The 115,343-nt window shown below is 58.2% G+C and carries 100 protein-coding genes and 4 tRNA genes (2 of these 104 running past the window's edge); 51 read left to right on the top strand and 53 right to left on the bottom strand.

Translation table 11 applies throughout. The features are described from left to right. The 3 genes from ACA052_RS07865 to ACA052_RS07855 form a co-directional block, all read right to left on the bottom strand. A protein-coding gene (locus ACA052_RS07865; RefSeq protein ID WP_497649143.1) for a pseudouridine synthase crosses the window boundary here: on the bottom strand, window positions 1-206 show its 5' portion. It extends 685 nt beyond the left edge of the window; 206 of the gene's 891 nt are visible here — the first part of the coding sequence; the start codon lies at window positions 204-206; its stop codon lies beyond the left edge, outside the window. Between the two features lie 71 nt (window positions 207-277). After that, on the bottom strand, window positions 278-598 hold the full coding sequence (locus ACA052_RS07860; RefSeq protein ID WP_178129283.1) for a transcriptional regulator: 321 nt from the start codon (window positions 596-598) through the stop codon (window positions 278-280). Between the two features lie 164 nt (window positions 599-762). Beyond that, window positions 763-999: a glutaredoxin family protein gene (locus tag ACA052_RS07855; protein WP_497649142.1), complete on the bottom strand. Its 237-nt coding sequence runs from the start codon at window positions 997-999 to the stop codon at window positions 763-765. A gap of 209 nt (window positions 1,000-1,208) precedes the next feature. On the opposite strand from ACA052_RS07855, the gene ACA052_RS07850 reads away from it, so the two are divergent. Further along, window positions 1,209-2,921 carry a cation:proton antiporter gene (locus ACA052_RS07850; protein WP_497649141.1) on the top strand — a complete coding sequence of 571 codons (1,713 nt, stop codon included), beginning with the start codon at window positions 1,209-1,211 and terminating at the stop codon, window positions 2,919-2,921. Here the strand turns inward: ACA052_RS07850 and ACA052_RS07845 are convergent. Continuing rightward, window positions 2,918-4,126: an ammonium transporter gene (locus ACA052_RS07845; RefSeq protein ID WP_497649140.1), complete on the bottom strand. Its 1,209-nt coding sequence runs from the start codon at window positions 4,124-4,126 to the stop codon at window positions 2,918-2,920. The two genes, ACA052_RS07850 and ACA052_RS07845, sit on opposite strands and share 4 nt — an antisense overlap. Window positions 4,127-4,432: 306 nt before the next feature. Here ACA052_RS07845 and ACA052_RS07840 point away from each other — a divergent pair, with 306 nt between their 5' ends. The 9 genes from ACA052_RS07840 (at window position 4,433) to ACA052_RS07800 (ending at window position 16,264) form a co-directional block, all read left to right on the top strand. Then, window positions 4,433-4,747: an ElaB/YgaM/YqjD family protein gene (locus tag ACA052_RS07840; protein ID WP_497649139.1), complete on the top strand. Its 315-nt coding sequence runs from the start codon at window positions 4,433-4,435 to the stop codon at window positions 4,745-4,747. A gap of 2 nt (window positions 4,748-4,749) precedes the next feature. After that, window positions 4,750-5,139, top strand: coding sequence for a phage holin family protein (locus ACA052_RS07835; RefSeq protein ID WP_497649138.1), 390 nt, complete (start codon window positions 4,750-4,752; stop codon window positions 5,137-5,139). Continuing rightward, the gene (locus ACA052_RS07830; RefSeq protein ID WP_497649137.1) at window positions 5,136-5,477 is read left to right on the top strand and encodes a hypothetical protein; all 342 of its coding nucleotides are present in this window, start codon (window positions 5,136-5,138) and stop codon (window positions 5,475-5,477) included. The genes ACA052_RS07835 and ACA052_RS07830 overlap by 4 nt, the downstream gene beginning before the upstream one ends. A gap of 123 nt (window positions 5,478-5,600) precedes the next feature. Continuing rightward, complete coding sequence (locus ACA052_RS07825) at window positions 5,601-6,764, top strand: EAL domain-containing protein (RefSeq protein WP_497649136.1); 1,164 nt, start codon at window positions 5,601-5,603, stop codon at window positions 6,762-6,764. A 69-nt stretch (window positions 6,765-6,833) separates the two neighbouring features. Then, on the top strand, window positions 6,834-8,162 hold the full coding sequence (locus ACA052_RS07820; RefSeq protein ID WP_497649135.1) for a deoxyguanosinetriphosphate triphosphohydrolase: 1,329 nt from the start codon (window positions 6,834-6,836) through the stop codon (window positions 8,160-8,162). A gap of 183 nt (window positions 8,163-8,345) precedes the next feature. Beyond that, window positions 8,346-8,738 carry a response regulator gene (locus ACA052_RS07815; RefSeq protein ID WP_497649134.1) on the top strand — a complete coding sequence of 131 codons (393 nt, stop codon included), beginning with the start codon at window positions 8,346-8,348 and terminating at the stop codon, window positions 8,736-8,738. Between the two features lie 252 nt (window positions 8,739-8,990). Continuing rightward, a complete protein-coding gene (locus ACA052_RS07810; protein ID WP_497649133.1) occupies window positions 8,991-9,617 on the top strand; it encodes a response regulator in 627 nt (208 codons plus the stop codon). 8 nt (window positions 9,618-9,625) lie between these two features. Then, window positions 9,626-13,270, top strand: a complete 3,645-nt coding sequence (locus tag ACA052_RS07805; protein WP_497649132.1) for a transporter substrate-binding domain-containing protein — start codon at window positions 9,626-9,628, stop codon at window positions 13,268-13,270. Window positions 13,271-13,318: 48 nt separating this feature from the next. Next, window positions 13,319-16,264, top strand: coding sequence for an HD domain-containing phosphohydrolase (locus tag ACA052_RS07800; RefSeq protein WP_497649131.1), 2,946 nt, complete (start codon window positions 13,319-13,321; stop codon window positions 16,262-16,264). Here ACA052_RS07800 and ACA052_RS07795 read toward each other — a convergent pair whose 3' ends face one another. Further along, window positions 16,265-16,747, bottom strand: a complete 483-nt coding sequence (locus ACA052_RS07795; RefSeq protein WP_497649130.1) for a GAF domain-containing protein — start codon at window positions 16,745-16,747, stop codon at window positions 16,265-16,267. Next, complete coding sequence (locus tag ACA052_RS07790) at window positions 16,744-17,634, bottom strand: ATP-binding protein (protein WP_497649129.1); 891 nt, start codon at window positions 17,632-17,634, stop codon at window positions 16,744-16,746. The genes ACA052_RS07795 and ACA052_RS07790 overlap by 4 nt, the downstream gene beginning before the upstream one ends. A gap of 168 nt (window positions 17,635-17,802) precedes the next feature. Between ACA052_RS07790 and ACA052_RS07785 the strand changes: the two genes are divergently transcribed. Beyond that, window positions 17,803-20,124, top strand: coding sequence for a hybrid sensor histidine kinase/response regulator (locus ACA052_RS07785; protein WP_497649128.1), 2,322 nt, complete (start codon window positions 17,803-17,805; stop codon window positions 20,122-20,124). On the opposite strand, the gene ACA052_RS07780 is transcribed toward ACA052_RS07785, so the two are convergent. From ACA052_RS07780 to msrB, 3 genes are all read right to left on the bottom strand, one after another. Beyond that, entirely contained in the window at window positions 20,108-20,569 is a 462-nt protein-coding gene (locus ACA052_RS07780) for a MarR family winged helix-turn-helix transcriptional regulator (RefSeq protein ID WP_497649127.1), read from the bottom strand. The genes ACA052_RS07785 and ACA052_RS07780 overlap by 17 nt on opposite strands. Beyond that, a complete protein-coding gene (locus ACA052_RS07775) occupies window positions 20,566-21,051 on the bottom strand; it encodes a glutathione peroxidase (RefSeq protein ID WP_497649126.1) in 486 nt (161 codons plus the stop codon). Before ACA052_RS07775 ends, ACA052_RS07780 begins: the two co-directional genes overlap by 4 nt. A gap of 204 nt (window positions 21,052-21,255) precedes the next feature. Continuing rightward, on the bottom strand, window positions 21,256-21,651 hold the full coding sequence (gene msrB / locus ACA052_RS07770) for a peptide-methionine (R)-S-oxide reductase MsrB (RefSeq protein WP_497649125.1): 396 nt from the start codon (window positions 21,649-21,651) through the stop codon (window positions 21,256-21,258). A gap of 223 nt (window positions 21,652-21,874) precedes the next feature. Here msrB and ACA052_RS07765 point away from each other — a divergent pair, with 223 nt between their 5' ends. Both ACA052_RS07765 and htpX read left to right on the top strand, forming a co-directional pair. Then, window positions 21,875-23,086: a pyridoxal phosphate-dependent aminotransferase gene (locus ACA052_RS07765; RefSeq protein WP_008030363.1), complete on the top strand. Its 1,212-nt coding sequence runs from the start codon at window positions 21,875-21,877 to the stop codon at window positions 23,084-23,086. A gap of 317 nt (window positions 23,087-23,403) precedes the next feature. After that, a complete protein-coding gene (gene htpX / locus ACA052_RS07760) occupies window positions 23,404-24,291 on the top strand; it encodes a protease HtpX (protein WP_157711433.1) in 888 nt (295 codons plus the stop codon). A gap of 139 nt (window positions 24,292-24,430) precedes the next feature. On the opposite strand, the gene ACA052_RS07755 is transcribed toward htpX, so the two are convergent. Further along, on the bottom strand, window positions 24,431-25,087 hold the full coding sequence (locus ACA052_RS07755) for a thiopurine S-methyltransferase (RefSeq protein ID WP_497649124.1): 657 nt from the start codon (window positions 25,085-25,087) through the stop codon (window positions 24,431-24,433). Between the two features lie 102 nt (window positions 25,088-25,189). Between ACA052_RS07755 and ACA052_RS07750 the strand changes: the two genes are divergently transcribed. After that, complete coding sequence (locus tag ACA052_RS07750) at window positions 25,190-25,957, top strand: DODA-type extradiol aromatic ring-opening family dioxygenase (protein WP_497649123.1); 768 nt, start codon at window positions 25,190-25,192, stop codon at window positions 25,955-25,957. Window positions 25,958-25,987: 30 nt separating this feature from the next. Here ACA052_RS07750 and ACA052_RS07745 read toward each other — a convergent pair whose 3' ends face one another. Then, entirely contained in the window at window positions 25,988-26,701 is a 714-nt protein-coding gene (locus tag ACA052_RS07745) for a UTRA domain-containing protein (protein ID WP_008030372.1), read from the bottom strand. A 350-nt stretch (window positions 26,702-27,051) separates the two neighbouring features. Between ACA052_RS07745 and ACA052_RS07740 the strand changes: the two genes are divergently transcribed. From ACA052_RS07740 to ACA052_RS07715, 6 genes are all read left to right on the top strand, one after another. Then, window positions 27,052-28,116, top strand: a complete 1,065-nt coding sequence (locus ACA052_RS07740) for an ABC transporter substrate-binding protein (RefSeq protein WP_497649122.1) — start codon at window positions 27,052-27,054, stop codon at window positions 28,114-28,116. A 127-nt stretch (window positions 28,117-28,243) separates the two neighbouring features. Then, on the top strand, window positions 28,244-29,050 hold the full coding sequence (locus tag ACA052_RS07735) for an alkaline phosphatase family protein (protein WP_497649121.1): 807 nt from the start codon (window positions 28,244-28,246) through the stop codon (window positions 29,048-29,050). Window positions 29,051-29,055: 5 nt separating this feature from the next. Then, entirely contained in the window at window positions 29,056-29,892 is an 837-nt protein-coding gene (locus ACA052_RS07730; protein WP_497650281.1) for an ABC transporter permease, read from the top strand. Continuing rightward, a complete protein-coding gene (locus tag ACA052_RS07725) occupies window positions 29,879-30,679 on the top strand; it encodes an ABC transporter permease (RefSeq protein WP_497649120.1) in 801 nt (266 codons plus the stop codon). Before ACA052_RS07730 ends, ACA052_RS07725 begins: the two co-directional genes overlap by 14 nt. Then, window positions 30,676-31,665, top strand: a complete 990-nt coding sequence (locus ACA052_RS07720; protein ID WP_497649119.1) for an ABC transporter ATP-binding protein — start codon at window positions 30,676-30,678, stop codon at window positions 31,663-31,665. Before ACA052_RS07725 ends, ACA052_RS07720 begins: the two co-directional genes overlap by 4 nt. Window positions 31,666-31,699: 34 nt before the next feature. Further along, window positions 31,700-32,353 carry an HAD family hydrolase gene (locus ACA052_RS07715; protein ID WP_497649118.1) on the top strand — a complete coding sequence of 218 codons (654 nt, stop codon included), beginning with the start codon at window positions 31,700-31,702 and terminating at the stop codon, window positions 32,351-32,353. A gap of 114 nt (window positions 32,354-32,467) precedes the next feature. Here the strand turns inward: ACA052_RS07715 and ACA052_RS07710 are convergent, their stop codons facing one another. Further along, entirely contained in the window at window positions 32,468-33,430 is a 963-nt protein-coding gene (locus ACA052_RS07710) for a zinc-binding dehydrogenase (RefSeq protein ID WP_497649117.1), read from the bottom strand. A gap of 140 nt (window positions 33,431-33,570) precedes the next feature. Between ACA052_RS07710 and ACA052_RS07705 the strand changes: the two genes are divergently transcribed. After that, entirely contained in the window at window positions 33,571-35,652 is a 2,082-nt protein-coding gene (locus tag ACA052_RS07705; protein WP_497650280.1) for a carboxy terminal-processing peptidase, read from the top strand. A 134-nt stretch (window positions 35,653-35,786) separates the two neighbouring features. Continuing rightward, window positions 35,787-37,577, top strand: coding sequence for a bifunctional diguanylate cyclase/phosphodiesterase (locus ACA052_RS07700; RefSeq protein ID WP_497649116.1), 1,791 nt, complete (start codon window positions 35,787-35,789; stop codon window positions 37,575-37,577). Between the two features lie 221 nt (window positions 37,578-37,798). Here the strand turns inward: ACA052_RS07700 and ACA052_RS07695 are convergent, their stop codons facing one another. From ACA052_RS07695 to bamJ, 9 genes are all read right to left on the bottom strand, one after another. Beyond that, complete coding sequence (locus tag ACA052_RS07695) at window positions 37,799-38,122, bottom strand: hypothetical protein (protein WP_497649115.1); 324 nt, start codon at window positions 38,120-38,122, stop codon at window positions 37,799-37,801. Between the two features lie 341 nt (window positions 38,123-38,463). After that, window positions 38,464-39,441 (bottom strand): tetratricopeptide repeat protein, encoded by a 978-nt coding sequence (locus tag ACA052_RS07690; protein ID WP_497649114.1) that lies wholly within the window; start codon window positions 39,439-39,441, stop codon window positions 38,464-38,466. Between the two features lie 123 nt (window positions 39,442-39,564). After that, the gene (locus tag ACA052_RS07685) at window positions 39,565-39,918 is read right to left on the bottom strand and encodes a hypothetical protein (RefSeq protein ID WP_497649113.1); all 354 of its coding nucleotides are present in this window, start codon (window positions 39,916-39,918) and stop codon (window positions 39,565-39,567) included. Window positions 39,919-39,920: 2 nt separating this feature from the next. Further along, window positions 39,921-44,699, bottom strand: coding sequence for an RHS repeat-associated core domain-containing protein (locus ACA052_RS07680; RefSeq protein WP_497649112.1), 4,779 nt, complete (start codon window positions 44,697-44,699; stop codon window positions 39,921-39,923). A gap of 241 nt (window positions 44,700-44,940) precedes the next feature. After that, entirely contained in the window at window positions 44,941-45,345 is a 405-nt protein-coding gene (locus ACA052_RS07675; protein WP_497649111.1) for an SEL1-like repeat protein, read from the bottom strand. Next, window positions 45,346-45,717 (bottom strand): hypothetical protein, encoded by a 372-nt coding sequence (locus ACA052_RS07670; protein ID WP_003223109.1) that lies wholly within the window; start codon window positions 45,715-45,717, stop codon window positions 45,346-45,348. Continuing rightward, the gene (locus tag ACA052_RS07665) at window positions 45,714-46,055 is read right to left on the bottom strand and encodes a helix-turn-helix domain-containing protein (protein ID WP_497649110.1); all 342 of its coding nucleotides are present in this window, start codon (window positions 46,053-46,055) and stop codon (window positions 45,714-45,716) included. Before ACA052_RS07665 ends, ACA052_RS07670 begins: the two co-directional genes overlap by 4 nt. Before the next feature lie 330 nt (window positions 46,056-46,385). Next, complete coding sequence (locus tag ACA052_RS07660) at window positions 46,386-46,841, bottom strand: YkvA family protein (protein ID WP_497649109.1); 456 nt, start codon at window positions 46,839-46,841, stop codon at window positions 46,386-46,388. A 294-nt stretch (window positions 46,842-47,135) separates the two neighbouring features. Beyond that, a complete protein-coding gene (gene bamJ, locus ACA052_RS07655) occupies window positions 47,136-47,852 on the bottom strand; it encodes a BamJ family beta-barrel-assembly machinery protein (protein WP_157710663.1) in 717 nt (238 codons plus the stop codon). 269 nt (window positions 47,853-48,121) lie between these two features. Here bamJ and ACA052_RS07650 point away from each other — a divergent pair, with 269 nt between their 5' ends. Next, window positions 48,122-49,930, top strand: coding sequence for a di-heme-cytochrome C peroxidase (locus ACA052_RS07650; protein WP_497649108.1), 1,809 nt, complete (start codon window positions 48,122-48,124; stop codon window positions 49,928-49,930). Further along, window positions 49,927-51,060: a catalase family protein gene (locus tag ACA052_RS07645; RefSeq protein WP_497649107.1), complete on the top strand. Its 1,134-nt coding sequence runs from the start codon at window positions 49,927-49,929 to the stop codon at window positions 51,058-51,060. The genes ACA052_RS07650 and ACA052_RS07645 overlap by 4 nt, the downstream gene beginning before the upstream one ends. A gap of 207 nt (window positions 51,061-51,267) precedes the next feature. Here ACA052_RS07645 and ACA052_RS07640 read toward each other — a convergent pair. The 4 genes from ACA052_RS07640 to ACA052_RS07625 form a co-directional block, all read right to left on the bottom strand. Next, window positions 51,268-51,344: transfer RNA gene (locus ACA052_RS07640), tRNA-Asp, on the bottom strand. A gap of 18 nt (window positions 51,345-51,362) precedes the next feature. Further along, window positions 51,363-51,438, bottom strand: a tRNA-Val gene (locus tag ACA052_RS07635). Between the two features lie 198 nt (window positions 51,439-51,636). After that, a tRNA-Asp gene (locus ACA052_RS07630) sits at window positions 51,637-51,713 on the bottom strand. Between the two features lie 18 nt (window positions 51,714-51,731). Next, a tRNA-Val gene (locus ACA052_RS07625) sits at window positions 51,732-51,807 on the bottom strand. A 160-nt stretch (window positions 51,808-51,967) separates the two neighbouring features. Here ACA052_RS07625 and rdgC point away from each other — a divergent pair. From rdgC to sugE, 3 genes are all read left to right on the top strand, one after another. Beyond that, window positions 51,968-52,888, top strand: a complete 921-nt coding sequence (gene rdgC / locus ACA052_RS07620; protein ID WP_497649106.1) for a recombination-associated protein RdgC — start codon at window positions 51,968-51,970, stop codon at window positions 52,886-52,888. Window positions 52,889-53,064: 176 nt separating this feature from the next. Beyond that, window positions 53,065-54,030, top strand: coding sequence for a bile acid:sodium symporter family protein (locus ACA052_RS07615; protein WP_497649105.1), 966 nt, complete (start codon window positions 53,065-53,067; stop codon window positions 54,028-54,030). Between the two features lie 119 nt (window positions 54,031-54,149). After that, window positions 54,150-54,464, top strand: a complete 315-nt coding sequence (gene sugE / locus ACA052_RS07610; RefSeq protein ID WP_027922462.1) for a quaternary ammonium compound efflux SMR transporter SugE — start codon at window positions 54,150-54,152, stop codon at window positions 54,462-54,464. An 86-nt stretch (window positions 54,465-54,550) separates the two neighbouring features. On the opposite strand, the gene ACA052_RS07605 is transcribed toward sugE, so the two are convergent. Beyond that, entirely contained in the window at window positions 54,551-55,312 is a 762-nt protein-coding gene (locus ACA052_RS07605) for an iron-containing redox enzyme family protein (protein WP_497649104.1), read from the bottom strand. Window positions 55,313-55,390: 78 nt separating this feature from the next. Continuing rightward, window positions 55,391-57,850, bottom strand: a complete 2,460-nt coding sequence (locus tag ACA052_RS07600; RefSeq protein WP_497649103.1) for an EAL domain-containing protein — start codon at window positions 57,848-57,850, stop codon at window positions 55,391-55,393. Between the two features lie 289 nt (window positions 57,851-58,139). Here ACA052_RS07600 and ACA052_RS07595 point away from each other — a divergent pair, with 289 nt between their 5' ends. After that, the gene (locus ACA052_RS07595) at window positions 58,140-62,870 is read left to right on the top strand and encodes a hypothetical protein (RefSeq protein ID WP_497649102.1); all 4,731 of its coding nucleotides are present in this window, start codon (window positions 58,140-58,142) and stop codon (window positions 62,868-62,870) included. A 1-nt stretch (window position 62,871) separates the two neighbouring features. Here the strand turns inward: ACA052_RS07595 and ACA052_RS07590 are convergent, their stop codons facing one another. The 5 genes from ACA052_RS07590 to ACA052_RS07570 form a co-directional block, all read right to left on the bottom strand. Next, complete coding sequence (locus ACA052_RS07590; protein ID WP_497649101.1) at window positions 62,872-64,689, bottom strand: ABC transporter ATP-binding protein; 1,818 nt, start codon at window positions 64,687-64,689, stop codon at window positions 62,872-62,874. Beyond that, complete coding sequence (locus ACA052_RS07585; protein ID WP_497650279.1) at window positions 64,682-65,284, bottom strand: DsbA family protein; 603 nt, start codon at window positions 65,282-65,284, stop codon at window positions 64,682-64,684. The genes ACA052_RS07590 and ACA052_RS07585 overlap by 8 nt, the downstream gene beginning before the upstream one ends. 39 nt (window positions 65,285-65,323) lie before the next feature. Then, window positions 65,324-66,265, bottom strand: a complete 942-nt coding sequence (gene trhO, locus ACA052_RS07580) for an oxygen-dependent tRNA uridine(34) hydroxylase TrhO (protein ID WP_497649100.1) — start codon at window positions 66,263-66,265, stop codon at window positions 65,324-65,326. A gap of 163 nt (window positions 66,266-66,428) precedes the next feature. Further along, window positions 66,429-66,728: a BolA family protein gene (locus tag ACA052_RS07575; protein WP_497649099.1), complete on the bottom strand. Its 300-nt coding sequence runs from the start codon at window positions 66,726-66,728 to the stop codon at window positions 66,429-66,431. A 12-nt stretch (window positions 66,729-66,740) separates the two neighbouring features. Then, the gene (locus ACA052_RS07570) at window positions 66,741-67,265 is read right to left on the bottom strand and encodes a DUF2059 domain-containing protein (RefSeq protein ID WP_497649098.1); all 525 of its coding nucleotides are present in this window, start codon (window positions 67,263-67,265) and stop codon (window positions 66,741-66,743) included. A 192-nt stretch (window positions 67,266-67,457) separates the two neighbouring features. On the opposite strand from ACA052_RS07570, the gene ACA052_RS07565 reads away from it, so the two are divergent. Beyond that, window positions 67,458-68,852 carry a class II fumarate hydratase gene (locus ACA052_RS07565; protein ID WP_497649097.1) on the top strand — a complete coding sequence of 465 codons (1,395 nt, stop codon included), beginning with the start codon at window positions 67,458-67,460 and terminating at the stop codon, window positions 68,850-68,852. Window positions 68,853-68,973: 121 nt separating this feature from the next. Here ACA052_RS07565 and ACA052_RS07560 read toward each other — a convergent pair whose 3' ends face one another. Then, complete coding sequence (locus ACA052_RS07560; RefSeq protein WP_497649096.1) at window positions 68,974-69,927, bottom strand: DMT family transporter; 954 nt, start codon at window positions 69,925-69,927, stop codon at window positions 68,974-68,976. Between the two features lie 201 nt (window positions 69,928-70,128). Here ACA052_RS07560 and ACA052_RS07555 point away from each other — a divergent pair, with 201 nt between their 5' ends. Beyond that, a complete protein-coding gene (locus ACA052_RS07555; protein ID WP_497649095.1) occupies window positions 70,129-70,323 on the top strand; it encodes a DUF6316 family protein in 195 nt (64 codons plus the stop codon). A 121-nt stretch (window positions 70,324-70,444) separates the two neighbouring features. On the opposite strand, the gene ACA052_RS07550 is transcribed toward ACA052_RS07555, so the two are convergent. Both ACA052_RS07550 and pap read right to left on the bottom strand, forming a co-directional pair. Then, window positions 70,445-71,629: a thiolase family protein gene (locus tag ACA052_RS07550; protein WP_497649094.1), complete on the bottom strand. Its 1,185-nt coding sequence runs from the start codon at window positions 71,627-71,629 to the stop codon at window positions 70,445-70,447. A gap of 101 nt (window positions 71,630-71,730) precedes the next feature. Next, window positions 71,731-73,245 carry a polyphosphate:AMP phosphotransferase gene (pap, locus tag ACA052_RS07545; RefSeq protein WP_497649093.1) on the bottom strand — a complete coding sequence of 505 codons (1,515 nt, stop codon included), beginning with the start codon at window positions 73,243-73,245 and terminating at the stop codon, window positions 71,731-71,733. Between the two features lie 289 nt (window positions 73,246-73,534). Here pap and mnmC point away from each other — a divergent pair, with 289 nt between their 5' ends. Continuing rightward, the gene (mnmC, locus tag ACA052_RS07540) at window positions 73,535-75,514 is read left to right on the top strand and encodes a bifunctional tRNA (5-methylaminomethyl-2-thiouridine)(34)-methyltransferase MnmC2/FAD-dependent 5-carboxymethylaminomethyl-2-thiouridine(34) oxidoreductase MnmC1 (RefSeq protein WP_497649092.1); all 1,980 of its coding nucleotides are present in this window, start codon (window positions 73,535-73,537) and stop codon (window positions 75,512-75,514) included. A gap of 6 nt (window positions 75,515-75,520) precedes the next feature. On the opposite strand, the gene ACA052_RS07535 is transcribed toward mnmC, so the two are convergent. Then, window positions 75,521-80,314 carry an NEL-type E3 ubiquitin ligase domain-containing protein gene (locus ACA052_RS07535; RefSeq protein WP_497649091.1) on the bottom strand — a complete coding sequence of 1,598 codons (4,794 nt, stop codon included), beginning with the start codon at window positions 80,312-80,314 and terminating at the stop codon, window positions 75,521-75,523. A gap of 296 nt (window positions 80,315-80,610) precedes the next feature. On the opposite strand from ACA052_RS07535, the gene ACA052_RS07530 reads away from it, so the two are divergent. The 4 genes from ACA052_RS07530 to ACA052_RS07515 all read left to right on the top strand — a co-directional run bounded on the left by ACA052_RS07530 (window position 80,611) and on the right by ACA052_RS07515 (window position 85,944). Next, window positions 80,611-82,383 carry an N-acetylglutaminylglutamine amidotransferase gene (locus ACA052_RS07530; protein WP_497649090.1) on the top strand — a complete coding sequence of 591 codons (1,773 nt, stop codon included), beginning with the start codon at window positions 80,611-80,613 and terminating at the stop codon, window positions 82,381-82,383. A 3-nt stretch (window positions 82,384-82,386) separates the two neighbouring features. Then, window positions 82,387-84,135: an N-acetylglutaminylglutamine synthetase gene (gene ngg / locus ACA052_RS07525; protein ID WP_497649089.1), complete on the top strand. Its 1,749-nt coding sequence runs from the start codon at window positions 82,387-82,389 to the stop codon at window positions 84,133-84,135. A gap of 161 nt (window positions 84,136-84,296) precedes the next feature. Then, complete coding sequence (locus ACA052_RS07520) at window positions 84,297-85,487, top strand: osmoprotectant NAGGN system M42 family peptidase (protein WP_497649088.1); 1,191 nt, start codon at window positions 84,297-84,299, stop codon at window positions 85,485-85,487. A gap of 229 nt (window positions 85,488-85,716) precedes the next feature. Beyond that, window positions 85,717-85,944, top strand: a complete 228-nt coding sequence (locus ACA052_RS07515) for a YheU family protein (RefSeq protein WP_007945785.1) — start codon at window positions 85,717-85,719, stop codon at window positions 85,942-85,944. Between the two features lie 5 nt (window positions 85,945-85,949). Here ACA052_RS07515 and csrA read toward each other — a convergent pair whose 3' ends face one another. The 3 genes from csrA to ACA052_RS07500 form a co-directional block, all read right to left on the bottom strand. Then, window positions 85,950-86,135, bottom strand: a complete 186-nt coding sequence (gene csrA / locus ACA052_RS07510; protein ID WP_497649087.1) for a carbon storage regulator CsrA — start codon at window positions 86,133-86,135, stop codon at window positions 85,950-85,952. A gap of 153 nt (window positions 86,136-86,288) precedes the next feature. Further along, the gene (locus tag ACA052_RS07505) at window positions 86,289-86,621 is read right to left on the bottom strand and encodes a YnfA family protein (protein WP_059406827.1); all 333 of its coding nucleotides are present in this window, start codon (window positions 86,619-86,621) and stop codon (window positions 86,289-86,291) included. Between the two features lie 64 nt (window positions 86,622-86,685). Further along, window positions 86,686-87,501: an SDR family oxidoreductase gene (locus ACA052_RS07500; protein ID WP_497649086.1), complete on the bottom strand. Its 816-nt coding sequence runs from the start codon at window positions 87,499-87,501 to the stop codon at window positions 86,686-86,688. Between the two features lie 329 nt (window positions 87,502-87,830). Between ACA052_RS07500 and ACA052_RS07495 the strand changes: the two genes are divergently transcribed. Continuing rightward, window positions 87,831-87,989 (top strand): DUF3309 family protein, encoded by a 159-nt coding sequence (locus ACA052_RS07495; RefSeq protein ID WP_169858239.1) that lies wholly within the window; start codon window positions 87,831-87,833, stop codon window positions 87,987-87,989. Window positions 87,990-88,049: 60 nt separating this feature from the next. Here ACA052_RS07495 and ACA052_RS07490 read toward each other — a convergent pair whose 3' ends face one another. Continuing rightward, window positions 88,050-90,143: an LTA synthase family protein gene (locus ACA052_RS07490; protein ID WP_497649085.1), complete on the bottom strand. Its 2,094-nt coding sequence runs from the start codon at window positions 90,141-90,143 to the stop codon at window positions 88,050-88,052. 1,006 nt (window positions 90,144-91,149) lie between these two features. Further along, on the bottom strand, window positions 91,150-92,709 hold the full coding sequence (locus ACA052_RS07485; protein WP_497649084.1) for a sigma-54-dependent transcriptional regulator: 1,560 nt from the start codon (window positions 92,707-92,709) through the stop codon (window positions 91,150-91,152). A 383-nt stretch (window positions 92,710-93,092) separates the two neighbouring features. Here ACA052_RS07485 and phhA point away from each other — a divergent pair, with 383 nt between their 5' ends. From phhA to ACA052_RS07455, 6 genes are all read left to right on the top strand, one after another. Continuing rightward, window positions 93,093-93,881 (top strand): phenylalanine 4-monooxygenase, encoded by a 789-nt coding sequence (gene phhA, locus ACA052_RS07480; RefSeq protein WP_497649083.1) that lies wholly within the window; start codon window positions 93,093-93,095, stop codon window positions 93,879-93,881. Between the two features lie 104 nt (window positions 93,882-93,985). After that, window positions 93,986-94,342 (top strand): 4a-hydroxytetrahydrobiopterin dehydratase, encoded by a 357-nt coding sequence (locus ACA052_RS07475; protein ID WP_008030478.1) that lies wholly within the window; start codon window positions 93,986-93,988, stop codon window positions 94,340-94,342. Further along, window positions 94,342-95,538: an amino acid aminotransferase gene (locus tag ACA052_RS07470; protein ID WP_497649082.1), complete on the top strand. Its 1,197-nt coding sequence runs from the start codon at window positions 94,342-94,344 to the stop codon at window positions 95,536-95,538. The genes ACA052_RS07475 and ACA052_RS07470 overlap by 1 nt, the downstream gene beginning before the upstream one ends. A gap of 238 nt (window positions 95,539-95,776) precedes the next feature. After that, entirely contained in the window at window positions 95,777-95,908 is a 132-nt protein-coding gene (locus ACA052_RS07465) for a hypothetical protein (RefSeq protein WP_497649081.1), read from the top strand. A 74-nt stretch (window positions 95,909-95,982) separates the two neighbouring features. Beyond that, window positions 95,983-96,165 (top strand): hypothetical protein, encoded by a 183-nt coding sequence (locus ACA052_RS07460; protein WP_497649080.1) that lies wholly within the window; start codon window positions 95,983-95,985, stop codon window positions 96,163-96,165. Window positions 96,166-96,270: 105 nt separating this feature from the next. Further along, entirely contained in the window at window positions 96,271-97,470 is a 1,200-nt protein-coding gene (locus tag ACA052_RS07455; protein WP_497649079.1) for an MFS transporter, read from the top strand. On the opposite strand, the gene arfB is transcribed toward ACA052_RS07455, so the two are convergent. From arfB to ACA052_RS07405, 10 genes are all read right to left on the bottom strand, one after another. After that, complete coding sequence (gene arfB, locus ACA052_RS07450) at window positions 97,467-97,880, bottom strand: alternative ribosome rescue aminoacyl-tRNA hydrolase ArfB (protein WP_157714241.1); 414 nt, start codon at window positions 97,878-97,880, stop codon at window positions 97,467-97,469. The genes ACA052_RS07455 and arfB overlap by 4 nt on opposite strands. A gap of 444 nt (window positions 97,881-98,324) precedes the next feature. Then, entirely contained in the window at window positions 98,325-98,846 is a 522-nt protein-coding gene (locus ACA052_RS07445; protein WP_497649078.1) for a DUF4225 domain-containing protein, read from the bottom strand. A gap of 86 nt (window positions 98,847-98,932) precedes the next feature. Further along, window positions 98,933-99,433, bottom strand: coding sequence for an Hcp family type VI secretion system effector (locus tag ACA052_RS07440; protein WP_497649077.1), 501 nt, complete (start codon window positions 99,431-99,433; stop codon window positions 98,933-98,935). A gap of 217 nt (window positions 99,434-99,650) precedes the next feature. Further along, a complete protein-coding gene (locus ACA052_RS07435; RefSeq protein WP_497649076.1) occupies window positions 99,651-101,072 on the bottom strand; it encodes an amino acid permease in 1,422 nt (473 codons plus the stop codon). Between the two features lie 681 nt (window positions 101,073-101,753). Next, window positions 101,754-103,037, bottom strand: coding sequence for a 23S rRNA pseudouridine(2605) synthase RluB (gene rluB, locus ACA052_RS07430; protein ID WP_497649075.1), 1,284 nt, complete (start codon window positions 103,035-103,037; stop codon window positions 101,754-101,756). Window positions 103,038-103,179: 142 nt separating this feature from the next. Beyond that, window positions 103,180-103,371: a DUF1289 domain-containing protein gene (locus ACA052_RS07425; RefSeq protein WP_497649074.1), complete on the bottom strand. Its 192-nt coding sequence runs from the start codon at window positions 103,369-103,371 to the stop codon at window positions 103,180-103,182. A 102-nt stretch (window positions 103,372-103,473) separates the two neighbouring features. Beyond that, complete coding sequence (gene scpB, locus ACA052_RS07420; protein ID WP_497649073.1) at window positions 103,474-104,472, bottom strand: SMC-Scp complex subunit ScpB; 999 nt, start codon at window positions 104,470-104,472, stop codon at window positions 103,474-103,476. An 11-nt stretch (window positions 104,473-104,483) separates the two neighbouring features. Further along, a complete protein-coding gene (locus tag ACA052_RS07415; protein WP_497649072.1) occupies window positions 104,484-105,302 on the bottom strand; it encodes a segregation and condensation protein A in 819 nt (272 codons plus the stop codon). Next, on the bottom strand, window positions 105,303-105,932 hold the full coding sequence (locus tag ACA052_RS07410; protein ID WP_497649071.1) for an L-threonylcarbamoyladenylate synthase: 630 nt from the start codon (window positions 105,930-105,932) through the stop codon (window positions 105,303-105,305). 13 nt (window positions 105,933-105,945) lie between these two features. Then, the gene (locus tag ACA052_RS07405; RefSeq protein WP_497649070.1) at window positions 105,946-106,809 is read right to left on the bottom strand and encodes a PHP domain-containing protein; all 864 of its coding nucleotides are present in this window, start codon (window positions 106,807-106,809) and stop codon (window positions 105,946-105,948) included. Between the two features lie 87 nt (window positions 106,810-106,896). Between ACA052_RS07405 and ACA052_RS07400 the strand changes: the two genes are divergently transcribed. The 6 genes from ACA052_RS07400 to ACA052_RS07375 all read left to right on the top strand — a co-directional run bounded on the left by ACA052_RS07400 (window position 106,897) and on the right by ACA052_RS07375 (window position 111,272). Further along, window positions 106,897-107,493, top strand: coding sequence for a septation protein A (locus ACA052_RS07400; RefSeq protein WP_497649069.1), 597 nt, complete (start codon window positions 106,897-106,899; stop codon window positions 107,491-107,493). A 1-nt stretch (window position 107,494) separates the two neighbouring features. Next, a complete protein-coding gene (locus tag ACA052_RS07395) occupies window positions 107,495-107,794 on the top strand; it encodes a YciI family protein (protein WP_111451836.1) in 300 nt (99 codons plus the stop codon). A gap of 110 nt (window positions 107,795-107,904) precedes the next feature. Next, on the top strand, window positions 107,905-108,318 hold the full coding sequence (locus ACA052_RS07390; RefSeq protein WP_497649068.1) for an SH3 domain-containing protein: 414 nt from the start codon (window positions 107,905-107,907) through the stop codon (window positions 108,316-108,318). Between the two features lie 7 nt (window positions 108,319-108,325). Then, window positions 108,326-109,003 carry a response regulator transcription factor gene (locus ACA052_RS07385; RefSeq protein ID WP_497649067.1) on the top strand — a complete coding sequence of 226 codons (678 nt, stop codon included), beginning with the start codon at window positions 108,326-108,328 and terminating at the stop codon, window positions 109,001-109,003. A 300-nt stretch (window positions 109,004-109,303) separates the two neighbouring features. Beyond that, entirely contained in the window at window positions 109,304-109,753 is a 450-nt protein-coding gene (locus tag ACA052_RS07380) for a Spy/CpxP family protein refolding chaperone (RefSeq protein WP_497649066.1), read from the top strand. Window positions 109,754-109,931: 178 nt separating this feature from the next. Further along, window positions 109,932-111,272 carry a sensor histidine kinase gene (locus ACA052_RS07375; RefSeq protein ID WP_497649065.1) on the top strand — a complete coding sequence of 447 codons (1,341 nt, stop codon included), beginning with the start codon at window positions 109,932-109,934 and terminating at the stop codon, window positions 111,270-111,272. 109 nt (window positions 111,273-111,381) lie between these two features. Here ACA052_RS07375 and ACA052_RS07370 read toward each other — a convergent pair whose 3' ends face one another. Beyond that, window positions 111,382-111,948 carry an NAD(P)H nitroreductase gene (locus ACA052_RS07370; protein ID WP_497649064.1) on the bottom strand — a complete coding sequence of 189 codons (567 nt, stop codon included), beginning with the start codon at window positions 111,946-111,948 and terminating at the stop codon, window positions 111,382-111,384. 122 nt (window positions 111,949-112,070) lie between these two features. Here ACA052_RS07370 and ACA052_RS07365 point away from each other — a divergent pair, with 122 nt between their 5' ends. Further along, window positions 112,071-113,525: a TrkH family potassium uptake protein gene (locus ACA052_RS07365; RefSeq protein ID WP_497649063.1), complete on the top strand. Its 1,455-nt coding sequence runs from the start codon at window positions 112,071-112,073 to the stop codon at window positions 113,523-113,525. Here the strand turns inward: ACA052_RS07365 and ACA052_RS07360 are convergent. Beyond that, window positions 113,482-114,543: an AraC family transcriptional regulator gene (locus tag ACA052_RS07360; protein ID WP_497649062.1), complete on the bottom strand. Its 1,062-nt coding sequence runs from the start codon at window positions 114,541-114,543 to the stop codon at window positions 113,482-113,484. The two genes, ACA052_RS07365 and ACA052_RS07360, sit on opposite strands and share 44 nt — an antisense overlap. Before the next feature lie 162 nt (window positions 114,544-114,705). Between ACA052_RS07360 and ACA052_RS07355 the strand changes: the two genes are divergently transcribed. After that, window positions 114,706-115,017, top strand: a complete 312-nt coding sequence (locus ACA052_RS07355; protein ID WP_497649061.1) for an Mpo1-like protein — start codon at window positions 114,706-114,708, stop codon at window positions 115,015-115,017. A 27-nt stretch (window positions 115,018-115,044) separates the two neighbouring features. Then, window positions 115,045-115,343, top strand: the 5' portion of a protein-coding gene (locus ACA052_RS07350) for an HD domain-containing protein (protein ID WP_497649060.1). Its footprint extends 292 nt past the window's final position; only the first 299 of its 591 coding nucleotides appear in the window; the start codon lies at window positions 115,045-115,047; its stop codon lies beyond the right edge, outside the window.

Genomic DNA, 115,343 nt, shown 5'->3' with positions numbered 1-115,343 from the left:
AGGCCTTCCTTGTAAGGCAGGTCAAGGGCAATTGGAACACCGTGAGCGTCGAGAACGCGACCGCGTGCAATCCTGTCCAGCCATTGTTCACGACCGATGGCGCTGAAGTGCTCGCACAGGCAATCGAGTACGGTCTGCCACTGACCAGGCGGCAGGTACAGCGTACTGGCCTGGTTGTGTGCAGCAGAAAAAGATGAAATGGACATACGAAAGCTCTGACCCTCAATACAGAGCGGCATTATCCAACAGCGGCCGGAACGAACCTAGAAGAGAATCTTCAAGCCCTTATCGACTGCGTTCGCGCGGCCGCTTCGGTGAATTCCTTCAGCCAGCGCAGCACGTCGACCGCTTCCCAGCGCCCCGGGTCATACAGTGCATACAACAACCCTTGATAGCCCACGACATCCAGTTGCCGGTGATAGCCTGCGCGTTGAAACAAGGCTTCGATTTCAGCAAAACAGGTATTGAAATGCAGTTTGTTGAACGGAGTCTTTCCTTCCGTCACCAAGCCATCCAGACGCAATTCGAGTACAGCCTCGCGCACCACGTCCGCCGACATACGGTTCACGCTGTTCTTTAATTGTTCGACATTGACCAAGGTTCATCCCTCTGACTTCTGGGATCACCTGCCCAAACCTGAAAGCAGGACGTATGGCAGGCAATCGGAATAGCTGTATGCACATACAGTAACCGAATAACCTGTTTTTCGCCAATGCATGAATCACGGACGCGACAGGCGCAAGCGTCGCCAACTGCTCAGGGTCAGCGCAAGAAGGCCACGACCTGTTCCGCATCGAACGGCCAGTCGAGCTCGGCGCCGGTATCAAGACGCCGCAGCACGGGAATACGCAAACCGTAGTCTTCGACCCAGTCTTCGTTTTCGGCGATGTCGACCAACTCGACCATTAAACCGTGCTCCACCAGGGGCATCAGTTCTTCTTCGGCGAGTTCACAGAGATGGCAACCAAGGGTGCCGAACAGCTGACATTCAGGAGGCATGACCACCAGACCAGGCAAAGTAAGCGTTTATTCTAGGCCCACGATCAAAGGGCGTCGAGCCAGCGGCTGGGTGCCTGCACGCCGCTGATTTCAAGAAGTTTCGGCAATCCCCTGACGCAAATCATTCGCGCCAAACGCCAGTTACGTAATGCTCGCGGCTTTTTAGCCTCTACGCTTGAGTAGCCAACGCCCGACACCGGAGATTTTTTGTGTTCGCCAATCTGTTGATTATCCTCGCCTCCTCCCTGGTGGTCATTGCACTGTTTCAGCGCCTGCGATTGCCGCCGGTACTGGGCTATTTGTGCGTGGGGCTGATGATCGGGCCGACAGCATTCAACTGGATAAATGAAAGCGACGAGTTGCCCGATCTTGCCGAATTGGGCGTGGTGTTCCTGCTGTTCTCCCTGGGCCTGGAGTTTTCCCTGACGAAAATCCTCGCCCTGCGCCAGGCTGTGTTTGGCCTTGGCAGCCTGCAAGTGCTGGGCTGCGCAATACTCTTGGGCAGTTTACTGATGCTGCTGGGCATGCCGACCCTGCCTGCTTTATTACTGGGTGCTGGCCTGTCGCTGTCTTCCACCGCCATTGTCAGCAAAGAGTTGAGTAGCCTCGGCGAGATTTTCAGCAGTCACGGCCAAAATGCTATCGCCGTGTTGCTGTTTCAGGACGTGGTGGCGGTTTTACTGTTGACCCTGGTGCCAGTGTTTGCCGGCAGCAGCGATCAGGCCTGGTACTGGGCACTGCCGTTGACGCTGGGCAAAACCGTGGTGCTGTTCATCGGCCTGCTGCTGGCCAGTCGGTGGTTGTTGCCACGACTGTTCCATGAAGTGGCAGCGGCCCGTTCCGCAGAACTGTTTGTGCTGCTCGCACTGGTCATCGTGTTGCTGACGGCCTGGCTGACTCACCTGCTCGGCCTCTCGCCGGCACTGGGTGCATTTCTCGCCGGCATGCTGCTGGGGGAAAGCCATTATCGACATCAAATCGAGGCCGATATCCGCCCGTTCCGCGATATCCTGCTGGGGGTGTTCTTCGTCAGCATCGGCATGCTGATAGACCTGCAGTTGTTTGCCAGCCACGGCCTGCTGATTCTCGGCCTGACTTTGGGGCTACTGCTGATCAAGGGCAGCGTGGTCGCGTTACTGGTCAAATGGCGCGGCAGCGACAGTGAAACGGCCTGGCGCAGTGGCCTGGCATTGGCCCAGGGCGGCGAATTCTGCTTTGCGTTAATGGCACAGATGCAACTCCACACATTGATGCCTGCCGACCTTGGCGGACTGCTCCTGGCGGCGACCTTTTGCTCGATGCTCGTCACGCCATTGCTGCTGCGCGCCGCCCCCCGCATTGCAACTTACCTGCACCGCAAGCCCAACGAAGAAGCGAAGCTAGAGGAAATCAGCGCGCTTAACGCCGGGTTAGAGGGTCATATTGTCATTTGTGGCTATGGTCGCGTAGGCCAGTCCATCGGTCGCTTTCTACGCCAGGAACATCAGCCTTACATTGCGCTGGACAACGATCCAGTACGCATCCAGGAAGCAGCCCTCGGTGAGAGCTGCGTGCATTATGGTGATTCCCGTCGTGGCGAACTGCTCGTCGCCATAGGGCTGGCGCGCGCAAAATTGCTGGTGATCGCCGTGGACAACAGCGACATCGCGCTGCTCATACTCAAAGAGGCACGCCGGTTTAATGCGACCGTACCGATCCTGGTACGCACCCGCGACGACAGCCAATTGGGCGAGTTGAAAGCTGCCGGTGCCAGCGAAGTCGTGCCCGAATTGCTGGAATCCAGCCTGATGCTCGCCTCCCATGCACTGATCATGCTCGGCTTGCCTGAACAGCACGTGCAAGAACGGGTTGACCAGGTACGGCATGACCGCTATCGCCTTCTGCACGGTTTTTACCCCGGTGCTGAAGATGAAGAAAACTAATCCTGGCTCACCGCCCCGATCTTGTGCAGCGACAAGTCCGCACCGTAATACTCTTCTTCCTGGCTAAGCCGCAGACCATGAAACGCCTTGATCACGCCGTACACCGCAAATCCCCCGGTCAACGCCACAACCACGCCGAGCGCGGTACCAATCAACTGGCTGATCAGGCTCACCCCGCCAAGGCCACCCAAAGCGCTCTGGCCAAAGATGCCGCAGGCGATTCCGCCCCAAACGCCGCACAGGCCATGCAACGGCCAGACACCCAGTACGTCGTCGATGTGCCATTTGCCTTGGGCGGCAGTAAAGCACCAGACAAACAGTGCACCGGCGAACGCACCGGTTATCAGCGCGCCCACCGGATGCATCAAATCGGAACCGGCACAGATCGCTACCAGCCCGGCCAGCGGGCCGTTATGCAAAAAGCCCGGGTCATTGCGACCAACGATCAACGCCGACACGGTGCCACCGACCATGGCCATCAGCGAGTTCACTGCCACCAGGCCGCTGATCCCCTGCAATGTCTGCGCGCTCATCACGTTGAAGCCAAACCAGCCAACGATCAGGATCCACGAACCCAACGCCAGGAATGGAATGCTAGACGGCGCAAACGCCACCAGCCTTCCCTCTCTATAGCGACCTTGCCGGGGCCCGAGCAACAACACCGCTGCCAGCGCCAGCCAGCCGCCCATGGCGTGGACCACTACCGACCCTGCAAAATCATGAAAGCTGGCGCCAACATGCTCCAGCAACCACGCCTGCAGCCCAAAGTTGCCGTTCCAGATCATGCCTTCGAAGAAGGGATAGATGAACGCCACGATCAATGCGGTCGCGCACAACTGAGGAACGAACCGGGCACGCTCGGCGATGCCTCCGGAAATGATCGCCGGGATCGCCGCCGCGAAGGTCAGCAGGAAGAAAAACTTCACCAGCCCGTAGCCATGATCGGCATTGATCACGGCCGCCGGGTGCATGAAGGTCACCCCATAGGAAATCCAATAGCCTATAAAGAAGTAGGCCAGGGTCGAAATGGCGAAGTCGCTGAGGATCTTCGACAAGGCGTTGACCTGATTTTTTTGTCGAACCGTACCAACTTCGAGAAAGGCAAAACCCGCGTGCATGGCCAGCACCATGACCGCGCCGATCAGAATGAACAACGTATTGGAGCTGTGGACCAGGCTGTCCACAGCGCTTTGCAGATTTTCCATGGGGTTGGCAGACCTGAAGGCTAAAAAAAGCACCAAAGCAGTTCGCACAGACAATTCATGCACCAAGTTGCATCCGCTCTGGATCAGCACTTTGATCCCGATGGGCCGCTTTGGCGCACAAGGTTGGAACCTTTGCGCGAGTTTTCATTATTTGAGATAAGGTTTTGCCCGAATCACGCCCAGCAACAGCGCAACGGCGTGAGCTGACGCACCACGACGTAGCAAAAGTTGTACCAGTGATTTGTACTGAACCTTCGCGCAAGGCTCATACTCGAACGCAACAGAAGCCACTTACGGAGATCACCAATGGCCAGCATCAAGGCAAAGACTGCTCAAGAAATCCTGATGACCGATTTTCAGACACTGGTCAGCGACACCGAACGGTTGCTGGAACACACCGCAACGTTGGCGGGTGATCAGGCTGATGAGTTGCGCGAGCAAATTCACGACAGCCTGCTGCGGGCCCGCGAAACCTTGAAACTGACCGAAGATTCCCTGCGCCTGCGCGGCCAGGCGGCCGTTACCGCCACCGAAGATTACGTCCAGGCAAATCCTTGGCAATCAGTCGGGATCGCCGCTGGCGTGGGTTTCCTGATTGGCCTGCTGGCCACTCGGCGCTGATTATGGCGATCGGCGAATCCGGCTCGTCCGCGACGGGCCCAAGCTCCTCTCCGCGGCGCCTTGGTGCCGCATTTCTCGGACTGCTACACAGTCATGTCGAACTGTTTGGCATCGAATTGCAGGAACAAAAGGCCCGCACCGTGAGCCTGTTGCTGTTTGCAGGCCTGGCGCTGGTGTTTGCCTTGCTGTTGCTGGTGGGGTTGTCGACGCTGGTGTTGATCCTGTTTTGGGACACCTATCGCCTTCCCGCCATCATCGGGCTCTGCGTGTTCTATACGCTGGCATGCATCTTCTGCGCGATGCGCTTGCGTGCGGCGATATTCGATGAGTCCTCGCCCTTCCACGGCACCTTGGAAGAGCTGGCCAATGACAGGGAGCGCCTGCTGCCATGAGCCTGCCTGAATTGCCTCACAACAGCTCGCGCACAGAAATGCGCAAGGCGCTGATCCGCCTGCGCATGGAAATGCATCGCCAGGAAATCCGCCATGAATCCGCGCAACTGCTGCAACCCTTGCAGCGCGTTCGCGGGATGACGCAAAACCTGCAAGACGGTTTTGGCATCAAGCACGCTCCACTCTGGGGCATGGCGGCCGTCACCTTGCTGGGCTTCCTGACCGGCAAGGGCGCGAAGAATGGTGGCGTCAGCAGCCTGACTCGACTGGTCCGTCTGGGGACCACGCTGGGGCCGCTGATCAAACTGGTCATGCAAGGTTCTTCGCGCAACCCCTAACGCATTATCTGGCTGCATTCTTGCAACATCACCGGGATGAACCTCTTTTATCGAGAGGTTCAATCCTGCGTGCCCACCCGGCGAACAGGCTCATCCAAAAACAAGACCGACTAAGGAGGCCTCGTGATCGACGGGCAACCGCTCGCCTGCTTTCAACCGTTCATTGATACCGCCACCGGCCATATTGCCGGCGTCGAGGCGCTGGGGCGACTGCGTCAGGTCGACGGTCAATTGACCTCGGTGGGCCCCCTGTTTGCCGACCCGCGAACACCCGCCATTGCGCTGCGTCGCCTGGATCGCCAGATCCGCGAGAACGCCCTGAGCCGTTTGCATGAAGCACCCTCGGACTGGTTCCTGAGCCTGAACATGTCCCCACGCTGGATCAGCCGCCTGCGACCGGACCAAGCGTTACCTAGCCTCAAACAACTGGCCATGCATGGGGTCGACCCGCAACGTATCGTCTTCGAGATCACCGAACTGGGTGGCGATATTCAACGTCTGGCACAAGTGGTGGCGCGCTACAGGCAAGCCGGCGCGCGGATTGCCATTGATGATTTCGGCGCGGGTTATTCACAGCTCGACCGGGTACTGGCACTGCAACCGGACATTCTCAAGCTCGACATGCGACTTTTTCAAGCCGCCGCGCTCGGTGGACCGAGCAGCGATGTGGTCAAGGCCCTGGCACAAATGGCGGAGAAAACCGGGTGCTGGATCATCGCTGAAGGAGTGGAAACAGACGCTCAACTGAATTTTGCCCTGGAGTGTGGTTCGCGTTACGTGCAGGGCTTTCTGTTTGCCCGGGCGCAAGCGGATTTTTTTGCCACCGAGGCCTTTGTCGAGCGCTTCGCGCAACTGCGTCAGCGCTATGTCCAACAGAAACTCGCGGAGCGCGGTCGCCTGATGATCATGCGCCAGCAGCTCAGCGAGCTGATGTCGATCCTGCAAGCCTGGGCGCAGGCCCGCGCTCCCCTCAGCACCTTGCCGCAGCTGGATGCATTTCCCTGGCTGCTGCGTTTCTATCAGTGCGACCGCCATGGCACGCAGTTGACGCCAAATCTTGAATGGCGCAACAACGGCTGGGAAGCCGATAACCGCTACCTGGGCCACAACTGGTCATGGCGCCCGTATTTCTATCATTTGTTGGCCGAGGGATGGGACGAGCGCCGACTGACACTCTCCAACACTTACCGCGATGCCACCAGCAACCAGTATTGCCTGACCGCCGGGCAATTTTTCGACAATGGCGAGCGCCTGCTGCTCATCGATATTGACGCTGCCGGCCTGTAGTTCCACTTGCAGGTCAGGGCGCGAACCCGGAGAGTAAGGAATTAGTCCACCTGACGGAGAGAATCAGCCTTGGATTGGCAAACCCTGCTTACCCGCGAACGCCTCGGAAAGCCTCTGCACAGCCCGGAAGAACTCGGCCGCAGTCCTTTCCACAAAGACCACGACCGCATTATTTTCTCGGGAGCGTTCCGTCGACTCGGACGCAAGACCCAGGTCCATCCGGTTACCAGCAACGATCATATCCACACGCGCCTGACCCACTCGCTGGAAGTCAGCTGCGTTGGCCGCTCGCTGGGCATGCGTGTCGGCGAAACCATCCGCAGCGCACTGCCCGACTGGTGCGAACCCAGCGATTTGGGCATGGTCGTGCAATCGGCTTGCCTGGCGCATGACATCGGAAACCCACCCTTCGGTCACTCCGGTGAAGACGCGATTCGTCACTGGTTCCAGCAAGCCGCAGGTCGTGGATGGCTGGATGCAATGAGCGAAGCCGAACGTAATGACTTCCTCAACTTTGAAGGCAATGCCCAAGGCTTCCGCGTGCTCACCCAACTGGAATACCACCAGTTCGACGGCGGCACCCGGCTGACCTACGCCACCCTGGGTACTTATCTGAAGTATCCGTGGACAGCAAAACACGCCGACTCGCTGGGCTATAAAAAACACAAGTTCGGCTGCTACCAGAGTGAGTTGCCGCTGCTGGAGCAGATCGCCCTGAAACTCGGATTGCCGCAACTTGAGGAACAGCGGTGGGCACGCCACCCGCTGGTGTACCTGATGGAGGCCGCCGATGACATCTGCTACGCACTCATCGATCTGGAAGACGGCCTGGAAATGGAGTTGCTGGAGTACGCCGAAGTCGAGTCGCTGTTGCTGGACCTGGTAGGCGACGATCTTCCGGAAACTTATCGTCTGCTCGGCCCTGATGATTCACGCCGGCGCAAACTGGCGATTTTGCGAGGCAAAGCCATCGAACACCTGACCAATGCTGCGGCCCGCGCTTTTGTCGAGCAACAGGACGCGCTGCTGGCCGGTACGCTGCCCGGCGATCTGGTGGAGCACATGCACGGCCCTGCCAAGCGTTGCGTATTGAATGCGAAGGACATGGCACGCAAAAAAATCTTCCAGGACAAGCGTAAGACCCTGCACGAAATCGGCGCCTATACCACGCTGGAAATTTTGCTGAACGCTTTCTGCGGGGCGGCACTGGAACAGCACAACGGTCGAACACCTTCCTTCAAGAGCCGCCGCATCCTCGACCTTTTGGGGAACAACGCGCCCGATCCTCACGGCCCGTTACACACTTCATTTCTACGAATGATCGACTTCATTGCCGGCATGACCGACAGCTATGCCAGCCAGATGGCGCTGGAAATGACCGGCCGTTCAAGCCACTAATAAAAATGGGTTGATCGGCCATTATGCTGTGCGAAATGGCTGATTACCCACTAAATAGTAAATTACACTCGACCTTCGCTGAATCCCCCTACACCTCGCGCTGAGTAAACTGACCGATTGCCCGGCGTCCACACGAAATAATGTCATCTCCCTCTGATCGACAGATGAAGTGTGACTAATCCAATGTTCAACGACGATCTACGCATCTTGCTGGTGGAAGATCATCCTTTTCAGCTCAGGGCGACTCAATACCTGCTTGAAAGTTACGGCTTTACTCAACTCACCACTACTGACAGTGCCGAAGGCGCCTTGAAACAAATGATCAAGGCAGTAAAACCGTTCGATATTCTTTTGTGCGATCAATGCCTGCCTGACCTCTGCGGACTTGATTTAGTCGAACTCGCCAGCCACCGTGGAATGATTAGGCAAGCTATTCTACTGAGCAGCCTGACATCCGCCGAACTGGACGGATTGAAGAAAGTGGCGAACGAACACGGACTGCCACTATTGGGGTATTTGATCAAACCATTGAAACAATCTGAATTTAGAAACTTATTGACCTTAAGCACACTATAAATAGCTTATACACATCACACCAAAGACCTCGAAACAACATAATTCGAAACTTGAAAAAGCCCATATTAAACAACCAACAAAAAACCGATAACTTTCACTCACTCTCAAAAAAACCTAGTTGATACGTAGTCCTATTCTTCTTCGCATGTAGGAATTTTCCTATATTGCAGCTACTAGACCGTCACTTCATGCGTCTCCTTAACTATCTGAGCTAAGGTGCGCGCTTTATTTGAGCTCGTATGGGATTTGATTATGAACTCCGTTTTTATTGTCGACGATCACCCCGTCATCCGTCTTGCCGTGCGAATGTTGTTGGAACACGAGGGCTACAAAGTTGTAGGCGAGACTGATAATGGGGTCGACGCCATGCAGATGGTGCGCGAATGCATGCCCGATCTGGTCATACTCGACATCAGCATTCCCAAACTGGATGGACTAGAAGTTCTTGCCCGTTTCAACGCAATGAGTACGCCCCTGAAAACTTTGGTATTAACCGCGCAATGCCCAACGCTTTTTGGCGTTCGCTGCATGCAATCCGGCGCATCGGGATATGTATGCAAACAAGAAGACCTTAGCGAACTGGTCAGTGCAATTAAAGCGGTATTGTCAGGTTACAACTATTTCCCAAGCCAGGCATTAAATCCGGTTCGTAGCGATGACGCGCGCTTCGCCGACCTGGAATTATTCAAGTCGGTGAACGATCGAGAACTCATGGTATTGCAATTATTTGCCCAGGGTCGCACCAACAAGGAAATTGCCAAAGGCATGTTTCTCAGCAACAAAACTGTCAGCACTTACAAAAAACGACTCATGCAGAAACTAAAAGCCCAATCCCTTGTAGAACTCATCGAGATGGCAAAACGTAACGCGTTAGTGTGAGAGACAGGATGCCCAGTCAAATAAAGGATTATCTGATATTGATGGCCGCAGGTTTTTGCCTGAGCACCTCAGTGCCGGCGGCACAGATCACCAGTGAGAACTACACCCTGCTCAGCCGATCCGCGACCGGACACCTGGAAGTCCAACTGGATAGCGCACAACGGCAATGGATCGAGAATAAGCGTGAACTGGTCCTTGGTACGTCGGCACCCGATTACCCCCCCTTCGATATGACCCTCAGCGGCCATGATTACGAGGGTTTCACCGCCGATTACGCAGGCATCCTCGGCAAGACCACCGGTCTGCCCATCAGGGTGCAGCGCTTCGCATCCCGCGGGGCCGCGATTGAGGCGCTCGAAATTGGCGAGGTCGACTTCCTTGGCACCGCCAATGGATTTGAAGCGCACAACGCCGACATCGTACTTTCAACCCCCTACGCTGTAGACCAACCAGTACTGGTGACACGCGAAGGAGAAACCCGGTCACTCACCGATGGCCTTGCCGGCCTGCGGTTAAGCATGGTGTATCACTACTTGCCGCTGGACGAGGTCAGGGCGCTGTATCCGAAGGCGATCATCACCTCCTACCCGTCCTACCAGAATGCGATCAACGCGGTGGCCTTCGACCAGGCCGATGTATTTCTCGGCGACACCATTTCAACGCACTACATGATCAACAAGGGATACCTGAACAACATCCGCATGGCTAACTTCGGTAAACACGAAGCCCATGGTTTCAGCTTCGCCGTGCACAAGAACAGGCCTGAATTGCTCGGAATCATTAATGCGATGCTCATGGTCGTCCCTACCAGCGAGCGAGAAAACATCGCCAAACGCTGGAGTGCCGGCAGCGACATACTGCTTACCGATCAAAAACTGGAGCTCAGCTACAGCGAGGAACGCTGGCTGGCGCAACATCCCGTGGTCCGGGTGGTGGTCAATGAAGCCTACGCACCGCTGACGTTTTTCGACAGCGATGGCAACTTTCGTGGCGTGACCGCCGACTTGCTCGAACTGATCAGATTGCGCACGGGTTTGCGCTTCGACATCCGTCGCAGCCGCAGCGACGGCGAAATGATCGAGCAAGTCATGGACAATCAGGCAGACCTGATCGGTGCCCTGCTGCCCAGCGCCCAGCGTGAACTGTCATTGGACTTCACTCGCCCCTACTTGCAAAACTCCTTTGTCCTGCTGACTCGAAAGGCCGCCGACAGCCCGACAAACCTTGACCAGCTGCAGGACAAACGCCTGACCATCGCGCAAGGCAATCCGTTGGTGGATTACCTGCGTCGTGAGTACCCGCGGATCAAGCTGATCGAAACCCCGGACACCTTCAGCGCCGTCGAGTTGCTCGCCGAAGGCAAGGCAGAAGGTTCAGTCAACTCCTTGGTGATTGCCAACTACTTCATCTCATCGCGGCTCTTCGAACACACCCTTCAAATCAGCACCACCATTGGCACCCGACAGGCCGCGTTCTCCCTGGCGACCGGTCAAAACGCCAAAGAGCTGCACTCCATTCTCGAAAAGGCATTGTTGAGCATCGCGCCAGAGGAACTGGGCATCATCAACAGCCGCTGGCGTGGTTATTCGGCGTCCTCGCAAAGCACTTGGCGCAATTACAATCGACTGTTCTACCAAATCGTTATCGGTGCTGGCGTGCTGTTGCTGATTTCCATGGCCTGGAACGCTTACATGCGGCGCCAGATCAAGCAGCGTCAGGCGGCCGAGCGCGCGTTGAACGATCAGTTCGAATTCATGCGATCGCTGGTCAACGGGACACCTCATCCGATCTACGTTCGCGATCGTCAGGGCTTGTTGCAAAGCTGCAATGACAGCTACCTCGAGGTTTTCTGTGCGAAGCGTGAAGACGTCATTGGCAAAAGTGTCATGCAGGGCAACATGAGCAACGCGTTCGAAGCTCGGGAATACCAGGCCGACTACCAGCGAGTCGTGGCCGAAGGCATACCACTGATTCTCGATCGTCCACTGCATGTCGGCGGTCGAAGGCTGACGATTTATCACTGGATTTTGCCCTACCGGGATTCGAGCGGAACCGTTCAAGGCATCATCGGCGGCTGGATCGACATCAGCGAGCGCCGGCAGCTGTTCGATGATCTGCGTGCCGCGAAAGAGCGCGCCGATGAAGCCAATCGTGCCAAAAGCACTTTTCTGGCCACCATGAGCCATGAGATTCGCACCCCGATGAATGCGGTCATCGGCATGCTCGAACTGACGCTGAAGCGCATCGATCATGACCACCCGGATCGCCCGGCCATCGATGTGGCCTACAACTCGGCGAAAGACCTGCTGGAGCTGATCGGCGACATCCTCGACATCGCGCGAATTGAATCAGGGCGCTTGAGCCTGAGCCCGGAACGCGTCAATCCGGCCGAGATCGTCGCATCGGTGGTACGGATCTTCGATGGCCTGGCGCACCAGAAAAGTCTCTCGCTGCTGGTGGAATTCCATCCTGCCCACCCTTTGTTCGATGTCCTGCTGGACCCGATGCGCTTCAAGCAGGTGCTGTCGAACCTGGTCAGCAATGCCATCAAGTTTACAGAGCGGGGTCAGGTCAGGATTGTCGTCAACCTGCACCCGACCGACGACCCCGGCCAAGTGCAAATGTTGTTGCAGGTTCAGGACAGCGGCATCGGCATCAGCGAGCAGGATCGGCAGCGATTGTTCGAACCTTTCGCGCAGGCCGAAAGCTCCGGGCAGCCGGACAGAGGGGGCGCAGGGCTTGGTCTGGTGATCAGCCGCAGTCTGTGCGAGATGATGGGCGGCAGCCTCCAATTGAGCAGCCAGCCGGGCATTGGTACCCAAGTCCAGGTTTCGCTGCATCTGGCGACACTGCCACGGGAACAGGTGCCGCAGCTTTCTGAAGCACACATACACACCACCACGGCACCGTTGAACATTCTGGTGGTCGACGATCATCCGGCCAATCGCCTGCTCATGTGCCAGCAGCTGGAGTTCCTGGGCCACCGGTTCAGCGGTGCACCGGACGGAGCGGCAGGGTTCGCAGCCTGGAAAGTCGAACCGTTCGACCTGGTGATTGCCGACTGCAACATGCCGATCATGAATGGCTACGAACTGGCCAGCGCCATTCGCCAACATGAACAACTATCAAACCGGCCGCGCTGCACCGTCCTGGGTTTTACCGCCAACGCTCAGCCGGAAGAAATACAACGTTGCAAACTCGCCGGAATGGACGACTGCCTGTTCAAGCCACTGACCCTGACAGCCTTGAGTCAGTGGGTCGAAGGCCTCCAGCCGCCCCTGCGCGATCCGGCGTTCAGCCTGGCAGGGCTACACCTTTTGACGGGGGGAAACCCGGTATTGGACCAACGCTTGCTGACCGAACTGCTGAACAGCAACCGCGCAGACCGAGAGGAGTTGCTGGCGTTGTCCCCGTCAGGCGACCGGCAACCCTTCCTCGACGTCGCCCACAAAATCAAGGGTGCCGCCCGAATCGTCCAGGCTTCCCGGTTGATCGACAGCTGCGAAGCATTGGAAAAGGCATGCCATGGAGTGGTCCATCACAATGAAGTGGCCGAATGCAGCAAAGCCATGGAGTGCGTCATGCTGGAACTGGAACAGGCACTGCAGCAACAGATTGGACAAAACGACAAAAGCAGAATGACCGAGCCTTAACTATGCTGGTCGCTGAGCAGTGTGTTAACCATCATGGAGAGACTCGCAATGCCCAGCCCACTGCGCCCGGATCAACGGCGATTGCCCCTGCACGTTCATATCAGTGTGATGTTTACCTGCTTGCTGTTGCTGACCGGGGTCGTACTGGGCATTTTCAACTATCGGCAAACCACGCAGATCATTCTTTCCAGCAGCGAAAAACTCTTCGAGCGCATCGAACAGGATGTCCGCCAGGACCTGCACGCCACCTATGAGCCTATCCGTCATCTGTTGAGCTTGCTGGTGGACTACCCGGCGACCCAGGCAACCGACCTGACACAACGCCTTGCGCTGCTCAAACCCTTCAGCCAGTCGCTCAAGGACAATCCCGATCTGGCATCGCTGTATCTGGGCTATGGCAACGGTGACTTTTTCATGGTTCGTCCTTTGCGGACGGCGGGCCTGAAAACCCTGCTAAAAGCCCCGAAAACCGCGGCTTATCAGGTCTGGAGCATTGAGCGAAACAGTAGCGATCAAGTCCATTCACAAATGTTGTTTTTCGATCAGGACCTGGCCCTCATCAGCCGTCAGGACAACGCCGAAGAATCCTTCGATCCACGCACCCGCGCCTGGTACTCCAGCGCCAGCAGCGACCTGGACCAGATCACCACGGAACCCTACCTCTTTTTTTCCACTCAGCAAATCGGCACCACATTGGCCCGACGCAGCGGAGTACACGCGGTCATGGGGGCAGACCTGACCCTGGCTGAACTCTCTGCGACGCTGGCCAAGCATGTCGTCACGCCCAGCACCGAAATCGTGCTGTTTGACGCCAAGGGCGATGCCATCGCTTATCCCGACAGCCGCAAGTTGATCACAGACGACCAGACCGCCGGCCTCGTCAAAGCAGCGGATCTGAGCCCAAACCTTGGCGCGCTGCTCAACAATCCTCCTGAAGGCAATCGGCTGGACGTCGCCGGGCGTCAATGGATCGTTGCCCGCAGTCATATGCAGGAAGGCGGCCCCCAAGGACTGCAATTGGCGCTGCTGGTGCCGGAAGATGAACTGCTCGTCGATGCCTACCGCATGCGCTGGCAAGGCGCGTTGATTACCCTGGCGACGCTCTTGTTGTGCCTGCCGCTTGGCTGGCTTACCTCAAGAATCCTGGTTAAACCCCTGCGTGCACTGGTGCAGGAAGCCGATGCGGTTCGCAGTTTCAATTTCAATTTTCCGGCCGCTCGCCGCTCCCCGGTGTTGGAAGTGGACCAACTGAGTGTGTCGATGGTGCGCATGAAAGAAACCCTGGCGAGTTTTTTCCAGATCACCGACAGCCTGAGTGCCGAGACTCGATTCAATCCATTACTGGATCGAGTGTTATTTGAAACCGTGAAGATTGGCCAGGCCCAGGCCGGGCTGATCTATCTGCGCGAAAGTGATGGTGATCGCATGGAGCCGCACGGCCTGGTCATCAATGGCGCGTCCCAGGCATTGCCGTCATTCGACATTCAAGGGCACGAGCTTACAAGTTCACAAAGCCCGGCATGGCTGCAACGGCTGTCGACTGCCGACAATGTGGTCACCCCTCTGGGTTTCGATGAAGCGGGCGATCTGCGCAAGGTGCTGCTCGCGCTGGAGCGCCCCCGGGTTCACCTGATCGGTATTCGGCTGCACAACCGACATAACGAAACCGTGGGCCTTTTGGTGTTGTTACTGGCCGACAGTGGCAGCCAAAGCGATCTGGAAAAACTTCGCCCGGACCGAATCGCGTTTCTCCAGGCTGTCTCCGGCGCGGCCGCAGTGAGTATCGAAAGCCAGCGTCTGCAAGCCAGGCAAAAACAACTGCTGGATGCCTTCATCCAACTGCTGGCCGGCGCGATTGACGCCAAAAGCCCTTACACCGGCGGCCACTGCCAACGGGTACCGGAACTGACCCTGATGCTTGCCCAGGCCGCCGCCGCCAGCCAGGCGCCGGCCTTCAGCGGTTATCAACCCACCGAAGACGAGTGGGAGGCGCTGCATATCGCGGCATGGCTGCACGACTGCGGCAAGGTCACGACCCCGGAATATGTGGTCGATAAAGCCACGAAGCTGGAAACGTTGAACGACCGCATTCACGAAATACGCACCCGTTTCGAAGTGCTCAAACGCGATGCCTGGGTCAACTATTGGCAAGCCATTGCCTTGGGCGGTGACGAGCCGCAATTGGCTGGGCTGCGCGATGCAAACCTGGCGACGCTGGACGATGATTTTGCGTTCATTGCCCGCTGCAATCTGGGTGGTGAAGCCATGGCCGAGGCCGATCTGCAACGCCTGCGCAGCCTGGCCCAACGCACCTGGACCCGAACCCTGGATGATCGACTGGGCGTTTCCTGGGAAGAAAACCGGCGCCAGGCCGGAACACCCGCGCCGACACTACCGGTCAGCGAACCGCTGCTGGCCGACAAACCCGAGCATCTGTTCGAGCGCGCCGAAAGCGAACTGATTTCGGAGGACAATCCCTGGGGTTTCAAACTCGATGTGCCGCGGTACAAGTACAACCGGGGTGAACTCTACAACCTGGGCATTGCCCGGGGCACCCTGACCCGCGAAGAGCGTTACATCATCAATCATCACATGGTGCAGACGATCCTGATGCTCAGCCACCTGCCCTTCCCCGGCCACCTCAACAACGTCGCGGAAATCGCCGGCGGCCACCACGAAAAAATGGACGGCACCGGGTATCCGAAACAGTTGAAGCGCGAAGAAATGAGCCTGCCTGCACGGATGATGGCGATCGCCGATATCTTCGAGGCCCTGACCGCTGCCGATCGCCCCTACAAGAAAGCCAAGTCCTTGAGCGAAGCGCTGGGCATCATGGCCACGATGTGCCGCGACGCCCACATCGACCCGGAATTGTTCGGGCTGTTCATCAACGCCGACATTTACCGGCAGTACGCCGATCGATTCCTCGATCCACAACAGATCGACGCGGTGGATCCGACAAGCCTGCTGGTCAAGGCAGGCTTGAGGGCATGATCAGCAATCGGTCAAACGCAGGAAAATCGCCGCCAGCTGTTCGATCCCGACCTGATCTTGCGCAGTGAAACGTGCCAGTTTCGGGCTGTCGAGGTCCAGCACCCCGATCAGGCGGTCGTTTTTGACCAGCGGCACGACCAGTTCGCTGTTCGATGCGCTGTCGCAAGCGATGTGCCCTGGGAACGCGTGGACGTCTTCGACAAGTTGGGTCTGCAAGGTAGTCGCCGCCGTCCCGCACACGCCGCGACCGAATGGAATCCGCACACAGGCGATCTGCCCCTGAAACGGACCCAACACCAGTTCTTCGTTGCGATTGAGGTAGAAGCCGGCCCAGTTCAGGTCATCCAGCTGGTTGAACAGGAACGCCGAAAACTGCGCGGCGTTGGCGATAAAATCCCGCTCGTCCGCCAGCAACGACTCCAGCTGTGCCTCCAACATGCCGTAGCCTTCAAGGCCCTGGCCGCTTTTTTGTAAATCGATCATGCCTTGTGCTCCAACAGCTTGAGCCCGACCCAATAGCGGGCAAATTGATAGGCGCAGCGTCCGTTGCGATTGCCGCGACCCGTGGCCCAGCGCACCGCGAGGATGTCCAGTTCTTCGTCACGCTGCCATGGCAGGCCGGCCTTGTCGGCCAGTTGACCGATCCAGTGCTCGACCACGTTCAGGAAATGCTCCTGGGTAAACGGGTAGAACGACAGCCAAAGGCCGAAACGGTCCGAGAGCGCAATCTTGTCCTCGACGGCCTCGCTCGGATGCAGTTCGCCGTCGACGCGCTTCCAGTTTTCGTTATCGCTTTCCTTTTCCGGCACCAGATGGCGACGGTTGGAGGTGGCGTATAACAAGACGTTATCCGGAGCCTGTTCGAGGGAGCCGTCGAGTACGCTCTTGAGCACGCGATAATCGCCTTCGCCCGACTCGAACGACAGGTCATCGCAGAAGAGGACGAAGCGTTGTGGCAATTTGGCGATCTGCTCGACCACCCGTGGCAAGTCCGCCAGGTGATCGCGTTCGATCTCGATCAGGCGCAAACCGGCCTTGGCGTGTTCGGCCAGCAACGCGCGGACCAGCGACGATTTGCCGGTCCCGCGCGAGCCCCAGAGCAGCGCATGGTTGGCCGGCATGCCGTCGATGAACTGCTGGGTATTGCGCCCCAACTGTTCCAGTTGCCGGTCAACGCCAATCAGGTCGGACAGGCGCATGTCGAGACTGACGTGCAGCGGTAACAGAAAACCGCTGCGTCCCTCGCGTTGCCAGCGGGCAGCCAGGCATTGCGTCCAGTCGATGGCTTGCCGAGGTGCGGGCAGCAGCGGCTCGATACGGGCCAGGACAGCATCGGCGCGTTCAAGAAAAGCATTTAATCGGGAATCCACGTCTTCTCCTCGGGCACGTTCACAGTAATGATGGCAATACAGCAACGACACACAGCATTCGGTGCCCGGCCATCCCTTGTTGCACAAGGGCTCGCGGGGAACATCGGCATCCATGCATGATCGACTATGCTTGAGCAGCGAAGGGAAACGGAAGTGGTTCAACACCCCATGGATATCAAGTTCACTAACCGGCTGTCCTACAAGCAAGCCCGGCTTACCGTGTTGGTCGGTTTTATTCTGGGAACGCTGCTCAGTCTGCTGCAAATAGGCATCGATTATGCCAGTGAAGACGCCTCCATCAACCGTGAAATACGGTCTTTACTGGAAATCAGCCATAACCCCGCGTCTCGAATCGCCTACAACATCGACGCCGAACTCGCCCAGGAACTGACATTGGGCCTGTTGCGCTCCCCGGCGATCGTTGCCGCGCAACTGACCGATAACAACGGTAACGTGCTGGCCAATGTAAAACGCCAGGGCTTGCAAAGCGGCTATCGGGTCATCAGCGATTTCCTGTTCGGCGCCAACCGCCAGTTTGAAGACCGTCTGTACCTCGACCACTTGCCGGCCGAATCCCTCGGAACCCTGCGCCTGGACGTCGATACCTACTCATTCGGCAGCCGGTTCCTGCGACGGGCCGAGGTGACGTTGCTCAACGGCTTCGCCCGCAGCCTGATACTGACCGGCATTTTGCTCACCTTGTTCTATTTCATGCTGACCAAGCCGTTGGTGCGGGTCATCCGCGAACTCAGCCGCCGCGATTCGCGTAGCGCAGAACCGCCGTCGCTGGAGTGTCCGAAAGGCCATGAAAACGATGAAATCGGTGTTCTGGTCAAGGTTGCCAACCAGCAATTCGAAAACATCGCCACCGAAATCCAGCAGCGACGCAACGCTGAAAACCGTCTGACCGACTATTTAGGGCAACTGGAAAACATCGTCTCGGCACGCACCACGGAACTCAAGGCCAGCAATTCCAGGCTCAGTCTATCCAATCAGGAGCTGCAAACCGCCCGCAGCACCGCCCTGGACATGGCCGAAGCGCGCTCGACGTTCCTGGCCAACATGAGCCACGAAATACGCACGCCGCTCAATGGTCTGCTGGGGATGATCGCGCTCTCCCTCGACGGTCCGCTCAATGCCGAGCAACAGCAGCAACTGTCCATCGCCCATGACTCGGGCAAAGTCCTGGTGGAACTGCTCAACGATATTCTCGACCTGTCGAAGTTCGATGCCGGCCAGCTCGAACTCGAACACATACCGTTCGACCTCGGGTCGCTGATCGAGGACACCGCCAACCTGCTGTCGCAAAATGCCGCGCCAAGCGTCGAACTGACCTGCCTGATCGATCCGTACTTTCCGGCATTGGTACTCGGGGATCCGACCCGGGTCCGACAAATCGTCAGCAACCTGCTGTCCAACGCCCTCAAATTTACCCGTTTCGGCCGGGTCGACGTGCGTCTCTCAACGTTCGGCGGCGGCGTCAGAATCGAAGTCTGCGACACCGGAATAGGGATCGCCCAGGACGCGCAGGTGAAAATCTTTCAGCCATTCACCCAGGCCGGTGCCGGCATTACCCGGCAGTTTGGCGGCACCGGGTTGGGCCTGGCGCTGACTTACAACCTGTGCGAAGCCATGCAAGGTCGATTGACCATCAGTTCGGAAGCGGGTTTCGGCAGCCAGTTCTGTGCTGATCTGCCGTTGCCTTGCCACACCCGGGCGCTTGCTCCTGGATCGTTGCGGGGCAACGTCATCGCGATCACCGCTGCCAACAGTGGTCTGGCGGAACTGTTGCACAGTCTGTTGCCCGGCTGGGGCATCGACTACCAGCAGCGCTCGATCGATGACTCGATGATCGGTTTGAACCCCGATGTCGTGATCACTGATTGCCCCGAATGCCTGTTTAGCCTGCGTCCTGTCTGTACTTCGCCCATTTTGCTGGTGACCGCCTATGGCAGCTTTATGCCCAGCGAGGAAGCCAGCGCTCTCGCCCCCTTACAGCAACAAGCCCGACCGCTGGCGCGCAACGCGTTGTACCAGACACTGCGGCGAATCCTCCAGCCGGAACTGAACAGCCTCAACGATACCCGGCTCGAAACGCTCTCACCGCAACGGCGCGCACGCGTGTTGCTGGTTGAGGACAACCCGGTCAATCAATTGGTGGCCAAAGGGATGCTCGGCAAGCTCGGTTGCGAGGTGAGCGTTGCCGGCCACGGTGGTGAGGCCCTGGATCAACTTGAGCAACACGAATTCGATCTGGTACTGATGGACTGCAACATGCCGGTAATGGACGGCTACGAAGCCAGTCGGCAAATTCGCCGCAGCGGGCGCTGGCCACAACTGCCCATCGTGGCCCTGACTGCCAACGCCATGTCCGAGGAACGCGAACGCTGTCGCGCGGCGGGCATGAGCGATTACCTGGCCAAACCCTTCCGCCGGGAAGAACTCGCCGCGCTGCTCGACCTGTGGATCCCCATCACGACAGTGACTTGATTTGGCCCAGCAGGTGATCGAGGCCATCGCGCAGGTCATTCAGGCGATCCAGATCGACCCCGCTGTCACACAGCAGGCGTGCCTTGAGTGGCCCGACCTGATCGCGTAACGCCTTGCCGGCTGGCGACAGGCTCAGATGCACCTCACGCTCGTCCCGCGCCGAACGCTGACGCTGGACCAATTGCAATTGCTCCAGACGCTTGAGCAGCGGCGTCAGTGTGCCGGAATCCAGCGCCAGGCGTTCGCCCAACGCCTTGACAGTCGGCTGTTCCGGGGCGGCCTCCTGCCATTCCCACAACACCAGCATCGCCAGGTATTGCGGGTAGGTCAGGCCGAGCTGATCAAGCATCGGCTTATAAGCGCGGATCACCGCTCGGGAGGCAGCGTACAGCTTGAAGCAGAGCTGGCTGTCGAGTTTCAGGGAATCGACTGACAATGCGTTCATTTGAGCAGGGCTTCGATCTCACGGCTCAGGTCCTGCGGCTTGGTCGCCGGGGCGAAGCGCTTGACCAACTGCCCGTCCTTGCCGATCAGGAACTTGGTGAAGTTCCACTTGATGCCCTGGGAGCCGAGCACACCCGGTGCGCGTTTTTTCAACTGCACGAATAGCGGGTGAGCGCTGGTGCCATTGACGTCGATTTTTTTGAACAGCGGGAAACTGACACCGAAGTTGAGTTCACAGAATTCGGAAATGGCCCCTTCATCGCCCGGCTCCTGTTTGCCGAATTGATTGCAGGGAAAGCCGAGTACCACCAGACCTTGATCCTTGTAGGTCTGCCACAGCTCTTCGAGGCCCTTGTACTGTGGAGTGAAGCCACATTTACTCGCGGTGTTGACCACCAGTACGGCTTTGCCGGCGTAATCGGCCAGGGTTTTTTGCTCGCCGTTGATGGTGGTGCAAGGGATGCTCAACAGGTTTTCGCTCATGGTTTTGACTCTGAATAGAGGAAGATGAAGCAAACATAGCGAGCAATTGAATTGTGTGCAATTTAAATAATAAAACGCAGCTCATCTGTAGGAGCTGCCGAAGGCTGCGATCTTTTGATCTTGATCTTGATCTTGATCTTGATCGATCGCGAAAAAATCAAAATCAAAAGATCGCAGCCTTCGGCAGCGCCTACAGGGCTCGGCTTATTCGCGCGATACCAGGTCCAGGCACACCGAGTTGATGCAGTAACGCAGCCCGGTCGGCGGCGGACCGTCCGGGAACACGTGCCCCAGGTGCGCATCGCATTTGCCGCAGACCACTTCGGTACGGATCATGCCGTGGCTGACGTCACGGATCTCGACCATGGCGCTGTCGCCGATCGGCGCATAGAAGCTCGGCCAGCCGCAGCCGGAGTCGAATTTGGTCTTGGAATCGAACAGTGGCTCGTTGCAGCAGATGCAGTGATAAACACCGTCGGTTTTAGTGTCGTTGTATTTTCCGGAGAACGGCCGTTCGGTGCCCTTTAGCCGGCAGACGTTGTACTGCTCCGGATCAAGCATCGCCCGCCATTCTTCCAGGGTTTTTTCCAACTTTTCCATCATCACACCTCAGCAGCTGAAAAAGCCCGATCTGTACCTTTTCCACGGATCGGGCGGCACGTATGATTGCGCCTCGTCAAACGCCAGTCTGGCAGCCAGAACACACGCATTCAAACGGATTTATGGGTGCAGCCTCTCACGGCGCCAGGCCTGTGTTACGCAGGATTCCCAGTACGGTAGTTCATACGCCGCCTGGATCGTTCATTTTCGGGAACACATCGCCATGCAGGTCAGCAAATCGAACAAGCTCGCCAACGTCTGCTATGACATTCGCGGCCCAGTGCTCAAGCACGCCAAACGCCTGGAAGAGGAAGGCCATCGCATCCTCAAGCTGAATATCGGCAACCCGGCGCCTTTTGGTTTCGAAGCGCCGGATGAAATCCTCCAGGACGTGATCCGCAACCTGCCGACCGCTCAAGGCTACAGCGACTCCAAGGGCCTGTTCAGTGCGCGTAAAGCCGTCATGCAGTACTACCAGCAAAAGCAGGTGGAAGGCGTCGGCATTGAAGACATCTACCTGGGCAACGGCGTTTCCGAGCTGATCGTGATGTCGATGCAGGCCCTGCTCAACAACGGCGACGAGGTGCTGGTACCGGCTCCGGACTATCCGCTGTGGACCGCGGCGGTGAGCCTCTCGGGCGGTAACCCGGTGCATTACCTGTGCGACGAGCAGGCCAACTGGTGGCCGGACCTGGCCGACATCAAGGCCAAGATCACCCCAAACACCAAGGCACTGGTGATCATCAACCCGAACAACCCGACGGGCGCCGTCTATTCGAAAGAAGTCCTGCTGGGCATGCTGGAACTGGCTCGCCAGCACAATCTGGTGGTCTTTTCCGACGAGATCTACGACAAGATCCTGTATGACGATGCCGTGCACATCTGCACCGCTTCGCTCGCGCCAGACCTGCTGTGCCTGACCTTCAACGGTCTGTCCAAGTCTTATCGCGTGGCCGGTTTCCGTTCCGGCTGGATCGCCATTTCCGGTCCGAAACACCACGCCCAAAGCTACATCGAAGGCATCGACATGCTGGCGAACATGCGCCTGTGTGCCAACGTGCCGAGCCAGCACGCGATCCAGACCGCGCTCGGTGGCTATCAGAGCATCAATGATCTGGTGCTGCCGCAAGGTCGTCTGCTCGAACAGCGCAATCGCACCTGGGAACTGCTCAACGACATTCCCGGGGTGAGCTGCGTCAAGCCGATGGGTGCTCTATATGCATTCCCGCGTATCGACCCGAAAGTCTGCCCGATCCATAACGACGAGAAATTTGTACTCGATCTCTTGCTGTCGGAGAAGCTGCTGGTGGTCCAGGGTACGGCCTTCAACTGGCCATGGCCGGACCACTTCAGGGTCGTGACCCTGCCCCGTGTGGATGACCTGGACATGGCCATCGGCCGCATCGGCAACTTCCTCAAGTCCTATCGCCAATAAACGTCCTGTCACCGTGCGACGCTTGCGTGAGTCGCACGGTGATTGATTCAGCAACATATCTTTGCGCCCGGGCGCACATTGCCGCTTCAATTACCGACTGATTACTCGATACGGGCTCGCGTCCAACAACGACGGGGCCCGGCGAGGGTATTTGGCTGACACACGCTTCCTGCGTCGGCGTCGGAAATGCCCTTCAAGCAGCTAGACTGTTGCCGTAGGACACAGTTTGAAATAGTCACCCGGTTGAATAGCCCGGTGCAGCACCTTATATACCCCGCAGTACGCTACATCTTTAGCACAAGGAGATTTCTACAACCATGATGCGCATCCTGCTGTTTTTGGCCACTAACCTGGCGGTCGTGCTGATTGCCAGCATCACCCTGAGCCTTTTTGGCTTCAACGGGTTCATGGCGGCCAACGGGGTTGATCTCAACCTCAATCAGCTGCTGATTTTCTGTGCGGTCTTTGGTTTTGCCGGTTCGCTGTTCTCGCTGTTCATCTCCAAATGGATGGCGAAGATGAGCACCAGCACCCAAATCATCAGCCAGCCGCGCACACGTCACGAGCAATGGCTGCTGCAAACCGTCGAGCAACTGTCCCGCGAAGCCGGGATCAAGATGCCCGAAGTCGGGATTTTCCCGGCCTACGAGGCGAACGCCTTCGCCACGGGCTGGAACAAGAACGACGCACTGGTCGCGGTCAGCCAGGGTTTGCTCGAGCGTTTTTCGCCCGATGAAGTGAAAGCCGTTCTGGCCCACGAAATCGGCCACGTGGCCAATGGCGACATGGTGACCCTGGCCCTGATCCAGGGCGTGGTGAACACCTTTGTGATGTTCTTTGCACGGATCATCGGCAACTTCGTCGACAAGGTGATCTTCAAGAACGAAGAAGGCCAGGGCATTGCCTACTACGTGGCGACCATCTTCGCTGAACTGGTCCTGGGTATCCTGGCCAGCGCCATCGTCATGTGGTTCTCGCGCAAGCGCGAATTCCGTGCCGACGAAGCCGGCGCACGCCTGGCCGGTACCAGTGCGATGATTGGTGCGCTGCAGCGCCTGCGAGCGGAACAGGGATTGCCGGTACACATGCCGGACACCCTGAATGCCTTCGGCATCAACGGCGGCATCAAACAAGGGTTTGCTCGCATGTTCATGAGCCACCCGCCGCTGGAAGAGCGCATCGACGCACTGCGTCGTCGGGGCTGACAGTGTTGAACTGAAAAAAAACGGGGCGATCTGATCGCCCCGTTTTTTGTCCTGAAGATCAGAAGATCGCAGCCTGCGGCAGCTCCTACACGGGACACAAATCCTGTAGGAGCTGCCGCAGGCTGCGATCTTTTGCTGTTTAGCGCGGCGTCAATCTATACACCCGCTCTTCAAGCCGCGTAACGCCATTTTCGACGAACTTCCAGCTCTCACCCAGCACGTCCTGATCTTCCAGAATTTTTAATGCCCACGAAGCCCCGAACAACCGCTGCACTTCGTCGTCCAGCACAGCAAACGGCGGCCCGTCCATTTGCGCCTGGTCGTAATCCAGAGTGATCAGCAACCCCTGCGACTCCTTCGGCAGGATCCGGTTCAGGTGCGCGGCATATTGCTCACGCATTGGCGGCGGCAATGCAATAAGGGCGGCGCGATCGTACAAGGCTGAGCAATCGGCAACATCGCCGGCAGTCAATTCGAAGAAATCACCGCACCACAACTCGATCGAACCTGCGCGATAGACCTTGAAGGGGCCTTGCTCGCTGACGTCAGGATCAAACTGATGCTCGCTGAAAAAATCCTCGACGGCTTTTTCCGACAGTTCAATGCCCAAGACTTCATGGCCTTCGCGTGCCAGCCACAGCAAGTCCAGGCTCTTCCCACACAACGGCACCAGTACGCGCGCGCCCTCTTCCAGGGCCAATTGCGGCCAGAAACGTTGCAGATATGGATTCACTTCCGGCAGGTGGAAGCCGATCTGATTCGACTGCCACCGCTTGTGCCAAAACTCCGGCTGCATAATTAATCCCAAAAATTCGATCAATAGACGCTAAAACTTATATTAGATTTAGATCAATGATCTGACTGAAGATGGTGCCATCTTACTCTCAGGAGCTCATTCATGTTCCCCAGCCTGTATATATCCCATGGCTCCCCCATGTTGGCCCTGGAACCGGGCGCCAGCGGGCCGGCCCTCGCGCGCTTGGCCGCCGAATTGCCGAAACCCAAGGCCATCGTGATCGTATCTGCACACTGGGAAAGCAACGAGTTGCTGGTCAGCGCCAATCCCCAGCCAGACACCTGGCATGACTTCGGCGGCTTTCCAAAGGCGTTGTTCGAGGTTCAATACCCGGCACCCGGCAATCCACAACTGGCGGCAGAGGTCGTGGAACTGTTGAAAATCGACGGCCTGCCGGCACGCGTCGATGCCGAACGGCCGTTCGACCATGGCGTCTGGGTGCCGCTGTCGTTGATGTATCCGCAGGCTGATATCCCGGTGGTGCAAGTCTCGCTGCCTACGCGTGGCGGCCCGGCCCTGCAAACCCGCGTAGGCCATGCACTGGCCAGCCTGCGCGAACAGGGCGTGCTGTTGATCGGCTCCGGAAGCATCACCCACAATTTGCGTGAACTGGATTGGCATGCTGGCCCGGAAAGCGTCGAACCCTGGGCCAAGGCCTTTCGTGACTGGGTGATCGAAAAACTGGCCGCGAACGACGAAGCCGCGTTGCACGACTATCGACAGCAAGCACCGAACGCGGTGCGCAATCATCCGAGCGATGAACATTTGTTACCGTTGTATTTTGCCCGCGGAGCCGGAGGACACTTCAACGTCATCCACCAGGGGTTCACCATGGGCGCCTTGGGCATGGACATTTATCGCTTCGGATAAGCCCGGGCCCGGAGCCTGCGGCGGCCAGACTCAGACCACGTCGACCCCGACATGAATCGCGTCATGCCGCCAAAACTCCAGGTCACAATCGATCAGCCGCTCATGCTGATCATAATTGACCCGGGCGATGCGCAGCCCGGGACTTCCCACCGACACCCGCAAAGCGGCTGCCGCATCCACCGACAACGCCGTCGGCACGATCTCGAAGCGCACCCGTCCGTAGTGCAAGTCGTAGTGGCGCGCGTATAACTCGGTGATCGACTGATTCAAGTCGAACTCCAGAATCCCCGGAAAGTACTGCGGATTCAGGTAGTGCTCCACGTACAACACCAACCGTTCATCAATCCGCCGTGCCCGGCAAATCTGGATCACGCTCGACAACGCCGGCAACTGCAACCAGGCGCAGACTGCCGCCGATGCAGGTTGCAAGCGCGCCGAAATCACTTCGGTAGACGGCACCCTCCCCTGAGCACTGACCATCGCGTGAAAGTGACTGCGCTGCATCAAGTTGTAAGCCAGCCGCGGTGGCGACACGAACCAGCCACGCCGCTCCTCCCGATAAATCTGCCCTTGCGCTTCCAACTGCAACAACGCCTCACGCACCGTGATCCGGGTGGTACCAAACAACTCACTGAGCTTGCGCTCGGCCGGCAGCTTGCTGCCGGGCGCCAACAGCCCGTGATCGAGCTGTTCCTGCAGAACCTGCCCGATGGCTGTCACCGCTTTGGTTGTCTCGATGCGCATCAACGTTACCTATCTGGACTAGACCAGCACTGTTTCGGGGCGGAACCACGGCTCAATCGGGTTCCATCAACTGCCTGCAAGACTAGGCATTGCACATGACTGGCAGATGACAAAGTCGCCGAACGGTTGATCCAGACACCTGCAATATTACGGCCAAGTCCTTTTATATCAGCCTTTTAGCCATGGTCTACGCTTATCCAGAAGCCTGAGCATTGCCGTGCAAAGAATAGAGGCAGACCGGTCGTCGACATCAAAATGTCATCCAACCGGCCTAGATTGGCTCAGGTATTGCTGACCTAGACCAACACAACCGCAATCGCAGCGTTGAAAACGCCCATAGGAGCTTCGGAATGAAACAGCTTTTCCTGGCATCACTGTTAGGCTCGACCATTGCCATGTGCACCGCCGCCATGGCGGCTGATGATTTGAAAACCCTGGAAGCCGCTGCGAAAGCGGAAGGCGCGGTCAATAGCGTCGGCATGCCCGACAACTGGGCCAACTGGAAAGGCACCTGGGAAGACCTGGCGAAGAACTACGGCCTGCAACACATCGACACCGACATGAGCTCGGCACAGGAAATCGCCAAGTTTGCTGCTGAAAAAGATAACGCCAGCGCTGACATCGGTGACGTCGGCGCGGCTTTCGGCCCGATCTCGGTCAAGCAAGGCGTGGTGCAACCTTACAAACCGTCGACGTGGGATCAGATTCCGGCTTGGGCCAAGGACAAGGACGGCAACTGGGCGCTGGCCTACACCGGCACCATTGCGTTCATCATTAACAACAAGCTGTTGCACGGTTCCGAGGCACCGACCAAATGGGCGGACCTCAAGGACGGCAAGTACAAAGTGTCCATTGGTGACGTGAGCACCTCGGCCCAAGCGGCAAACGGCGTTCTTTCCGCCGCGCTGGCCAGCGGTGGCAACGAGAAAAACATTCAGCCTGCGCTGCTGATGTTTGCCGAAATCGCCAAGCAAGGTCGCCTGTCGATGACCGACCCGGTGATTGCCACCATGGAAAAAGGTGAGATCGAAGTCGGCGTGGTCTGGGATTTCAATGGCTTGAGCTACAAGGCCAAGATGGTTAATCCGGACGACTACACTGTGCTGATTCCGTCCGATGGCGCGGTCATTTCCGGCTACACCACCATCATCAACAAATACGCGAAGAACCCGAACGCCGCCAAGCTGACCCGCGAGTACATATTCAGTGACGCCGGCCAAATCAATCTGGCGCGCGGTAACGCTCGTCCGATTCGTGCCGAGCACCTGACCCTGCCAGACGAGGTCAAGACCAAGCTGCTGCCTAACGAACAGTATAAAAACGTAACCCCGATCAAGGACGCGGATGCGTGGGAGAAGACGTCCAAGGCCCTGCCGCAGAAGTGGAACGAAGAAGTCATCGTCGAGATGAAATAACGCTGCATTTGTAGGAGCTGCCGCAGGCTGCGATCTTTTGACTTGGCTTTTTAAAATCAAGATCAAAAGATCGCAGCCTGCGGCAGCTCCTACACCGTTCGGTTTTTAATGCGGAGTCATCGCCCCTATGAAGCACAACGTCATCCTTGTCGTGCTCGACGGCCTCAATTACGAGGTTGCGCGCCACGCCATGGGGCACCTGCAGGCCTACGTCGGCGCAGGACGCGCAGCGCTCTACAAACTGGAGTGCGAACTGCCGGCCCTGTCCCGACCGCTTTACGAATGCATCCTGACCGGCGTTACGCCAATCGACAGCGGCATCGTGCACAACAACGTTTCGCGCCTGTCCAGTCAACGCAGCATTTATCACTACGCGACCGATGCCGGCCTGAAAACTGCCGCCGCGGCCTATCACTGGGTCAGCGAGCTGTATAACCGCTCGCCGTTCGTGGCCGCCCGGGACCGTCACACCGATGCCCCCGACCTGCCGATCCAGCACGGTCATTTCTACTGGAACGATCACTATCCGGATTCGCACCTGTTCGCCGACGCCGAAAGCCTGCGCCTGCGGCATGCGCCGAACTTCCTGTTGGTGCATCCGATGAACATCGACGACGCCGGGCACAAGCACGGCCTCGACACCCCGCAATACCGTAACAGTGCCCGCTCGGCCGACATTGTCCTCGCCGATTACCTGCAGGGTTGGCTTGACGCCGGCTACCAGGTGCTGGTGACCGCCGACCATGGCATGAACAACGACCGTTCCCACAATGGCCTGCTGCCAGAGGAACGCGAAGTGCCGCTGTTCGTTTTCGGTGATGCCTTCAGCTTCAACGCCAGCGCCGCACCGAAACAGACTGAAATATGCGGCACCGTCTGCGAATTGCTCGGCGTGGCCCACGACAAACCTGTTTGCCGGGAGCTGCTCAAGTGAATTCCATGACACGCGGCAAATGGCTGGCAGCACTCTGCCTGGTGCCCTTCGCACTGTTCTTTATCGTATTCGAGATCGCCCCGCTGATCTGGGTGATGATCAACAGCCTGGAATCGGAGGAGTTCGGCTGGGGCATCGCCAACTTCACCAAGATCTTTAGCTCGAAGTTTTACTTGCAGGCGATCCAATACAGTCTCGAGATCAGTTTCTGGTCCAGCGTATTTGGCATCATCATCGCCTTGCTTGGCGCCTACTCGCTGCGTCGGGTCGACTCGAAACTGCGCAACTTCGTGAACGCTTTCGCCAACATGACCAGCAACTTTGCCGGTGTACCGTTGGCCTTCGCATTCATCATCCTGCTGGGCTTCAACGGCAGTTTCACCATCATGCTCAAACAGGCCGGGATCATTCAGGATTTCAACCTGTACTCGAAAACCGGGCTGATCCTTCTCTACACCTATTTCCAGATTCCGCTGGGCGTGTTGCTGCTCTACCCGGCCTTTGACGCCCTGCGTGAAGACTGGCGAGAATCCGCAGCGCTGCTGGGCGCCAATGGCTGGCAGTTCTGGCGGCACATCGGTTTGCCGGTGTTGACCCCGGCGCTGCTCGGCACCTTCGTGATCCTGCTGGCCAACGCCCTCGGTGCCTACGCCACGGTGTATGCCCTGACCACCGGTAACTTCAACGTGCTGCCGATCCGCATCGCGGCGATGGTCTCCGGCGACATCTCCCTGGATCCGAACCTGGCCAGTGCCCTGGCCGTGGTGCTGGTGGCGTTGATGACCCTGGTGACCATCGTGCATCAGCTGCTGTTGAAGAGGAGTTACCATGTCTCGCGCTGATCTGGGCCCCGTCGGTGTCTACCACCGCGTCGTGGTGTATTTGCTGTTTGCCATTCTGTTGTTGCCGCTGGCCGGCACGCTGATTTACTCGATTGCCACTAGTTGGTCGGCAACCATTCTGCCCAGCGGCTTTACGTTGAAGTGGTACATCCAACTGTGGAGCGATCCCCGTTTCCTGCATGCGTTCGGGCAGTCGCTGCTGGTCTGCGTCGGCGCACTGATTCTCTCGGTGGTGTTGATCCTGCCGCTGCTGTTCGTGGTGCATTACCACTTCCCGAAACTCGATGCGCTAATGAACATCCTGATCCTGCTGCCCTTCGCGGTACCGCCGGTGGTGTCGTCGGTGGGACTGTTGCAGCTTTACGGCTCGGGGCCGTTCGCGATGGTCGGGACGCCATGGATTTTGATCGGCTGCTATTTCACCGTGGCGCTGCCGTTCATGTACCGGGCGATCACCAACAACCTGCAAGCGATTAACCTGCACGACCTGATGGACGCCGCCCAACTGCTCGGTGCCAGCACCTTTCAAGCGGCATTCCTGGTAGTACTGCCGAACCTGCGCAAGGGATTGATGGTGGCGCTGCTGTTGTCGTTCTCGTTCCTGTTCGGTGAGTTTGTGTTTGCCAACATTCTCGTCGGCACCCGCTACGAAACCCTGCAGGTCTACCTCAACAACATGCGAAACAGCAGCGGCCATTTCACCAGTGCGCTGGTGATTTCCTACTTCTTCTTTGTGCTGGTTCTGACCTGGGCGGCCAATATCTTGAACAAGGACAAAAGCGAATGAGCTATGTCAGCGTCCAACACTTGCAGAAAAACTACGCCGGCACCACGGTGTTCAGCGACATCAACTGCGAAATCCAGAAAGGCGAATTCGTCACCCTGCTCGGCCCGTCCGGTTGCGGTAAATCCACGCTGCTGCGTTGCATCGCCGGCCTGACGTCGGTGGATGGCGGCAAGATTCTGCTCGATGGCGTCGACATCGTGCCGTTGAGCCCGCAGAAACGCGGGATCGGCATGGTTTTCCAGAGCTACGCCCTGTTCCCCAACATGACCGTGGAGCAGAACGTCGCCTTCGGCTTGCGCATGCAAAAGGTCAATGCCGACGACAGCCAAAAGCGTGTCGCCGAAGTGCTGAAACTGGTGGAACTGAACGACTTCGCCTCACGCTATCCGCATCAACTGTCGGGCGGCCAATGCCAGCGCGTTGCGCTGGCGCGCTCTTTGGTGACGCGACCACGGCTGTTGCTGCTGGACGAACCGCTGTCGGCCCTCGATGCGCGGATCCGCAAGCACTTGCGCGAGCAAATCCGTCAGATTCAGCGTGAACTCGGCTTGACCACGATCTTCGTCACACACGATCAGGAAGAAGCGCTGACCATGTCCGACCGGATTTTCCTGATGAATCAGGGAAAGATCGTACAGAGCGGCGACGCCGAAACCCTGTACACCGCGCCGATCGACGTTTTTGCCGCAGGCTTCATTGGCAACTACAACCTGCTGGACGCCGACAGCGCCACCAAACTACTGCAACGGCCGATCACCCATCGCATCGCGATTCGTCCGGAAGCCATCGCACTGAGCCTGAACGGCGAGCTTGACGCGCAGGTCCGCAGCCACAGCCTGTTGGGCAACGTGATCCGCTACCGGGTCGAAGCCCGGGGCGTGGAACTGGTGGTGGATGTGCTCAACCGCTCGGCGGCCGATCTGCATCCCGATGGTCAGCGCCTGGCGCTTTCCATCGATCCGACGGCCCTGTGTGAGGTAGCCTGATGCCTTTGCTGATGTTGAAGAGAGAACCGCACTGATGGCCCTGGCAATTTTTGATCTGGACGAAACCCTGATCCACGGCGACTGCGCCACCCTCTGGAGCGAACAGATGGGCCGGCTCGGCTGGGTCGATCCCGAGTCGTTCATGCGACAGAACAACGATCTGATGGACGCTTACAGCCACGGCAAGTTGCGCATGGAGGACTACATGACCTTCAGCCTCGAGCCGATGATCGGGCGCACACCGGCAGAGGTCGACCATTTGGTCGGGCCGTGGGTGGAAGACTTCATCGAGCCGATCATCTTCAGCGACGCCACCAAAACCATCGCCGCCCATCGCAAGGCTGGCGATCGGATCCTGGTGATCTCGGCGTCAGGCACGCACCTGGTCAGGCCGATTGCCGACCGATTGGGCATCGACGAGATTCTCGGCATCGAGCTGGAAGTGGCGCATGGGGTTTATAGCGGCCACACGGTCGGCACGCTGACCTACCGCGAAGGCAAGATCACCCGCTTGCTGGAATGGCTGGACGCCGAAGAGGAAAACCTGGAAGGCGCGAGTTTCTACTCGGATTCGCGCAACGATTTGCCGCTGCTGCTGAAGGTAGATTTCCCACACGTTGTGAACCCGGATCCGGCTCTGCTTGAGCACGCCGAAAAGGCCGGCTGGCCGATCCATCTCTGGAAGTAACCAAGATCCCTGTAGGAGCGAGCTTGCTCGCGATGGACGTGAACGATAACGCGTGCTGCCTGGTAAAATGCGCCGCCTTCAAATTCATCGCGAGCAAGCTCGCTCCTACAATTGTCAGCTCAGGCTTTCGTCGATCACCAACACCAACTTCCCCGCCACCTTGTTCGTCGCTAACTCGGCAAACGCCGCTTCGGCGTCCTCAATGGGGAAGGCCTTGGCCAATTGCGGGCTCAAACGCCCCTCGGCAAACAGCGGCCAGACGTGCTGGCCGAGATCGCTGAGCAAATCCGCCTTGAACTGCTCGTCGCGGCTGCGCAGAGTCGAACCCAGCAATTGCACGCGCTTGGCCAGTACCTGCGCCAGATCCAGCTTCGCCTCACGGCCACCCATCAAGCCGATCAGCACCCAACGACCATCCAAGGCCAGCATTTTGAGATTCAGCGCGGCGTAGTTGCCGCCGACAGGGTCGAGAATGACATCGAACGGCCCCAGGTCCCTCAGGCTTTCCAGATCCCCGGTGCGCACCACGCCGCCCTGCGCACCCAAGGCTTCACAGTACGCCAGGCGCTCGGAGGAGCCGACGCTGACCCAGCACGGGTTACCAAACGCCTTGCACAGCTGAATGGCAGCTGAACCAATTCCACTTGCTCCGGCGTGCAGGAGAACTTTCTCACCCGGCTTGAGCGCCGCCAGTTGAAATAAATTCAGCCAAACGGTCGCGTACACTTCCGGCAATGCGGCGGCTTCGGCCAACGACATTCCGTCGGGTACCGGTAACACGTGCCGTCCGTCGACAACCACCTCCTCGGCCATCCCGCCCCCGGCCAGCAAGGCGCAGACCCGATCTCCGACCTGCCAGGATGAGCCCGGACCGACCTCGCTGATCACCCCCGAACACTCTAGACCCAGCACCTGACTGGCCCCCGGCGGTGGCGGATACAGGCCCGCCTTCTGTAATAAATCCGCTCGATTGAGGCCCGCTGCCGCTACTCGAATCCGAACTTGTCCTACATCGCAGGTCGGACTCGGCGCCTCAACCCACTCCACTTGACCGTCAACGCCTTGCAATGCTTTCACAGTGCCTCCATAGTGAGTCTGGACTGAGCCCGAAGCGGTAGCGCCGGGCTTTCTTGCATTATGTGACCGGCCCTTTGTGGAACCGGCGACTTCAAAGACGGCCTAATATGCGTGATCAATTGTCCCCGCGTCGAATCAGCATGAAGCATCTGTTCCCCAGCACCGCCCTAGCCCTATTCATTGGTATCGGCCTGATGCCGATGTCGAGCAATACGTTCGCAGCCAATAGCTGGGACAAGCTTCAGCCTGATCGTGATGAAGTGATCGCCAGCCTGAACGTCGTGGAGCTGTTAAAGCGCCATCACTACAGCAAACCGCCGCTCGATGACGCACGCTCGGTGATCATCTATGACAGCTACCTCAAGCTGCTGGATCCGTCGCGTAGCTACTTCATGGCCAGCGACATTGCCGAATTCGACAAGTGGAAAACCCAGTTCGACGACTTCCTCAAAAGCGGCGACCTGAACGCCGGGTTCACCATCTACAAGCGCTACCTGGACCGCGTCAAAGCGCGTCTGGACTTCGCCCTTGCAGAGCTGAACAAGGGCGTCGACAAAATCGACTTCACCACCAAGGAAACCTTGCTGATCGATCGCAAGGACGCCCCTTGGCTCAAATCCACCGCAGAGCTCAACGACCTGTGGCGCAAACGCGTCAAGGACGAAGTGCTGCGCATGAAGATTGCCGGCAAAGACTCCAAGCAGATTCAGGAAACCCTGACCAAGCGTTACAAAAATCAGCTGACGCGTCTGGACCAGACCCGTCCGGAAGACATCTTCCAGGCGTACATCAACACCTTCGCCATGTCCTACGACCCACACACCAATTATCTGTCGCCAGATAACGCGGAAAACTTCGACATCAATATGAGCCTGTCCCTCGAGGGCATCGGTGCCGTGTTGCAGAGCGACAACGACCAGGTGAAAGTCGTGCGCCTGGTGCCGGCAGGCCCTGCCGACAAGACCAAGCAGGTCGCCCCGGCCGACAAGATCATTGGCGTTGCCCAAGGCAACAAAGAGATCGTCGACGTGGTCGGCTGGCGCCTGGACGAAGTGGTCAAGCTGATCCGGGGGCCGAAAGGCACCGTGGTGCGCCTGGAAGTGATTCCGGCCAGCAACGCGCCGAACGACCAGACCACCAAGATCGTGCCGATCACCCGAGAAGCCGTGAAGCTTGAAGACCAGGCCGTGAAAAAATCGGTCCTCAACCTGAAGCAGGACGGCAAGGACTACAAGCTCGGCATCATCGAGATCCCGGCCTTCTATCTGGACTTCAAGGCATTCCGTGCTGGCGATCCTGATTACAAGAGCACCACCCGTGACGTCAAGAAGCTGCTGACCGAGTTGCAGAAAGACAAGGTCGACGGCGTGGTCATCGACCTGCGCAACAATGGCGGCGGTTCCTTGCAGGAAGCCACCGAGCTGACCAGCCTGTTCATCGACAAAGGGCCGACCGTTCTCGTGCGTAACGCCGATGGCCGCGTCGATGTTCTGGAAGATGAAAACCCTGGCGCCTTCTACAAAGGCCCGATGGCGTTGCTGGTCAACCGCTTGTCCGCGTCGGCTTCGGAGATTTTCGCCGGCGCCATGCAGGACTACCACCGCGCGTTGATCATCGGCGGCCAGACCTTCGGTAAAGGCACCGTGCAGACCATCCAGCCGCTGAACCATGGCGAACTGAAACTGACCCTGGCCAAGTTCTACCGGGTTTCCGGCCAGAGCACCCAGCACCAGGGCGTATTGCCGGACATCGATTACCCGTCGATCATCGACACCAAGGAAATCGGCGAAAGCGCCCTGCCGGAAGCCATGCCGTGGGACACCATCAAGGCGGCCATCAAGCCAGCGGTTGATCCGTTCAAGCCGTACATCGCGCAACTCAAGTCCGAGCACGATGTGCGCTCGGCCAAGGACGCCGAGTTCGTGTTCATCCGCGACAAGCTGGCCCTGGCCCAGAAACTGATGGAAGAAAAAACCGTCAGCCTCAACGAAGCCGAACGTCGTGCGCAGCATGCCGACATCGAAGCCAAGCAGCTGGTGATGGAAAACATCCGCCGCAAGGCCAAGGGCGAAGAACCGCTGAAGGAACTGAAGAAAGAAGACGAAGACGCCATCGCGGCCGAGCCAGACAAGACCAAACCGGAAGACGACGCCTACCTCAGCGAAACAGGCCGGATTCTGTTGGACTACCTGAAACTCAACACTGCGGTCGCCAAGCACTAAGTTGTTACAAGCAAGATGATGGCAATTTAATGCTGACGCTCTCCGGAGCGTCATCAAATAGTCATCATTCTGTCGTGAAATAAGGGACTGGGAGCTTCTTGCTCCCAGTCCTTTTTTTATCGCCAGAGAACGCCATGACCACGACAGAACAGCTGAGTGCCTTGAGTTCCATTTTGGCTCAAAGCGGTTTGCACAGCCTGTTCCAGCCGATCATTTCCCTCTCTGAACGACGCATTGTCGGCTACGAAGCCCTCAGCCGCGGCCCCTCCAACAGTCCGCTGCACTCCCCTATCGCGTTGTTCGCCGTTGCCCGCCAGGCCGGTCGCCTGAGCGAGCTGGAAATTGCTTGCCGCGAAAGTGCCTGTCGACGTTTCAACGAACAACAGTTGCCCGGCAAATTGTTCCTCAACGTTTCCCCAGAGTCCCTGCTTGAAGCTGCACATCAACCGGGACGCACACTGCAATTACTGCAGGATTTCGGTATTCCACCCAGTCAGGTGGTGATCGAACTCACCGAGCAGACGCCGACCGACGATTTCCAGCTATTGCAAACCGCCCTGCATCACTATCGGGCAATGGGCTTTTCCATTGCGCTGGATGATTTGGGGGCGGGCTACTCGAGCCTGCGACTCTGGTCCGAATTGCGCCCGGATTACGTGAAGATCGATCGGCATTTCATCGACGGCATCCATCAGGACGCCCTCAAGCGAGAGTTCGTCGGCTCGATACTGCAAATCGCCAAGGCTTCACGGGCTCAAGTGATCGCCGAGGGTATTGAACTGCCGGAAGAACTCGCGGTGCTGACCGACATGGGTGTCGATCTGGTCCAGGGCTATCTGTTATGCCGGCCGCAAGAACATCCGCCAAGGGATGCTCGAAACCTGATGCCCAAACACGACAGCACCGCCATCGCGCTGAACGAGGAAGGCAGCGACCTCAGTGCTTTGCTCAACGAGCAACCGGCGGTGTCTCGCGATACACCGACCGCCACAGTGCTGGAAGCCTTCCGCCGCCAGGCCAACCTGAACTCGCTGGCGGTGCTTGACGAGCAAGGACATCCTTGCGGCATCGTCCATCGGCATTCGCTCTCGGATGCGCTGCTCAAGCCCTTTGCCACCGACCTGTTCGCCCGTAAACCCATCAGCCGATTGATGAACGACGACTTCCTCGCCGTTGAAATGAGCCAGTCACTGCAACAGGTCAGCCGGCTGATCACCAGCCGCGCCAGACAACGCATCGAGGAGGATTTCATCATCACCCTCAATGGCGGTTATCTGGGATTGGGGCGGGTGATCGACGTGCTCAAGCTGATTACCGAACTGAAAATCCAACAAGCCCGCTACGCCAACCCGCTGACCCTGCTGCCCGGCAATGTGCCGATCCAGCAATGCCTGACACGGCTGCTGCAACAGGAAAGGGAATCGGTGATCTGCTACGTCGACATCGACAGCTTCAAACCCTTCAACGACATCTACGGCTACGGCCGTGGGGATGAAGTCCTACTCTGCCTGGCGCAATGCCTGAACGATCGCGTCGACCCGTCCCGCGACTTCGTCGGCCATATCGGCGGTGATGACTTCCTGCTGGTGCTCGGCCCCGAAGAATGGCGCAAACGTTTGAACCAGTTGCTGGACGACTTCCAGAGCCAATGCCGGCGCTTCTACCGCAGCGAACACCTGGAAGCCGGCTGTTTTATCGCACCGAACCGCCAGGGTGTGCGCCAGGAGTTTCCGTTGCTGTCACTGTCCATCGGTGTGGTGCATCTTCATCCACAGGCCTGTGGACAACTCGATGCAAGCCAGTTGGCGGAGATGGCCTCACAGGCCAAGCACCACGCGAAGAATGTGCCGGGGTATAGCGTGCATGTGATTGATAGCCTGGCGGTGCCGGTTGCCGAAGAGGCGTTGATCGCCGGGCATCGGTGATCAAAAGATCGCAGCCTACAAAATCCCCCTGTAGGAGCTGCCGAAGGCTGCGATCCTTTGATCTTGCCCTTGCGCAGCAGTCGTAAACCCTGCCTGCACGCTGCACCTGAAACACCGCGCTTTCTGATTTTACGTCTGCTGCGCAGCCGAACGCAGGCTTCGCCAGCTGCTACAAGACTTGCGCATCAGCCAAATTTGCTAACAAGAGAAAGCCGCCGGCGTCACGCCGAAGGTCGCGCCCTCAACCGCCGCCCCAACACATCCAGCACATCACACCCATCCCGCAACGGAATGGCGCAGAGCAACGCAAAGTCACTGAGAATGAAAGACTGACACTCGATCGACCCACGCATGGACAGGTTCTCCATCACTTGGGTGACGGCGCGAATTCGGTAGCTGGCGGCGTCATACAAAACATCGAGCGGTGCGCGGGTATCGACGAACAGGGTGGGCATGTCATCGCAGTTGCTGGTGAGCGCCATGAAGCGGTTTTCGGGGTGGGGGGTTGGTTTTTCGTAGAGTGGATCGGGTTTAAGTGTTGTCATTAGAACTCCCAAAGAACAATAGGAGCTGCCATCAGCCTTCCTACAGGCTAGGGTGGCAGCTATGCGCGAGGTAGGAATATCGAGACCTTTGGGAAAACTCGACCACGCAGAAGCGTGCCCGCACATAGCCGCCGCAAATGATTCTACGGACGCATGTGAACGGCCGCAAACCAAGCATTGACGCTAAGAGCATCCCATCGGTCTTGAAGGGTTCCTACACCCCGCCACTGAATTTTCAGTGACCACCAAAGACTATCGATGGAATACATTTCACACCAGTTCATGGAAACCGCTACAACTTGAAGGAAATTTCCGACGACCTTGTCCCAAAAAAATCGCCCCTAGCGCTGTCTTTCAAGCTCCTTAATCGCCAATGGATTCCAAGAGTTCGCAGACTTTTTAAGCCAGTACATTGACTTCTCTTCATTACGGGCCATCCCAATTAAGCCTTTTGCATATATCATTCCTAGCTCAAACTGAGCATTAGATTCGCCGGCCTCAGCCGCTTTATGAAACAGCTGAAGCGCCCGTTTTTCATCCCGTGGACCGCCTCTACCACTCCGATACATTTTAGCCAAGCTAGTCTGTGAATACATATCATCTTGAGCGGCAGCCTTTTTATACCAACTCCTAGCCCCCTCATAATCTTTATCGACACCACGACCCTGCTCATACATACGCGCTAATCGCCTTTGCGCGGAAGAGTTCCCTTTTTCAGCAGCTTTTCGATTCCAATATGCTGCGACCACTTCATTTTTTTCTTCACCATTGCTACCAGTCTCATAAATATGAGACAGGACAAACCAAGACATTTCATGGCCTGCCGCAGCGGCTTCCTTATACAATTTAAGAGCCAACTCATCATCTTTTCGCAGGTTATCCGATTTGGTCTTTCCACGCCCATACATTTGGGCCAGACCAAATTTTGCGTCCGCATTCCCCTGATCGGCCGCACGCTGATACCAGACTAAAGCCTCTGTTTCGTTCTCGCGATTCCAATGGGTTGCAAGATACTTTGCAAGTGCTGCTTGCGCAGCAGCGTTTCCCTGCTCGGCAGACTTTCGATACCAATCAAATGAATACTCCCACCACATTTCTACTACACCACATAAATTTTTATCAGCTGCGTTAGCAAAAGCCAGTTGGCTTACAGCGTCACCCGTCAAGGCCATATCATGTAGCATTACGGCCTCGGGATTACATTTCCCCGACTCCATCGCGGCAAGCAAATCCTCCGACTGATTGGCCCAAGCGTTACCAGCCAACATTAAAGCCACGGCTGGCAAACTAAATCTAATTTTTTTCAACGAGCAAATCACAAAACACCTTCCATAGCGCCAACACTCATATACGTCATTCAGACTGACGTCAAATCAAACGCCAATCAGACACAAAGAAGACAAGCTAGTTTAATCACCATTACACAAAAACTGACGGCAACTTTATTTTACTAACTCAGCCTGATACCTCAACAAACACTCCAATAAAACCCGCATAAACCTCCGCCGATCTGCCACATCTTCATCAAAATAGGTTGTTAATTTATCAAAAACAGAGTCAAAGCGTTCACCGGCGCCCAAATAATAAACCAATGTATCGATATACCACTCGCGATCGCTTTCGCTATAGGAAGTAAATTCTGGATACATAAGCATATCGAACAGCTCAGTGAGTTCAGCTTCATCATTGACATTCTTAGAAACTATGATCTTCTCTCTTTCTTCGCTATCAACATTGTCAATATCGAACAAAAAAAGCAGACCGCGCAAAATAGAAAGTTTAGGAATACGTTTCATACTCAAAAGTCCGCATATGTTGTAATCGGAGCGCCAGCCGTATCTAGTATAACGACTGCATCTGTTTGCTTTCCATATACTAAGCCGTCACGCTTATATCCTTCACCAATTTGTTTTCCCATGTTCATTGGTTCTTTAGATGCTGCATGACCGCTTTGTCTAAATATTAGCTGAGCGCGGTTAATGGCATTCAGTTGATCCCTATAGCTTATATAACGTGTCGCTGCGCTAGGTATTTTCGGCTGACCAGTTTTACTTCCAGTTGTGTACCTTTCAATTATTCCGGTTGTTGGGTTCCTTCCTGTCGTTACCCGCTCTCGCTGGGACTCCAAACTAGTCTGCTTGCCGTGCTTTTCGAGAAAGTGAGCACCATTTGTGGACTTCTCCATCTCATCTAAACGTCTGTAAGCATTTGCTTCCGCTAGCTCATCAATCCGAGCCCGCCGCTGCTCTGCTGCCAATCTCGGCAGAGCAGGCTCACCCTCATCTACTTTAGCGCCAGCAACATCATCCGGCGCCGAACAGCCAGGCTTATTCGGCGGCGGACAATTCCCGCTCAACCCCAACGGATCAACCCACCCCGTCGGATTCGGCGTGTACTGATATTGGTTCAGCCCACCCGCCAACTTAACCGGATCCGGCGTCAGGTATCGCCCGACATCCGGATCATAGTACCGATGCCGGTTGTAGTGCAGGCCGCTCTCCGTATCAAAGTACTGCCCCTGAAACCGCAGTGGTTGTTCGAGCTGCTCGCCTCCGCCGAACGCCAACCGCGTGACTTTGCCGTAGGCGTTGTACTTCGCCGACCACACGATTTCACCACCGTAATCGGTGAGTTCCTGCGGTGTCCCCAGGTGATCGAGTTGGTAGTAAAACGGGCAGGCCTTACGCGGCCCCTTGCCGTCGAGCATCGCCAGCGGGCGGAAGCTGTCGGGCTCGTAGACGTAGCTGCGGTAGTGTTCGCGGCTGCTTTCGGCGACTAGGTGGTCGCCTTGCCAGAAGAATTCGGTGGTTTTGCCGTCGACGGTTTTGGCGATGCGGCGGCCAAAGGCGTCGTAGCGATAACTTGCGCAACTTCCATCCGGCAACGTGACGCCGACCAAGCGGTGCTGGCTGTCGTAGGCATATTCGGTGACCAGTTGTTGCCCAGTGCCACGCCGTTCGCGGATCAGGTTGCCGAAGGCGTCGTAGTCGTAATGACGGTCGCCCTGCATCAGCAGACGATTACCCACCACCTTCGCCGCGCCGGGGCGGTCCTGCATCAGCAGGTTGCCGGCGGGGTCGTGGGCGAAGCTTTCCGGTGGGTCGTCGCGGGTATGGCGAACGCGGTTCAGGCGGTTGAGTGGGTCGTACTGGTAGCTGCGCTGGCCGTGGCGAGTGTCGGCGATGCTGTCGAGGTTGCCGTTGAGGCTGTAGGCATAGTCGCGGCGGTAAAGCGGTTGCTGGTGTTGACTGACGGCATGAGCCTTCAAACGTCCTTGGTCGTCGTAGGCGAAATCGCTGAGCAACAGGCCTTGTTGGCGTTGCTGCTCGCGACCGAAGGTGAATTGGTGAGTGGTGAGTCGCGCCCCGTTGAGGTCGATGGCCGTCAGGGCGCCGCCCTTGGCGTGGTGGTAGTCGAGTTTGCTGCCGTCCGGCAGGCGCAGGCGGTTGAGCCGGCCGCAGGCGTCATAGCCATAACGCAACGTGCCCCAGCCCTGGTGTTCGGTGATCAGCCGGTCCTGTGGGTCGTACTCGAACTCCAGCGGGTGATCGTGGCCGTCATCGACGCTGACCAGTCGGCCGAGGCTGTCGTAGCGGTACTCAACCTTGACGCCATCGGCCAGCGTCTTGACCAGCAAACGCCCGGCCGAGTCTCGTTCATATGCCGTAATCAGCTGCGAAACGTCATCGCCGAACTCGGTTTTTTCCAGCAGATGGCCATTGAGGTCGTAGGCATACGCCGTGCGCTGCCCGTCGAAGCCGCTTTCCTGTCGGATCAATCCGCCCGGCGTGTAGTCCAGCTGATATTTTTCGCCGGATTCGTTTTCGATCTCGGTCAGCAACAACTGCGCGTTGTCGTAGCGATACTTCAGCTGGGTGCCGTCGGCGTTGATCCGGCGACTGACCAGGTGCAACTCGTCGAGGTATTCGTAACGCGTGACGCGACCCAGTTCGTCGCGTTCAGCGGTGATCTTGCCGTAGGCGTTGTAGCTGAAAGCGCGCGTGGCCCCATTGGGCAGCGTGGTCTGGATCAGTCGGCCAACGGCGTCCCACTCGTACCGGGTAACGGCGCCGTATTCGTCCTGAGCGGTAATCCTCCGCCCCAACGCGTCGTAGGAAAACCGCCGCTGTCCACCGTCCGGCACGGTCTCTTCGACCAGTTGCCCCAACGCATTCCAGACGAAGACATGCCGGCTGAGATCCGGGTAACGGATCGACAGCAGCCGCCCTTTTTCGTCGTAGTCATAGTGGGTGACTTGCCCGTCAGGATCGGTCGCTTCGGTGACGTCGCCCTGAGCATTGCGTTGGTACTTCCAGACGGCTTTGCCGCGAAACCGCGCGTGCAGGAAACCGTCGCGATACTCGTAGGCCGTTGGCTCGTCTTCCGGCGGAATCAGCGCGACCAGCCGTCCGACTTCGTCGTAGTGATATTCCGTAACCGCACCCAGCGGATCCTGCTCGGCAATCAGCCGGCCTTTATCGTCATAGGCATTGAGCTGTTCACCGCCATCCAATTCGACCTTGCGCACAAGCCGCGCCCGGTCGTCGTGCTGGTAAACCTCTTCGCTGCCATCGCTGTTCTGGACGGTGACGCTACCCTGGTCACCCCAGACATACCGCGCGTCCATCTGCGCGAACGACGCCCAGTGATGGATGCATCTGGCAGCCTTGCCAGACCTTTCCCACGCCCAAAAGAAACTCGCCCCACCGGCCAGTTGCCGTTGCAGGATGACGTGCTGGTCGTCGTAGTCGTAGCGTTCACTTTCGCCAATGGCGTTGCTGGCTTCGATCAGTCGACTGCGTTCGTCGTAGCGATAGCTGACCAGCGTCTGTTCGGTGACCCAAGCCTCGGCCAGCGTGTCGGCCGGGACAAAACGCTGGTAGTCGATGGCGACCAAATGCGCTCGGTCATAACGCAACAACAAAGCGCGGCCGGCGCCGTTGTCGAGGCGATGGATACGGTCGCGGCGGTCGTGAGTGACGCGCAGGCGGTTGTCATAACCGTCGCTGATCGCGCTCAGTCGACCATTGATGAAGTGATAAAACCGCGTGTCGTCACCGGCCTGGGCGAGGATCAGTTCTTCGGGTTGATCACCGAGAAAAATCGCCGCCCGCGACAGGCTGTTGTGGATCGCCGGGCGTCCCACACTCGGCAGAGGGAACGTGGTGCGCCGGTTTTCGTGGTCGATCCAGATGACCGTGTCGCCGTCGATGTCCAGTCGATGGGATAACGAATGGCTCCAGCCGAAACCCAGGCCGCTATCGATCTCGGCAGCACTGGTGCGATAAAGTCGGGTGAAGTCGAACGGCAAAATCCCGTCCAGCGCAGCGTCGGTGAGGGTCAGCAGCTCTTCGCCGGTGACCATCGACACCGGGCATTTGTTGGTGGCGGTTTTATCGGCGGCCTCGGCGCTGTCGCCGTTGGGGTTCTTCGCCTGAACCGGGACGTTATCGTGGTGTTCGTTTTGTTTGAGTGTGGTGTTGCGCTTGGCGTCCCAACGCAAGTGCACCCCGCCTTTTTTCACACCCGCTGCCACGCCGCGCGCGGCGACCTTTTTATAGCGGTCGACGTAGGTCATGAAATTGTTGATGAGGGTGAAGATCGCTTTTACGAAACCCGATACCGCGCTGACGATCGGGGCGCCGTAATTCGCAAGACGCATACCCAGATAGGCAATGCCCGCCCCCGCGCCCGCGAAGGTCAAGACCACCCCGATCAGAATGTCGATGAGCAGCTGAACCACCACGGTTGATACAGCTTCGGCGGTTTTACCGGCAATCTCGCTGGGTGGCAGCATTTCCAGCCAGAGGCTGGTGGTGCGCAGCAGTAAACACAGTGCCGCTTCATCACTGACCAGCAGTTGGAGTTTTGCCATCGCTTGCGGCGCAGTTTTCGCCAGTTCGACCAGTTCATCAGCGCTGCTACCCAAGCGTTCAACAAACTTGCGTGGATTCTGCAGAATGTCCGAAAGCAGGCTGAGGCTGTCCCACACACCAATGACAGCCGCCCAACTCCCCGCGAGCATCCCGTTACCCGCCGCGACAAAAGCAGACTGCGACCACTGCGGTTTGAACCCTTGCCACTCACTGCGCAACCAGGCTTCGAGCTGTTCGCTCAGCCCGTCGTAAGAGGAGAAAAGCTCATCAATTTGCTTCGGGGTGACTTCACTTTGGACATGAACCCAATAGAACTTGCCCGGAATGCCTTTAAACCAACCCTTGCCATGTTTATCGAGCGTGATTGATTTGCGCTCGCCCCCGTCCTGCGCGATCACATCGACCTGAATATTCCCCAGCGGAATGTCGTAAACCGACTCGAACTTGCTCTCGATCTCGAGAATCCCGCTCTGCGGACACTGCGCAACACTGGAGAAAAAATCGTCATCGCCACTACTCACCGACGCGGTGGTGTCACCCAGTTTGATCTGCCGATCCATGCCCACCAGCGAGGGCGTGTCCGTGGCGCGACTCACCGTGTCCGCCGCCCGGTTGAACCAACCCTTCAGCTGTTCGCGGTAAAGCGACAAGGTGTCCGGAAAACTGTCGAGTTCCTGCTCGATACGGTCGATGTGCTCCATCAACCCACCGCACGGCATGAAGTGAAGCGAAAAACCAGGTCGATCATGAGCAATCCCTCGCGCAGAAAATGGGCGCGCGAGACTTTGCGGGGGATCAGTCCAGAAAGAAGTCAGGAAAGTAGGACGTAGCTGTAGGGCAAATCTCTAAATAACGATCACCGAAAAACATGCAGGCAAAAACGCAAACGTGGCGAGAGGTTTCCCTCACGCCACGTTCGTTTTTCGGACAACTATGGGGTTTTTACTCAGACCCGCGAGACGCCAACTCTTTAAGTTTGATCTCAGCCAACGGATGCCCGGCCTTGGCAGCAATGGTCCAGAACCGAGCTGCTTCAGCCGGGTCGGGCGCCTTGCTCGGCGTGCCCGCCAGGCTGATCACGCCTACCTGATACGCCGCTTTGCCATCACCCGCCAACGCCGCCAGGCGCAGCAAGCGCACACCTTCCTCACGCGCCCCAAGGCCAACGCCGCGAAAGGTCAGGATGTGGCCATAGAAGCTCTGGGCGCCGACATCACCCAGGTTCGCCATGCGGGCGAACTGGCCTTCGAGCCAGCTCCAGCCACGCGGCTGGCGCACAAACCACGACCAATGAAACAAACGGCGGGCCAGCCAGTAGCTTGCCCGCGCCTTGAGTTTTAAAAACACTCAGGCCTCCGCCGATTCCGGGTACTCGTATTCGAACACTCGCACCACTTCCGAGGCATGCCAGGATGCGGCTGCGACGCCATCGGACGGGCCGGAGAAACGCCCCAGGCGCTCGACACACTCGAAGAAACCAGTGCGTGGCAGACGGCTGGCACCCTGGCTGATCACCAGTGAGCTGCGCAGGGGCTGCTCGGCTTTGGCGTCCAGGGCGGCCAGATGCTCAAGGGCCGCGGTCAGGGTTTGCATGGCCGGCGTGGGCAACTGCAAACGCTCCAGCAATGCGCGGTAAGTCAGTAGATGGCGCTGGCGGCGGGCCTGGTCCAGTTCGCCCAGCAACCCGTCCCAATGTTGACGACTGATGCGTACGCTCACGATTCATCCCTCCACCCTGGCACCGTCAATTCCCAGGCCAGGCTGCGGCGAATCGCAGCGTCGGGTTGACGCTCGCCACTTTCGATCAAGGCCAGATAAGACGGGCTGATGCCTACCGTGCGGGCCAGTGCCTCGATGGCGATGCCCTTCCCTTCGCGCAAACTGCGTAGTTGATCCAGGCCTGGAAGAATCTGGTCTGGTGTTGCGGCGTGACGCACCGGTGCGTCGGGCGCCGGCTGCTCATTGATACCTGCTGCTTTCAGTAGAGCCTGATACTGAGCCCACGGCAGTACCGCATATTCGGGCTCGCCTTCGCGTGTGATTATCTGAATATCCATGACTTCCCCGTAGGACAACGACACTTAGCGAGTCGGCGCTTTTCCTTAGAAGTGTAATCCTAACAGCGGCCAAGGTCGCGGGGGTATGAATATAGGAAGGGTACTCAATCGGCTTAATGCCGATCAGTTAAGCCGTATTGCGATTTGTAGCAGCTGGCGAAGCCTGCGTTCGGCGGCGAAGCCGTCGAGGAGTCAGTCGACGCGGTGCATCAGAAACACCATGTGCACAGGTTTTACGACGGCTTCGCCGCCGAACGCAGGCTTCGCCAGCTGCTACAGGTAGCGTGTCTCACTTGGAATTTCTTAACTGACAGGCATTACTCAATCAGCTCAGCTTTTTTTCGGCCCCTGCAGCTGAAGTTGTTCAGGGGTATCGGGCAAGCGCTCGACTACTGCAAGCTTCTCAGGCTGCTGACGATTCCGCCAGGCACGGAAGGCATTGAGTTCGTCGTCGAGGACTTTCATCAGCCACGCCAATACGGCAATGTCGTCGAGCATGCCGAAAACCGGAATGAAATCCGGAATCGCATCAACCGGACTGAGGAAATACATCAGGCCTGCGACCACCGAGATCAGCGCCTTCGGGCTAATGGCGCGGTATTCACCACGCCAATAGGCAAGGCACAGTGCCTGCAGCAAACGCAGGTCGTCCTTGAGTTTGCCCAGGCGGGCGCCCTGGCTGGCACCTTTGCTGGCGACTGCGAACAACAAGGTCGGCAAACGTCCACGGGCGAGCAGGCGTCCGGCCAGAGGCAAGAAACGAGCGAAATTCCAGGGTGCTTTCATCATTCCTCCCGCTGAAATGTTATCCACACAAATTGTGGATAACCTTGTGAACAGAGCTGCATTTCACGGCTGAAAGCCCCGTTGCGTATGGGCCTGACTCAGATCGGGCGTTTTTTACTCACATAAAAAAACCCAAGATTTCATTGACTTGGCGCTCTGGCGCGGCTAGTACGAGCGTCCTCAATGGCTATGACTCCAGCCTACAGCATCCGTTCGCTTTGTTTACCTCTCACCAAACCCTGGATGCAACAACGCCCCGCATAAGCGAGGCGTTGTTGTCAGAGCAGACGCAAATTACTTGGCAGCGTCTTCTTGTTTTGCCGGATCTTTGATCGCCAGCAGTTCCAGGTCGAATACCAGCACCGAGTTGGCTGGAATCGCCGGGCTCGGGCTTTGCGCGCCGTAAGCCAGTTCGCTAGGAATGTACAGTTTGTACTTCTCGCCAACGTGCATCAGCTGCAGGCCTTCGACCCAACCCGGAATCACGCCGCTGACCGGCAGATCGATCGGGCTGCCGCGCTCGACGGAGCTGTCGAAAACGGTGCCGTTGGTCAGCTTGCCGGTGTAGTGAACAGTCACGACGTCAGTCGGCTTAGGCTGTGCACCATCGGCCTTCTTGACCACTTCGTACTGCAGACCGGAAGCGGTGGTGGTTACACCGGCTTTCTTGGCGTTGTCTTCGAGGAATTTCTTGCCGGCGGCTGCCGACTCTTCACTCATCTTCGCCATGCGCTCTTCAGCACGCTTTTGCAGTGCTGCGAAGGCTTCGACCAGTTCGTCGTCCTTCAATTTCTGTTCTTTCTTGCCGACGGCATCTTCGATGCCTTGGGCTACGGCTTTGGAATCCAGGTCATCCATGCCTTCCTGAGCCAGGCTTTTGCCCATGTTCAGGCCAATACCGTAGGAAGCTTTTTGCGCCGGAGTTTTCAGCTCTACGCTGGTCTGCGAGTCGCAACCCGCAAGTACCAGGCTAACCAGGGCCACCGCCGCCGCCAACCGATGCTGTTTCATGCTATTTCCTTGTTCATGCGCCTAAAGGGCAATCGAGTAAAGCCGCGAGCTTATCAGGCGGCCACGACCAATGGCTACCGGCATGAGAGCAGGAAACTTCTGATAAGTTCAGGTGTTTTAACGCATTTCCGGAATCGGACGATGAAGCTTCTGTCATCTTCCTCTTACAGAGGCTGATCCCGTATCCCACAACATCTGGCGTAATGGCCACTTGCCGCACCTTTGGAGCTGAGGCATAAGAGATCGATAAATCGACAAGGATGTTTATCTTGCGCCTCTTGTTCCGCGTGTTAACTCTGATCGCTGTGCTGCTGGGACTGGGCCTTGCCGTGGTCCTGTACTTCGTCGCCAACCCGAAACTGCCGGACTGGTCGCCCGCGCAACAGGTGCACTACCTGGAGCAATGGAGCGCCGCCGACCGCCAGACTTATTACTTCACACCTCAGGGCACTCGGGTCAAAGACTTGCGCTACGACTGGTTCAACGCCCTCGAACTGCCGTTCTCGCAACAACGATTTGCCGCCCCCGAATACCTCTCACGCTTCGGTTTTCTGATCGACCCCAGCCAGAAACCGTCGCCGAACAACCCGGGCAACCTGCCCGTGGGGTTCGCCCGGCATCAGAATCCTGGCAGCCGGGATGAATTCCTGGACATCACCTGCGCCGCTTGCCACACCGGAGAATTGCGCTTCAACGGCCAGGCCGTACGCATCGACGGCGGCTCAGCGCAGCATGTCTTGCCATCCAGCGTTCCTACACTGCGAGGCGGCAGTTTCGGACAAGCGCTGGTGGCCAGCCTGGCATCGACTTACTACAACCCATGGAAATTCGAACGTTTCGCACGCAACGTGTTGGGCCAGGACTACGACACCCGGCATCAGCAACTGCGCACAGACTTCAAGGCATCTCTTGATACGTTCTTGAAGGTGGCCTGGAACGACACCCATCGCGGGCTCTACCCGACCGAAGAAGGCCCCGGCCGCACCGATGCATTCGGGCGCATTGCCAACGCCAGTTTTGGCGATGCGATTTCCCCTGCCAACTACCGGGTCGCCAATGCTCCGGTTGATTATCCGCAGCTTTGGGACATGTGGACCTTCGACTGGGTGCAGTGGAACGGCTCGGCGCAGCAACCCATGGCGCGCAATATCGGTGAGGCCCTGGGCGTAGGGGCCACGCTGAACTTCTTCGACAGTAACGGCCAGCCCCTCAAGGGCGATGACCGTTACCCCTCCAGCGTCCGGGTGCGTGATTTGCACTTGATCGAACAAACCCTGCAACGCCTGAAACCACCTGCCTGGCCGGAAGAACTGCTGGGCGCAATCGACAAACCCTTGGCCGCCAAAGGTCACGCGCTGTTCACCGAGAATTGCGCCGGCTGCCATGTTCCTCGATCCGTCGAAAGCGACGGGCGCTGGGTGCAACATCTGAAAATGTTGCCGGTGGCGTTCGTTGGCACGGACCCTGGCGCGGCCGACAACATTGCCGACCACCGCTTCGACCTCAGCGCCTTGCAGTGGGACCCGGCAGAATTGGGTCAACTGGATGTGCACTTGCAACCGACGCCCAGCGAGCCGCTGGATTTAAGCAAGCTCTCGTCGGCCAAAGGGTTGGCGTACATCACTGCTTTCGTCGAGAAGCGCGCCTACCGCGACGCGAACATTCCCGTCACCGAGCGCCCGGCCATGGACGGTTTCGGCCTGCCCATCGGGGTCCGGGAATTACGCGCCTACAAGGCTCGGCCGCTGGCGGGTGTATGGGCGACGGCGCCCTTCCTGCACAACGGTTCAGTGCCCAGCCTCTATCAACTGCTCTCGCCCCAGGATGAACGGGCGTCCACATTTTACAAAGGCACCTTCGAATACGACCCAAGGCACTTGGGTTATCGCACCGAGGCGTTCAGCAACGGCTTCGAATTCGACACGCGCATCACCGGCAATCACAACAGCGGCCACGAATTCCGCGCCGGCAAACTCGGCAACGGGGTGATCGGTCGCTGGCTGCAACCCGAGGAGCGCTGGGCGCTTCTGGAATACCTGAAAGTATTGGGCGGCCCGCTGGAGGCACAATTGCCATGAGTACTCTGTGGATGCGGTTTGGCGTCTTCCTCGGCAAAACCCTGCTCTGGTTGTTGGGCCTTGGATTGCTCGGCTGGGCGCTGTCGACAGCCTGGTTTGCCTGGCAGCACAGCGGGCCGGTGTCAGCTGAAGAACTGATCCCGGACGGTGAAACGGCAATGACTCAGGACGTCATCCAGACCGCTGTGCGCATTGTCGACCAGCACCGTGAAAGCACGCGTTACCTGCGCGATGCGCATGCCAAGGCGCACGGCTGTGTGAAAGCCGAAGTGCAAGTGCTGCTGGGGCTGACGGCAGACCTGCGTCAAGGTGTGTTCAGTGAGCCGGGCAAAACCTGGCAGGCGACCCTACGCCTGTCCAACGGCAATGCTTACCCGCAGTTCGACAGCATCCGCGATGCTCGGGGGATGGCGATCAAGTTGCTGGATATACCCGGCAAACAACTGCTCGACGATCAAAAAAACCGTGGAGAGCAGGATTTCGTGATGTTCAGCCATCCGAATTTTTTTGTCAGCGATGTCGCCGAGTACCGTCAGAATGTGGCGGCACAGGCTGACGGCAAGACGTTGATGGCGTTCTTCCCCGGCTGGGATCCGCGAACCTGGCAGGTTCGACACCTGTTTATCGCGCTGGCCACCCTCTCCCCTGCCCCGGATAGCCCGACGCGGACGACCTACTTTTCAGTTTCGCCTTACAAATTCGGTGAGGCCAATGCGAAGTTCAGGGTGATGCCGGATCCTGACAGTTGCCCGTCATACACCCTGCCGGTGCAAAACCAGAAGCTGCCGAACTTCCTGCGCAATGCTCTGAATCAGCAACTGTCCACGGATCGGGTACCCGCGTGTTTCGTCTTGCAGGTCCAGCGGCAAACTCCGGCCAAGTACATGCCGCTTGAGGATACGAGCATCGAGTGGAGCGAAAGTGATGCGCCGTTCGAGACAGTGGCGCGCATCAAAGTGCCAGCCCAGGACTTTGATACGCCAGCGCTGAACCTGCAATGCGATAACCAGTCTTTCAACCCGTGGTTTGGCCTTGAAGCCCATCGGCCAATTGGCGGCATCAACCGGCTACGCAAAGCGGTATACGAAGCGGTCAGCGATTACCGCCACAGCCGCAACGCCGAGCAATAAGCAGGAAACACGCGATCTGTAGCAGCTGTCGAGGTACGAGGCTGCGTTGCGTGTCCGCAGGACCGCCCTGAGGGCCGCTGCGCAGCCCAACGCAGCCTCGTACCTCGACAGCTGCTACGAAAAGCCAAATCGCAGACAGCAAAAAGCCCGCATAAAGCGGGCTTTCTGTGTGGTGACCTGGCGTTCAGCGTTCCAGATTACCGAATATGGCGCAGCGGACGGGACTCGAACCCGCGACCCCCGGCGTGACAGGCCGGTATTCTAACCGACTGAACTACCGCTGCGCGTAACATTGAAAGTAGTGGTGGGTGATGACGGGATCGAACCGCCGACATTCTGCTTGTAAGGCAGACGCTCTCCCAGCTGAGCTAATCACCCTTTACCTTCGTTGCGGAGCGCATTGTGCCACAGATTTTCATAACGTGTTGATTTAATTGAAATATTATTCAAAAAACCTGAAAACCGGTGAAACGACACGACCTGCAGGAACAACATGCAAACTTCGGGCAGAAAAAAACCCGCGTTAGCGGGCTTTTCCGTGGTGACCTGGCGTTCAGCGTTCCAGGTTACCGAATATGGCGCAGCGGACGGGACTCGAACCCGCGACCCCCGGCGTGACAGGCCGGTATTCTAACCGACTGAACTACCGCTGCGCGTAACACTAAAGCGAATGGTGGGTGATGACGGGATCGAACCGCCGACATTCTGCTTGTAAGGCAGACGCTCTCCCAGCTGAGCTAATCACCCTTCACTTTCGGTGTGGCGCGCATTCTACGGAGCGTCCCCACCTCTGGCAAGCACTTTTTTAAATAATTTTTGCAGGCCTTCCAAAGGCTTAGAGAAGGGTTGGCCTATGGCGCCGCTAAGAGAATAATGCCCCCCTTTGTATAAAGGAGAGACTCGCCCCATGTGGTTCAAAAACCTGCTTATCTATCGCCTGACCCAAGATCTGCCTTTTGATGCCGAGGCGTTGGAAACTGCACTGGCCACCAAACTGGCGCGTCCATGTGCAAGCCAGGAGTTGACCACCTACGGTTTCGTCGCGCCATTCGGCAAGGGCGAAGATGCGCCGCTGGTACACGTCAGCGGCGACTTCCTGCTGATCTCGGCCCGTAAAGAAGAACGTATTCTGCCGGGCAGCGTCGTGCGTGACGCGGTGAAGGAAAAGGTCGAAGAGATCGAAGCCGAACAAATGCGCAAGGTCTACAAAAAGGAACGCGACCAGATCAAGGATGAAATCATCCAGGCCTTCCTGCCTCGTGCCTTTATCCGTCGCTCGTCGACCTTCGCCGCCATCGCGCCGAAGCAAGGCCTGATCCTGGTCAACTCGGCCAGCCCGAAACGTGCCGAAGACCTGTTGTCCACCTTGCGTGAAGTGATCGGTACGCTGCCAGTACGTCCACTGACCGTGAAAATGTCCCCGACAGCGACCATGACTGAATGGGTCACCACCCAGAAAGCCGCGGACGACTTCTTTGTGCTGGACGAGTGCGAACTGCGCGACACCCACGAAGACGGCGGCATCGTCCGTTGCAAGCGTCAGGACCTGACCAGCGAGGAAATCCAGTTGCACCTGAGCACTGGGAAAGTGGTCACTCAGCTGTCGCTGGCCTGGCAGGACAAGCTGTCCTTCGTCCTCGACGACAAGATGGTGGTCAAGCGCCTGAAGTTCGAAGACTTGCTGCAAGATCAGGCGGAACAAGACGGCGGTGAAGAAGCCCTCGGCCAACTGGACGCCAGCTTCACCCTGATGATGCTGACCTTCGGTGATTACTTGCCGGCGCTGATTGAAGCGTTGGGTGGTGAAGAGATGCCGCAGGGGATCTGATTGACTTGATGGGCGCCCGCCTTAATTGGTGGCGCCTCTCAAAAAGATCGCAGCCTTCGGCAGCTCCTACGGGGAATCGCGTTCCAATGTAGGAGCTGCCGAAGGCTGCGATCTTTTAAGAGTCAATACAGGTATTAAACCCTCCCCACGTTTAAACACACAATGAGGATCAGGCCATGCGTGCACTGGCTGCATTGAGTCGCTTTGTCGGCAACACCTTCGCTTACTGGGTACTGATTTTTGCCGTAGTGGCGTTCTTGCAACCGAGCTGGTTCATCGGATTGAAAGGCGCGATCGTGCCGCTGCTGGGGCTGGTGATGTTCGGCATGGGCCTGACGCTCAAACTCGAAGACTTCGCCGAAGTCGCTCGCCATCCCTGGCGCGTGGCCCTAGGCGTGGTCGCGCACTTCGTGATCATGCCCGGTGTGGCGTGGTTGCTTTGCCAGGCCTTCCACTTGCCGCCAGAGATCGCCGTCGGCGTCATCCTGGTCGGCTGCTGCCCTAGCGGTACATCGTCGAATGTGATGACCTGGCTGGCACGCGGTGATCTCGCATTGTCGGTGGCTATCGCGGCTGTCACCACCCTCCTCGCCCCGCTGCTGACCCCTGCGCTGATCTGGCTGTTGGCCTCGGCGTGGCTGCCGGTTTCGTTCATGGAGCTGTTCTGGTCGATCCTGCAAGTGGTGCTGTTGCCGATCGTGCTCGGCGTGGTGGCCCAGCGCGTACTGGGGAGCCGGGTTCGCCATGCCGTGGAAGTGCTGCCGTTGATCTCTGTGGTGAGTATCGTGATCATCGTCACCGCAGTGGTTGCCGCCAGCCAGGCCAAGATTGCCGAATCCGGTTTACTGATCATGGCTGTGGTCATGCTGCACAACAGCTTCGGTTACCTGCTGGGTTATTTCACCGGGCGCCTGTTCAAGTTGCCACTGGCCCAACGCAAATCCCTGGCACTGGAAGTCGGTATGCAAAACTCCGGGTTGGGCGCGGCCCTGGCCAGTGCGCACTTCTCGCCTCTGGCGGCAGTGCCCAGTGCGCTGTTCAGCGTCTGGCACAACATTTCCGGCGCGTTACTCTCAACGTATTTCCGGCGGATGAGCGAGAAAGAAGATCGGGAAATGGCGGCTCGGCAAGCCGTCGATTAAGCCGAAAACTTGATCCCCGGGTTAATGATGGGCACTCTATGGCGCAACGCGAGGACGACCTCGCGGCTCGATCGAGTCATTAATCTGGGGACGACCCCGTCAATCGATGGAGGTCTTTCATGTCCTGGATCATTCTGTTTTTCGCCGGCCTGTTCGAAGTGGGCTGGGCCGTCGGACTGAAGTACACCGACGGCTTCAGCCGCCCGCTCCCCACCGCATTGACCGTTGCCGCCATGGCCATCAGCCTTGGTTTGTTGGGCCTCGCCATGAAGGAACTGCCGCTGGGCACCGCCTACGCAATCTGGACAGGGGTGGGTGCGGTCGGGACCGTCATCGCCGGAATCATTCTGTTTGGTGAATCCATGGCGTTGTTCCGGCTGGCCAGCGTGGCCTTGATCATTGCCGGGCTGGTTGGACTGAAAGTCAGCGCCTGACCTGGTTACGACTGCAAAAAAGCCCACGCCCCTAAGACAGGGGCGTGGGCTTTTTACATTGACCTGCAGTTATCCGCCGTAACGGATCAGCTTTCAGCCATGGCCAAGCGTTCACGTGTCACTGGAGCTTTTTCCGCGTGCTCCAGTTGCATGCAGCGTTCCAGGAACAGGAACATGTAGTCGTAGCTTTTGCACACGGCCTGGCGCAACTCCACTTGCAATGCCTTGCTCGGGTTCATGCCTGCCAGCGTGCAGATGATTTCCAGCGCTTCCCACGGATGGGCATCGTCATACTGGGCGTGCATCTTCAACCACTTCATGGCGCGCTTGCGATCCTCTTCAGGGAATGCAGCCGCATAAATGCCATTGGAACAGACCAGTGCCGACCACTCTCCGGTCGCACCTTCAATGGCGTAGTTGGTCGCCGCAATGGCCACGATCAGCGAGTCAGCCGAACTGGTGTGCCAGCACCAATGACTCAGCGCATGAAGCTCAGGGGCAACCTGTTGCGCTTGCAGATCTTCCAGGCTGACGCCGTGTGCACGGCTCCAGTTCACCCAGTAATCGGCATGGTTCAATTCGACACGAATGTTGCGCATCAACCAGCGACGCGCCATGTCTTCGCCAGGGTGGCGCGCAAAGCGGGTCTTGGTCAGATTCTGTGCCATGTATAACGCGAACTGCTCGACCACTGGCCAGCCACCGATAAGGTACTGGCGCATGGTCTTGGCGCTGAGTTTGTTGTCACGCATGCGCTGATACAGTTCGTGTTCGACAACCCGGCGCTTACTCTCGCTGCAATCCTGGATCAAACGCTGAGCCCAGGTGGGGTAACTTGCAGCTTCCATGAGTGGTCCGGTTCGGTTGAATGTGTCGATCACTGTCGAGCTCCTTTTGATTGTGATTGTTAGGATCAGCAAGAGATTTCAACGGAACGTGCCAGGTGCCTTGAACAACAAAGGCTGAGGCCTGGCAGGACGACTTTGTAAACTGTCGCAGGTAAACAGATGCGGGCGTTCAATAACATACCCTTGAGCGTAATCCACCCCAATCTCCAGCAATGCCTGCTCGATCTGGGGTGTCTCGACAAACTCGGCAATCGTACGCTTACCCATGACATGGCCGATGTGATTGATCACCTCGACCATGGCGCGGTTAATAGGGTCGTCCAGCATATCCTTTACGAAACTCCCGTCGATCTTCAGGAAGTCTACAGGCAAATGTTTCAAGTAAGCGAATGAGGACATTCCGGCGCAAAAGTCGTCCAGGGAAAAATGGCAACCTAAGCCTTTGAGCTCATTAATAAATCTGATTGCACTGCCAAGATTGGAAATTGCGCTGGTTTCAGTGATTTCAAAACAAATCATTTCAGGCGGTATGGCGTAAGCAATGAACTGTTCACGCAGGAAGACCAGAAACGCCTCGTCTCCTATCGTCGTGCCTGACAGATTGATCGCACACATGGCCAGCGGCCCCTTGCGCTTCTCGGCCACGCATTGGGCGATGATCTTGAAAACATTCTGCACGACCCAGCGATCAATTGACGTCATCAGGCCGTAACGTTCGGCAGCCGGGATGAAACTGTCCGGCAGAATCATGCGCCCGGCTTCATCATGCAGGCGCAACAGAATTTCGATATGCCCGCCACCCTGACCGGTATTACCAAGCGGCGCAATTTCCTGAGCGTACAAGCAGAAGCGGTCGTCTTCCAACGCCATGTGCAAGCGCTGGACCCAGGCCATTTCGCCGAAGCGCAGGGACAGCTCCGAATCGTCGGCATGATAGACCTGAACCCGGTTGCGCCCCTTTTCCTTAGCCATGTAGCACGCCATGTCGGCCGCGCGCAGCGAGGCTTCAAGGGTGGTCGGGTTCTGATTGATATGCACCAGCCCGATGCTCACGGTCGTCACAAACGGCCGGCCTTTCCAGACAAAGTGCAAGTTCTGCACGGTTTGGCGCAGGTTCTCGGCGATTTTCTCCGCCGCTTCAAGGGCACAGTTTGCCAGCAGGATGCCAAACTCGTCGCCGCCCAGCCGCGCCAGGGTATCGCCCTCGCGCAACCCCGATTGCAACAGCGCACAAATGTGCCGCAGCAACTCGTCGCCCGCCGCATGACCGCAGGTATCGTTGACCAGTTTGAACTGATCCAGATCGAGGAACATCAGGGCATGGCGCCCCGGCTGACGCGTCAGGGTATGCATCGCCTGCTCCAGGCGATACTCGAACTCGCGGCGGTTGGCGAGCCCGGTCAAGGCATCGTGCGTCGCCTGCCAGGACAAGTTGGCAATGTATTGCCGCTCCTGGGTCATGTCGTGGAGGACCAACACAGTGCCGCTGACTTTACCGGCATTGCGAATCGGCGCACCGACCAGGGTGACTGAAACCGTGCTGCCATCCAGGCGCTGAATCAATTTTGAATGCTCGCTGCCTCCGCTTAGCTGCCCGCTCAGGATGTGCTCGATCAGTGTAAAACCATCGGCCTGGGCGTTTTCGTCCAGCAAATTGAACAACGCCGCCAGCGGCAACCCCGTTGCCTGCTCGGCTTTCCAGTGTGTCAACGCTTCGGCGGCCGGGTTCATGTAGGCAATCGCGCCTTCGACATCCGTGGTAATCACACCATCGCCAATCGATTGCAGGGTGATCTGCGCCCGGTCCTTTTCCAACTGAAGGGCTTCGGCGAATGCGTGGCGCTGCTTGAGCAGTTTGTGGGTGCGGAGCAATGCCAGCGCAATCAAGCCCAGCGCGGTGGCAAGGTTCGTCACCAACAGTAGCCGCAAAATCATCCGCGAGCCTTCACCGAGTGCATCGCTGAAGGCCTTCGCTGCCGGTGTCACGCCATCATTGATAGCGAATATCTGCGCCTTCCAACGCTTGATGTCGGCCTCAGAGGTATGCGTGGCCGTGATGTGCTGATGCATTTCTTGCGCAACGTCATCAAGTCGCACCAGATAGGCGTCACCCACGGTCCACCGGTCGATGGCTTTTTCGAGGTAACTGAAGTGCCGGAAATTGAGGTAGAGCCAGATCAGGCTGGAGACGTCGTCCGGGTGGTTACCACCCTTGAGGATAGCCAGTCTTGCCGCTTCGATATTCGGTGGCTGAAGATCCAGTGCCAGACGCAATTCGTGCCCACCCTGAGGCACGGCTATGGCGTTCTGGTACTTGAGGAAAATCGCTTCGTCACGACTGTCTGCGTAAAGATTAAGGTAATAGATTGCGTCTTTCTGGCCCTTGGACCACAAACTTTCACCGGCAACATAGCCGCGCACCGCCGAAAGAACGTACAGGCTGACACCGCCCAGCAGCGCCTGAAATAACACAACGGCAATAAATGGCCAGACGATGCCCAGCAACCGAGGCGTTCCGAGTGTCCGCGTTTGATTCATGAGGTCCCTTGATTTAGCACTGCCAGATCAGCATCCCGACGTGATCGCTATAGCTAGACTAGGGCGCGTTTTCCATCCCGGCAAGCAAGAAGCCCTGCAGTCTTCGGGAAAGCGCCAAAAAAGGTTATTTTTCAGCACGTAACGGATAAAACGGGCACCACGACAAAACCGTCTTTCGCCAACTATCTATATACCGCACCGCCATTCTCTTGATCGCTTGTAATCGGGCCACGACCCCATCGCTGTTGAGCGATGTGCAGGTCAACCGACATACAGGAGAACCAATCTCATGCAAACGATCACCTCAAGCGAAACGCTGAACACTCCACCGGCCACCCCCTCCGTCGCGCAGCGACATGAAGGCCAACTGAAAGACTACGAACTGATGCTGGCCTCGCTGCGTCGGACCGGATTATCGGCAGTTGCTCATCTGGAAGTTCTAATACCGATAGCGCTTTACTCACCGTTGTATCGCGAGTGCGAAGACGGGGTCATTGCCTTATGGCAGTTGCGACATGATCACGCTTACCAGGAACTGTGCAAAAAACATAATGCCAGGATCAGTCATTTGATCGTCACCCTCAAGGATGGCGGCTATGTGTATGAATCAGAGGACCACGCCCTGAAATCCGTCACATTGTTATTGACGGGGAACGCAGAATGGCAAGCTCTGAAAACACGGATCGAGCACGCAGCTTCCTTGCTGGGAGGCCAGATACGCTCAGACCGTTCTATCAATCTGGTCAGGATGTGCGGCTTTTACGGGATTGCGCCATGGAACCCGGAAAACGCCCAGGAACATCAGAACACGATGGATGCCCTGCAAGAAAAAATCGCCAGTCACCGCTTGAGGCTTGAAGACGATTTTGAATTCCTCGATCTGAGGAGAACCCCTACAGAAAAAGATCTGGCATCGATTCAACTTCTCCAACAAACCTTCCCCGGTACGCCACTCGATACGCAGCAACTATTCACCGACCAGATCCGCGCCGAAATAATCGATGGGGTGAATCAGTTCCTGCCCGAGAAAGGCTCATCGGCCCTGACCTACCTTGCCAACGACGTTCTTTCAACGGCAACGACTGAACAGGTTCGCGCAACACCGACCGTTTTTCTTGAAAAGATCCTGCAAAACGCTGCCGCTGTGAGACTGGGAAACGCCCTGCTGACCGCCATGGATTGGTATGGCGGAAAAACCGGTGAGGCGACCTCGCCTTACATCCGGACAACGCTGATCGCCAATGCGCTGCAGCATTGGATTTCGTCGAAATCCAATGACAATCCTGTCTTCATTGCAGGTTACGACTGGCAGGCTCGTTCAAACTGGGGGAAGAGTTATGCAGCGATTCGGGCCGAATTTGAAGCCAGTCTGCTGACTTCAAAACGGGCCTCCTCGGAAAAGGAAGCGATTGTAATCGCACGGTTGTTTCTGCCTCGATTTCCAATCGAGTTCCGTGTCACCGATATCCCGGTTGATCTTGCCTACCGAGGCTCGATTGTTTGGGTCAATTTCCTGAATGGAGTCAATATCATCAAGGCGACTGATCCCGGTTTGTTGCACAGATTGACGTTTGAGCAGTTGGTCAACCTGCCGATGCAGCGGGCCACTGGGGCGACGCCAGATGAACTGAAACTCATCGGCTTGGCGAGGTTACTTCCGACGCTGGACTGGGCTGTCACCCAAGGGGTCATTCTGCAAAAAAAACCAGAAGACTACACACGCGAAGACATAAATCTGGCGTTATCCGAACAGGATAAACACACCAATGACCTCAATGAAGCGATCCAGCGCATCAATGAAGCGCCGCCCAAGCGACTGTCCATTGCCGAAGCGGAAATGATCAAGCTCTTTGGAAAAGATGCCTTCCTGTCCGATGGCCGAAAGCTCGCCAGGTTTGATGAACTGGGGTCGATCGGTTTTCGAGACACACCGATGCTCAGGGGTAAGGAGTTCAACTATTACTCGTTCGTCGATGTCTTGGCCTCGGGCAAGTTCGACGATCAGAAAAGATGGCTTGTCACTCAAGGCGACGGAACCTCCATCAGCGAGCGATGGATTCGAATAGATGAAAGCCGAACGATAAAAACCGGAGGGGCTTGGCGGGTGCCAGGATCTGTGTTTGGCAACAGCCCGCTGGGGCCGTACGCAAAGTTGCCCGATGTCGAAGCGCTGTTCGATAAAGACTTCAAAAGCCACCTCGAAAGGATCACGGCAGCCTATGAAACGTTAATCAGGAGTCTACTGGCCTCACTTCCGTTTTCCGAGCGTCAGGCCCTGGAGTACGGCGAAGTCACGATCTACAGCTTGAGAAAAAGTGCCCCCTACACACTGGCCCAGGAAGAGACCCCTGCATCCATTCTGGCGCTTAGAGCACGCAACGGTTTGATCCTGCAAACCACCTATAACGAAAAAACGCTCTTTCACGAACTGCTGCCCAGGGCCGGCATGATCCGTCGTCCCGACAAATTTTTTGCTGAACTGATAGGGGGCAGAGTTGTTCCCAAAGGCCGCCATCTTGATGGTAACGACGTGCATATGTGGGGCGAAAAGCATTTGCCCTTTGACTGGGATGCGCATTCAACCGGCAGCGTGCCAAAAAACAATGCTCGCTGTTCGGCGATCATCGAACAATTGGGCCCTGTTTTGAGTGCCATTTCCGATCATGTGGATAATGCGCAACGCGTCCCAAGGACATTAACGTCCAGTCGCTCAGTAAAGATCAGCAATCACATTGCAACCCACCTGCTGTTCGCGGCCCCGGATGACCTGCGCAGCATCGCCCATGGACAAACCCAGTTTGAACGTGAAGAGGCCAGTCGAAAAAAAATATTCAAGATCGCAAAAATTTTCGTGCCGTTCTGGAACAGCATCGAGGACGTAACATCAGGCGACAGAAGCCGAATACGCATGGGTGCGATCGGCCTGGTTTTCGATGTGCTTTCATTCGCCCTCCCCTTAGGCAAATTTGCCGCGGGTTCGGCAAGACTTGTAACCGTTTCAGGCCGACTGATCATGCGCACCACCCACCAGTCGTTAGCATCGCTTACAAAAAACCTGGTGATATCGACTCTGCAAACCCTTAACCCGGTTGATGCGGTTTATTCCCTGCTCAAAGGCTTGGGACACATCCTGAAGGGACTAGGAACGACGTTCAAATACGCGAAACAAGCGGGGAATGTCCGTTACTACGAGTACGTGCGCAGCCTGCCTCAGTTGAGCGATGTCGGTCGTTGGAAACCTTTCGTGGTCGGTGACCAGTTAGCCAGCGTCAAAGGTATTGACGACGTACCGGTTCGCAACCTGTCCACCACTGACGCGTCCGACTGGCGGCTGATTGACCCGCTATCGTCCAAACCCTATGGCCCGTCGATTCCCGCCCGCTCAGGTGAGCTTTCTTTTGGGCGGTCTCACTTCAGCAACCTGGAGAAGAGCAACCCACACGTCATCGTCGAGGTCCCGGAAAGTACGCGCGTGCGAGAAGTGTTTGAAATCGATGGTCGAACCACCGTGTTTCTCGACGATGTACCTTATCGACTGCAAGGCGACACGCTGCGCCGGGTGGACCTGATTGATGACAGTGCCAGGCTGAAACTGATCCCCTGTCGTGCGCGCCGTGCACCCGGAGGGAGCGCCTGCCTTGTAAGTTACGTCAATGGTGAGCCCTTCCTTCTTACGCCACCGGTCGGCTCACTCGACGAAACCAAAGGTTACGCTCCCTGGTTTGGCGACAGGATTTCTTCCCCCGGTACCAGGGTGGGTCATGAGCAGGGGTTTCTTGCATTGGACGGCGCTGTTTATCAGGTTTCGGGGGACACCTTGACCCTGTTCAAGGGTGATCTGACAGCATTGGGGTTTTCCAAACCATGGCTCGTTCCCGGTAAAAGCATCCCGGCAACCCTGGAGTTTCGAAAGGGAATTTACGCGCGCCTCAACGTCGAGAGTATCTATGAAGGCGCTACCGATTCGCACCGGGTCGGTGCCGTTCTGGTGCCATCCCTTGATGGGATCAAGACCTACGTTTTCACCCGACTCAACACCGACAAGTACTACTTCACGACAGTGCCCACAGGACAAAGCCTGACCGAAACACTGACATTGGAAAGATTGCTCAAACCCCAATTGGCCGAAGGCACGCCAGGTGCAGAGCTATTGCGTGTATATACCGGTTCCCTGGGCGCCAACAATGTCGCGCGCATCTACGGTGTTGAAGCAATCGAACGAGCAATAGAAACCATGGAGAGGATCGCCATACGCATCGGTACCATCGCCACACCGCCCAACAACATGAAATGGATCAAGGTCGATACCAGCCCTGCCGAGGCGTTGATGTTCGATCACTCGACCCGAATGATCGTGACCCAACTGGCGGATGGTGCGACATCGTGGACACGCAGCAAGCTGGCACCGGAAGCCTTCCGCCAAAGGACGGTAGAAATTTTCGATACATTGTTTCTTGAGAAAGCCATCGACCTGAACAATGTAGACAGTGCCTTGAGAATCGATAGAACGATGGAAAAACTCCATCGACTGATCCCCCGTCACCAGCGCACCAAAACCCCGAGGAACATCGCCTACGCCGAAGTGCTCAGGGCCGACGGCAAACGCGAAGTCTACGTCAGTGTTTCAGGCGCGCAGGGGGCCACCGGACATCTGCCATTGTTCAAGCAGAATTTGGGGGCTGATCAGATCAAGGTGGGCGAAACGACCTATTTCAACATCGACATGAACGTGGAGTTCCCCAGAAGCTCACTCCTCATGGATGACCAGGGCAAGCTGCTCGCCGTGCCGCCGACAATCGACGACATTGGGACGTATCACCCAGCGCTGACCAGCAGGCCCACGTCTCTGGACAGCGAAAGTAAATTGATCAGCGTGATTCGCGAAAAATACCCGGATCCCCAATCGATCAGCTCAGTCAATGTCGCTACCACCATGCCACCTTGCGACTCTTGCACGGTGGTGATGAAAGAGTTCGGTCACGACGGCGGAGCAAATGCCCTGAACGTGCTGTGGCATTGACCTAGTGCTGCTGCAAATGCCCATAAAGCTTGGCGTACAAACCACCCTCGGCAATCAATTGCTGATGGTCGCCATCCTCGGCAATTTGCCCGCCGTCGAACACCAGCACCCGGTCGGCCTGCTTCACCGCAGACAACCGGTGCGCAATGATCAGCGTGGTGCGGTGGCTCAGGAACCGCGCCAGTGCCTGGTGCAGGTTGTATTCGGTGGCGGCATCCAGTGCGGAGGTCGCTTCGTCGAGGATCACCACCTTGGGCTCGGCCAGCACCATCCGCGCAATCGCCAGGCGTTGTCGCTGCCCACCGGACAACCGCACGCCGGAACGTCCAACGATACTGTCCAGGCCGTTGGGCAATTCGCGAACGGTGTTGTGCAGTTGCGCAATTTCCAGTGCCTGCCAGCAAGCCTCGTCACTGCGTTCGCGGCCCATGGTCAGGTTGGCGCGCACGGTGTCATTGAACAGCGCCGGGTGTTGCAGGACCACCGCGACATTTTCCCGAACGGTTTCCAGGCCGATCTCTTGCTGGGTCGAACCGCCGAAGCGGATTGTCCCGGCGAGCGGTGTATACAGGCCCAGCAGCAACTGCACGAGTGTGCTCTTGCCACCACCGCTGGCGCCGACAATCGCGACTTTTTCACCGGGGGCGATCGAGAGGTTCATCTGGTTCAACACCAACTCATCGCCGTAGCCGAAACTCAATCCCTGGACTTCGATACCGACCGTTTCACGACCGTTGAACGGGTCGACACCGCCCGGGTATTCCGGCTCATCGGCACGGGCCAACAGTTCGTTGATTCGCGACAGCGCGCCGTCCGCCGCGTAGTAGGCGTATTGCAGATTCAGCAGCTGTTCCACCGGACCGATCATGAACCAGAGGTAGCTGAACACCGCCAGCATTTGGCCGATGGACAGGTCGGAAAACAACACAGTGAGCATCGCCGCGGCGCGGAAAATATCGATGCCGAACTGGAACAGCAAACCGCTGGCACGGTTCGAGGCATCAGTCTTCCACTGTGAAGTCACTGCGTAATCGCGTACCTCACGAGCACGCTGGCCAAGGCGCCCGAGAAAATAACCCTGACGGTTGCCGGCGCGTACTTCCTGAATCGAGTCGAGGGTTTCAGTCAGTGCCTGAGTGAAGCGAGAAGTGCTGTCGTTCTCGAGTTTCTTCAGGTGTTTGACCCGCTTGCCGAGCAGCACCGTGGCGTAGATCACCAACGGATTGAACAGCATGATCAGCAGCGCCAGCTTCCAGTGCATCCAGACCAGAATGCTCGCCGTGCCGACCAGCGTCAGCATGGCGACGAGGAAACGGCTGAGGGTTTCGCCAACGAATTTGTCCAGGGTGTCGAGGTCAGTCACCAGGTGCGTGGTCACCGTGCCGCTGCCCAGGCTTTCGTATTCGCCGAGGGAAATGCGCTTGAGCCGATCGATCAATCGCGTGCGTATTCGATAGACAATGTCTTTGGCCAGCGCCGCAAACAACCGCGCCTGCACCACGTTGAACAGCAGCGCCGCGCAACGCAGGGTCAAGGTCACCACCAACATCAGGCCAATGTAACCCGCCGCTTTCTGCCAACCTTCAGGCAGCGCGTGGTTCATGATCTTCAGTGCCGCGTCGCCGTGCCCCAGCAAGACTTCGTCGACCAGCAAGGGCAGCAGCAAGGGAATGGGCACGCTGCACAGCGTGGCCAGTACCGCGACGCCATTGGCGATCCACAGGGATTTTTTATGGTGAAGGGCCAGCCGGCGGATTTCTGCCCAACTCAGCCGATCGACACGCGTTGGAGCTGGCGCGTCATCCGGCAGGTCATGCACAGGCAGCGCGCTCCAGCCAGCGACCGAGCAGTGGTGACAGCACGCCCAGAGGCTGATAGCCGTTGGTCAGCAGCGCCAATTGGCCATCCCGCTCAGCCAGCAAAGTAGGGAAACCGGCAATGCCCAGATCCTGCACCCAAGTGAAATCGGCAGCCGTCGCGGCATGCATATCAGCCCGATCGAATGCTGCGGCGAACTCGATGCGCGGCAGACCGGCCTGCTCCGCCAACTCGACCAGGACACTGGCATGGGTGACGTCGCGACCTTCGGCGTAGAACGCATGCTGGATCAAGCCCAGCAGTTTCCACGCGCAATCCGGTGCCAGGCTGCGCGCCGTGACCAATGCCCGGCAGGCGGGCTCGGTGTCGTAGACAAACCCGTCCGGCAACGCGCCTTCGGTTTTGAACGGCTGGCCCGTGGCGTCGGTGACCGCCTGCCAATGTTCAAGAATGTAGCGCCGGGTGGTCGGCTCCAGCGCCGAACCACTGCCGGTGCGCAAACCGCCCACCACCAGATGCACGTCCACGCCCGCCGCCTGCGCCTGCTCGACCAGCGCGTTGGCCACCGGCGCAAAGCCCCAGCACCAGGAACACATCGGGTCCATCACATAAAGCAGGCGGCGTGCAGACATGATTCAAGCCTCGGAAGGGGTTTGCTTGTAGTTGTAGCCGATCGGATGAGGCAGGTTGCGCGCCTTGGCCAGTTCGATCTGCTTTTGCCGATCAATGGCACTGCGACGCGTCTTCTCGCTCAGGGTATTCCAGCAATGCGGGCAGCTGATGCCGGCCACGTAGTGCTCGGATGCCCGGTCTTCGACGCTGATCGGCGTACGACAGGCATGACATTGGTCGTAGTCGCCTTCGCTGAGGTCATGACGGACCGTCACGCGGTTGTCGAACACGAAGCAGTCACCCTGCCATTTGGTTTCCTCCAGCGGCACCTCTTCGAGGTACTTCAGAATGCCGCCCTTGAGGTGATAAACCTCGTCGAAACCCTGGCTGAGCATATAGCTCGAAGCCTTTTCACAACGAATGCCGCCGGTGCAGAACATCGCGACCTTCTTGTGAACGGCCGGGTCGAAATGGGCTTTGATGTAATCAGGGAATTCACGAAAACTGGTGGTTTTCGGATCGATGGCGCCTTCGAAGGTGCCGATCGAGACTTCGTAATCGTTGCGGGTATCGATCAACAGCACTTCTGGATCGCTGATCAGCGCGTTCCAGTTTTGTGGATCGACGTAGGTGCCGACCTTTTTGTTCGGGTCCACGCCTTCGACGCCAAGGGTGACGATTTCTTTCTTGAGTTTGACTTTGGTGCGATAGAACGGCTGGTCATCGCAGTACGACTCTTTGTGGTCGATGTCGTCCATGCGCGGGTCGTTCTTGAGCCAGGCCATCAGCCCGTCAATGCCTTCGCGGCTGCCGGACACGGTGCCATTGATGCCTTCTTCGGCGATCAGCAGCGTGCCTTTGATGCCGTTGTCGACCATTGCTTGCAGCAGTGGCTCGCGCAAGGCGATGTAATCTTCCAGGGTGACGAACTTATAAAGTGCCGCCACGACAATCTGTTGTGTCATGGGTGATTCTCCAGGTGGCTACCCTCGTAAGGGGTGAACCGGATGCGAAAAAAAACGCGCCGGGTAAGCGGCGCGTTGTGCAGTCTAACAAAAAAGATCGCAGCCTGCGGCAGCTCCTACAGGGTTCGGTGTAGGAGCTGCCGCAGGCTGCGATCTTTTGATCTTAATGCTTACTGCCGCCAGCACAGGTCGGCGAGGCCGGAGCCGCGTCGATCTGTGCCCATTCCTCTGGCGTATAGGTATGCAGCGCCAACGCATGAAACTCGCCCATCAGCTCGCCGAGCGTGCCGTAGACTTTCTGGTGACGCTTGACGCGATTGAGCCCTTCAAACTGCTGGCTGACCACCACGGCCTTGTAATGGGTCTGCAACCCACGACTGTGCATATGGCTTTCATCCAGCACTTGCAGGTGCTCGGGCTGTAGCAGGCCCAGCGTCCATTCGATGCGTTGTTGCATGGTCATACCAAACTCCGCTTAAGGCTTTTTCTTGGCTGGAGCGGCCGCGCCTTTAGGCGCCAGCTCGTTGGTCATGTCATCCAGCAGCTTGTTGACCACAGGCACCGCGCTTTCCAGTTTGGCTTGAGTCATCTGGGCCGATTGCTGGGTCAGCTGCGGCATTTTTTCCAGGACTTTCTTGCCCAGTGGGGACTGGTAGAACGCGACCAGGTCTTTCAGCTCGGATTCGCTGAAGTTGGTGGTGTAGAGCTTGACCATGTCTGGCTTCAACTTGTCCCAGCCAATGGCTGCGTTGAGTGCCGCGTTGGCCTTGGCCTGGTAGGTTTCCAGCAAGGCTTTTTTCGATTCAGGGGCTTTGGTCTGTTCAAAGCGCTGAGCGAACATTTGCTGTACTTGCATGTACACCGGAGTGCCCAATTTGTCAGCGTGCGCCAGGGTCAGGAAAGCTTCGGCACTGGCGTTGTGGCTGGCGGTATCGGCAAAAACAGGGCCGCTGGCGCAAACCAGTGCAACCGCGGTACAGATGGCACGAAGACGAGTCATCGAGTTTCCTTTTCTAGCAGGCGAGGTCATTACCCCAAGGGCGACCATTCTGCACCTAAAAAAGTGTGTCACTCAACCCCAAGCCTTGTCGCGCCTGATTTAGAGGGGTTGAACGGTCAAATTCCCTTCGGATGGAACCACGGCCGGCGATCACGGCCTAAACTGCGCTATCGACCTACAGGAGTGTGCATGATGAGCCGTATCGAAACCGACAGCCTTGGCCAGGTGGAAGTCCCGGATGAGGCCTACTGGGGCGCTCAGACGCAACGCTCGCTGATTAACTTCGCCATCGGCAACGAGCGCATGCCATTGGCGGTGCTGCATGCGCTGGCCCTGATCAAGAAAGCCGCGGCGCGGGTCAATGATCGCAACGGCGACCTGCCTGCCGATATCGCCCGCCTGATTGAACAGGCCGCCGACGAAGTGCTCGACGGCAGCCACGACGACCAGTTCCCGCTGGTGGTCTGGCAGACCGGCAGCGGCACCCAGAGCAACATGAACGTCAACGAGGTGATCGCCGGGCGTGCCAACGAACTGGCCGGCAACCCGCGCGGCGGCAAAATCCCGGTGCATCCCAACGATCACGTCAACCGCTCCCAGAGCTCCAACGACTGCTTCCCTACTGCCATGCACATCGCTGCCGTCCAGGCGGTGCAGCATCATTTGCTGCCGGCGATCAACGAACTGTCCGGCGGATTGGCCGAGTTGTCCGCCCGGCACATGAAACTGGTCAAGACCGGCCGGACGCACATGATGGACGCGACGCCGATTACCTTCGGCCAGGAAGTCTCGGCGTTCATCGCGCAACTGGATTACGCCGAACGGGCCATCCGCAGCGCGCTGCCGGCCGTGTGTGAACTGGCCCAGGGCGGCACGGCGGTCGGCACCGGGCTGAACTCGCCACACGGTTTCGGTGAAGCCATCGCTTCAGAGTTGGCCGCGTTGTCCGGGCTGCCGTTCGTCACCGCACCCAACAAGTTCGCCGCGCTGGCGGGCCATGAACCCTTGACCGCGTTGTCCGGCGCCCTGAAGACCTTGGCCGTGACCCTGATGAAAATCGCCAACGACCTGCGTCTGCTGGGCTCCGGCCCGCGTGCCGGTTTCGCCGAAGTGAAATTGCCGGCCAACGAACCCGGCAGCTCGATCATGCCTGGCAAGGTCAACCCGACCCAGTGCGAAGCCCTGTCGATGCTGGCGTGCCAGGTGTTGGGCAATGACGTCACCATCGGCTTCGCCGCGAGTCAGGGGCACCTGCAACTGAACGTGTTCAAACCGGTGATCATCCACAACCTGCTGCAGTCGATCCGACTGTTGGGCGATGGCTGCAGCAACTTCCAGCAGCATTGCATCGCCGGCCTGGAGCCGGATGCGGCGAAAATGGCCGAGCACCTGGAGCGTGGGTTGATGCTGGTGACCGCGCTGAATCCGCATATTGGTTATGACAAATCGGCGGAGATTGCCAAGAAGGCCTACGCCGAAGGGCTGACCTTGCGGGAGGCGGCGTTGCAGTTGGGGTATCTGACCGATGCCGAGTTCGATGCGTGGGTTCGGCCGGAGAATATGCTGGAGGCAGGTGCCAAGGGTTAAATTGCGGGTGATGCAAAAAGATCGCAGCCTTCGGCAGCTCCTACAGGTCTTGTGTCGTTCACGGATATTGTGATCGACACAAACCCTGTAGGAGCTGCCGCAGGCTGCGATCTTTTGATCTTCAAGCCATCCGCACCCGCCGCGCCCGGAGCCCGGCAATCAACGACGGCCCAAGGGCCACCAACGCCGACCCCAACACCACCAGCACCGCCCCGCCATACCCCAGGCCATTGATTGTCTCGGCATGCACGTACTCCGGCCACCACCAGGCTGCCATGGCCACCGCCGCGAACGTCACCAGCGGCGTGATCGCCAATGTCGCACTCACCCGTGAAGCCTCCCAATGCGCCAGCGCTTCGGCAAACGCGCCATAGGCAATCAGGGTGTTCATGCAGCACGCCAGCAGCAGCCAGCCTTGCAGCGGACTCAGTTGCAGCGCCTCCAGCGGATGCACCCACGGCGTCAGCAACAGCCCGCAGAACAGATAGATCACCATCATCACCTGTAGCGAATTCCACACTGTCAGCAATTGCTTCTGCCCCAGGGCGTAGAACGTCCAGACCGTGGACGCCAACAGCACCAGCAGCACGCCCGCGGTGTAGTCGGTCAGCGAGGTGAGCAATTCGGCCAGCCGCTGGTTGAAAAACAGACCGAAGCCGATCAGCAGCACCAGCAGACCAATGCCCTGCCCCACGCTGAACCGCTCCTTGAACACAAACAGACTGGCAATCAGCAACATGATCGGGCCCATCTGCACCACCAGTTGTGCGGTGCCGGGGCTGAGCAGGTTCAGGCCCATCAGGTACAACACGTAGTTGCCCACCAGGCCGAGCACCGCCATCAGCACCAGCCAGCCACCGCGTGGGCCAAGCACCTTGCGACTCGGCAAGCGCCTGGTTGCAGCCAAGTAAATGAACAGACAACTGCCGGACACCATCAGCCGAAACCAGGTCACCGTGACCGGGTCCATGACCAGCAGCACTTGCTTGAGTTTGATCGGCAGGATTCCCCACAGCAGCGCGGTCAACAGGGCCAGAAACAGACCGTAAACCCAGCGACCCGATGAAATGTGCATGTGTACCCCAAGGCCAGATGGCGAGTACCGCCATTCTAGGCGCAGCGATGCCCGGCACACAGGGACAGTTGGTGACCGGGCGTAAATGAAACTGTGCAGGTCGCAGCATTAAATTGGCGAAACGCCGTCGATCGGTTGGCCAGGCGCCGCAAGCGGTTCATGCATAAGCTCATTGGATCCACCCGCCTTCAGGAGATTGCCATGTATGGCATGCGCGCCCAGGACAATGCCCCCGCCACGCACTTTCGCAGTGACCGAATGTGTCGGGTGAATGGCGAGTTGTATTTCAGCACCCGGGAAAACACGCTGGAAGGGCCGTTTGAGAATTCGCAGAAGGCTGCGCGGGAGATTCAGGCGTATATCGAGCGGATGCAACGTTTGAGCGCCAGGCGTTAGGCCGCGGCGATGCCTTCGCGAGCAAGCCCGCTCCCACATTGGATCTGCGACGCGCACAAATCAAATGTGGGAGCGGGCTTGCTCGCGAAGGCGCCCCAAAAGACCACCAAATTTCTTAGTCTTAACGCACCGCTTCAAACAACCCGCTCGCCCCCATCCCGCCACCCACGCACATGGTCACGATGCCGTAACGCACATCACGTCGCTGCAACTCCCGCACCAGGTGCCCGACCTGACGCGAACCGGTCATGCCGAACGGGTGGCCGATGGAGATCGAGCCGCCATTGACGTTGTACTTCTCGTTATCGATGCCCAGCCGGTTACGGCTATACAGGCATTGCGAAGCGAACGCCTCATTGAGCTCCCACAAATCAATGTCGGCAACTTGCAACCCCTTGGCCTTGAGCAATTTGGGTACCGAGAACACCGGGCCGATACCCATTTCGTCAGGCTCGCACCCGGCCACGGTGAAACCACGGAAGAACGCTTTCGGCTTCAAGCCCAGCTCCAGCGCTTTTTCCAGGCTCATCACCAGCGTCATCGAAGCGCCATCGGAGAGTTGCGAAGAGTTACCGGCGGTGACCGAACCATCCTCGGCAAACACCGGTTTCAACCCCGCCAGACTGTCCAGCGTGGTGTCCGGGCGATTGCAGTCGTCGCGATCGACGATGCCGTCGAGAATCTGCACCTGCCCAGTTGCCTTGTCTTCAACCCTGTACTTCACCGCCATCGGCACGATTTCATCGTCGAATAAGCCGGCGGCTTGCGCCTGGGCCGTGCGTTGCTGGCTTTGCAGGGCGTACACGTCCTGCTCTTCGCGGCTGACTTTGTAACGACGCGCGACGATTTCGGCGGTCTGGCCCATCGGGAAGTAAATGCCCGGTACCTGCTCCTTGAGCAGCGGGTTGATCAGGTTGTCGGTGTTCACGCTTTTCATGGTCAGGCTGATGGACTCGACGCCACCGGCGACAATGATGTCGCTGCAACCCGAAGCAATCTGGTTGGCGGCAATGGCAATCGCCTGCAAGCCCGATGAGCAGAAACGGTTGAGGGTCATGCCGGCGGTGCCGGTGCCCAGGCGCGACAGCACCGCGACATTGCGACCGATGTTGAAACCCTGGGCGCCTTCGTTGGAGCCCGCACCGACGATGCAATCCTCAACGCTGGCCGGGTCGATGCCCGAACGCGCCAGCAATGCATTGACACAGTGAGCCGCCATGTCGTCCGGCCGGGTCTGGTTGAACTTGCCGCGAAAGGATTTGGCCAGGCCAGTCCGCACGCTGTCGACGATCACCACTTCACGCATGGCATACCTCATTATTGTGGTCGGTTGAGAGTGGATCGAGCATAGATCCACCCATCACCGACCGCGACAATCATTCATCCCGCGTATGCGCAACCATCGCCTCACTTCTTGTGTTTTTTCGCCTTCTTGTCAGACTTTTCGAAGGTCGCTTCCAGCGCATGGTTAATGGTGCGCAAGACCTTGACCCGCGCCCAGCGTTTGTCATTGGCCTCCACCAGGGTCCAGGGCGAAATCTCGGTGCTGGTGCGATCAACCATGTCGCCGACCGCAGCGCAGTAAGCGTCCCATTTTTCGCGATTGCGCCAGTCGTCTTCGGTAATCTTGAAGCGTTTGAAGGGGATTTCTTCCCGGGCCTGGAAACGCTCGAGCTGCGTCTGTTTATCGATGGCCAGCCAGAACTTGACGACGATGATGCCCGAGTCGGAAATCTGCTCTTCGAAATCGTTGATCTCACTGTAAGCCCGCAACCAGTCCGCGGGCGGACAGAAGCCTTCGATGCGTTCCACCAGCACCCGGCCATACCAGGAACGGTCGAACACCGTGAACTTGCCCTTGGCCGGAAGGTGGCGCCAGAACCGCCATAAATAGGGTTGCGCGCGTTCCTCTTCGGTGGGCGCGGCAATCGGCACGATGCTGTACTGACGCGGATCGAGCGCCGCCGCGACCCGACGGATCGCCCCGCCCTTGCCAGCCGCATCATTGCCTTCGAACACCGCCACCAGGGCGTGCCGGTGCATGCGTTTGTCGCGCATCAGGCCCGAGAATCGCGCCTGCTCGGTCACGAGCTGTTCCTCGTAATCGTCCTTGTCCAGGCGGTGGGTCAAATCCAGGCTGTCGAGCACGTTCATTTGATCGACACTGATCGGCAGCGGCGCGGCATTGACCTTCCGGGGGTGAATCCTGGAACGTTTCAGGGCGTTTTGCAGGCCATCGAGCAAGATCTTGCCCACCGTCAGGCTCCGGTAATGCGCGTCCACGCCTTCAATCACATGCCACGGTGCGTAGTCGCGGCTGGTGCGGCGCAGCACGCGCTCTCCATACTTGACGAACTTGTCGTAAGTTTTTGATTGCTGCCAGTCCAGTGGGCTGATGCGCCAACTGTGCAACGGGTCGTCGGCCAGGGCTTTGAGGCGAGCTTTCATTTGTTTCTTGGAAAGGTGAAACCAGAACTTGAAGATCAGCGCGCCTTCGTCGCAAAGCATCTTCTCGAAACGTTCAGACTGATTGATCGCCTGATCCAGCACGGCGTCCTTGAACGTTCCATGGACCCGCCCTTGCAGCATCTGGCTGTACCAGTTGCCGAAGAAAATCCCCATGCGGCCCTTGGCCGGGAGCATCCGCCAGTAACGCCACGCCGGCGGCCGCGCCAGCTCTTCGTCGGTCTGCTGATCGAACGTGCGGACCTCGATCAAGCGCGGGTCCATCCATTCATTGAGCAACTTGACCGTCTCGCCCTTGCCGGCGCCTTCGATGCCGTTGATCAGGATGATCACCGGAAAACGCTTTTGCTGCTGAAGGTCGAACTGTGCTTCGAGCAAGGCCTCGCGCAGCGCAGGCACTTCGGCGTCATAGGTTTCTTTGTCGATGGCGTGGCCGATTTCGGCGGATTCAAACATGGATGGCTCCCTTTCCGGATTGAGCAAGACTAGCGGATTGAGTTGTTTTCCGTGGGAGAAATCCATTTCTTCACCGCCACACAGTTCCTTGTAGCAGCTGCCGAGGCACGAGGCTGCGTTGCGTGTCCGCAGGACCGCCCTTGAGGGCCGCTGCGCAGCCCAACGCAGCCTCGTGCCTCGGCAGCTGCTACAGGATTTTCAGCGAATGCGCGGTTGTGATCGTTGCCATGGATCAGGCACCGCCTCGGTGATCGGCTAGAATGGCCACCTTGCCGTTACCGAGCCTGCCATGAAACCTGTATTGCCCCACGCCCAACTCGACTGGGACGACCAAGGGCTCCCGCGCTCGCGGGTGTTCGACGATGTGTATTTTTCCGACCTGTCGGGGCTTGATGAAACTCGTTACGTGTTCCTCGAACAGAACGCTTTACGTGAACGCTTCGCTGCGCTGCCGGTCGGCGGTCGACTGGTGATTGGCGAGACCGGTTTCGGCACCGGGTTGAATTTTCTGTGCGCCTGGCAGTTATTCGAGCAGCACGCAGTGGGCGGTGCGCGCCTGCATTTTGTCAGCGTCGAAAAGTACCCGTTGAGCCGGCCCGATTTGCAACGCGCCCTGGCCTTGTGGCCGGAGCTCAAGCCGCTTGCTGATCAGCTGTTAGCCCAGTATGTGGCGATCCATCAAGGTTTCCAGCGCCTGGTGCTGGACAACGGCCGCGTCACGCTGACCCTGCTGATCGGCGATGCATTGGAACAGTTGCCGCAATTGGACGCACAGATTGATGCCTGGTTTCTCGACGGTTTCGCCCCGGCGAAAAACCCGGACATGTGGACCGCCGAACTGTTTGCCGAACTGGCCCGTCTGGCCGCACCCGGCTCGACCATCAGCACCTTTACCAGCACCGGTTGGGTCCGGCGCCTGCTGAATGCGGCGGGTTTCAAGATGAAGCGCACGCCAGGCATCGGCCACAAATGGGAAATCCTGCGGGGTGTGTTTCTCGGTTGGCCGGACGCTGTAGCCGCGCCGGCCGTTGCCAAACCGTGGTTTGCGCGTCCGAGACCATCGACCGGCGAACGTCATGCCCTGGTGATCGGTGCCGGCCTGGCGGGTTGCGCGAGCGCTGCCAGCCTGGCTGCCCGCGGCTGGCAGGTGAGTCTGCTGGAGCGTCACGAGGCGCTCGCACAGGAAGCCTCGGGCAATCCACAGGGCGTGCTGTACCTCAAGCTTTCCGCCCATGGCACGGCGTTGTCGCAACTGATTGTCAGCGGCTTTGGCCACACCCGACGTTTGCTCGAGCATTTGCAGCGCGGCGTCGACTGGGACGATTGCGGCGTGTTGCAACTGGCGTTCAATGCCAAGGAAGCGGAACGTCAGGCGCAGTTGGCAGCGGCATTCCCGGAAGATTTACTGCACACGCTCGATCGGGCGAAGGCCGAGACCCGCGCCGGCATCGCGCTGCCATCGGGCGGCCTGTTCTACCCCGAAGGCGGCTGGGTGCACCCGCCGGCCTTGTGTCAATGGCAAGCTGCGCAGCCGAATGTCCGAGCCCTGACGCATCGCGATGTGCTGGAGTTGCGGCGCGTGGATGGACAATGGCAGGCCTGGGAGGGCGAGACGTTGCTGGCCAGTGCTCCCGTGGTGGTGCTGGCCGGTGCCGCTGAAATCAAGCGTTTCCCTTACTGCAGCGAGTTGCCGCTCAAGCGTATTCGCGGACAGATCACCCGCCTGCCGCAAACAGCTGATAGCCAGGCGCTGAGCACCGTAGTGTGCGCTGAAGGTTATGTCGCGCCGGCTCGAATGGGTGAACACACGCTGGGCGCCAGTTTCGATTTCACAAACGACGACCTGACACCCACCGCCGCCGAACATGCCGGGAACCTGCAAATGCTCGAAGAAATATCGGCGGACCTGGTCGTTCGACTCGGCGCGGACGCTTTGCAACCTGATGCACTTGAAGGTCGCGCCGCATTTCGCTGCACCAGCCCGGATTACCTGCCGATTGTCGGCCCATTGGCCGACAGTCAGGCCTTCGCCGACGCCTACGGCGCCTTGAGCAAGGACGCCCGGCAAACCCCGGACATCCCTTGCCCATGGCTGGACGGTTTGTACGTCAACAGCGGCCACGGTTCACGGGGACTGATCACCGCGCCGTTGTCAGGCGAGTTGCTGGCCGCCTGGCTCGATCATGAGCCGTTGCCACTGCCCAGGGCCGTGGCAGAGGCGTGTCATCCGAACAGGTTTGCCTTGCGTCGTTTGATTCGGGGTAAATGAATCAACTCAGCTGTCCGCAAGTTCGCAGATGCCCAGATCCGCAATTTTCAGGGCGTCGTGGGTCAAGCGTTCGAAAATGGCAGTCTCAGCGGATTCTTTGGCGGCCTTGATCACCGATACCTGACTGAGATACTCGGCCGTCGTGAGACTGTCAGCCTTCTCGAACACGGCTTGCAACTTCACCGGGTACGTTTCGTTTACAGAGGCAAATTGCCGCGGGTATGTGCGATTCAGGTAATCGGTCCAGAACGGCTGACGGATCAAAAACCTCATGAAGGCCGGCGACAGTTCAGCGGTTTTTATTGTTTGCTCCGCGACATCGAGCATGGCTTGAGTCACACCGCTCAACGATGCATAGCGCATATGCCTGGGCTGACCCGGCAACTCAAAGGTCTCTGCCAACCCGGTTCGAAAGGCGAGGCTGACTTCCAGTGGATCGGCCAGGGGATCTTTCGCAATCCGGGTCCGGGCAATGTGTTCCAATTGATCGAGTCGAAACAGACCACGCCCCAGTTTCAACAACTGCGACGCCGCAGAGCGCACCGAGTTGACCACCTTGTCGACCTCCACCGCAACTTCCAGGTGGCTGAAGTTCAGCGCCGCCGAATCCGTGCAGTTAATCGGGTTGGCCGCCAATTCCAATAGTTGTTCACGCACAGGGGTGTCGACTTGGGCAGCATCCAATACGCCCCAGACTCGCCGAGTCATGTCTTCGCGCACATGTTCGGTATCGGCGGTGTCACCCAACTCGGCCAACAGTCGAAACAGGCCATCGGAGGCGGGGTCGTCCTTGAATGCAACCCAGGTAGAAGTCCGTGCGGGCGACACCCAGTCTTCCGGCAACCAGAGTTCCCGGGCTCGTTGTTCGTTCAGGCGTTCAATGTCGTCCTCGAGGAACCCCATGCCGATGCCGACCCGGTCGCGATAGCTTTTGAGTCGAGCGCGGCTGCGATTGGAAAGCGGGTTATGCCGCAAATTGAGCGTCTCACTGAACCGACGAGTGCTCGAGAACAACCAGTCCGGCAGTTCCTTGATTTCGTTATCACGAAGATCGACCCGGTCCAGATTGGGCAGGCGCGCCAGGCTTTTCGGCAGCTCAGTGGCGTGGGTATCGCGCAACGACAAGTAGCGCAAATCAAACTGGTTGCCGACATCGAGCGTTGCGCCAAGGTTGCGGTTGCCGCTCAGGTTGAGGGCTTCCAGGGTGCGAATCCCTGACAGCTTCTTCAGGGTGTGCTCGGTCAATCGCAGGTCATTGCCCGATAGACTCAGGTGTTTGAGATTCGGCATCAGCGAAAGCACTTCAGGTAACCGCGTCAGCTTGTTGTCATTGAGTTCAAGCGACTCGAGTTTTTTGAACACCTTGAGGAAATAGGCGACATCGTTGTCCAGGTCGGTGTTTTTGAGTGATAGCGACCGCACGTGATCGAAGCCCAGCTCTGGCGGCAGTATCGGAAGTCGGCCCACACGCATCCCTTCGATCTTTAAACCTGGCACCGAAATACCCTTGTCATCTCGCAGGAAAGACAAGCGCCGCCAACAGTTCTGTATAAGGTCGGACACCTGTCTGCGGCTCTGGCGCCGCTCGGTTTTCTCTGCCGTCGTGTTCAGGCCGGTCTCATCCTTGCTCCAGACTTCGAGCACCGTTCGCAACGTTTTCAATGACTGCTGTTGCTTTCGTACTTCGTTCGCTCGCGTCAAGTGATCGCTGCCCAAGTCGTCAAGAAACGTGCGGACCTGTGCGTCGGAAAACAAGGGGTACAGTTTTTTGACCTTGCGCACCAGCGCCCGAGGATGAGGTGAGTCAGGCACGGTGGCATCGGCTTGCAGGCAATCGACCGCCGAGACCGACTCATCAAGAGTAGCGCCCGATAGCGCCCGGCCGGCATCCGACCGATCATCAAGTCCCTTGCTCAATACATCGCTACGCAAATGCCAGCCGTCAGTCTCACCTAACGTGGTTATGCCCATGGCGGTGCGCTGATCCTGCCCGATGGCATGCAGGATGGCGTGGTAGAAACTGTTTGATCCCGAAACAGCAGCCCCCAGCGATTTACCGTCGCTGCCAAATGCCTCGTGGCCGTTGGCCGTGCTGACGATAATCCGCTTGAGCGCCGCGTCTTCCTTGCCGACACTGGCCGATAAGGCACCGGTCACTGAGCCATCGCGCAGTTCCATTCGTAGACTGTCGCTCCAGCCACGCAAGCGAGGCAACAATCCCAGGGCCAGTGTGTGGCTATCGGCCTCGGCGATCTCGGGCAAGTACAAGCCCGCCAACGCTCGGTCCAAACGCACTTCGGCTAGTGCCTGGCGGACTTTCTGCGCCAATCCCATGGGAACCCGACCGGTTGCCCGCAAGTGCAACCGTTCCGCACTGGTGGCCCCCTCGATCAACGCCTGCACGATGCCAACAGGAACCTCGGGAAATACGCTGCGTATCTGTTGTACATCGCCAACCGTACTCTGGTCATAGCGCTGATAAAGGTGTTTGAACGCAGACCTGCGATCGGCCTTGACCGCCGCCCCGAGCTTTTTCCCCAACTCGCGGCCCTGCAGATTGCTGGCAACCCGCAGCCCCAACAACACATCAACCTCGCTTGGGTAGAGTTTTGCGAGAACGGTTTCAAGCAGCTCGCCCTTGCTCAGCTGCTCTTGCGTGACTTCGACACTCAACTCTTCATCTGCCACCAGTGTCGATGGCGGATACATCGCCGTTATTTTGCGCTCACCATCGCGTATTTCGATGTAGCGTTCCGCCGGCCAACCGGACAACGACGGTAATGTGTGCAGCTGAGTGTAAGCGTGGTCGGCATTTCGCGAGTTGCCGCTTTCCATGTCCGAAATGAAGTCACTCAACTTTTGCTCGATCCGGAACCGCTCGATGCAATCCTTCACCCGGGCAGGCAGCGCCCTGTTCTCTTCACCCAGATGATTTAATTGCCAGGCAGAGGCATCGCTGATTTTGCGGATGTTTTCCAGCCGTGCCTCGTCAAGCTCAGCCAGGTCCGGATCAATGCGCTTCAACGCGTAAAGGCCGCTGCTCCATTCTTGCGGTTGCTCATGTGCAAAGCGCCAGCCACCCTCGTTGTTGTGCTCGATAACCGGCGAAAAAGCACCGCTGCGAGTGGGATGCGTGACGCGCCACATGGCCAGCGATGGATCGAAGGTGGTTTCATAAGTGACACCGTCGATCCTGACAAACCGCCGCGTGCCGACCTTATAAATACCCTCGGCATCGGCGATCACATCCGTCGTCGGGATGTGTCGGTATGGCTCCACATTCTGCTTCCAGAGTCTCGGTTGGCCCGCTGCATTGTTGACGGCCATGAAGCGACCGAAAAAGTCCGGATGCTCCGCAACAGTCCTCTTGATCAATGAACCGGCTACTTTGGTGCCGGCCGCTAACGCCGCCATCATGGCAATGTTTTCCGCCACATTGAGCAGATGATCCATCGCGCCGACCTTGTCATCGTGGCGCCAGTCTTCAATGCCGTCGTAAACCTCGCCCAACAGCTGTCCGACGGCGACACCCATCATCAACTGCCCCAGCACCGGTACAAACAGCCCGGCGAGGTTGGCGATCAGCAGGCCTGCGTCCTCGTAACCCAGCAGACGTTTCTGACGAACGTCGGCATCCACTTCCGCAGTCGGCACCGCCAACTCCAACGCATCGGTTTTCATCTTCGTGACGTGGCTTTGATAGAGGAAACTGAATAGCGTCATGGGAATGGCGGGTGTGTCGAGTTTCCAGGGCTCCTTCTTGGCGAGTGAATTGAAAAAATCAGTTCTGCGGCTTTCATCGATGTAACCGGCAAAAAAGTCGGAGTAGGTGCTGATGCTCAGTTGCCGGGTCAAGTACCACTGGAACAGCGCGAAGGTGGTGTATTCGTAGACCGGCCGATCGGGCTCGTTCGGCATATACACCACGCACGCGTCCAGGGGGTGGTCCTTGAGAGAGCGCTTCGAAAAGATCACAACTCCCCAAATACAAGCACCAAACAACTCCAGCCCTTGCATCTGAACGGCAGCGGTTTCGTAGAGGATTGGCTTGATGCCCGATGCCTTTCCAGCACCACTGGTGAGCTCCAGCCCCTGCAACATTTGAAACGCCGACTCACCGATGTGCCCCTTCAAGTACGCGGTGTGCGCATCAACCTTCAGGGCGTTTGCCTTGAGCTGGCGGATATCAAGATCAAGCTCGGCAGGTTTGAAGGTTGCCTCGAAATGAGTCTGGTAACGCTTGCCCACATCCAGGTCGCGGCAGACTTTGGCAAATGCCATGGGCGTCAAGCGAGGCACGCCGGCCGGTGTCGAACCCACGCGCACAATGCCACCCGCAGGAAAGCCATCGTCCTTTGTCTCATCCTCGGTGAAGTTATGCATCGCCGCCAGCAACAGGCTGCGTTTGGCGATAACTTTCTGTTTGGCGACATCCTCGGGCGCGGTAGCTCCGGGGCAACCGCAGTCAAAGCCTGGCAGTTCAACTCCGTCCTGTTCAACGTCGAAGGTCACGCTGTATTGCCGCGTCAGCGCCTCGGTCAGTTCAGCGCGACAAAACTCGTGCAAGGGTTTGAGCCGATCAAGCGTTGGCTGGACTTTGAACTGAGACGTCTGAAGCTCACGCATGGCGGCCGCCAACGCGGCGATTTTTTCCGGTGTTGCATCGATGAGCCACGCCGGAAGGGTTTTTTGCAGGGATTCAGCGGTATCCAGATCACCGGTCATCTGCATGAGGGCAGCCAGTTGGTCTGTGGTTGTAAACGGCTTGAAAGCCGGAGTGACGGAGTCCTTTACTGACATACGCAATGTTCCTTATTGCATACAAGTGAGCCTCTAACGTAACGCCTGCGCTGATCGATGAATAACGCAAAATCCAACAGGCTTCAGCGATTTAAGCAGCAGAATTACCAATGTTTAACCTAACTATGTACCGCACCTTGCCAGCGTTTTTGCACTACAGCCGCGACCCTTCATCCCACGCCTTATTACTTATCGATCTAAAACTCCCACGTTCCCGCCGGGTCAGTTTCTGAGTACCCACCCTTTTGGCGTGGTATCGATTGACCCTCCCCAACGGAAAAACCGGTAAGGACTTTATGTGCGGATTAGCTGGCGAGTTACGCTTTGATCATCAACCTGCGGACCTTGCAGCCGTTGAGCGAATCACCCACCACCTGGCACCTCGCGGCCCTGACGCGTGGGGCTTTCATGCCCAAGGGCCGATTGCCCTCGGCCATCGTCGCCTGAAAATCATGGACCTGTCGGACGGCTCGGCGCAGCCAATGGTCGACAACCAACTGGGCTTGTCCCTGGCGTTTAACGGTGCGATCTACAACTTCCCGGAACTGCGCACTGAGCTGGAAAGTCTCGGTTATGCCTTCTATTCCGGTGGCGACACCGAAGTGCTGCTCAAGGGCTATCACGCCTGGGGCGAAGCGCTGCTGCCGAAACTCAATGGCATGTTCGCTTTCGCGATTTGGGAGCGTGATGCCCAGCGCCTGTTCATTGCCCGCGACCGTCTTGGCGTGAAGCCGTTATACCTGTCGCGCACCGGCCAGCGCCTGCGCTTTGCCTCGGCGCTGCCAGCGCTGCTCAAGGGCGGCGATATCAACCCGATACTCGATCCGGTGGCGCTTAATCACTACTTGAACTTCCACGCCGTGGTGCCGGCCCCGCGCACCTTGCTGGCCGGTATTGAAAAACTGCCACCCGCCACCTGGATGCGCATCGAAGCGGACGGCACCACCACACAGAAAACCTGGTGGACCTTGCCCTACGGCCCACACGCCGACGAGATGAATCTGACGCTCGAAGACTGGCGTGATCGCGTACTCGACAGTACCCGCGATGCGGTGGCGATTCGTCAACGTGCAGCGGTCGACGTTGGCGTACTGCTTTCCGGTGGTGTTGATTCGAGCCTGCTGGTCGGTCTATTGCGTGAAGTCGGCGTGGAAAACCTGTCGACGTTCTCAATCGGTTTCCAGGATGCCGGCGGCGAGCGCGGCGACGAGTTCCAGTATTCAGATTTGATCGCCAAGCATTACGGCACGCATCACCATCAACTGCGCATCGACGAAAAAGAAATCATCGAACAACTGCCTGCGGCGTTCCGCGCCATGAGCGAGCCGATGGTCAGCCACGACTGCATCGCGTTCTATCTGCTGTCGCGTGAAGTGGCCAAGCATTGCAAAGTGGTGCAAAGCGGCCAGGGTGCCGACGAGTTGTTTGCCGGTTATCACTGGTATCCGCAGGTCGATGGCGCAAGCGATCCGTACGCGGCTTACCGCGATGCGTTTTTTGACCGCAGCTACGAGGACTACGCCGCCACTGTTCAACCCCAATGGCTGACGGCCAATGACGCTGCTGGCGACTTCGTAAAGGAACATTTCGCAGAGCCCGGCGCCGACGCGGCGGTGGACAAAGCTTTGCGCCTGGACAGCACGGTGATGCTGGTGGACGACCCGGTCAAGCGCGTGGACAACATGACCATGGCCTGGGGTCTGGAAGCGCGTACACCGTTTCTCGACTATCGACTGGTGGAACTGTCGGCCCGCGTACCGGGCAAATTCAAACTGCCGGATGGCGGCAAGCAAGTATTGAAAGAAGCGGCGCGGCTGGTGATTCCGAGTGAAGTCATCGACCGCAAGAAAGGTTACTTCCCTGTGCCGGGACTCAAGCATTTGCAGGGCGACACACTGAATTGGGTGCGCGAGTTGCTGCTCGATCCAAGCCAGGATCGCGGCCTGTTCAACCCGGCCATGCTCGACCGCTTGCTGACCGATCCACAAGGCCAGCTGACCCCGTTGCGCGGCTCCAAATTGTGGCAGCTGGCCGCGCTGAACCTGTGGCTCAGTGAACAAGGAATCTGATTGATGAAACCCCACGCCACGGCTTACAGCCAACGCTTGTTGCGCGGTCAGTCACCTTCTTACGAACGGTTGCAGGCACGCCTGGCCGAAGATGGCAGCGAACTGGGCGCCGCGCCGATTGCCGTGCATTGCGGTTGGGGCCGATTGCTGATCGGCCATACGTTCCCCGATCCGGCCAGCCTCGCTCAAGAGCTGCTCAATGAGCAGCCGGGCGAACGCGACATTGCATTGTATGTCGCAGCCCCGCAGCAAGTGCTGGGGCTGGAACCGGCGCAGCTGTTTCTCGATCCATCCGACACGTTACGATTGTGGTTCAGCGATTACCGGCAGGCGACCCGTGTGTTCCGCGGCTTTCGCATCCGTCGTGCGCAAAGCGAGGCGGATTGGCAGGCGATCAATCAGTTGTATCAGGGGCGCGGCATGCTGCCGATTGATGCGAGTTTGCTGACGCCACGTCACTTGGGTGGCCCTGTGTATTGGCTGGCCGAAGACGAAGACAGCGGCGCGATCATCGGCAGTGTGATGGGCCTCAATCACCATAAGGCGTTCAATGATCCGGAAAACGGCAGCAGCCTGTGGTGCCTGGCGGTCGACCCACAGTGTTCGCGACCCGGTGTGGGTGAAGTGTTGGTGCGGCATTTGATCGAACACTTCATGAGCCGTGGGCTGAGTTACCTGGACCTGTCCGTGCTGCACGACAATCGGCAAGCGAAAAGTCTTTACGCCAAGCTCGGCTTTCGCAACCTGTCGACCTTCGCCATCAAGCGCAAGAACGGCATCAATCAGCCGTTGTTTCTCGGGCCAGGTCCTGAAGCCGAGTTCAATCCGTATGCACGAATCATCGTCGAGGAAGCCCATCGTCGTGGTATCGATGTGCAGGTCGATGATGCCGACGCGGGCATGTTCACGCTGAGCCATGGTGGCCGCCGGGTGCGCTGCCGCGAATCGCTGAGCGACCTGACCAGCGCCATCAGCATGAGCCTGTGCCAGGACAAAAGCCTGACCCATAAAGTGCTGAAGGCTGCCGGGTTGAACCTGCCTTCGCAGCAATTGGCCGGCAACGCCGATGACAACCTGGCGTTTCTCGACGAGCACCAACGGGTGGTGGTCAAACCGCTGGATGGCGAACAGGGCCAAGGCGTGGCGGTGGACTTACAGACCATCGAAGAGGTCCAGCAAGCCATCGAAGCCGCTCGACAGTTCGACTCGCGAGTGCTTCTGGAAAGCTTCCACGAAGGGCTGGATCTGCGGATTGTGGTGATCGGTTTCGAAGTGGTCGCCGCCGCCATTCGCCGGCCGGCTGAAGTCGTCGGTGATGGCCAGCACTCCATTGGAGCGCTGATCGAAGCCCAGAGCCGGCGTCGTCAGGCGGCTACCAGTGGCGAAAGTAAAATCCCCCTGGATCATGAGACTCAACGCACCTTGCAGGCAGCGGGCTACGACTACGACAGCATTCTGCCGGCTGGCGAGCATCTCTTCGTACGGCGTACGGCGAATCTTCATACGGGCGGAGTGCTAGAGGACGTTACGGCGATCCTGCATCCGACGTTGGTGGACGCCGCGGTGCGTGCAGCTCGGGCGCTGGACATCCCGATGGTCGGGCTCGACCTGATGGTGCCGGCCGCCGACCAACCGGAGTATGTGTTTATCGAGGCCAATGAGCGTGCGGGGTTGGCCAATCATGAACCGCAGCCGACGGCCGAGCGGTTTGTGGATTTGTTGTTTCCGCATAGTCAGCCGGCGGTCTCTTAGTGATGCAGTGCCTGGACTGGCCTCTTCGCGGGCAAGCCTCGCTCCTACCGCTGAACGCCTCGTATTTGTAGGAGCGAGGCTTGCCCGCGAAGGCGGCCTGACAGGTGATAAAGAATTCCCTCATCGAAACCATCGATGGCCTCAACTCATCAGGAGTTTCCATGACCAGCAAAATTCCCGAACCGGACCTGAACTACCTGCAAAAAGTCCTGCTGGAAATGCTCGCCATTCCCAGCCCGACCGGGTTCACCGACACCATCGTGCGTTATGTCGCCGAACGGCTTGAAGAACTTGGCATTCCATTTGAAATGACCCGCCGCGGCACCATCCGCGCCACCCTCAAGGGCAAGAAGAACAGCCCGGACCGGGCAGTTTCCGCGCATCTGGACACCATCGGTGCCGCGGTTCGCGCAGTGAAAGATAATGGACGCCTGACCCTGGCGCCGGTCGGTTGCTGGTCCAGCCGTTTTGCCGAGGGCAGCCGCGTCAGCCTGTTTACCGATAACGGCGTGATCCGTGGCAGCGTGTTGCCGTTGATGGCTTCCGGGCACGCGTTCAATACCGCCGTGGATGAGATGCCGATCAGTTGGGATCACATCGAGTTGCGCCTGGACGCCTACTGCGCCACCCGCGCCGATTGCGATTCCCTGGGGATCAGCGTCGGTGATTTTGTGGCCTTCGATCCATTGCCGGAGTTCACTGAAAGCGGACACATCAGCGCCCGTCACCTGGATGACAAGGCCGGTGTCGCGGCGCTGCTCGCCGCACTTAAAGCCATCGTCGACAGCGGCGAAACGTTGATGATCGACTGTCATCCGCTGTTTACCATCACCGAGGAAACCGGTAGCGGCGCGGCGGCAGCGTTACCTTGGGATGTCAGTGAATTCGTCGGAATCGACATTGCGCCGGTCGCACCGGGCCAACACTCCAGCGAGCACGCTGTCAGCGTGGCGATGCAGGACTCGGGAGGGCCTTATGACTATCACCTGTCGCGGCATCTGTTGCGCCTGGCCAGTGACAACGAGTTGCCGGTGCGCCGCGATCTGTTCCGTTACTACTTCAGCGATGCCCATTCGGCTGTGACCGCCGGCCACGACATTCGCACCGCCCTCCTCGCCTTCGGCTGCGACGCCACTCACGGCTACGAACGCACCCACATCGACAGCCTCGCCGCCCTTAGCCGCCTGCTCGGCGCCTACATTCTCAGCCCACCGGTGTTCGCCAGCGACGCACAACCGGCCAAGGGTTCGCTGGACCGGTTCAGTCATCAAATCGAGCATGACACGCAGATGGAAAGCGATACCCGGGTGCCCTCGGTGGATAGCCTGGTGGGGCAGCGCTCCGAAAGCTAAAGCAACCGCAACCGCAACCGCAACCGCAACCGCAACCGCAACCGCAAACTGTAGGAGCTGCCGAAGGCTGCGATCTTTTGATCTTTGACGACAGTCATATCGCTGAAGATCAAAAGATCGCAGCCTTCGGCAGCTCCTACGGGATCTTTTGCGTCAGTGATGGTGCCGAATATCTGGTGATGCGTTCATAACCGCCGTAGCATCGCGCCATTGTTTAGCCGAGGTGCCTATGCTGATTCCCTACGACCAACTTGAAGTCGACACCCTGACTCGCCTTATCGAGGATTTCGTCACCCGTGACGGCACGGACAACGGCGACGACACGCCGCTGGAAACCCGCGTATTGCGGGTTCGTCAGGCATTGACCAAGGGTCAGGCATTGATCGTCTTCGATCCGGAAAGCGAGCAATGCCAGTTGATGCTCAAGCATGACGTGCCCAAACACCTTTTCGACTGAGGCCTTCAGCGCCGCTTGTTTTTGGCCAGTTTTTTCTGGATGCGTTCATAGACCTCGGCGCGGTGCACATTGACGCTCAGCGGCGCTTCCACACCGAAGCGCACGGTGTTGCCGTTGACGGCGACAACACGCACAGTGATGTCGTCACCGATGGAAATCAATTCGCCTTCAACGCGGCTGAGTACAAGCATGGCATTCGTCCTTCAGGGTTATCGAACCCTGAAGATGCCCGCCGCGCAGCGAGTCTTCAATGCGATGACAGCAAACCAGACCTGCCCTACGGCGCCGCACAAGCCTCTCTGACGGAAACGTCTGACAAACCCTATGAATGAAGGACCGATCCTTCAGGAAGCGGAGAAGCGAGGGCCGAAAAGGATAACGCTCGCCCCGATCACACACAACGCCACACCAATCCAGTCCGAGCCTAGCGGTCGAATCCGCTCGACCACCGCCAGCCAGCCAATCGATGCAATGATGTAGATGCCGCCGTAAGCCGCATAGGCGCGCCCGGCGTAGGTCGCTTCGACCCGGGTTAGCAGCAGCGCGAACAAGGTCAGGCTGAGCAGCGCCGGCACCACCCACCAAACGCTTTTACCCTGGCGCAGCCACATCCAGAAGGCAAAGCAGCCGGCGATTTCAAACAGCGCGGCAAGGAAAAACCACAGGTAATTTAGCATGCAGACGTCTCGCGAGGATGACCGATTGCGGCCACCCTAGCGACGGTGTTGCCTACGGGCAAGTTCAGCCTGCGGATTGTTTGGCCTTGGCGCGCATTTTATCGGCCATGACGGTCATTTCGTTGTAGAGCAGTTGCGGGTTCTTCTGTTTGAGCGCCCAGGCCATACGCCCCTGTTCGTGGGGCAGAATCATGAACTCGCCGGCGGCAACATGCTGGTAGATGTAGTCGGCAATGTCGGCAGCGGTGATCGGCGAACTTTCCAGCAGTTTGCCAACCTGGGCTTTCATGGCCGGCGTCGGGCCTCGGAAGGAGTCCAACAGATTTGTCTGGAAGAATGACGGGCAAACGACGTGCACGCCGATTTCCTGTTGTGCCAGTTCGATCAGCAGACTTTCAGACAAGGCCACCACGCCGGCCTTGGCCACGTTGTAGTTGCTCATGGCCGGGCCTTGCATCAGGGCGGCCATCGAGGCGATGTTGATGATCTTGCCTTTGCTTTTTTCCAGCAGCGGCAGGAAGGCCTTGCACCCCTTGACCACGCCCATCAGGTTGATCGCGATTTGCCAGTCCCAGTCTTCCAGCGACAGTTCATTGAAAAACCCACCCGAGGCAACCCCGGCATTGTTGACGATGACGTCGATGCCACCCAGTTTCTCTTCGCAGGCTTGGGCGAAGGCGGTCAGCTGGCTGTAGTCACGCACATCGCAACGCTGGATAAAACCATCACCGCCGGCTTCGCGAACCAGTTTCAGGGTTTCCTGCAGTCCCGGTTCGCTGACATCCGACAAAGCCAGCCGCCAGCCTTCACGCGCCCAGCGCAGCGCGATTTCGCGACCTAGACCCGAGCCCGCGCCAGTGATCATCATGCGATTTTGCATAGCAAACAGCCTTGTTGTTCCGGGGAAGATATGCCGAGTGTAGCGAAGGATATTGACCGACCCACGCTCCATCAGATTGCTGAATAGCCGAAGCAAAGCCAAAAGATTGCCACCTTCTGTAGAAGCTGCCGAAGGCTGCGATCTTTTGCCTTTCATACACAGCGAAATGGGCAAATTAAAATAACGAAATAAGCCTTTCTTCGAAAAACATTAAAAAAACTTGGAATTTTCCGTCGTTCGCGACTGTCGGATTTTGTAAGCAGCTCGGATTTATTGCATTCCAGCTGATAGTAAAAGCTAGGTCACTCCAGAACACTTCCAACAAGGAAATAGACATGGGCACAATTCTTATCGTTATCCTGATCCTCCTGCTGGTAGGTGGTTTGCCGGTCTTCCCACACTCCAGAAGTTGGGGTTATGGCCCGTCGGGTATCATCGGCGTGGTGTTGGTGGTGCTGTTGATCCTGCTGTTACTCGGCAAGATATAAAGATTTAGCAGGCAAAAAAAAGAGGCCCTTTTGAAGGGCCTCTTTTTTATTGCGCCAAACTTAGTCCGGCTTGCCGTCAACCACTCCGGCGGTGTTGTCGATCAGACTTTTGGTCGCCGTTTGCAGGAACGCTTCGAGCTTGAGCTTCAACTCAGCCGTACGCGGTGCATCCGGAACGATCTCGGCGTGGGGATTTGCGCCCAGTACGTACTGATACATCTTCGGCGCCATCTCCTTTTCCTTCGGCAGCACCAGAATCTGGTCAGCCGTAACGATCGCCGTGGTCTGTTCACTGCCCGACGGCTTGATCACGCCAAACCCGGTGTCGCCTTCCGGCAGGTTGAGCAGATCACGTCCCCAGCACTGATGACGCACTTCGCCACCGATGCGGCCCATGATGGTCGGCACGATGTCGATCTGAGTGCCCACCGTGTGGTCACGCTGCCCGAACTTTTCCTGGATGCCCGGTGCAATCATCAGCATCGGCACGTTGAAGCGGCCCAGGTCCATTTCGGTGATTTGACGCTCGTTGCCAAACCCGTGATCGCCGACGATGACAAACAGGGTTTCCTTGAAATAAGGCTCCTTGCGGGCCTTCTCAAAGAATTGACCGACTGCCCAGTCCGCATAACGCATGGCGGTCAAATGCTCGTTCAGGCTGCCACGGTCAGTCACAGGCTCGACCGGCAATGGCGTCGGCAAGGCGTATGGCGTGTGGTTGGACAGGGTTTGCAGCAACGCATAGAACGGCTTGCCGTTTTCCCGCGCCTTGAGCTCGACCAGACCACGGTCGAACATGTCCTGGTCGGACACGCCCCAGGTCGGATCGGAGAACACCGGGTTCACAAAATCGTTGCGACCGATAAAGTTGGTCATGCCCTGGTTGCTGAAGAAGCCCGACTGGTTATCCCAGGCGAAGTCGCCGTTGTAGACGTAAACATCGTCGTAGTTACGGGCGCTGAGCAACTGGGGGAGGCCGGACAACTTGTGGCTGCCTTCCGGGGTTTGCATCAGGTATTCGAAACCCGGCAGGTTCGGAAAACAGGCCATGGTGGCGAACATGCCCTGGTGCGTATGGGTACCGTTGGAGAAGAAGCGGTCGAACAGCAGGCCTTCTTTCGACAGTTTGTCGAGGTACGGCGTGATGTTGCCCGGCGCGCCCAAGGCACCCACCGAGTGACCGGCCATGCTTTCCATCAGGATCACAACGACGTTCTTGATCGGCAGGGTCTTGTCCGCCGGCGGCGTGTAGTCGCGACGCACTGCAGCGGTGTCGGCGTCTACCAGCTTGTCATCCGCCATCACCAGCATGTCACGCACGATTTTCTGTGCTTCAGGCTGAGGCAGGGTCGCCTTCCAGATGTTGTCGCGATCTTCGGACATCCGGCTCTTGGCCGCCGCGATCAGCGACAACGTGCCGTTGAGGCCCAACTGGTTGGCGAAGTTCGAATCGGTGGTGTAGACGTCACCCCAACGCAGCGGCGGGCCCTGACGCAGGGTGCCACGAGCGGCAACGACGCAGATCAGCAGGCACACCACGAACACCGCGATGCGCGCATACCACGGGGCGATCTGGCGCGTGCCGATGCTGCCGCCGCTGAAGGGACCGCGAGGACGGGTCGCACGGTCGGCGCCCTTGAATGCCAGGGTCAGGATCAAGGTGCCGACGGCCCAGGCCAGCAGGTAACGAACCACCGGGAAACCGTACCAAAGCATGCTCATCACGGTTTTCGGGTCTTCCTTTACATACTGGAAGACCAGGCCGTTGAGGCGCTGGTGGAACTCGCGGTAGAAGTCCATTTCCATCAGGCCCAGGAACAGCGCGATGCTCGAGGCAATAGTCAGCCAGAAACGGAAGAACCCTCGAGCGGCCATGGCGCGGGCGCTGAACAGGGCCAACAGCAGTGGAATGCTGAGATAGACCACCAGGCGCAGGTCGAAACGCAGGCCGTTGGCAAACGCCTCGAAAAAGGTCGCGGCAGGTGTGTCGAGGATCATCTCGCGGTTGTAGACCAGCAGCGCGACGCGCAGCAGGCTGAACATGACCATCATGACCAGGGCACACAACAGCGTGTAGGCCAGATGCGATTTGACGGTCGGTTGCAGCAGGCGACTTGAAGCTCGCTGCTGATTCAGGGCGTCCGGGATTGCCATGTCGTTTTAGGACCCATTGGAAGTTGAAGTTTCAAAAATACTGCTGCGCCCTGCCCTCTGTTGGCCATTACTTGGCCCCGGGGCTTGCGCGGTGCGCAAATGTTGCACGATCAACCGCAGCATTGCCATTGATTACTGCCGGGCATTGCTGGCGCGGGCGAATTGTCTTGGAGGCTTTGTGAAAATTTTGTGCAACGCATATTCGGAAACACAATTTAGTCCCCAGTTCCTGATGCCAGTTAGTTCGCGGGAGTATGTGTTTTTATAGTGACGTGTGTTTTTTGTTCGGGGACATATCCGTTTTTGCGGTAAAGGCTGCTGGCGGTTTCGCTTTTACAGCGACTCCCTTTTGCAACGCCCAAAAGTAAGCAAAAGGCTTTGCCCCTCCATTCGGTGCCTCGCTAAGGCTCGGCATGCCCTCACTCCGGCATTGCTCCGGGGGCCGCCGCCATCGGCCATCCATGGCCGGGGGCGGCTACCGCGGCATCCTTGCCGCGGTAGCCGCCTGCGCAACGCCTGCGTTCGGCCTCTGGGAAAGGGGCAACAGATCAAGTTCAAAAGCCACATCAAGATCAAAAGATCGCAGCCTTCGGCAGCTCCTGCAGGGGATACCTACATACGAAAAATTGGGTCGGCCGTCAGGCCGCCTTCGCGAGCAAGCTCGCTCCCACATACAGCAGATCGGCATACGGCTTTTGATCTTCACCACTCAAGGCCGAGCGTTAGCTCGCCTGCTTTTGATCTGGACGCACCGCCCCCTCGTGAGGCCGAGTGCAGGTTCTGCGCAGTGGGCAACCCGGCATGGATGCCGGGTTAGCCGCCCCCGGCCATGGATGGCCGATGGCGGCGGGCCCACGGAGCAGGACCGGAGCGAGGGCATGCCGAGCCACAGCGAGGCACCGAACGAAAGGGGCAGAAGCGCTTGGTTACCTGGCGCTCTTCCAAGTGACTCGCTGTAAGAGCGAAACCAATATCAGCATCACAAAAAAAACGAATATGCCCCCAATCACCCAGGCTCTTTACCCACCTCATACTCACGCAACTTATTGGCAATGGTGGTATGCGAAACCCCCAGTCGCTTACCCAATTGCCGACTGCTCGGATGCTCTGAATACAGTCGCTCAAGCACCGCTTTTTCAAAGCGCCCAACAATCGCATCCAACCCACCCTCCAGCGAAAAATCGCCAAGCGGCTGACGCACACCATAGTCCGGCAACCGAATATGCTCAGCCTTGACCGTCCCGCCCTCACACAGGGAAACCGCCTGAAACAGCACGTTCTCCAACTGTCGAACGTTACCCGGCCAATGGTAGTGACTGAGCCGATCCATCGCGGCCGGGGCCAGTTTCGGCAGCGGACAGCCGATTTGCCGACTGGCCTGATCGAGGAAGTGCTCCACCAGCGGCGTCAAACCATCAAGGCATTCACGCAGTGGCGGGATATGCAGCGAAAGCACATTCAAGCGGTGATACAAATCCTGACGAAATTCACCGCGAGCACACAGTTCGGACAGGTCGACTTGCGTCGCACAAATCACCCGCACGTCCAGATAAACCTCTTCATCGCTGCCCACACGACGGAAGCATCCGTCCTGCAAGAAGCGCAGCAATTTCACCTGCAGGCGCGGGCTCATCTCCCCGACGCCATCGAGAAACAACGTGCCGCCGGCCGTCAGCTCCAATAGTCCAAGCTTGCCTTCGGCGCGCGCGCCTTCGAAGGCTCCAGGGCCATATCCGAATAACTCGGTCTCAGCCATCGATTCCGGCAGACCGGCGCAATTAAGTGCCATCAACGGCGATTGCCCCCGCGGGCTCGCCAAGTGACAGGCGCGCGCGAGCAACTCTTTACCCGTGCCGGTTTCGCCTTCTATCAATAGCGGCGCATCGAGCGGCGCCATGCGCCTGGCTTCGCGCACCACGGCCGCCATCACTTTCGAGCTTTGAAAAATGCTGTCGAACCCGCGTAACTCCTGCTTGCGAACATTATAGATGCGCTCCCCTACCCGGTCGGCGCGGTGCAGCGTCAGCACGGCGCCCGCCATGGCTTCGCTGTCGTCATGCTCCGATTGCAGCGGCGCGATGTCGGCGAGGAACACATCGCCCTTGACCTTCACGCGCAAGCCGTTAATTCGCGACTTGTTCGCGCGCACCAGCTCCGGCAGGTCGAAATCCTCGGCGTAGCGCGACAGCGGGATGCCCGGCACCTCATCCACCCGCACCCCGAGCAACTGCGCCGCCGCACGGTTGGCAGCGACGATGGAACCGCCCATATCGATCGACAGCACCGGGAACTCCAAGGCGCCGAGCAACGCATTGAGCTCCATGTGCCGACGCTCGCTGGGCATCAGCCCTACGCGCTTGACGCCAAAAACCCCCGCTATCGATTCAAATTTCGGACGCAACGCCTGGAACTGAATGTTGATCAGGTTCGGGCAATGCAGGTAAATCGCGTTGCCATGCTCGCCCCCGACTTCGCCGCGGGCAACGTTGATCCCGTACTCGACCAGCAAGTTGAGAATGTCGCGCAGGATGCCGATGCGGTTCTGGCAGTGGACTTTGATACGCATAATAAGAGGCCCGAAAAAGCGATGAATTTGGTGGATGTCCAGGTTGCTTACCTGTGGGAGCGAGCCTGCTCGCGAAGGCGGTCTGTCTGAAACATCAATACAGAATGTGCCGACGCTTTCGCGAGCAGGCTCGCTCCCACAGGAATATTTCTGCTAACGCACTCAGATAGTCGTCAAGATTATGTGACACCCGCACGTCATTTCAAACCCGAAAAACTTATGCGGAGCACCACAACGGACAATCTGTAACGAATACTTTACGAAAACCAGCGATTTCTCCTACGCACCGCACATCACACATGCTGCAACCTCGCAACGCTTGAGGTATTTCTAAGTCCATAGCAGGACATAACAAGAACGAAATCCCCTAGCAGGAGAGCAGCATGAAGCAGTCGCACTACGTGGCTCGCGAGCCCGATGCGCAAGGTTTTATCGACTACCCCGCCGAAGAACACGCGGTGTGGAACACGCTGATCACTCGCCAATTGAAAGTGATCGAAGGGCGTGCGTGCCAGGAATACCTGGACGGTATCGAAAAACTCGGTCTGCCCCACGACCGCATTCCGCAACTTGGTGAGATCAACAAAGTCCTCGGTGAAACCACCGGTTGGCAGGTTGCGCGGGTTCCCGCACTGATTCCGTTCCAGACTTTCTTTGAATTGCTGGCGAACAAGCAGTTTCCCGTGGCGACGTTTATTCGTACCCGCGAAGAGCTGGATTACCTGCAAGAGCCGGACATTTTCCACGAGATCTTTGGCCACTGTCCGCTGCTGACCAACCCCTGGTTTGCGGAATTCACCCACACCTACGGCAAACTCGGCCTACAGGCCTCCAAGGAAGAACGCGTGTATCTGGCGCGCCTGTACTGGATGACCATCGAGTTCGGCCTGGTGGATACGCCAGAAGGCCAGCGAATTTACGGCGGCGGCATTCTCTCCTCGCCGAAAGAAACCGTGTATTGCCTGTCGGACGAACCCGAGCATCAGGCCTTCGATCCGCTGGAATGCATGCGCACGCCATACCGCATCGACATCCTGCAACCCCTGTATTTTGTCTTGCCGAACCTCAAGCGCCTGTTCGACCTGGCTCACGAAGACATCATGGGCATGGTCAAGCAAGGTATGCAGCTGGGTTTGCACGCGCCTAAATTTCCGCCAAAAAAAGCTGCGTGATCCGCAGCTTTTAGAATCAAGTGAGCCTGTCAGGAACCGACGCTTTGGTTTAGCGTGGTGACACTGACGGCCGATTTCCAATAATTCGATTTCAGGAACACATCATGTCCACATTGAACCAAGCTCATTGCGAAGCCTGCCGCGCCGACGCCCCTCAAGTCAGCGACGAAGAACTGCCGGTACTGATCAAGCAGATCCCGGACTGGAACATCGAAGTTCGCGACAGCGTCATGCAGCTGGAAAAAGTTTTCCTGTTCAAGAACTTCAAACACGCGCTGGCGTTCACCAACGCCGTCGGTGAAATCTCCGAGGCTGAAGGTCACCACCCAGGCCTGCTGACTGAGTGGGGCAAAGTCACCGTGACCTGGTGGAGCCACTCCATCAAGGGCCTGCACCGCAACGACTTCATCATGGCCGCGCGCACTGACGAAGTGGCCAAGGACGCGGAGGGCCGCAAATAATGCATTTCGACGCCATAGGTCGAGTACCCGGCGACCCGATCCTCGGCCTGATGGAGGCCTATGCGCAGGACCCGAACCCGCGCAAATTCGACCTTGGCGTAGGTGTCTATAAAGATGCCCAGGGCCTGACACCGATTCTCCAGTCTGTGAAGCTCGCCGAGCAGCGCCTGGTGGATCGCCAGACCACCAAGACCTACATCGGCGGTCACGGTGAACCGGCGTTCGGCAAGGCCATCAATGAACTGGTGCTCGGCTCAGAGTCTTCGGTGATCGCCGAACAACGGGCCGGTGCGACCCAGACGCCGGGCGGCACCGGCGCGTTGCGCTTGAGCGCAGATTTCATCGCCCAGTGCCTACCGGGCCGTGGCGTATGGCTGAGCAATCCGACCTGGCCGATTCACGAAACCATCTTCGCCAAGGCCGGGGTCAAGGTCAGTCATTACCCGTATGTTGGCAGCGATAATCGCCTCGATGTGGAAGCGATGATCGCGGTGCTTAAAGAAGCGCCGAAGGGCGATGTGGTTTTACTGCACGCCTGCTGCCACAACCCGACCGGTTTCGATCTCTCCCATGACGACTGGCGCCGGGTACTGGACGTGGTGCGCAGCCGCGATCTGGTGCCGCTGATCGACTTCGCTTATCAGGGTTTCGGTGATGGCCTGGAACAGGACGCCTGGTCGACGCGGTTGTTCGCGGCCGAGTTGCCTGAACTGCTGATCACCAGCTCCTGCTCGAAGAACTTCGGCCTGTACCGCGACCGCACCGGCGCCCTGATTGTCTGCGCGAAAACCGCTGACAAGCTGGTGGATGTTCGCAGCCAACTGGCCAACATCGCCCGCAACCTGTGGTCGACACCACCGGATCACGGAGCTGCAGTGGTGGCAACCATCCTTGGCGACCCGGAGCTTAAAAGCCTTTGGGCTGATGAAGTTGAAGCCATGCGCTTGCGCATTGCCCAACTGCGCAGCGGTCTGGTGGAAGCACTCGAGCCCCACGGTTTGCGCGAGCGTTTTGCGCACATCGGCGTGCAGCGCGGGATGTTTTCCTACACTGGCTTGACGCCGGATCAGGTGAAACAGCTACGTGATCACCACAGCGTTTATATGGTCGGTACTGGCCGGGCGAACGTGGCGGGGATTGATGCGACGCGCCTAGACCTGCTGGCCGAAGCCATCGCTGAGGTGTGCCGCCCTTAAAAGATCGCAGCCTTCGGCAGCTCCTACAGGACATACACCAATCCACTGTAGGAGCTGCCGGAGGCTGCGGTCTTTTGCCTTTTCTTTTCAAAGCCACAGACCTGTCTAGACAACTCCATCCGTCGAAACAAATGGATATAAAACTCTATTTGTCATTTCTCCTGCTGTATCCTGCCCAAGCTTTGTAAAAGCGCGGATCTACCAGATCTATCAACAGACTTTGCGAGGAGCGCGAAACATGCACGAGATCCCTAATCTCCCCTTCCCAAGCCTGCACGAAACTGAGCAGACACCCACGCAACAAGCCGGCGCCGAACAGCCCGAGCCAAAAGAAGCCTCTGAACGCCGCCAGGCCGACAGCGAAGACTGAAACACCTGCAATGCCAGACCGTGTGGAAAGCGCTAACATGCGCTTTCCACACCGCCTGAACCCCGAGCCCCACCATGACCGACGACTTCAGCGAGACACAAGCCAGCGTCCTCATCGGCACCGCCGAGAAGATGATCGAAATCTGGAATCGGCTCTCCCCCGAAAAACAAGCCGCCTTGCTGGCCCGGTTCGGCAGTCAAGAAAACGCCTTGGCCGCCCTGGTCACGACGCAGCTGGTCGCTCCCGCCAAGCCCTGACCCACCGCCGCCCGGCAAATAGTTTTACTTTTTCCACGACCCGCGACCGCTCGCACCGCTATCATAAGCAGCCTATCTATCCTGCTTCCCCGTGGACCTTTACTCATGTCTGAAAACCAGCGCCCCCTGGCGGTCACGCTGCAAGTTGTTTCCATCGTCCTGTTCACCTTCATCGGCTACCTGAATATCGGCATCCCCCTGGCCGTATTGCCGGGCTATGTCCACAGCGACCTCGGCTTCGGCGCAGTGATTGCCGGCCTGGTAATCAGCGTGCAATACCTGGCCACCCTGCTCAGCCGTCCGTATGCCGGAAAAATCATCGACAACAAGGGCAGCAAACTGGCGGTGATGTATGGCCTCGCCGGCTGTGGTTTGAGCGGGGTGTTCATGTTGATTTCGGCCTGGACCCAGAGCCTGCCGATGTTGAGTTTGATCAGTCTGTTGATGGGTCGCCTGGTGCTCGGCAGCGCGGAAAGCCTGGTGGGTTCCGGCTCGATTGGCTGGGGCATCGGCCGGGTTGGCGCGGCCAACACCGCCAAAGTCATCTCCTGGAATGGCATCGCCAGTTACGGCGCACTGGCCGTCGGCGCACCGTTGGGCGTGCTGCTGGTGAGCAAGTTGGGTTTGTGGAGCATGGGCGTAAGCATTGTGTTGCTGGCCGTGCTGGGCCTGGCGCTGGCCTGGCCGAAAACCGCGGCGCCGATTGTGGTCGGGGAACGCCTGCCGTTCATACACGTGCTGGGTAGAGTGCTGCCGCACGGCTGCGGCCTGGCACTGGGCTCCATCGGTTTTGGCACCATCGCCACGTTTATCACGCTGTATTACGCCACCCAACACTGGGAAAACGCGGTGCTGTGCCTGAGCCTGTTCGGTGTCAGTTTCATTGGTGCGCGATTGTTGTTCGGCAACCTGATCAATCGCCTCGGCGGCTTTCGCGTGGCGATTGTCTGTCTTTCGGTGGAAACCCTCGGCTTGCTGCTGCTGTGGCTGGCACCGGATGCCCATTGGGCGCTGGCCGGCGCAGCGTTGAGCGGTTTCGGTTTCTCGCTGGTGTTTCCGGCGCTGGGGGTGGAAGCGGTCAATCTGGTGCCGGCCTCCAGCCGTGGCGCGGCCGTCGGGGCTTATTCGCTGTTTATTGATTTGTCGCTGGGGATTACCGGGCCGGTGGCCGGTGCAATTGCGGCGGGATTTGGTTTTGCCTCAATCTTCCTGTTTGCCGCACTGGCTGCCCTGAGCGGATTGATGCTGAGCATTTACCTGTACCGCCAGGCACCGAAGTATCGCGAAGAAAGAAACGCGCGCTAGAAATCGACCTTGCCACGCCCGGCCTTGATGCTGCCGCGCTTGGTCTTGGATTCGAGCCGACGCTTCTTCGAACCGAGGGTCGGCTTGGTCGGGCGGCGTTTCTTTTCGACCTTGATGGCACTGAGGATCAACTCGGTCAGTCGCTCCAGCGCATCGGCGCGGTTGGCTTCCTGCGTCCGGTATTGCTGAGCCTTGATGATCAACACGCCTTCGCTGGTGATGCGGCTGTCTCGCAGCGCCAGCAGTCGTTCCTTGTAGAACTCGGGCAAGGACGAGGCCGGAATGTCAAAGCGCAGGTGCACGGCACTGGAGACCTTGTTGACGTTCTGCCCACCGGCGCCTTGGGCGCGAATGGCCGTCAATTCGATCTCGGCATCCGGCAGATGCACGTTGTTGGAAATCACCAGCATGGAAAAGCGTCCGGGTTCGGGGCGTTCAGGATACCGCGAAAGACGCGCTCAATTGCAGGGAATCAATGGAGCAAGCGAGTTCGAGAAATCTTAGTGGATTTTTCTTACAGCGTTCTCGGATTTGCGAAAGGGAAGTTGCCTTGTTTTGAATGCAATACTAATCTAAGGACTCATATCGAAGGATTATATTATCCAATGAACCTTGAAAATATTAGGTATTACATCGCAGTCACACTCTTGGTATTGATCGGCGCTGCACCGCCCTCCGGACTAATAATATTTAGTATAAAAAAAACAATAAACATAGACGAAAAGCATTTAAACACGACCTACCTGGCGATATACGCAACTGTAGTTTTTTTTGGTTTAGTCTTTTATATCCCAAAAATGCGCGGCAAGACCTGATGTATTAGACCACTCACACCAACGCGTCCTATAGAAAAATCATCCCTCTCCAATGATTGTATTTATTGTTAGAAAATCAATTAACGCCTCAAAAGTCAACGTCAGCTTTCCCGTTTGTTGGTAAGCCCTTTCGTAGTTGATTGGATCACGCCTAAAAAGCTCCACCGCCCCAGGCTTGGGTACCTTCCTGAAAACTCCGTACGCCGAAGAAAACAGGTCAATAGAGTAATAAGCTACATCTCCATGATAATCATCCAATATATCTCTGTAGATACGTCTCAAAGGTCCGACTGAACTTGGAGCTCCTGGCCCATAATAGATATTACTCAAGCTTTCATAAATATTATTCAGACCATGTCCGACCACAACTCCCCCAGCAACCCCACCTAGCCCTCCTGAACTACCAATGACCGAAACACCCGTTTGAACCTGCATCGCCCCCGCCACAACCCCCACACCGTTCTGAAGGTAAAATCGAGCCTTTGATAATAATTCTTCGTGTTCTGCTCTTAACGCCTGTACCCCCTGCCACGCGCTGATCAGTCCACCGTGTGACACCATCAGGCAAATGGGTCATGCCAATATTGCATCCAACCGCAACCAGTTCAGAAGCTGCCTTAGTCACATCGTGAATATCGCAGGAATCCTCATTCATCCTCGACCCCCCAACTGCTGTAAGCACTTGTGGCCCAAGGAATATGCGCCCACGCAATATCCCTGTAACGAATGGACACAAGCTCCTGCGGTTCTGCATCGTTCATACGAATAGCGTGAGGAACCTGCACGCTGATATGCGCAATACGCGCATCGGTGAGATGTATTGAGTAATATCGCTCTTGCCCCCCAGACGAGGCAGTACGGTAGAAATTGATAATACACTCCACTTCTTCCCCTTCATGCAAAGCGCTCGCCAACAACGGCGATGATTTATCAATACCTTTGGTAATCGTGACAGGCATGTGCTTGCCACGACCTCCTGCCTGGCTGCCATCAACACCCGCCAACATATCGTGAGAGTAGGCCAACACCATAATTTCATCCTGATGGCCGGACTGACACTTATTACCGATGGAGCTTTGACCGGAACAACCCGCAGATATCAAACCTTGCCGCTTACCGGTAATCGTCATATAGCTGTGACTGGCCATAACCACTCCTTATGAATTAGGAGCGCCAGCCTATGATAAAAAGTTACCGACATGTTGTAGGTTACTTCTGAATTAACGAACCTCTATCAGTTTCCGAAATCTCTGTAGTAAACAGCTTCTACTTATGTAGGAACGGGACTTCAGCGCGATCGAAAACTCAAACAGCACAAACAACAAACCCGGCACTTGGCCGGGCTTGTTGTTTCTGCGTCAGGCGTTACTTCACGGCAGAACCCGCAGCCTGCAACACCTGCTGCGCACTACGTTTGTTCTTGATGCCATAGCAGACCCACATGAACGCAACCCACACCGGAATCGCGTACACCGAGATCTGGATCCCCGGAATCAACAGCATCACGCCAAGGATGAACACCACGAACGCCAGGCAGATGTAGTTGCCGTAGGGGTACCAGAGGGCCTTGAACAGAGGCGTCTGCTGGGTCTTGTTCATGTGCTGGCGGAACTTGAAGTGCGAGAAGCTGATCATCGCCCAGTTGATCACCAGGGTAGCCACGACCAGTGACATCAACAGTTCCAGCGCGTTTTGCGGGATCAGGTAGTTCAGCAGTACGGCGATCAACGTCACCGCCGCCGACGCCAGGATCGAACGCACGGGCACGCCACGCTTGTCGATCTTCGCCAACGCTTTCGGTGCATCGCCCTGCTCGGCCATACCCAGCAGCATGCGGCTGTTGCAGTAGGTGCCGCTGTTGTACACCGACAGCGCCGCCGTCAGGACCACGAAGTTGAGGATGTGCGCGGCGGTGTTGCTGCCGAGCATCGAGAACACTTGCACGAACGGGCTGCCGCTGTAGGAATCGCCGGACGCATTGAGAGTCGCCAGCAGGCTGTCCCATGGCGTCAGCGACAACAGGATGACCAGTGCACCGATGTAGAAAATCAGGATCCGGTAGATCACCTGGTTGATCGCTTTCGGGATCACGGTTTTCGGCTTGTCGGCTTCAGCTGCGGTGAACCCGAGCATTTCCAGGCCGCCAAAGGAGAACATGATGATCGCCATGGCCATCACCAGACCGCTGATGCCATTCGGGAAAAAGCCACCGTGGGACCACAGGTTGGTGACCGACGCCTGCGGGCCTCCGTGGCCGCTGACCAACAGATAGCTGCCCAGGGCGATCATGCCGACGATAGCCACGACCTTGATGATCGCAAACCAGAACTCGGCCTCGCCGAAGACTTTGACGTTGGCCAGGTTGATCAAGTTGATCAGCACGAAGAAGCCGGCGGCAGAGACCCAGGTCGGGATGTCCGGCGCCCAGTAGTGGATGTATTTACCGACCGCGGTCAGCTCCGACATGCCCACCAGAATGTACAGGATCCAGCAGTTCCAGCCCGACAGGAAGCCGGCGAAACCACCCCAGTATTTGTGCGCGAAGTGGCTGAAGGAACCGGCCACTGGCTCTTCAACGATCATTTCGCCCAGCTGGCGCATGATCATGAACGCAATGAAGCCGCAAATGGCGTAGCCAAGGATCATCGACGGGCCGGCGGATTTCAGCACACCGGCCGAGCCAAGAAACAACCCGGTACCAATCGCGCCACCGAGGGCGATCAATTGAATATGGCGATTTTTCAGGCCGCGTTTCAGCTCGCCTGATTGCGAGTTTGGGCCAGTCATGAAAAGAGTCTCACGTTCAGCGTATTAACAACGGTCATGCGTCACCTGTTTGTTTTTATCTGTGACGAAATCGAACCCGACACGCTCGTGACGCGGCGGAGTGAACAAGGCGGATAGCCTCGAGGTTTGCGCAGATGCGCAGGAGGTCACAGGTAAAACGCGGCGCATTGTACACCTGTAACCCCCTGCTGCCAGACATCGCTGGATCAGCGTGCCGGATGCCGGGATTGCACGTGTCCGCCCCGAAGCGTTCGGGCGGCTGCAAGAATGGAGTCAGACCTTTGCAAGTCTTCGACGGGGGTGATTGAACAATCACGCCTCGAGGGGAGATGGAGATGAGTCACGGCGTTCATTGCGCCTCCTTCTTGTTATGCACCTGCACGACAGGCATGGGGCGCATAACACCCTGCATGGCGCGGTGAAACAAGCGGGCTAGAGCATGGGAGGGAGCAAGGGAAAGCGCTGAGCGTAAATGTTTTCTTACAGTGTTTGGGTCGAGATGATTTCACAGGGCCAAACAAAGGGCTTCGTCAGGTTTTCGTTACAGCGCGTAACGTTGCTTTTCCAATCTGGATATAGGGGTGCTCGCGAAAATTTTCGCCGCCGCACCACCGTATCTAAATCCAGACAAAAAAAAAACGCCAACCCGAAGGTTGGCGTTTTTCATGCAGCGCTTACCGATTACTCAGGCTTGCGACGACCGAAGCCTGGACGCTGGCCGGAACCGGCTGGCGCGCCACGGCGTTTGCCTGACGGGGCATCCTTGTCGACCAGGACGATGCCCGGGCGTTTCTTCGGTGCTGGCTTGGCCGGACGCTTGGTGTCGGAAGGACGGTCGGCCACTGGCGTACCGCGGCCCGACTCTCCACGACCAGCAGGGGCACCGCGATCACTGCGACCACCGCTTGGTGCACCGCGGCTTTCGCCACGTTCAGTACGACCGTTGGCCGGACGCGGGGTGCGTGGGCCACGCTCGCCATCGGCACGAGGTGCGACTGGCTTGCGGGACGGACGCTCGCCTTCGATCTGCGGCTCACGTGCTGGACGCGGGCCGGCTGCCGGAGCGCCAGCCGCTGGACGCAGCGTACGCACGCGCTCGGTCTTGCCGACCGGACGCGACGATTTACGCTGCATGCGCTCGAGCTTGTCTTTGCTCTTGGCGTTCATCTGAGGCATGGCCACCGGGGTCAAGCCCACTTCAGCACTCAAAATGTCGACTTCGTACTGGCTCATTTCGCGCCAGCGACCCATCGGCAGGTCGGAGTTGAGGAACACCGGTCCGAAACGCACGCGCTTCAGGCGGCTGACCACCAGGCCCTGGGATTCCCACAGGCGACGGACTTCGCGGTTACGACCTTCCATCACCACGCAGTGGTACCAATGGTTGAAACCTTCGCCACCTGGAGCCTGCTTGATGTCGGTGAACTTGGCCGGGCCGTCTTCAAGGACGACGCCTGCTTTCAGACGTTCGATCATCTCGTCATCGACTTCGCCACGCACACGTACCGCGTATTCACGGTCCATCTCGTAGGAAGGGTGCATCAGGCGGTTGGCCAGTTCGCCGTCAGTGGTGAACATCAGCAGGCCGGTGGTGTTGATGTCCAGACGACCGATGTTGATCCAGCGACCTTCTTTCGGGCGCGGCATCTTGTCGAACACGGTCGGACGGCCTTCCGGGTCGTCACGGGTGCAGATTTCACCGTCAGGTTTGTTGTACATGATCACGCGGCGTACCGACTCGGCGGCTTCTTCGCGCTTGATCACCTTGCCATCGATGGTGATGGCGTCATGCAGGTCGACGCGCAGGCCGAGGGTGGCGTCTTTGCCATTGACCTTGATGCGGCCGTGGCTGATCCAGGCTTCTACGTCACGGCGCGAGCCGACGCCGATACGGGCGAGGACTTTCTGCAGTTTTTCGCCTGCTGGGCCGATTTCCTGGTCGTCTTTCTGGTCGTTGATACTCATCTGGGCACCTCCCGGTGTGGTCTGTTCAGGCCAGGCCTGAAGAGTTGAAAGCTGGTTCTCGGACGAAGGGATCGCCGGAGGGTCGCGAATCATACGCTCATGGGAGCGTTCGCGCATCAGAGACTAGCTGATGGAGGCAAGGTTATTTGTTTTTCCGCCGACCGGTGGCGCCGAGCTTGATCAACCGTAACGAGGCTTCGGCGAGCACGGTGCGTTTGTCGGCTTTGTCGAGTTTCTTCCAGGCCTTGATCTCACGTTTGCTGCGGCCACAGCCGAGGCAGATGTCGTCGGTGAATTTGCAGACGCTGATGCAGGGGTCTTTGGTTGAGCTCATTGTCGCCTCCAGGATCAAGAGATCGCAGCCTTCGGCAGCTCCTACGTGGGATTTGCATCGACCTGTAGGAGCTGCCTAAGGCTGCGATCTTTTAGCGGCCCCTCAATCTTCGAATTCGCGACGTTCGGCTTCGATCGCTTCCGCGAGGGCCCGCGCTTCGGCTTCTTCGTCGGTCAACTCGGGCTCGGGCTCGGGTTTCTGCTGATCAAGGGCAGCAACGGCAGCCAGGAGTTTTTCACGAGCTTCGGCGACGCCCAGCACATCGTCTTCAAACTCTTCTTCCGAGTCTTCTTCCGGCTCTTCTTCGACTGTGGCTGCGGGCTCGGCCTGAAGTTCAACCTCAGCTTCCGCCGGCTCCGAAACCGCCTCGGTTTCGGTCAACTCACCATCGCGCAACAAATCGTCGAAATCGGTCTTGATCCCCTCCTCCATGGTGTCCAGTTCCAGCAGTAACGTATGGAAACTGGTTTCTTCCTTCGGCTCTTCCGGTTCGGCGCTGGCATCCGCCAGCTCCTGCAATCCGGCGGGCACTGGCGCGTCGTCGAAATCGAGCACCGGATCACGTTCCATTTCCCGCAGCTCGGCCAGTGGCGGCAGGTCGTCCAGATTCTTCAGGTTGAAGTGATCGAGAAACGCCTTGGTGGTCGCAAACATCGCCGGTTTACCGGGTACGTCGCGATAACCGACGATGCGAATCCACTCGCGTTCAAGCAGGGTTTTAACGATGTGACTGTTAACCGCGACGCCTCGCACGTCTTCGATCTCGCCCCGGGTGATCGGCTGGCGATACGCGATCAGCGCCATGGTCTCGAGCATGGCACGCGAGTAACGCTGCGGCCGCTCTTCCCACAAACGACCGACCCACGGCGAGAATTTTTCGCGGATTTGCAAGCGATACCCGGAAGCCACTTCCTTCAGCTCGAAGGCACGACCGTCGCAGGACTTGGCCAGAAGAGTCAGGGCCTTCTTGAAGACCGGAGGTTCTGGCCGCTCGCCTTCTTCGAAGAGTTCGAACAGGCGTTCAAGCGATTGCGGTTTTCCCGAGGCCAACAGGAAGGCTTCAAGCAGTGGCGCCAGCTCGCGGGGTTCAGTCAGGTTCATGATTCAACTCGTTATTCGGCTCGGGCTCGCACGTGGATCGCCGCGAACGGCTCATTCTGCACCAGCTCGACCAAAGATTCCTTGACCAGTTCGAGGATCGCCATAAAGGTCACCACCACCCCCAGGCGACCTTCTTCAGCGGTGAACAGTTCGACGAAGGGCACGAAACCGCCGCCCTTGAGCCGTTCCAGCACGTCGCTCATGCGTTCGCGCGTGGACAGCGCCTCGCGGCTGACCTGGTGACTTTCAAACATGTCACCCCGACGCAACACCTCGGCCATGGACATCAACAACTCTTCCAGGCTCACGTCCGGCAACAGTTTGCGCGCCCGGGCTTCGGGAGCGTCGAGCTTGGGCACCACCACGTCGCGGCCTACCCGGCTCAAGGTATCGATGCCTTCGGCGGCAGCCTTGAAGCGCTCATACTCCTGCAAGCGGCGGATCAGTTCTGCGCGGGGGTCGTCTTCTTCGGCTTCGATGGTCTCGGCGCGAGGCAGCAACATCCGCGATTTGATCTCGGCCAGCATCGCGGCCATCACCAGGTATTCCGCGGCCAGCTCCAGACGCACCGACTGCATCAGCTCAACATAACCCATGTACTGACGGGTGATTTCCGCCACCGGAATGTCGAGGATGTTGATGTTCTGTTTGCGGATCAGGTACAGCAGCAAGTCGAGAGGGCCTTCGAAGGCTTCAAGAAAGACCTCGAGCGCATCCGGCGGGATGTACAGGTCCAGCGGCATTTCCATGACCGCCTGGCCATAGACCATGGCGAAGGGCAGCTCTTGCTGGGCTCCGGCCTGACTGTCGACGGGTTCTACTGCAGACATCTAGGCCTCGGCCATGAACGGCGAAGGGTCGCCGCAACCGACGCGGATCACTTCCGGCTCGCCATCAGCGAGGTTGATCACAGTGGACGCCTTGATCCCGCCGAAACCGCCGTCGATGATCAGGTCGACCTGATGTTCGAGCAACTGGCGCATTTCGTGAGGATCGGTCAACGGGTCGGTGTCGCCGGGCATGATCAGCGTCACGCTCATCAACGGCTCACCGAGTTCTTCCAGCAACGCCAGGGCGATCGGATGGCTGGGCACACGCAGGCCGATGGTGCGTTTTTTCGGGTGCAACAATAGCCGCGGGACTTCGCGGGTGGCGTTGAGAATAAAGGTATAAGGCCCTGGCAGGTGGGCTTTGAGCAGGCGGAAGGTGCCGGTGTCGATCTTGGCGAACAGCCCCAGTTGCGACAGGTCGCTGCAAATCAGCGCGAAGTTGTGCTTTTCGTCCAGCTGTCTCAACCGGCGCACGCGCTCCACGGCATTCTTGTCGCCGATCTGGCAACCAATGGCGTAGGACGAGTCTGTGGGATAAATCACCACCCCGCCTTTGCGGATGATCTCGACAGCCTGTTTGATCAGGCGCGCTTGCGGGTTTTCCGGATGAATCTGGAAAAATTGACTCACATTCTCTACCTGTTCAGACGGCGGCAATAATTGGGTCATGTTTGAATCGACACCACAGTGGTGGCAGATCCTCCGGGAGCGGGCGGTACTCACCGATCTCGGACCAGCCTCCAGGGCCATGAAAATCACTGCCGGCGCTGACCAGCAGACCGAACTCGCGGGCCAGAATCGCCAGGCTGCCCACTTGTTCGGCAGGCTGATGGCCATTGACCACTTCGATCGCGTGGCCCCCTGCTTGAATATAGTCAGAAATCAAGCGGCGACGCTTGCTGCGAGTGAAATCGTAGTGCCACGGATGCGCCAGACTGACCCAGGCCTTCGCGGCCCGCAGGGTTTCAACCGTGTCTTCCAGGGTGGGCCAGTGTTGCTTGACGTCACCCAACTTGCCGGCACCCAGCCATTTGCGAAACGCTTCGGCGCGATCCTTGACGAAACCTTCGCGTACCATCCAGTCGGCGAAGTGCGGACGCGCCGGCGCATTACCGCTGTCGCCCAGCTCCTGCTGGATGTTGCGTGCACCTTCCAGCGCGCCCGGCATGCCCTTCAACGCCAGCTTGCGACTTATTTCTTCGGACCGCAGCCAGCGACCATCGTGCAATTTGGCAATGGCATCGACCAACGGCGGCGCATTCACATCAAAACCGTAGCCCAGCACATGAATGGTCGCGCCGCCCCAGGTGCAGGACAACTCGACGCCGTTGACCAATTGCATCCCCAGCGCGATCGCCGTGCTGCGGGCCTCATCGAGCCCTTCAAGGGTGTCGTGGTCAGTCAGGGCCAGGACTCGCACGCCTTTCTCGTACGCACGCGCAACCAGAACTGCAGGCGCGAGAGCGCCGTCGGAGGCTGTGCTATGGCAGTGCAAATCAACATTCACGGGGATGTGTTACCTCAAATCAGCTGACGCTATCGCGCGCCCATATGTTTGTTATTATGCCGCCACATCCTGCTTCTGGCTGCCACTGTGAAACAATTCATCGATTTCATCCCGCTCCTGCTGTTCTTCATCGTCTTCAAGATTGATCCCCGGGTCGTTGACGTCGCCGGACATGAGTTGACTGTAGGCGGTATTTACAGCGCCACCGCGATGCTGATCATCAGCTCCCTGGTGGTTTACGGCACGCTTTTCATCAAGCAGCGCAAGCTGGAGAAGAGCCAGTGGCTGACCCTCATCGCCTGCCTGGTGTTCGGTAGCCTGACCCTGGCGTTCCACAGCGAGACCTTCCTGAAATGGAAGGCCCCGGTGGTCAACTGGCTGTTCGCCCTTGCGTTCATCGGCAGCCACTTCGTCGGTGATCAATTGCTGATCAAGCGCATCATGGGCCACGCGCTGACCCTGCCGGATGCGGTCTGGACCCGCCTGAACATCGCCTGGATCGCGTTTTTCCTGTTCTGCGGTGCCGCCAACCTGTTCGTCGCGTTCACGTTCCAGAGCTACTGGGTCGACTTCAAGGTCTTCGGCAGCCTGGGCATGACGTTGCTGTTCCTGGTCGGCCAGGGCATCTACCTGTCCCGCCACCTGCACGACGCCGATACCACTACGCCAAAAACCGAGGACTGACATGCTTTACGCAATCATTGCCACAGACGTCGCCAACTCCCTGGAAGCCCGCCTGGGCGCACGGCCCGCGCACCTTGAGCGCCTGCAAGTGCTCAAAGGCGAAGGTCGCATCGTATTGGCCGGCCCACACCCGGCGGTGGACAGCAATGATCCGGGTGCTGCGGGTTTCACCGGCAGCCTGATCGTCGCCGAATTCGACTCCCTGAGCGCCGCACAGGCCTGGGCCGACGCCGACCCGTATATCGCCGCGGGTGTCTACGCCAACGTTTCGGTCAAGCCGTTCAAGCAAGTCCTGCCTTAGTATCCTGTCTCGCGATGAACCTTCTCGGTTCATCGCGCTCTCAATCGCTCATTATTCTCGTTTGCCTGCCGATAACCTGCCCAATAATTCGATTGGAATCAGGAGTCGCGATGCGCAAGGGTCCGTTGTGTCTGATGTGGGTGACGTTGTCGATCATGGCTCCGGCCCACGGTGAAGAAAGCGCCAACGGCGGTGGATCGACGCCGCTGTCCTTGAGCGCCGGCAGCCAGATCACCGAGTTGCAGCAACGCTTGAAGGTGAGCGAGCAGCAACGAGAAGAACTGAGCAAGCAACTGCAAACTGCCGATGGTGAACGCGAGAGCGTTCAACTGACCCGATTGCGCCAGGAGAACCAGCGCCTCAAGCTGCAACTCAAGGAGACTCAGGCCAGCAGTTCGCTGCCACGCCTGTTGACGGATCAGCAGCAATGGTTCGTCATCGGCGCCGGAGTAGCGCTATTGGCCCTGCTCTGCGGTATCTTCGCCAGTGGTGCAAGTCGAAAACGTCGGCAATGGCTAAATTGAGTGATTCATGAGCGAGCTGTTACTAATTGATGATGACCAGGAGCTGTGCGAGCTCTTGTGCAGTTGGCTGAGCCAGGAAGGCTTCCAGGTCCGTGCCTGCCACGATGGCCAGAGCGCCCGTCGCGCACTGGCTGAAACTTCACCGGCGGCCGTGGTGCTGGATGTGATGCTGCCGGACGGCAGCGGTCTGGAGCTGCTCAAGCAATTGCGCAGCGATCACCCGGACTTGCCAGTGCTGATGCTCTCGGCCCGTGGCGAGCCGCTGGATCGCATCCTCGGCCTGGAGCTCGGCGCCGATGATTACCTGGCCAAACCCTGCGACCCGAGGGAACTGACAGCCCGTCTGCGCGCCGTGTTGCGTCGCAGCCACCCGGCGGCGGTGTCCAGCCAGCTGGAGTTGGGCGACCTGTGTTTCAGCCCGGTGCGTGGCGTGGTCAGCATCGACGAACAGGAATTCATCCTCACCGTTTCCGAAAGCCGCTTGCTCGAAGCCTTGCTCAAGCAACCCGGCGAGCCCCTGGACAAGCAAGAACTGGCGCAGATCGCCCTCGGCCGCAAGCTGACCCTGTACGACCGCAGCCTCGACATGCACGTCAGCAACCTGCGCAAAAAGATTGGCCCACACCCCGATGGTCGCCCGCGCATCGTTGCCCTTCGCAGCCGTGGCTATTACTACAGCCTGTAAATCCCCCAATGGCTTTCTGACGGTACTCGGTCCCTGTAGGAGCTGCCGCAGGCTGCGATCTTTTGATCTTGATTTTCGGCGGTGCTGGAATCGCTGAAGATCAAAAGATCGCAGCCTGCGGCAGCTCCTACAGGGACGGTATAGATTCGCGCAAGGGTCAAGTCGGCGAGCAGCGGAATTGTCAGGAAGGTCGAAAATCGTCTTTACCCAAGCTTTACGCTCCGCTGACGGCCGCTGACCTTGATCTCCGTAATCTGCACTCATCCGGAACGTACCGGGAACGAGACAAGGAGATTCACCATGCGCAAGACTCTTATCGCTCTGATGTTCGCTGCCGCCCTGCCGACCGTTGCCATGGCGATGCCTGATGGCGCCGGCCCGATGGGTGGTCCGATGGACGGCCCGCGCCACGGCGGTCAGATGCACGAGCACGGTAAAGGTGGCCCGTACAGCCAACTGGACCTGAGCCGCGAACAGCGCGAGCAGATCCGCAAAATCATGGGCGAGCAGATGCATGATCGCCGGCAACTGGTCGACAAGTACCTGGAGAAACTGTCCCCGGCTGACCAGAAAGCCATGAAAGACGAAATGACCGCCAAACATCAGAAAGCCGAAGCCGATGTGCGCGCCGTGCTGAAACCGGATCAACAGAAGAAATTCGACGAGATACAGAAAAAACAGGCCGAGCGCCGCGCCGAATGGGCCGAGTTCAAGGCCTGGAAAGCGCAACAACCGCAAAAAGCGCAATAATGCGCTGACCCTGGACCCAACGGCTAAACCCCGTTGGGTCTGATGCCACTCAGTTCTAATGTGGGAGCGGGCTTGCTCGCGAAGGCGGTGTGTCAGTTAAAGCATTCATTGACTGACACACCGCCTTCGCGAGCAAGCCCGCTCCCACAAGGGATTTGCGATAGATTGAGGATTATCTGTGCGCTCATTGTTCTGGCGTATTCTGGCCAGCTTCTGGCTGGCCATCGCTCTGGTTGCGGGGCTCTCCATTCTGCTCGGGCACATGCTCAACCAGGACGCATGGATTCTCAGTCGCCATCCCGGGCTCAACACCCTGGCCGAAGAATGGACCCAAACCTACGAAGCCCAGGGGGAGGAAGCCGCGCAAGACATTCTGGAACAGCGCAAACGCCAGTATCACATCGACGTCCAGGTACTCAACGAGAGCGGCGACCCGGTGGTACGCGGCACCTTTCCGCGCCGCGCGGCCGCCTTCGAGGCACGCCAGAACAACGACGATCGCCGCCTGCCATGGCGTCGTCTGACCGCTGAGTACACCAGCGAAAAAACTGGCGACACCTACCTGCTGATTTATCGCATCCCGCACCCGGAGCTGGACGCCTGGCACCGGGAAAGCCTGCTCTGGCCACTGAGTGCGCTGGGGATCGCGCTGGTGGTACTGACCCTGTTCAGCTTGTTCGTGACCCTTTCCATCACACGTCCGCTCAACCGTTTGCGCGGTGCGGTGCATGATCTGGGGCAAACCACCTATCAGCAGAACAGCCTGGTCAAACTGGCGAATCGCCGTGATGAGTTCGGTGTACTGGCCAACGACTTCAATCGAATGGGTGCGCGACTGCAAAGCCTGATTGGCAGCCAACGCCAATTGCTGCGGGATGTGTCCCACGAACTGCGCTCGCCCCTCGCGCGGCTGCGTATTGCGCTGGCGTTGGCCGAACGGGCCAATCCTGAGGAACGGGAAAAACTCTGGCCGCGCCTGACCCGTGAATGCGATCGACTGGAAGCGTTGATCAGCGAAATCCTGGTGTTGGCACGCGTCGACGCCGACAACGCCAGCGCGGAGGACGTTGATCTGAACGCGCTGCTCAACACGCTGCAAAAAGATGCCCAGCTAGGCTCGCCAGAGCAGAACGTTCGCCTCGATGCCGAACCGCAACTGACCCTCAAAGGCTGGCCGACGATGATCGAACGCGCCGTGGACAATCTGCTGCGCAACGCTCAGCGCTTCAACCCGATCGGGCAATCGATTGAAATGCAGGCGGTGCGTCAGGGTGAGCGGGTCGTGGTGAGTGTGCGTGACCATGGGCCGGGTGTAGACGCCGCGCATTTGAATCAGCTGGGCGAACCGTTTTATCGGGCACCTGGACAAACGGCGGCCGGGCATGGCCTGGGATTGGCCATCGCACGGCGTGCGGCGGAGCGGCATGGCGGAAGTCTGGTGCTGGCCAATCATCCGCAGGGTGGATTTATTGCGAGTCTGGAATTGCCGCTGGTCCCCGGAGTCGTGGTCCAACTCTAATCCCCTGTGGGAGCGGGCTTGCTCGCGAAAGCGGTGTGTCAGAAAGCAATGAAGTCGTCTGACACACAGCTTTCGCGAGCAAGCCCGCTCCCACATTTGATCGTAGGCGTCAGGCCTTACCGGGCCAGGCGCTGACGAATTCGGCGAGGTCCACTTTTTCCGCCACGCGCGGCTCCTTCTGTGGAGTACCGAGATAGAGGAACGCAATCACTTCTTCGTCGTCAGCCAGGCCCAGACCCTTGGCCACGTGCGCCGAATACGCCAACTCACCGGTGCGCCACACCGCGCCAATGCCTTGCGCATACGCCGCCAGCAAAATCCCGTGAGCCGCACACCCGGCCGCCAGCAATTGCTCGGACTTCGGATACTTGACGTGTTCCTGCAACCGCGCAATCACCACGACCACCAACGGCGCACGCAGCGGACCATTGCGCGCCTTGTCCAATGCGGCCTCGGAGACCTCGCTATCCTGCGACTTTGCCGCTTCGGCCAGCAGCTCACCCATTTGCTCACGCGCCGCGCCTTCGACTGTCAAAAAGCGCCAAGGCTGCAGGTGGCCGTGGTCCGGCGCACGCATCGCGGCGGCAAACAGCACCTCGCGTTGTTCTGCGGTCGGTGCGGGTTCCAGCAATCGCGGGACGGAAACACGGTTGAGCAAAGCGTCGAGAGCCTGCATCGGCCACCTCCTGAAAAAATTGTCCGGCTATTCTAGCGGTATCTACCACCGGCATGCCGGTTTACATGCCCTGCCACGCAGGTAGAATGGCGCCCTTCCCCACTACAGCCCGAGCGGACCTCATGGCGTTGCCGACCTTACGGATCATTGGTTTCATCATCGGCATCTTCCTGATCACCCTGGCCATAGCCATGGTCGTGCCCATGGCTACATTGGTGATTTTCGATCGCACCAGTGACCTGCCGTCATTCCTCTGGGCCAGCATGATCACCTTTGTCGCCGGGTTGGCCCTGGTCATCCCGGGACGTCCCGAACACATTCACCTGCGCCCGCGAGACATGTACCTGCTGACGGTCAGCAGCTGGCTGGTGGTGTGCATATTCGCCGCGCTGCCGTTCCTGCTGACCCAGCGCATCAGCTACACCGACTCGTTCTTCGAAAGCATGTCCGGCATCACCGCCACCGGTTCGACCGTTCTCAGCGGCCTGGACACCATGTCGCCCGGCATCCTGATGTGGCGCTCTTTGCTGCACTGGATCGGGGGCATCGGCTTTATCGGCATGGCGGTCGCGATTCTGCCACTGCTGCGAATCGGTGGCATGCGGCTGTTTCAGACCGAGTCGTCGGACCGTTCCGAAAAGGTCATGCCCCGCTCGCACATGGTGGCGCGCTTGATCGTCGCGGCCTACGTCGGCATCACCATTCTCGGCAGCCTGGCGCTGTGGTGGGCGGGCATGAGCCCGTTCGACGCGATCAACCATGCGATGTCGGCAATTTCCACCGGCGGTTTCTCCACGTCTGACCAATCCCTGGCGAAATGGACGCAGCCGGCGGTGCACTGGGTGGCGATCGTCATCATGATTCTCGGCAGCCTGCCCTTCACCCTGTACGTGGCGACCTTGCGCGGCAACCGTCGAGCATTGATCAAGGACCAGCAAGTTCAAGGCTTGCTCGGCATGTTGCTGGTGACCTGGCTGGTGCTCGGCACCTGGTACTGGTGGACCACCAAGCTGCACTGGCTGGACGCGTTGCGGCACGTGGCGCTGAACGTGACATCGGTGGTAACGACGACCGGGTTCGCATTGGGGGACTACAGCCTGTGGGGCAATTTCTCGCTGATGCTGTTCTTTTATCTGGGCTTCGTGGGTGGCTGCTCGGGCTCGACGGCCGGCGGGATCAAGATTTTCCGCTTCCAGGTCGCCTACATCCTCCTCAAGGCCAACCTTAACCAGTTGATCCACCCCCGCGCGGTGATCAAGCAGAAGTACAACGGTCACCGCCTCGACGAAGAGATCGTGCGTTCGATCCTGACGTTTTCGTTCTTCTTTGCCATCACCATTTGCGTGATCGCGCTGTTGCTGTCGCTGCTCGGCGTGGACTGGATGACGGCGCTGACGGGCGCGGCCAGTACCGTGTCCGGCGTCGGCCCGGGCCTGGGCGAGACCATTGGCCCGGCGGGCAACTTTGCCACCCTGCCGGATGCCGCCAAGTGGATTCTGTCGTTCGGCATGCTGCTGGGCCGACTGGAAATCATTACGGTGTTTGTGCTGTGTATTCCGGCGTTTTGGCGTCACTAACAGGCGCGGGCGCGGCCATCAGCCGTATCCGGTACTCGCCGGGAGTGGTGTCGAACCAGCGCCGGAAGGCTCGGAAAAAGTTGCTGGGGTCGGCGAACCCCAGCAAGTAGGCAATTTCCAGCAACGTCATGGTCGGTTGCGCCAGGTATTGCTCAGCCAGTTCCCGGCGGGTGTCGTCCAGCAGCGTCTGAAAACTCGTGCCCTCCTCCTGCAAGCGTCGCTGCAACGTGCGCTGCGAAAGGTGCAGCGTCTGCGCCACGGTGTCGCGCTTGGGCTCGCCCTGCGGCAACAAACGGCACAGCACCTGCCGCGCCTTGTGGGTCACTCGACTTTCGGAAAACCGTGCCAGGTATTCGCCGGCGAACCGGTCGTGCAACAGCGCCATCGCCTCGTTGGCGGTGGGCAGCGGCGCCTCCATGTCCGCCCGTTCGAAAATCAATGCATCGTAAGGCGCGTTGAATTCCAACGGCGCATGGAAGGCTTGTTTATAGGGCTCGAGATTGACGGGCTGATCGCCCTGCACCAGCACCTTGCGCGGTTGCAGCGTGCGACCGGTCAACCAGCCGCACAGCGCCAGTGCACAGGCCAGTGACGCTTCGGCACTTTGTCGGGTCGGTGGCAGGTGATCGCCATGCACCGTCAGAATCAGCGCGTAGCCCTCGTCCAGCAGTCGAAAACTCAGGTCAGCGCTTTCGGCAATGATCCGCTGGTAACGCACCAGCCGCTTGAAACCTTCGGCCAGGGTCTGGCTGGACATCAAGGCATAGCCGGTTACATGGAACTGCGCAGGTCGCACCACCTTGCCCATGTTCAGGCCGATCGCCGGGTTGCCGGACAGCTCGACCGCGCGCTGCCAGAGTCGCGTCATGGAATCTTGCGGGAAACGCGCATCCGGATCATCCAGTGATGCGTAGTCGAGCCCTAGCTGCTTGAACAGAACCCGGCAATCCAGGCCGTCCATCTCCAGTGCTTTGACAATCCCCATCGCCCAGCTTGCAGAAGTCGTTCGTTCGGTCATGGCCTTACTTACTGTTCAGTGAGCCGTCTACCGCGGCTAATTTGCGAAGGATACTAAAGTGGCGCCTATTGTCACTGGCTGATGCCATTGATCACTCTAGACTCAAATAAGCTACCCGCAGAACAACTTGCAGTCATAACAATAACCACAGAGATCGCAGTCGTGGAAAACATCAAGCGTTTCAATAGCTTCGCTGAGTTCTACCCGTATTACCTCAGTGAACACAGCAACAGCACCTGCCGACGAATGCACTTCATCGGCACGACGCTGGTTATTTTTATTCTGGCCCTGACGGTCGGCAAGGGCGCGTGGCTGTTTTTGTGGGCCCTGCCGCTGGCCGGTTACAGCTTTGCCTGGATCGGTCATTTCTTCTTCGAAAAGAATCGTCCTGCGACTTTTCAGCATCCGCTTTACAGCCTGCTGGGCGATTTCGTCATGTACCGCGACATGATCCTGGGTCGAGTGCCGTTCTAGGCGCAATCAGTCACGCGAGGAAAGCCGATGAATGCCAACGCCCGTTTCACCCATATGAAGGATGGCACGCAGGAAGACTGGGCGATCATCGCCGCAGATTTCAGTGCCTATGCCCGACAATTGCCAGCACGGATTGCGGCGCACCTGAAATTGCTTGAGGGTGATTTTGGCGGCTTCCCGGTGGATCGCCTGACCCACTCCCTGCAAACTGCCAGCCGCGCCTGGCGCGATGGCCGCGACGAGGAATATGTGGTCTGTGCGCTGCTTCACGACATCGGCGACACCCTCGGTTCCTACAACCACCCGGACATTGCGGCGGCGATTCT

Source organism: Pseudomonas sp. LBUM1644 (genome assembly GCF_059716195.1).
The sequence above is the reverse complement of the archived record's forward strand: the minus strand, read 5'-3'. Positions and strand labels throughout refer to the sequence as shown.

Coding starts and splice junctions, on each gene's coding strand:
- trhO (WP_497649100.1), bottom strand. CDS start 66,265: ATGACACAACAGATTGTCGTGGCGGCACTTTATAAGTTCGTCACCCTG.
- ACA052_RS07600 (WP_497649103.1), bottom strand. CDS start 57,850: ATGAATCAAACGCGGACACTCGGAACGCCTCGGTTGCTGGGCATCGTC.
- ACA052_RS07605 (WP_497649104.1), bottom strand. CDS start 55,312: ATGGAAGCTGCAAGTTACCCCACCTGGGCTCAGCGTTTGATCCAGGAT.
- ACA052_RS07750 (WP_497649123.1), top strand. CDS start 25,190: ATGTTCCCCAGCCTGTATATATCCCATGGCTCCCCCATGTTGGCCCTG.
- ACA052_RS07735 (WP_497649121.1), top strand. CDS start 28,244: ATGAAGCACAACGTCATCCTTGTCGTGCTCGACGGCCTCAATTACGAG.
- ACA052_RS07680 (WP_497649112.1), bottom strand. CDS start 44,699: ATGGAGCACATCGACCGTATCGAGCAGGAACTCGACAGTTTTCCGGAC.
- ACA052_RS07595 (WP_497649102.1), top strand. CDS start 58,140: ATGCAAACGATCACCTCAAGCGAAACGCTGAACACTCCACCGGCCACC.
- ACA052_RS07500 (WP_497649086.1), bottom strand. CDS start 87,501: ATGCAAAATCGCATGATGATCACTGGCGCGGGCTCGGGTCTAGGTCGC.
- ACA052_RS07460 (WP_497649080.1), top strand. CDS start 95,983: ATGACCGACGACTTCAGCGAGACACAAGCCAGCGTCCTCATCGGCACC.
- ACA052_RS07550 (WP_497649094.1), bottom strand. CDS start 71,629: ATGCGTGAAGTGGTGATCGTCGACAGCGTGCGGACTGGCCTGGCCAAA.
- ACA052_RS07795 (WP_497649130.1), bottom strand. CDS start 16,747: ATGATCGATTTACAAAAAAGCGGCCAGGGCCTTGAAGGCTACGGCATG.
- ACA052_RS07785 (WP_497649128.1), top strand. CDS start 17,803: ATGGATATCAAGTTCACTAACCGGCTGTCCTACAAGCAAGCCCGGCTT.
- ACA052_RS07755 (WP_497649124.1), bottom strand. CDS start 25,087: ATGCAGCCGGAGTTTTGGCACAAGCGGTGGCAGTCGAATCAGATCGGC.
- ACA052_RS07415 (WP_497649072.1), bottom strand. CDS start 105,302: ATGTCTGCAGTAGAACCCGTCGACAGTCAGGCCGGAGCCCAGCAAGAG.
- ACA052_RS07585 (WP_497650279.1), bottom strand. CDS start 65,284: ATGTGTTCCTGGTGCTGGGGCTTTGCGCCGGTGGCCAACGCGCTGGTC.
- ACA052_RS07485 (WP_497649084.1), bottom strand. CDS start 92,709: ATGCGTATCAAAGTCCACTGCCAGAACCGCATCGGCATCCTGCGCGAC.
- ACA052_RS07520 (WP_497649088.1), top strand. CDS start 84,297: ATGACCAGCAAAATTCCCGAACCGGACCTGAACTACCTGCAAAAAGTC.
- ACA052_RS07465 (WP_497649081.1), top strand. CDS start 95,777: ATGCACGAGATCCCTAATCTCCCCTTCCCAAGCCTGCACGAAACTGAG.
- ACA052_RS07775 (WP_497649126.1), bottom strand. CDS start 21,051: ATGAGCGAAAACCTGTTGAGCATCCCTTGCACCACCATCAACGGCGAG.
- sugE (WP_027922462.1), top strand. CDS start 54,150: ATGTCCTGGATCATTCTGTTTTTCGCCGGCCTGTTCGAAGTGGGCTGG.
- ACA052_RS07830 (WP_497649137.1), top strand. CDS start 5,136: ATGAGCCTGCCTGAATTGCCTCACAACAGCTCGCGCACAGAAATGCGC.
- rluB (WP_497649075.1), bottom strand. CDS start 103,037: ATGAGTATCAACGACCAGAAAGACGACCAGGAAATCGGCCCAGCAGGC.
- ACA052_RS07835 (WP_497649138.1), top strand. CDS start 4,750: ATGGCGATCGGCGAATCCGGCTCGTCCGCGACGGGCCCAAGCTCCTCT.
- ACA052_RS07390 (WP_497649068.1), top strand. CDS start 107,905: ATGCGCAAGGGTCCGTTGTGTCTGATGTGGGTGACGTTGTCGATCATG.
- ACA052_RS07455 (WP_497649079.1), top strand. CDS start 96,271: ATGTCTGAAAACCAGCGCCCCCTGGCGGTCACGCTGCAAGTTGTTTCC.
- ACA052_RS07705 (WP_497650280.1), top strand. CDS start 33,571: ATGAAGCATCTGTTCCCCAGCACCGCCCTAGCCCTATTCATTGGTATC.
- ACA052_RS07385 (WP_497649067.1), top strand. CDS start 108,326: ATGAGCGAGCTGTTACTAATTGATGATGACCAGGAGCTGTGCGAGCTC.
- ACA052_RS07445 (WP_497649078.1), bottom strand. CDS start 98,846: ATGGTGTCACACGGTGGACTGATCAGCGCGTGGCAGGGGGTACAGGCG.
- ACA052_RS07365 (WP_497649063.1), top strand. CDS start 112,071: ATGGCGTTGCCGACCTTACGGATCATTGGTTTCATCATCGGCATCTTC.
- pap (WP_497649093.1), bottom strand. CDS start 73,245: ATGTTTGAATCCGCCGAAATCGGCCACGCCATCGACAAAGAAACCTAT.
- ACA052_RS07700 (WP_497649116.1), top strand. CDS start 35,787: ATGACCACGACAGAACAGCTGAGTGCCTTGAGTTCCATTTTGGCTCAA.
- arfB (WP_157714241.1), bottom strand. CDS start 97,880: ATGCTGGTGATTTCCAACAACGTGCATCTGCCGGATGCCGAGATCGAA.
- ACA052_RS07505 (WP_059406827.1), bottom strand. CDS start 86,621: ATGCTAAATTACCTGTGGTTTTTCCTTGCCGCGCTGTTTGAAATCGCC.
- ACA052_RS07645 (WP_497649107.1), top strand. CDS start 49,927: ATGAGTACTCTGTGGATGCGGTTTGGCGTCTTCCTCGGCAAAACCCTG.
- ACA052_RS07720 (WP_497649119.1), top strand. CDS start 30,676: ATGAGCTATGTCAGCGTCCAACACTTGCAGAAAAACTACGCCGGCACC.
- ACA052_RS07380 (WP_497649066.1), top strand. CDS start 109,304: ATGCGCAAGACTCTTATCGCTCTGATGTTCGCTGCCGCCCTGCCGACC.
- ACA052_RS07715 (WP_497649118.1), top strand. CDS start 31,700: ATGGCCCTGGCAATTTTTGATCTGGACGAAACCCTGATCCACGGCGAC.
- ACA052_RS07805 (WP_497649132.1), top strand. CDS start 9,626: ATGCCCAGTCAAATAAAGGATTATCTGATATTGATGGCCGCAGGTTTT.
- scpB (WP_497649073.1), bottom strand. CDS start 104,472: ATGAACCTGACTGAACCCCGCGAGCTGGCGCCACTGCTTGAAGCCTTC.
- ngg (WP_497649089.1), top strand. CDS start 82,387: ATGAAACCCCACGCCACGGCTTACAGCCAACGCTTGTTGCGCGGTCAG.
- ACA052_RS07555 (WP_497649095.1), top strand. CDS start 70,129: ATGTATGGCATGCGCGCCCAGGACAATGCCCCCGCCACGCACTTTCGC.
- ACA052_RS07490 (WP_497649085.1), bottom strand. CDS start 90,143: ATGGCAATCCCGGACGCCCTGAATCAGCAGCGAGCTTCAAGTCGCCTG.
- ACA052_RS07730 (WP_497650281.1), top strand. CDS start 29,056: ATGACACGCGGCAAATGGCTGGCAGCACTCTGCCTGGTGCCCTTCGCA.
- ACA052_RS07570 (WP_497649098.1), bottom strand. CDS start 67,265: ATGACTCGTCTTCGTGCCATCTGTACCGCGGTTGCACTGGTTTGCGCC.
- ACA052_RS07695 (WP_497649115.1), bottom strand. CDS start 38,122: ATGACAACACTTAAACCCGATCCACTCTACGAAAAACCAACCCCCCAC.
- ACA052_RS07435 (WP_497649076.1), bottom strand. CDS start 101,072: ATGACTGGCCCAAACTCGCAATCAGGCGAGCTGAAACGCGGCCTGAAA.
- ACA052_RS07470 (WP_497649082.1), top strand. CDS start 94,342: ATGCATTTCGACGCCATAGGTCGAGTACCCGGCGACCCGATCCTCGGC.
- ACA052_RS07840 (WP_497649139.1), top strand. CDS start 4,433: ATGGCCAGCATCAAGGCAAAGACTGCTCAAGAAATCCTGATGACCGAT.
- phhA (WP_497649083.1), top strand. CDS start 93,093: ATGAAGCAGTCGCACTACGTGGCTCGCGAGCCCGATGCGCAAGGTTTT.
- ACA052_RS07855 (WP_497649142.1), bottom strand. CDS start 999: ATGCCTCCTGAATGTCAGCTGTTCGGCACCCTTGGTTGCCATCTCTGT.
- bamJ (WP_157710663.1), bottom strand. CDS start 47,852: ATGAAACAGCATCGGTTGGCGGCGGCGGTGGCCCTGGTTAGCCTGGTA.
- htpX (WP_157711433.1), top strand. CDS start 23,404: ATGATGCGCATCCTGCTGTTTTTGGCCACTAACCTGGCGGTCGTGCTG.
- ACA052_RS07745 (WP_008030372.1), bottom strand. CDS start 26,701: ATGCGCATCGAGACAACCAAAGCGGTGACAGCCATCGGGCAGGTTCTG.
- ACA052_RS07845 (WP_497649140.1), bottom strand. CDS start 4,126: ATGGAAAATCTGCAAAGCGCTGTGGACAGCCTGGTCCACAGCTCCAAT.
- ACA052_RS07395 (WP_111451836.1), top strand. CDS start 107,495: ATGCTTTACGCAATCATTGCCACAGACGTCGCCAACTCCCTGGAAGCC.
- ACA052_RS07810 (WP_497649133.1), top strand. CDS start 8,991: ATGAACTCCGTTTTTATTGTCGACGATCACCCCGTCATCCGTCTTGCC.
- ACA052_RS07560 (WP_497649096.1), bottom strand. CDS start 69,927: ATGCACATTTCATCGGGTCGCTGGGTTTACGGTCTGTTTCTGGCCCTG.
- ACA052_RS07535 (WP_497649091.1), bottom strand. CDS start 80,314: ATGTCAGTAAAGGACTCCGTCACTCCGGCTTTCAAGCCGTTTACAACC.
- ACA052_RS07665 (WP_497649110.1), bottom strand. CDS start 46,055: ATGGATATTCAGATAATCACACGCGAAGGCGAGCCCGAATATGCGGTA.
- ACA052_RS07765 (WP_008030363.1), top strand. CDS start 21,875: ATGCAGGTCAGCAAATCGAACAAGCTCGCCAACGTCTGCTATGACATT.
- ACA052_RS07370 (WP_497649064.1), bottom strand. CDS start 111,948: ATGCAGGCTCTCGACGCTTTGCTCAACCGTGTTTCCGTCCCGCGATTG.
- ACA052_RS07565 (WP_497649097.1), top strand. CDS start 67,458: ATGAGCCGTATCGAAACCGACAGCCTTGGCCAGGTGGAAGTCCCGGAT.
- ACA052_RS07530 (WP_497649090.1), top strand. CDS start 80,611: ATGTGCGGATTAGCTGGCGAGTTACGCTTTGATCATCAACCTGCGGAC.
- ACA052_RS07440 (WP_497649077.1), bottom strand. CDS start 99,433: ATGGCCAGTCACAGCTATATGACGATTACCGGTAAGCGGCAAGGTTTG.
- ACA052_RS07575 (WP_497649099.1), bottom strand. CDS start 66,728: ATGACCATGCAACAACGCATCGAATGGACGCTGGGCCTGCTACAGCCC.
- ACA052_RS07800 (WP_497649131.1), top strand. CDS start 13,319: ATGCCCAGCCCACTGCGCCCGGATCAACGGCGATTGCCCCTGCACGTT.
- ACA052_RS07475 (WP_008030478.1), top strand. CDS start 93,986: ATGTCCACATTGAACCAAGCTCATTGCGAAGCCTGCCGCGCCGACGCC.
- rdgC (WP_497649106.1), top strand. CDS start 51,968: ATGTGGTTCAAAAACCTGCTTATCTATCGCCTGACCCAAGATCTGCCT.
- ACA052_RS07360 (WP_497649062.1), bottom strand. CDS start 114,543: ATGACCGAACGAACGACTTCTGCAAGCTGGGCGATGGGGATTGTCAAA.
- mnmC (WP_497649092.1), top strand. CDS start 73,535: ATGAAACCTGTATTGCCCCACGCCCAACTCGACTGGGACGACCAAGGG.
- ACA052_RS07615 (WP_497649105.1), top strand. CDS start 53,065: ATGCGTGCACTGGCTGCATTGAGTCGCTTTGTCGGCAACACCTTCGCT.
- csrA (WP_497649087.1), bottom strand. CDS start 86,135: ATGCTTGTACTCAGCCGCGTTGAAGGCGAATTGATTTCCATCGGTGAC.
- msrB (WP_497649125.1), bottom strand. CDS start 21,651: ATGGAAAAGTTGGAAAAAACCCTGGAAGAATGGCGGGCGATGCTTGAT.
- ACA052_RS07780 (WP_497649127.1), bottom strand. CDS start 20,569: ATGAACGCATTGTCAGTCGATTCCCTGAAACTCGACAGCCAGCTCTGC.
- ACA052_RS07660 (WP_497649109.1), bottom strand. CDS start 46,841: ATGAAAGCACCCTGGAATTTCGCTCGTTTCTTGCCTCTGGCCGGACGC.
- ACA052_RS07685 (WP_497649113.1), bottom strand. CDS start 39,918: ATGAAACGTATTCCTAAACTTTCTATTTTGCGCGGTCTGCTTTTTTTG.
- ACA052_RS07425 (WP_497649074.1), bottom strand. CDS start 103,371: ATGAGCTCAACCAAAGACCCCTGCATCAGCGTCTGCAAATTCACCGAC.
- ACA052_RS07740 (WP_497649122.1), top strand. CDS start 27,052: ATGAAACAGCTTTTCCTGGCATCACTGTTAGGCTCGACCATTGCCATG.
- ACA052_RS07725 (WP_497649120.1), top strand. CDS start 29,879: ATGTCTCGCGCTGATCTGGGCCCCGTCGGTGTCTACCACCGCGTCGTG.
- ACA052_RS07515 (WP_007945785.1), top strand. CDS start 85,717: ATGCTGATTCCCTACGACCAACTTGAAGTCGACACCCTGACTCGCCTT.
- ACA052_RS07815 (WP_497649134.1), top strand. CDS start 8,346: ATGTTCAACGACGATCTACGCATCTTGCTGGTGGAAGATCATCCTTTT.